The sequence below is a fragment of the Brachybacterium sp. GCM10030267 genome (assembly GCF_042666875.1).
Taxonomy (GTDB): domain Bacteria; phylum Actinomycetota; class Actinomycetes; order Actinomycetales; family Dermabacteraceae; genus Brachybacterium.
Genome location: NZ_JBHTCX010000002.1, coordinates 111,540 through 222,730 on the forward strand (window position 1 = coordinate 111,540; position 111,191 = coordinate 222,730).

Genomic DNA, 111,191 nt, shown 5'->3' on the forward strand with positions numbered 1-111,191 from the left:
CCACGGCCGTGAGGCCGACGATCGACAGCACCCACGTGATGCCGGAGTCCGGTTCCATGAACGTGGACAGCAGCGCATGGAACTGCACCATGAGCCATGCGACGGCCCACTCGATGGGAAACAGGGGGTTCATCGGCCTGGTCTTCCTGCCGCCCGGATGCGCATGACGTTCATACGAGGTGACGGCTGTGGTCGGGAGTCTTGGACAAGGGTAGGCCCTAGCGGGCCGGGTACCGCAGTCGGCGTGGATTCCTCCACATGCCCGGTGCAGGCACCGGATCGGGACCGCCGCGGGTGAGCGGGTTGCAGCGCACGATCCGCCCGATGGTCAGCAGCGTCCCCTTGAGCGCGCCGTGCACGCGCAGGGCGTCCATGCCGTACTGCGAGCACACCGGGTCGTACCGGCAGGCGGGCGGCGTGTACGGGGAGATGCCGACCTGGTAGGCACGCACCAGCAGTGCGAGAGCCCGGCGCGGGAGCCACAGCACCGCCCGCAGCGCGCCGTGCGAGGCGTTGCCCCGGTTGCGCCCTCGAGCCCGGTTGGCCCGATTGGCCCGGTTGGCCTGGTGCATCGTCATCGCGCCGCCTCCCGACGACGCTCGAGCTTGCGCGCGGCCGAGCCCAGCGCGGCGACGACGTCGGCCTCGAGCGCGGCGAAGGGCTGCTGCTCGATGCCCGGCAGCGCCCGCATCACCGCCGCCGATCCGGGAGGCATGCGGTCGAGGTGGGCGCGGGCGATCTCCCGCAGCCGGCGGGTGACCCGGTTCCGCACGACGGCGTTGCCGATCTTCTTGGACACGACGAATCCCACGCGGGGTGCGTCCCCCTCCTGCGAGAGCAGGCTGAGGTGCACGACCACGTGGGATCGGGCGCTGCGCACGCCACCCCGGGTGACGGCGCGGAATTCGTCGCCGGTGCGGAGCCGGTGACTAGACCAGTTCACAGAGCCATGGTGCTGCGGGTCCGGTCACGGCGGCCCTCCGCCTCACGCGGAGAGGTCGGCGCGGCCCTTGGCGCGGCGGGCGTTCAGGATGGCGCGGCCGGCGCGGGTGCGCATGCGGGCGCGGAAGCCGTGCTTCTTGGCACGACGGCGGATGTTCGGCTGGAACGTGCGCTTGCTCATCGGTTCTCCTCGATCGTGGGCACGAACATGCCCCTCGCGGTGGTCTGAGGTCTGCTGCGACCGGTCTGCCCGGGCGCACCCGCCGTGACGGGGCGGCTGCCGAGAGACCGAACGACACCGCCGGAACCGGAGGCCGCATGGGGGCGGCCAGGGACCGTGTCGGGGACGGCGCGCAGCGCTGACTGCACGATGTTAGGCGCGGCGGACCGGGGGGTCAACGGCTGAGACGCCGTGACCGCCGGTTGTGGCCGGATTCTCACTGCGAGCGCCGGCTCACGCCACCGCGGGCCGAGACCGACCCGGCACCCGGGAGAGAGACCTCACGGGTGAGCTGTCCACAGCCGGGATCCACAATACAGGGGCTATTGTGGAAAACTACCCGGACCGCTGATCGCCCCTATGGAGAACCTGATGCCTGACGCGAACGTCGACGCGATCTGGGAACGCACCCTGCAGACACTGCGCCGTGACGACACCGTGTCCCAGCGCGTGATCGCCCTGCTGACCCTGTCCCGTCTGATGGCCGTGGTGGCGGACACCGCCCTGCTCGCGGCGCCGTCGACCTCGGCGAAAGAGCTGTTCGAGCACCGGATCGCCGGGTCCCTCAAGGCTGCTCTCAGCGAGGCCACCGGCCGCGACATCCGCTTCGCCGTGACCGTCGACGAGTCGCTGCTGCTTGAGGAGGACACCGACGAGCCCGCGCCTTCGGCCGAGGCGACCTCGGCTTCTACCGCCTCCGGTGCACATCCTGTGGACGGAGATGTGGACACGTCCCTGCCGGATGTCCACGAGTTCCACAGCGGTGACGACACCAGCGGCCCCTTCCGGCGCGACGAGGGCTCCGTGCTGCCCTCGGGGGACCAGACCGGTCGCCCCGCGCTTCCCAGCAGCGCCTCGGCGGGCTCCGCCGGCACCGATTCCGACGCCGACCCGTTCTCCCCCCGGTTCTCCTCGACCCGCTTCACGTCGACGGGGTCCTACACCGGCAGCGCGGCCGATGATCCCAGCGCCTACGCGGGACTCTCGGCGCTGACCGGGTCCTCGGCGCCGTCCCCGGGCCCGGCCCCGCGTCGCCCGTCGGCGCCGGCCGCCGGCGAGCCCACGCTCGGCGAGGATTCGCGTCTGAACGGGAAGTACACCTTCGAGACGTTCGTCATCGGGTCCTCGAACCGCTTCGCACAGGCCGCCGCCTCGGCGGTCTCGGAGACCCCGGCCAAGGCGTACAACCCGCTGTTCATCTACGGCGGCTCCGGCCTGGGCAAGACCCACCTGCTGCACGCCGTCGGCCACTACGCCCAGAGCCTGTACCCGGACATCGTGGTGCGCTACGTGAACTCCGAGGAGTTCACCAACGACTTCATCAACTCCGTGCAGTCCGGCCAGTTCGGCAAGGCCCAGGAGTTCCAGCGCCGCTACCGCGACATCGACATCCTGCTCATCGACGACATCCAGTTTCTCCAGCGTGCCCCGGAGACGATGGAAGCCTTCTTCCATACGTTCAACACGCTGTACAACACCGACAAGCAGATCGTGATCACCTCCGATCTGCCGCCGAAGGAGCTCGGAGGCTTCGAGAACCGCATGCGGTCACGGTTCGAGATGGGGCTGATGACCGACGTGCAGCCGCCCGACCTCGAGACCCGCATCGCGATCCTGCGGAAGAAGGTCGCCCAGGAGAACACCGGCGAGGTCCCGCACGAGGTGCTCGAGTACATCGCCTCGCACATCGCCACCAACATCCGCGAGCTGGAGGGGGCTCTGATCCGCGTCCAGGCGCTGCACTCGCTCTCGCGGCAGCCGATGGACGTCACGCTCGCCGAGAGCGTGCTGAAGGATCTGCTCTCCCACGACGACGGCGCCCAGATCACGGCGTCGACGATCATCGCCCAGACCGCGACCTACTTCGGCCTCTCGGTCGACGAGATCGTCGGCACCGGCCGCTCCCGCCGGCTGGTCTCGGCCCGGCAGATCGGCATGTACCTGTGCCGCGAGCTGACGGACATGCCGCTGATCCGCATCGGGGAGGAGTTCGGCGGGCGGGACCACACCACCGTCATGCACGCGAACAAGAAGATCAGCGAGCTGATGAAGGAACGCCGGGCGATCTTCAACCAGGTCACAGAGCTGACTGCGCGTATCAAGAGCTCCAGCTCCTCGACCCGGGCGTGAGGTTCGCGGGGCTGTGGTCCCGAGAAACCGACGGCGCTGGGGACGATGCTGTGGACAGTGACCGGCCCCCGACGGGTGTCTGAAGAACATTCCTGGTCAGCGCCAGCTTCTCCCCAACTGTGGAAAACTCTGTGGACGGTGTGGAGTGATCGGCATCTGCGCAGGAGCCGATGTGAACGGCTGAATGACAAAAATGCCGTGCACGAACGGGTGCATGCACAACCGATGCACCTCGCGATGACGCCGATCCCCGGCTGGTCCACGTGACGGTCATACGGGCTCACCTGCGACGATGGTGGTTGTCCACGAAGTACACAGCCGTGAAGAAGAGGACTGTAGTTCTTTGCTCGACGGGGATGTGGATGCGCGGGTGTCGGAAGCGCCGACGACGGGGCCGATGACGCGGTGGCCCATGACAGGTGATCGACGCGCGATGACGGGACGGCTGTCAAGGATCCTGGACGGTGTGTCGGCGAGAGGTCCGCGAAACCGATACGCTGTGCTCCGTTCGATCAAGTTCTGGCATTCGACCACTGCGAAGGAGTGGCAACGGTGAAGTTCCACCTCGACCGCGGCGTCCTCGGCGACGCCGTCTCCTGGGCCACCCGAACCCTCCCCGTCCGGCCGGCGATGCCGATCCTGCAGGGCGTGCGCATCGTCGCCGATGCCAGCGGCGAACTGCAGCTGTCCACGTTCGACTACGAGGTCAGCGCCCAGATCCGACTCGATGCCGAGGTCGAGCAGCCCGGTGAGGTCCTGGTCCAGGGCCGGATGCTCTCCGACATCGTCCGAGCACTGCCGAACAAGGACGTCTCCATCGCGCTCGAGGGCACCAAGCTCCAGGTCCGCTGCGGCAGCGCCCGCTTCGCCCTGGCCACGCTCCCGGTCGAGGAGTACCCGCAGCTGCCGTCGATGCCGCCCGTGGCCGGGTCCGTCGCGGCCGACGTGTTCTCCGAGGCCATCAGCCAGGTCACCGTCGCCGCCTCGAAGGACGACACCCTCCCTTTGCTGACCGGCGTGAAGGTCGAGATCACCGGCGAGACCATGACCCTGATGGCCACCGACCGCTACCGCCTGGCGATGCGCGAGCTGACCTGGACGCCCACCACGCCCGGCGCCGAGCAGACCGCCCTGGTGCGCGGCCGCACCCTCCACGAGGTCGCCCGCTCGATGTCCACCGGCGGCAGCGTCGACATCGCTCTGGCCGAGGACGCCTCGGCGAACCTCATCGGGTTCGAGGCCGGCGGCCGCCGCACGACATCGACGCTGGTCGACGGCGAGTACCCGCCGGTGCGTCGGCTCTTCCCCGAGACCACCGCGATCACCGCGGTCGTCGCCACCGGCCCCCTGATGGAGGCCGTCAAGCGCGTCTCCCTGGTCGCCGAGCGCAACACCCCCGTGCGACTGTCCTTCACCGAGGGCCAGGTCGCCCTCGAGGCCGGCGCCGGTGACGACGCCCAGGCCAGCGAAGTCCTCGAGGCGCACCTCGAGGGCGAGGATCTCGTCGTCGGCTTCAATTCCGGGTTCCTGCTCGACGGGCTCGGCGCCCTCGGCGCGGAGTTCGCGCGGCTCGTGTTCACCGACTCCATCAAGCCCTCGGTCATGAGCGGTCAGGACTCCCTCGAAGGGACTCCCGACACCTCGTACAAGTACCTGATCATGCCGATGCGGATCTGAGGGCGGGAGTGGTCTCTCCGTGCAGCTGACCGCTCTCGACCTCACGGACTACCGCTCCTACCCGCGGCTCACTCTGCCGGTGCATCCGGGCATCACGGTGATGGTCGGCCAGAACGGCCAGGGCAAGACGAACATCGTCGAAGCCGTGTGGTACCTGGCGACCCTCTCCAGCCACCGTGTGCCGCACGACGCGGCACTGGTGCGGCGCGGGGAGTCGACCGCGATCGTCCGCGCCACCTTCCAGCGTGCCGGTCGCCCGCTGCAGGTCGACCTCGAGATCACCCCGGGCAGGGCGAACCGCGCCCGGCTGCAGGGCCAGAACGTCTCCCGCCTGCGGGACCTGCTCGGCGAGGTGCGGGCCGTGCTCTTCGCGCCCGAGGACCTGGGCCTGGTCAAGGCCGATCCCGAGGGCCGGCGGCGCTTCCTGGACGAGCTGCTGTTCGTCATCGCCCCCCGCTACGCCTCGGTCAAGGCCGACTACGACCGTGTGCTCAAGCAGCGCAGCAACCTGCTCAAGCAGATGCGTTCCCTGCGCCGCGGCAGCAGCGCCAATCCCGTCGGCGGTCTGGACCCGTCCGAGACGGCGGCCTCCACCCTCGAGGTGTGGGACCAGCAGCTCGCCCGCCTCGGCGCGGATCTGCTGCGCGCCCGGCTCCACCTGGTCAACCGCCTCCGCCCCCACCTGGGCTACTCGTACCTGCGGGTCGCCACGGACGAAGGCGCCGAAGAGGCCCTCGACCTCCCGCCCGACCAGCGTGGGGACGTCGATTCCCCGGCCGACGTCGCCTACCGCTCCACCGCACTGGACGAGCTCGGGGCCGCGCCGGGACAGTTGCCCAGCACCCGCGAGATCCACGACGTGCTGCTGGATCTGCTCGCCCGCCGCCATGACGAGGAGATCGACCGCGGCGTCACGCTCAGCGGGCCGCATCGCGACGACCTCGAGATCCGGCTGCACGACTTCCCCGCCAAGGGCTATGCCAGCCACGGCGAGTCCTGGTCCCTGGCCCTCGCCCTGCGACTGGCCTCCTACGATCTGCTGCGGCTCGAGGAGGGCGACCTCGGGGACGGTGAACCGATCCTCATCCTCGACGACGTCTTCAGCGAGCTCGACACCCGCCGCCGCGACCGCCTGGGACGGATCGTCACCCACGCGTCGCAGGTGCTGATCACCACCGCGAACGACAGTGACATCCCCGCATCGCTGGACGGCGAGATCCACGTCGTCGATGTCAGCCTGGGAGCGGCCGTGCCCCGCGAGGACGGGAGCCGGCCATGACCCCGCGTCCCGGCGGCGACCCAGGCAACGACGGTCCCTCCCGGCCGCGCCTCGCCAATCCCTACGACCTCTCCACCTGGACCGGTCGCACCGACGGCGCGCGTCCCGGCCCCTCGGCCGGACAGGCACTGCCGGCTCCACCGGAGGAATCGGGCCGCGGCTCACGGGCGACGGCCCCGAGCGGGTCGGCCCGGTCGCGCCGCGAGGGCAGCACCGGCCCGGACGCGGCCTTCGGGACGGGCGCCCCTGGTGGTCCCGGCGACGATGACGGCACGGTGGGCGCGGACGAGACCGAGGAGCTGTACGACCCGCCGGAGCTCGCCGCCGTGGCCGACCCCTTCGAACTGGCCCGCCGCACGGTCAACCGCTCGCGGGCCGCGGCGCGGGACCGGGGCCTGTTCCCCATCTCGGCGAAGACCCAGGCACGAGATGTGCGCGACCGATCCGGCAGCGCGCCCGGCTACTCCGGCTCCCGGCCGGACCCCCGGGACCCCCAGAGCATCGAGACCGTGCTGCGCAAAGTGCTGGGGAACCTGGGCTGGAACGCGGGGATGAGCGCCGGGCGCGTGCTGGAGGAATGGGACGACATCGTGGGCGAACGGATCAGCACCCACTGCCGCCCCGTCAGCTTCGAGGACGGCGTGCTCGTGGTCAGCGCCTCCTCCTCCGCCTGGGCATCCCAGCTGCGGATGCTCTCACCCCAGCTGATCACGACCATCGAGGAGCACATCGGCGCCCACGTGATCTCCGAGCTGCGGGTCACGGGCCCGGCCGCGGCCGAACGCAGCTGGAAGAAGGGCCGGCGCACCGTCACCTGGCGCGGACCCCGCGACACCTACGGGTGAGACGTCTCTCGGCGCCGCCACGGCGGGCCACCGACTGCTAGCGTGGGCTCCGACGAGCTGGAAAGCTCGCGTGCACTGGGGTCGGTGAAATTCCGAGCCGGCGGTGACAGTCCGCGACCCGATGGCCTTCGGCCCTCGGTTGACCAGGTGGAACTCCTGGACCGACGGTCAGAGTCCGGATGGGAAGCGCACGCGACGTCGTCCTCCGGACGGCCCTGGCCGCGCACTCTCCGTGCGCCGGCAGCGGCACCCCGGAGTGACGCCGCCTCCGTGACCCCTCCCTCACTCCGGACCGCGAGCGACGCGGACCGGAGGAGAGAGCATGCTCAGCACCCGTGAGCGCGACGCCCTGCGCCGCGCCCTGGAGATCGCGGCGGATCCTGCCGTCCCTCTCGGCCCCAATCCCCGCGTCGGCTGCGTCCTGCTGACCCCGGACGGCACGGTCCTCGCCGAAGGCCACCACCGCGGGGCCGGCACGGCCCACGCCGAAGCCGACGCCCTCGCCGACGCTCGCCGTGAGGGGAGCGGATCGCCGGCCGGGGCGACGGCCGTCGTCACGCTCGAGCCGTGCACCCACGTCGGCCGCACCGATCCGTGCGCGGACGCGCTGATCGCCGCCGGCATCGCCCGGGTCGTCGTCGCTCGCCGGGATCCGAACCCCGCGGCCGCCGGCGGGATCGAGACGCTGCGCGCCGCAGGGATCGAGGTCGAGGACGAGGTCCCGGAGGATCTCGCGGCGCGGGCGGCCGCCCTGAACCGCGGCTGGGAGCACGGCCTGCGGCACGGCCGCCCCCTGGTCACCGCGAAGATCGCCCTCACCCTGGACGGCAGGGCTGCCGCGGCCGACGGCAGCAGCCGCTGGATCACCGGCGAGACCGCCCGGCAGGAGGTCCACCGCCTCCGCGCCACCTGCGACACCGTGCTGATCGGTACCGGCACCGCGCGCGCGGACCATCCGACCCTCACCGCTCGCCGGGGCGACGGCACGCTCCTGCCCCGGCAGCCGCACCGGGCCGTCATGGGCATCAGCGACCACCCGCCGCTGCCGGCCCTGGACGGAGCCGGCCCCGAGATCGCGCTGCGCACTCGGGATCCCTCCAGCGCCCTCGCCGACCTGTTCGAGCGCGGGCAACGGCACGTGCTGCTCGAAGGCGGGCCCACTCTCACCGCCGCCTTCCTCGCCGCCGGCACGGTCGACGAACTCATCGTCCACCTCGCCCCGACCCTGCTCGGCGCCGGCCCCGCCGGGATCGGTGACCTCGGCATCACCACGATCGCCGACCGCCTCGACCTCGACCTCGTCACCACCGAGCCACTGACCTCACCCGACGGGCGCACCGACCTCCAGCTGACTCTGCGCCCCCGTACCACCCGACCCTGACCCGAAGGGAACCCGCCATGTTCACAGGCCTCATCGAGGAGCTGGGGACGGTCGACGCCGTCATCCCGCCCGACCAGTCCCATCCCGACCAGCCCCGGCCCGACGGGACCGGGCCCGACCACGGCACCGTCCGGCTGCGGATCCGCTCGCCCCACGTCCTCGAGGACGTCGCCCTCGGCGACTCGATCGCCGTCAGCGGCTGCTGCCTGACCGTCGCGGACATCGACGGCGAGATCTGGACCGCCGACGTCATCCCCACCACCCTCGCCGCCACCACCCTCGCGGGTCTCAGCGCCGGGGACCGCGTGAACCTCGAGCGCTCGTTGCGCGCCGACGGGCGCCTGGGCGGGCACATCGTCCAGGGCCATGTCGACGGGGTCGGGGAGGTTCTGGGCCGGGAGGAGGGCCAGGGCGGGACGCTGCTGCGCCTGAGCACCCCGGGCCTGGATCGCTACCTCGTGGAGAAGGGCTCGCTCACCGTGGACGGGGTGAGCCTCACCGTCGCCGCGCTCGAGGACGGCCTGGTCACCATCGCGCTGATCCCCGAGACCCTCGAGCGCACCACGCTCGGCCTGCGCCGCGTGGGCGACCGGGTCAACCTGGAGGTCGACGTGCTCGCGAAGTACGTCGAGAAGCTGACGGTCGGCGCACTGGCCGGAGCGGAGACCGGACGATGAGCACGCTGCGACTGGACCCGATACCCCGCGCGATCGACGACATCGCGGCCGGCCGGCCGGTGATCGTGATCGACGACGAGGACCGCGAGAACGAGGGCGACCTGATCCTCGCCGCGAGCGCCGCGACCCCGGAGCTGCTGGCCTTCGCCGTGCGGTACTCCAGCGGTCTGCTCTGCGCGCCCGTGAGCGCCGCCCGGGCCGACGCCCTCGAGCTGCCGCTGATGGTCGCCTCCAACGCCGATCCGCTGCGCACCGCGTACACGGTCAGCGTCGACGCCCACGAGGGCGTCACCACCGGCATCAGCGCCGCCGACCGGGCCCGCACCCTGCAGGTGCTGGCCTCCCCGCGGTCCGGCCCCGGCGATCTGATCCGACCGGGACACGTCTTCCCCCTGCGAGCCCGCGACGGCGGCGTGCTCGAACGGCGCGGCCACACCGAGGCCGCGGTGGACCTCACGCGCCTGGCGGGCCTGCCGGACGTCGGGATGATCGTCGAACTCGTCCACGACGACGGCAGCATGATGCGCGGGCCCGCCCTGCGCGCGTTCGCCGACGAGCACGGCCTGGCCATGATCTCGATCGAGGCCCTCGTCGAGCACCGGCGGACCCACGACGCTCCGGCGTTCGCGGAGTCTCCGGAGCTGCCGGCCGCGCCCGTCCCGCAGGTGAGGCACGAGCCGCTGGAGGTCACGGCGCCGGTCGAGCTGCCGACGAGATACGGCCGGTTCCGTGCGCTCGCCGTCCGCGAGGGCTCGGCAGAGCACCTGGTCCTCGTGCGCGGCGAGGTCACCACGCCCGGGCCGGTGCTGACGCGGGTCCACTCCGAGTGCGTCACCGGGGACATCCTGGGCAGCCGGCGCTGCGACTGCGGTCCCCAGCTCGAGGAGTCGCTCGCCCGCATCGATGCCGCCGGTCGGGGGGTGCTGATCCTGCTCCGCGGCCATGAGGGCCGCGGCATCGGGCTGCTGGAGAAGCTGCGCGCCTATGCGCTCCAGGAGCACGGCCGCGACACCGTCGACGCCAACCTCGATCTCGGCCTCCCCGTCGACTCCCGATCCTTCACGATCGTCCCGCAGATCCTCGACCACCTCGGCGTCGGCGCGATCGAGCTGCTCACCCAGAACCCGGCGAAGGCCGACGCGCTGCGCGCCGGAGGCGTCGAGGTCACGGGCACGGTGGACCTCACCACCCACGCCACCCCCGAGAACCTCGCGTACCTGACCACCAAGCGCGACCGGCTGGGCCATCACCTCGTCGGCCTGCCACCGATCACCTCCGCCGGCCTCCCCCGCGAGGCCGGCACCGCACCGAACGGAGAGAGACCATGAGCGGATCCGGAAGCCCCACCGCGGAGATCCCCCACCTGCCCGGCGCCCGCGTCGCCCTCGTCGCGGCCTCCTGGCACGACCAGGTGATGGACGGTCTGATCGCCGGCGCCCTGCGCGCCTGCGCCGAGGCTCAGCTGCCCGATCCGGCCGTGCTCCGCGTCCCCGGCAGCATGGAGCTGGCCGTGGTCGCGGACCGCCTGGCCCGCACCCACGACGTCGTCGTCGCCCTCGGCGTCGTCATCCGCGGCGGGACCCCGCACTTCGACTACGTCTGCCGGGCGGCGACCGACGGACTCTCCCGGGTCAGCCTCGACCACGGGATCCCTGTGGGCTTCGGCCTCCTGACCTGCGATGATGAGCAGCAGGCGCTGGATCGTGCGGGTCTGCCCGGATCCGGTGAGGACAAGGGATACGAGGCCGCCTCGGCGGCTCTGGTCACGGCCGGAGTGCTCGGGCGGATCCCGTCGGCCGCGGGCGGGAGGAGCTGAGCAGCCGCGGGGACCGGCCGGCGCGGACGCATCGGATCCTCAGATTCGCCTGTGCCGCGCCCGGACCCCGGGCGACGTACCGGTCCCCGTCGGCCGGTCCGTCGGCGCCTTGCAGAGCCCTTCGCGCGACGCGTGGCACCGATTCTGCGTCACGTTGTCCACACGACGGAGTGGCGTAGTAGGTCCAGACGGCGTTTTCCGGTAGAATCGAGCAGGTTCGGCCGACGTCCTCCGACGTCCTCGTGGACTCATGCCGTCGGCTCGGCCGCTGTGGCCTACGGGTCCCCGTACGCGCGTGCGCGCGCGGGAGCTCCGTGGGCCGCCTGTGTGCTGAGCCGGACCCATGGGCCGCGGCGCACTGCCGAACTCCCCTCGGCGCACTCCGGGCCGAGGGACCCAGGACTGCGAGGAGCCACACCAGGTGAGCGACAGCGACCGACCCATGCCCGACCAGGACGCGCCCCAGAGCATCCCGGACCCGTCGTCCGGAACCAGCGAGGAGACCGCCGCCGCCCCGGTGCCCGGGTCCGCCGGCGAACGGGCCGCCCACGCTCCCGAGCACTACGAGGCCTCGGACATCACCGTCCTCGAGGGCCTCGAGGCGGTCCGCAAGCGCCCGGGCATGTACATCGGCTCCACCGGTGAGCGCGGACTGCACCACATGGTCCAGGAGATCGTCGACAACTCCGTGGACGAGGCGATGGCCGGCCACGGCGACGCCATCGAGGTGACGCTGCTGGCCGACGGCGGCGTCCGCGTCGTCGACCACGCCCGCGGCATCCCCGTGGACATGCACCCCACCGAGGGAAAGCCCGCGGTGGAGCTGGTGCTGACCGTGCTGCACGCCGGCGGCAAGTTCGGCGGCGGCGGCTACGCGGTCTCCGGCGGCCTGCACGGCGTGGGCTCCTCCGTGGTCAACGCCCTGTCCTCGCGCATGGAGGTCGAGATCCGCCGCCAGGGCCACGTGTGGCGCCAGGCCTACCGGCGCGGCGTCCCCGAGGGCCCGCTGGACAAGGGCGAGGAGACCGAGGAGACCGGCACCACCATCACCTTCTGGGCCGATGACGAGATCTTCGACGAGACCGTCTACGACTTCGAGACCCTGCGCAAGCGGTTCCAGCAGATGGCGTTCCTGAACAAGGGACTGCGGATCACGCTGACCGACGAGCGCCCCTCCGAGGACGATCAGGACGGCGAGGACGACATCGTCGACGTCGAGCTCGCGGCCGAGGGCGCCGGCACGGAGACCGGGCCGCACTCGGTCACCTACCTCTACGAGCGCGGCCTGCAGGACTTCGTCGAGTTCATCAACACGGCGAAGAAGGCCGAGGTGATCCACCCCGACATCATCTCCTTCGAGTCCGAGGACACCGAGGCGCACATCTCCGTCGAGGTGGCCATGCAGTGGACGGGTGCCTACTCGGAGTCCGTGCACACCTACGCCAACACGATCAACACCCACGAGGGCGGCACCCACGAGGAGGGCTTCCGCAGCTCGCTGACCTCGATCGTGAACCGCTACGGGCGCGCACAGGGCCTGCTCAAGGAGAAGGACGCCAACCTCACCGGCGAGGACATCCGCGAGGGCCTGACCGCGGTGATCTCGGTGAAGCTGGGTGAGCCCCAGTTCGAGGGCCAGACCAAGACCAAGCTGGGCAACACCATCGCCCGCACCTTCATGGTCAAGGTGATGACCGACCAGCTCCAGGACTGGTTCGTCTCCCACCCGCAGGAGGCCAAGGCCATCGTCATGAAGGGCCAGGCGGCCGCCGCCGCCCGCGAGGCGGCCCGCAAGGCCCGTGACGCCACCCGCCGCAAGTCGCCGCTGGAGTCCGGCGGCATGCCCGGCAAGCTCAAGGACTGCGCCTCCCGCAATCCTGCGGAGTCGGAGATCTTCATCGTCGAGGGCGACTCGGCCGGCGGCTCCGCGGTCTCGGGCCGCGAGCCCTACAACCAGGCGATCCTGCCGATCCGCGGCAAGATCCTGAACGTGGAGAAGGCCCGGCTGGACCGCGCGCTCGACAACGCGGAGGTCCGCTCGCTGATCACCGCCTTCGGCACCGGCATCGGCGAGGACTTCGACGCCACCAAGCTGCGGTACCACAAGATCATCCTCATGGCCGACGCCGACGTGGACGGCCAGCACATCGTCACCCTGCTGCTGACGCTGCTGTTTAGGTACATGCGCCCGCTGATCGAGCTCGGTCACGTGTTCGTCGCCATGCCGCCGCTGTACCGCCTGAAGTGGTCCAACGCCCCGCACGAGTACGTCTTCAGCGACGACGAGCGCGACGAGCGCCTCGAGGCCGGCCGCGCCGCCGGCCGCCGGATCCCGAAGGACAACGGCATCCAACGCTACAAGGGCCTCGGCGAGATGGACTGGAAGGAGCTCCAGACCACCACCATGGACACCAACTCGCGCACCCTGAAGCAGGTCACCGTCGACGAGGCCGCCGACGTCGACACCATCTTCTCCGTCCTGATGGGCGACGACGTCGAGTCCCGGCGCCGCTTCATCCAGGAGAACGCCAAGGACGTCCGCTTCCTCGACATCTGAGGGCTCCCCGGGGCCGCGCACGGCCCGGCCCGAGCGCCCCCGGGAACGCCCACGACCCTCGGCCCCACCCGAAAGGCCTTCCACGCCATGAGCGACACTCCGCAGGACCCCAACAGCCCCGACGAGACCACGCCCCAGGACCCCGGCACCGGGCCCGCCGACGAGGCGACCCCGGATCCCGAGGCGCCCTCGCTGCCCGGCGGCATCGTCGGCCCCTCCACCCCGGAGGGCTCCCACGAGGTCTCGCAGTCCGAGGCGGCCGATCGCACGGTCACCCTCGTCGATCCGCTGGATGAGAACGAGGTCGACCGCATCACCCAGGTCGACCTGAACCAGGAGATGCAGCACTCCTACCTCGACTACGCGATGAGCGTGATCGTCTCCCGCGCGCTGCCGGACGTGCGCGACGGCCTCAAGCCCGTCCACCGCCGCATCGTCTACGCGATGTACGACGGCGGCTACCGCCCCGACCGCTCCTTCTCGAAGTGCGCGAAGGTCGTCGGCGACGTGATGGGCAACTACCACCCCCACGGCGACAGCGCGATCTACGACGCCATGGTGCGCCTGGTCCAGCCGTGGGCGATGCGGTACCCGCTGATCCTGGGACAGGGCAACTTCGGCTCCGCGGGCGATGACGGTGCGGCCGCACCCCGGTACACCGAGTGCAAGATGGCGCCCCTGGCGATGGAGCTGGTGCGGGACATCGACCAGGACACGGTCGATACCCAGGGCAACTACGACAACACCATCGACGAGCCCGTCGTGCTCCCGGCCCGCTTCCCGAACCTGCTGGTCAACGGCTCTGCCGGGATCGCGGTGGGCATGGCCACCAACATCCCCCCGCACAACCTGCGGGAGGTCGCGGGGGCCGTCCAGTGGTACCTCAGGAACTACGAGGCCACCAAGCCCGAACTGCTCGAGGCCTGCCTCGAGCACATCAAGGGGCCCGATTTCCCCAACGGCGCCACGATCGTCGGCACCAAGGGCATCGAGGACGTCTACCGCACCGGTCGCGGCTCCATCACCCAGCGCGCCGTGGTCTCCACCGAGGAGATCAACGGCCGCATGTGCCTCGTGGTGACCGAGCTGCCGTACCAGGTCAACCCCGACAATCTCGCCCGCAAGATCGCCGAGATGGTCAAGCTGGGCAAGATCCAGGGCATCGCCGACATCACCGACGAGACCTCGGGCCGCACCGGCCAGCGCCTGGTCATCACCCTCAAGCGCGACGCGGTCGCCAAGGTGGTGCTGAACAACCTCTACAAGCACACCCAGCTGCAGGAGAACTTCTCGGCGAACATGCTGGCCCTGGCCGGCAATGTGCCCCGCACCCTGTCGATCGACTCGTTCGTCCGCGAGTGGACCAAGCACCAGATCGATGTCATCGTGCGCCGCACGCAGTACCGGCTGCGCAAGGCCGAGGAGCAGATCCACATCTACCGCGGCTACCTCCGCGCCCTGGACGCGCTGGACGAGGTCATCGCGCTGATCCGCCGCTCCCCGGACGCCGACGAGGCACGCACCGGGCTGATGGAGCTGCTGGAGATCGACGAGCTCCAGGCCAACGCGATCCTGGCGATGCAGCTGCGCCGACTGGCCGCCCTGGAGCGCCAGAAGATCATCGAGGAGCACGACCGGCTGCAGGCCCTGATCGAGGAGTACAACGCGATCCTGGCCTCCCCGCAGCGCCAGCGCGACATCGTCTCCGAGGAGCTGTCCGAGATCGTCGACAAGTACGGCGACGACCGCCGCACCCAGATCCTCCCGTTCGACACCGACATGTCGATGGAGGACCTGATCCCCGAGGAGGACGTGGTCGTCACCATCACCCGCGGCGGCTACGTCAAGCGCACCCGCGCCGACCAGTACCGCGCCCAGAAGCGCGGCGGCAAGGGAGTGCGCGGGGCCTCGCTGCGCGCGGACGACGTGGTCGAGCACTTCTTCACCACCACCACCCACCGCTGGCTGCTGTTCTTCACCAACCAGGGGCGGGTCTACCGTGCCAAGGGCTACGAGCTGCCCGAGGCCCCGCGGGACGCCAAGGGCCAGCACGTGGCGAACCTGCTCGCCTTCCAGCCCGACGAGAAGATCGCCTCGGTCCTGACGATCGATACCTACGAGGATGCCCAGTACCTGGTGCTGGCCACCCGTTCGGGGCTGGTCAAGAAGACTCCGATGCCGGCGTTCGACTCCAACCGCACCGGCGGCATCATCGCCATCAACCTCCGCGACATCGACGGCCCGGACGGGCCCGAGCCGGACCGGCTGATCGCCGCCCGCGCGGTCGACAGCGAAGACCATCTGCTGCTGGTCTCCCGCAACGGGCAGTCCGTGCGGTTCCCGGCCGGTGACGACGTGCTGCGCCCGATGGGCCGCGCCACCTCCGGCGTGACCGGCATGAAGTTCCGCCATGACGACCAGCTGCTGGCCATGGACGTCGTCCGGCCCGGCCAGTACGTGGTCACCGTGACCGAGGGCGGCTACGCCAAGCGCACCAGCATCGACGAGTACCGCGTCCAGGGCCGCGGCGGTCTGGGCATCCGGGTCGCCAAGCTGCCCGACGACCGGGGCCACCTCGTCGGCGCCGCCGCCGTGGAGGAGTCCGACGAGCTGCTCGTGGTCATGGAGCGCGGCCGCGTGGTCCGCTCCCGCGTCGCCGAGGTGCCGGCCAAGGGCCGCACCACCATGGGCGTCGTCTTCGCCAAGCCCGACAAGGGCGATCAGATCCTGCTGGTCACCGCCAGCCCCGAGTCCGAGGTGGACGAGGAGCTGGCCGAGGTCGCGGAGACCCCGGACCTCGACGAGGGCGCGGCGGCAGAAGGCGGGGATGCTGTGGAGATCTCGAGCGAGGACGAGTCGCAGTCAGCTCCGGCCCCCTCCGATGATCTAGGCTCTGACGAGTCCGACCGGTCGCCCTCCGGCGGCGACGACACGATCGAGGAGTGATCCGTGAGCACGAGTGACTCGAGGACTGCCTCCACGTCCCGCACGTCCTCCCCCCAGAGCGCGTCGCCGGATGCGACCTCGAAGCTCCCGGTCGTCGAGGACGGCACGGAGACCGACGGCTCCTCCGACGAGAGGATCGGCACCGGGAAGGGCTCCGCCGCCCGGGGTGCCAGCCGCAGCCCGAAGAAGGAGACCGCGAGCTCTGCTGCGGCCTCCGCCGAGAAGCAGCGGCGCGGGCCGCGCCGCGTGCGGCTGACGCTGGCCCGGCTCGACCCGTTCTCGGTGATGAAGCTGTCCTTCCTGGTGGCCATCGCCATCGGTATCGCGACCGTGGTCGCCGTGGTCCTGATGTGGAACCTGGTCGACGCCATCGGCCTGTGGACCCAGATCGATCAGCTGGGCCGTGACCTCAACGGCGGTGATCCGCTGCCGTTCATGGAGTTCTTCGAGTTCTCCAAGATGGTCAGCTACGGCACCATCGTCGCCGTGGTCAACGTCGTGATCATCACCGCGCTGGGCACGCTGCTGGCCTTCCTCTACAACCTGGTCGCCGCGCTCCTGGGCGGGCTGAAGGTCACCTTCACCGACGACTGATCCTGCACCACGCACTGGACGGGCGGGCACCTGCGGGTGCCCGCCCGTTGCGCGTCTGCGGTCAGTTCCTCCACATCGGCTGCAGGGTGGGGCCGTTCTCGGTCAGCCGGATCGGCTCGCCGTGGGCCGAGAATCCGTGGCGGAGGTAGAGGGCGCGATTGGCGGGGGCGGAGGCCTCGAGGTACAGGGGCAGCCCGAGCTCCCGGGCACGGGCGATCCCGGCCTCGATCAGGGCGTGGCCCGCTCCTCGGCCCCGCTGCTCGGGAAGCACGGCCATCGAGACCAGGTGCAGGTGCGGCAGGCGCGGCGTGCGGGCCGCGGTGGCCCGTTCCACGGCCCGCAGCCGCCGGGTCGCGGTCTCCTGGGCCGGGGGTTCGCCGTCCTCCGGGTCCTCGTCGCTCGGGCCGGTTTCGGGGACCGGCACCCAGATGGAGACCCCGATCGGGGAGTCCGCCGCGTCCAGCGCGAGGATCACTGCATCGGCCTCGAGTGCGGCGCGCAGGGAGTCGCGGAAGCTCTCGCGCAGCCGCGCATCGCGGCGGGCGGGATCGGGGAGCGCCCAGGCGGTGACGGCCTCGTCGGCGAAGGCAGTGGCGCACAGGTCGACGACGGCGTCGTACTCGTCGGCGGTGGCGGCTCGGGCGGTGATGGCTGACGTCATCGTGGGTGCTCCTCGGTCCGGTCCTGCTGGGACTGCTGGTTCTCGCACGTTCCCCACCAGGCTCGTGGCAGTGCGTCCGGAGGGGGAGTAGTTTCGTCACAGCACCCTGTGTGACGAAAAGGGAGGCCGATGTGACGTGCTCCGAGTGCGGGAAGAGCTGGGCCGATCAGCGCGGGGCCGGGCGCCCTCGTCGGTACTGCTCCAGGTCGTGCCAGGCCCGGGCGTACCGTCGGCGTCGCGACGAGGGGCGGCTCCGCTCCGCCGCGCGACCCGCCGCAAGGCGCACCGGGCCCGACTCCGACGCAGCCGGGCAGGTCGACATCGAACGCGCGCTCGATGCCGCTGTCGCCCTGGCTGACCGGCAGGGCATCGGCGCCGTGACCTTCGCGGCCCTCGCGGGGCGGACCGGCGCGTCGATGAGCACCATCCGGCAGCTGGTGGGCACCCGGGACCGACTGGTGGCCCTGATGGTCCAGAGGATCGTCGCGCGCAGCAGCCGGGAGGGCCGCAGCGGGCAGGAGTCGCACCGGAAGGATCCACCGGTCGAGAGGCTGCGGGCCCTCGCGCAGGAGGAATGGCAGCGGTACCTGGCCCATCCGTGGCTGGTGGAGGTCCTGGCCAGCACCCGTCCTCCGCTGGTGCCGGCCGTCCTGGAGGCGTCGCGCGCCATGGTGGAGGCCTTCGTGGAGATGGGGTTCGACGCGGACTCGGCGCTGCGCCGGTACCTGGCGCTGAGCGGCTACATCCAGGGGATGGGCCTGCTGGTCGCGGCGGAGCAGCAGGAGGCCGGCAGCACCGGCATCGCCTACGGTGCCTGGTGGGCCGACGAGGTGCGGCGCCTGGACCGTACCGGCGTGCGGCGGGGCCATCCCTGGCTCGCCGAGCTCACGGAGCAGCCGCACGATGCCGGCGACTCGTTCGACGCCGATCGCGCGTTCCAGGAGGGCCTCGGCCCGATCCTCGACGGGCTGGCAGCCGGGGCGCCGACGGCCTGAAGGCGCTACTGCAGCTCGGTGACGTCAGCGACCTGTGCCTGCAGATGCGTGAGAGCGGGCTCGGCCGCAACGGTCACGGCGACGCCGTGGGCGCCCGCGCCGAGGGAGATGCGGCGCGTGGGATCCCCGGCCAGGGAGGCATCCACGATCACCGGCCAGGCGGTGGTGGCGCCGAACGGGGTGATGGTCCCGCGCTCATAGCCGGTGACATCCCTGGCGACGTCCTTGTCGGGCATGGACAGGCGGTTCACGCCGAGCACGGCGCGCAGCTTCGGCCAGGAGATCTCGCGATCGCCGGGCACCAGCACGAACAGGAAGTCCCCCTCGGCGCGGCGCACCACGAGCGTCTTGACGATCGATCCGGGCTCGACCCCGCGCGCGGCGGCCGCCTCGGCGAGGGAACCCACCCGCCCGTGCCGGGTGATCTCGTACTCCAGGCCGGAGGCCTCCAGGGCCTCGATCGCGCGGTGTTCGCTCATGTCCTCACGATAGTGACCCCGGCGCGCGATGGCGGGGTGGGGCGGGACACCGGATCCTGGGGCCGGCGGGCCCCGGTGGTTAGAGTCGAGTGATGCCACCTTCCCCCGCCGTGACCGCCCAGGCCGATCCCGTCGAGACCGAGGTCGACGCCGGCGTCGATGCCCCGGAGGACTATCCGTGGACAGGACCGGCGGTGCGCTCGGCACTGCTGCTCAGTGCCGGCATCGCGAACCTCGATCCGACGGGCGGAGTCGACGGCCCCACGGAGGATCAGGACGAGCCCCTGGTGGACGTCGCGGCGATCGAGGCGGCCCTGGCGACGGACGGCGCGGCGCCGCTGGCCGAGCGCACCCTGGTGGTGGCCGTCGGCTCCAACCAGACCCCGGAGACCATCGCCCGCAAGTACGCCCGCTCCGGGCGGGATCTGCACCCGGCGACCCCGTTCGTGCGGTGCACGGTGCGCGGTCTCGCCGTCGGCCACTGCGCCCACACCTCCCGGCGCGGGTACATCCCGGCGGCGCCCTATCGGGCCGAGGACGTGCGCACCGAGCTGGTGGCCACCTGGTTCGACGACGAGCAGCTCGCCGTGGTCGACGAGACCGAGCCGAACTACGAGCGGGTGCGCCTGGACGCGGCGCGATTCCCGCTCACGCTGGCCACGGGTCATCGGCCCGCCCACTACGACGTCTACGCCTCCAGCTGGGGAGTGGTCAGCCGCGACGTGCCCGTGCCCCTGCGCCACCGCCAGCAGGAGATGTTCGACGAGCTCGTGGCCCACACCGGCAGCGATCAGGCGCGCGGGACGGCCGCCGAGGTCTGCGCCCGCTTCGCCGCGGCGCCCGATGCTCTGAACCAGCTTCTGCACGAGCACGGACTGGTGGCCCAGGACGGCTTGCCGCGCGTCGCGAGCTGACCTCCGGTCATCCCACCCGGAAGTCGACGCGGTGCCAGCCGCTGGCCCCGTTCGGAGCCGGGTTCGCACGCTGCTCGGTCTGGACCTCGCCCTCGCCGTCCGTCGCCCGCACCTCGGCGGTGTGCTCGCCGGGGGCAGCCTCCTCCCAGCGCAGGGACCATTGCGCCCACGTGTCAGCGCTGACCTCGGAGCCGAGGGTGGCCTCCCGCCACTCACCGTCGTCGATGCGCACCTCGACCGCCGCGATCCCGCGCTGCTGCGCCCAGGCGGTGCCGCCGAGCATGACAGCTCCCTCGGCATCGGGCGCGAGGGTCGCCGAGGAGCGGGGCACGTCGATGCGGGAGGCGGTCTTGATGGGGCCGCGCTCGGACCAGCCGCGGGTGGACCAGTAGGCGGTGTCGTCGGCGAAGCGCGTCACCGTCAGCTCCGTCAGCCACTTGGTGGCTGAGACGTACCCGTACAGCCCCGGCACCACCATCCGCACGGGATAGCCGTGCTCCTGCGGCAGCGGCTGACCGTTCATGCCGACGGCGAGCAGCGAGTCGCGCCCGTCGGTCAGGGCCTTCAGCGGGGTGGAGGCGGTGAATCCGTCGACCGAGCGGGAGAGGACCATGTCCGCGCCCTCCCGCACCCCGGCGCGCTCGAGCAGGGTGGCCACGGGCACGCCGAGCCAGGTGGCATTGCCGGCCAGATCGCCGCCGACGGGGTTGGAGACACAGGCCAGGGTCACGTGCGCCTCGGTCATGGGTTCGGCGAGGAGATCCTCGAAGCTCAGGGTGAGCTCGCGCTCCACGAGTCCGTGGATGCGCAGCTGCCAGGTCGTGGGATCCACGCGCGGCACGGCGAGGGCGGTGTCGATCCGGTAGAAGTCGTCGGTGGGCGTCAGGAACGGGGGCATGCCCGCAACATCGATCTGGGCGCCCTCCGGGATCTCCTCGGCGCGGGACCGGGGCGAGGGGAGAGTGAACTCCGCCGCCCGGCGCGCGAGATCGCGGGAGGCGTTCACCCCGCGAGCCCCCGCGGCGACGACGACGGCGAGCACTCCGACCGCCCCGACGCCGACCAGGGAACGCCGGCGCGTCCAGGCCGCCTCGGCCGCGCCGTCGTCATCGGCCGGGACCGACGGGCCACGGACGAGGCGCAGCAGCATCAGCAGCGCCGGCACCGCGACCACGGTGCCGAGCACGGTCGGGATCGCGTCGACCGCGGTGTTCTGCGCCCTGGTCAGCACGATCACGGCGGCGAACAGCCCGAGCCCGGCCAGCACCACGGCGGCGATGGCGGGACGGCGCGAACCGAGCCACCCGTTCAGTCCCGTCAGCACCACGTAGACGGTGAGCATCGAGGCGAACAGCACCGTCTTGTCGTGGGTGCCGAACAGGGCGATGGCGAGGTCCTTCACCGCCGGCGGGATGATGTCGATGAAGCCGCCGCCGACGGCGACGAACGGCGCGGAGGAGGAGCTGAAGGCCAGCGACGCGAGCTCGGCGACGGCCAGCAGCACGATGCCGGCGATGACGCCCGCGAGCACCGACCACCACGAAGCGTGCTGAGGGGGACGGGCGAGGGTGCTCACGAGAGATCTCCCAGCGTCATGGGGTCGGGGGCGGGGTGGTGCTTGCAGTGTGCGCCGTCAGGGACGGATCCGCCACAGCAGGGGATCACAGGTCCCTCTCGAAACCCCCGTACTCTTCGTCCTTCCCGTGGCCTGTGACCTCCCGTACAACTGCCCTGGCCGGTTGGACGCGATAGGCGGTGGCGCGGTAGCGTAGCTCGTCGGTGGCTGAGGCCGGTACGCTTCGGAGATCAGCCCCCATGGGCCTATAGCTCAGTCGGTTAGAGCGCTGTCCTGATAAGACAGAGGTCACTGGTTCAAGTCCAGTTAGGCCCACTTCGAGGATCGGAGGACTCGTGAAGACGTTCATCAAGGTCGCCGCCGTCCTGATCGGCACGTCCGCCGCCGGTCTCCTCGCCTGGCGGAAGGTCGAGTCCGACCGGATGCGCAATGATCTGTGGAGCGAGGCCGAGCGCGTCTCCGCAGAGCAGGACGCAGCCGCAGAACAGGCCGAGTCCGCTCCCGCGGCTCAGATCTGATCCACCAGATTCATCCCGGCGCCACGGCGCTCAGGGGCCTTGGCGCAATTGGTAGCGCATCTGCTTTGCAAGCAGAGGGTTAGGGGTTCGAGTCCCCTAGGCTCCACGGACATCGAGAAGGCCGGTCCCCGTAGCGTCGGGGACCGGCCTTCTTCGTGTACCGGCAGGTCACGGGTTCTTTCAGGGAGGAAACGGCAGGCCCGCTCCCTATCGTCGGATACCCGTCCGGGGTATGGTCCCTCGATGGGGACCGCGATTCGACTCAGTCAGCGACAGGCGCGTGATCACGCCGCGTACTGGGCACGAGCACGGGCGGAGTCAGGCGAGATCACCTACCTCGCCCTCGGCGACTCCGCTGCCGTGGGGGTGGGCGTGGACGACCCGCAGCAAGGGTACGTCGGCGTCGTCGCACGACGACTGGCCGAGGCCACGGGCCGGAGCGTACGCACGGTCAACCTCGCTGTCAGCGGAGCGAGAGCACGAGACGTCCTCGACGACCAGATCCCTTGCCAGACCGCCCTTCCGCCGCCGGATCATGTGACCTGCGTGGTCGGCGGAAACGACGTTGCCTGGGCGCCGCGCTTCCGCGCTGCCGAGTTCGCGGAGACCATGGCGGCCATCGCCGGCGCTCTGCCGGCGAACTCGGTGATGGGCCTCGTGCCACGGTTCGGCCATTGGCCCTATGAAGGACGGGCCCGCCGGGCCAACAGAATCATCCGGGATCGGGCCGACCTGCAGGGTCACCCGGTGGCCGAGATCCATGCGTACACGACCAGGATTCCTCTGCTCCGCTCCGTGAGCCTCCTGGCCGGGGACTACTTCCACCCCAACGCCGCAGGGCATGAACTGTGGGCCGACGCCGTCTGGGAAGCTCTGCCTCGCTAGCAGCGGTGCACGGTGCCCCGGAGGTCCGTCAGCTCGCCGCGGACTCCATGCCCGTCGCCCGCAACAGTGCCTCGACCGCGGCCATGCTGCCGGTGACGCGCACGTCGGGCATGTCCGCGAGCGGGGCCTGGCCCAGGACGCATGCCTTCCACCCCGCGGTGGTCGCGTCCACCTCGGCGTCGATCGGACCGGCAGGCGACTCCTGCTCGACGCGGGCGCCCTCATGGCTGACATAGGCGGTGTAGGTGACCGGATCGGCGCCGGCGATCCGCGAATCGGACAGCCTCAGCACGACCCGGGCGGGTGCCGAGGAGCCGGCGTCCGCCCGGGCGTGGGCGCGCATGGCCAGGACCAAGGTGTCGGGGCTCATGTCGGCGTCCCACGGCAGATCGGGGGAGTCGACCGCCCACAGCGAGAGAGCCGCGTTGACGGCCTCCAGCTTGGATCCCCACGGGGTGAGCTCATAGACGTCCACCCGCGCCGGAGCCGGCAGTGTGCGCCGTACGGCGATGCCCCGCGCCTCGAGGTCCCGCAACCGCTGCGAGAGCACGGTGGGGCTGATGCCCAGGATGTCCCTCTGGAGATCGGCGAACCGTTTGGGGCCGAGCAGCAGCTCACGGACGACGATCAGCGTCCAGCGTTCGCCGATCAGATCGAGGGCGTGCGCGGCCGCGCAGCCGTCGTTGTAGGAACCGTAGGAACGCCGCGAACTCATCGGACCATCGTACCGCCGAAACTACTTGACCTGTAGTGGGCACTACACATACTGTAGTGCCCATCACGATGGCGACAGCGAGGGGCGGGCGGGGACATGTCACTGACCAAGGCCGAGGTGTGGACGCTGGTGCATGCCGAGCGCGACCGGTTGGGGGAGGACCTCTCCGAGCTCGAGAGGCCGCAGTGGCAGGCGCCGTCGCTCTGCCGCGGATGGAGCGTGCACGACGTCCTGGCACACCTGCTCGACACGGCGCGCACCGGGAAGCTCGGCTTCGCCGCGAGCATGGTCCGGGCCAAGGGCGACTTCGACCGCGCCAACGAGAACGGCGTGCGCCGCAGCAGGCACGACCAGCCGGAGCAGACCTTGGCGGCATTCCGCGCGGCGAGCCACCTCGAGCGGATCCCACCCGCGCACCGGGCGACGCGTCTGGTCGAAGCGATCGTCCACGGAGAGGACATCCGCCGCCCTCTGGGCATCACGGGGAACTACCCCCGCGCCGGGGTGCACGAGGCCATGGCCTACCAGCTCCGTACACCGACCTCCTTCGGAGGCGGGCGGGAGCGGGCCGACGGGGTGCGGCTGATCGACGCCGGCAGCGGCGTCTCCTAGGGCGACGGGCCCGAGGTGACCGGAGCAGCGGTGGACCTGCTGCTGGCCGTCTCGGGTCGCCGCCTCGACCCCGAACTGCTCTCCGGGCCGGGCGCATCTCGGCTGACACGAGAGGTCTGAGCCTGATGACGGACGACGACACGCCCCTGGCTACCTTCACTCTCGAGATCGTGGCGGATGCCAACAGCGGATGGCCCAGTGTGCAGGTGCCGGGTTCCGCTGCTCTGCTCGGCACCGCGAAGGCCATCCGCATCGCAGCGCGCGTGAACGGGCACCCCTACGAGGCCACCCTGCTCCCCATCGGCGGAGGCGTCCACATGCTCCCGATCCGCGCGCCTTTCCGCCGTCAGCACGGGGTGGACGTCGGCGACCGGGTCGAGCTGACTCTGCTGCGATGAGCTACCGGCCCCCTCGGCGTCACCACGGCTCGCTCATCGTGACCACGACCTTCCCCGTGCCTCGCCCCCGGCCCAGGCTCGCGAGGGCCTCGGCGCCGCGCTCGAGCGGATAGCGCGCGCTGACCGTCGGCCGCAGCCGGCCGCCCTCCACCAGGTCGAGCAGGGCTGCGAGGTCCTCCTGGGATTCGTGGGAGAAGAGCATGACCAGGCGCTGCCGGGACACCGGATTCAGCAGTCCCGCCAGCGCGGAGCGGCCCAGCCCGCCGGCGATAGCCCGTTCGGGCTCGGAGCCGACGATGACCAGCGCGCCCGTCGGCGTCAGTGCCGAGCGCAGGCGCCGCAGCGGGCGGTGGCCGCCGGTGTCGATGATGGCGTCGAAGGGGCCGCGCTCCAGCGGGTCCTCCCGGGTGTGGTCGATGACCTCCGTGATCCCCAGCTCGCGCACCAGCTCGACCTTCCCGGTGCTGCAGGCCCCGGTCACCGCCGCGCCGTCGGCCCGTGCGATCTGAGCGGCGAGATGCCCCACGCCGCCCGCGGCGCCGAGCACGAGCACCCGCTGACCGGGGCGCACCTGAGCCGCGTCGCGCACTGCATGCAGCGCCGCGCAGCCGGAGACGGGCAGGGCCGCGGCCTCCTCGGCGCCCAGCGTGTCCGGGCGCCGGTGGAGCCGGTCGGCCCGGGCCCGCGCGAACTCGGCCATTGATCCGTCACCGCTGCAGGCCAGGCCGAACACCTCATCACCGACCGCGAATCCCTCGATGCCCGGCCCGAGCGCGTGGACGCGCCCGGCGAGATCGCTGCCCAGCACCCGTCCCTCCCGCCCGGGGCGCGAGAGCCGCACCATGGCCGGCCGGCCCTCGAGGAGATGGACCACGCCGGCATCGAGCCCCGCGGCCGCCACCTCCACCACGACCTCTCCCGGCCCCGGCTGCGGCATCGGCCGCTCCCGCAGCGGCAGCGTCTCCGGCCCTCCGAAGCGCTCCTGGACGAGTGCGCGCATAACATTCCCCTTACGCCGTAAGCCTTACGCTGTAAGTCAACGTAGGCTGGCTTCGCGCGGACGTCAAGGGCGGTCTGCGGCCGAGGGAACGGACGAGGGGGCGGACGACGGATGGACTCGCGGCGGTCGACGCAGCGCGCAGCGCTCACACCGGAGCGCATCGTCGCGGCGGCGCTCGAGCTGGCCGACGCCGACGGCATCGCGGGCGTGTCCATGCGCGCAGTCGCCGGCCGCCTGGGCGTGCAGGCGATGTCGCTGTACAACCACATCCCGGGCCGCGAGGCCCTGCTCGACCACATGGTCGATGCCGTCTTCTCCGAGATCTCCCCGCCCGATCCCGCGGCCGGCTGGCGGGCCGCGATGGAGCAGCGAGCCTGCTCCGCGCGCGCCGTGCTCGCGCGCCACCACTGGGCCGTCGGCCTGCTCGACTCCCGCAGCCGGCCGGGCCCGGCCACGCTCGAATACCACGAGGCGACCCTGCGCTCCTTGCGCACCCACGGCTTCTCCGTCCCGGCCACCGCGCACGCCGTCGCCGCACTGGACGCCTATATCTACGGGTTCGTGCTGCAGGAGGTGAGCCTGCCGTTCTCCAGCCCCGATGAGCTCGAAGCCGTCGCGGAATCCCTCCTGGACGAGGAGACGGCCCGCCGCTACCCCTTCTTCACCGAGTTCGCCCGGACCCATGCGCTGCAGCAGGGCTACGACTTCGGCGCCGAGTTCGAGCACGGCCTGACGATGCTGCTGGATTCCCTCGCCCCCGACCGGCCGGACGTTCCCACCTCTTGACGTCGGTCCCCCGAGCGGGGAGATTGAGCGCACAGTCACACGACGCAGTCTCAGCCCCAGAAAGCAGGGAGCGCGATGAGCACGAGCACAGTCGAGAGATCACGAGGAAGCTACGTCGATCGTCCGTCGTCCAGTTCGCTGGCCGACGTCGTCGAGATCATCCTGGACAAGGGCCTGGTCATCGACGCCTACGTCCGCGTCTCGCTGGTCGGGATCGAGATCCTGACGGTCGACCTCCGCGTCGTCATCGCCAGCGTCGACACGTACCTCCGCTTCGCCGAGGCCACCAACCGGCTCGACCTCACCCAGCAGGGCGGGCGCGATCTGCCCGACATGATGGGCGGCATGGTCGAGGACGGCGCCCAGGGCAAGACCAAGGGCGCGGTCCAGGGCCTGAAGGACGCCGTCATGCCCGGCAAGGGCGATTCGGACGGCGATGAGCAGAACGCCGAGCAGACCAAGCAGAAGCAGGCCTCGGAGTCCGAGTGACATCGACCCCTGCCATGACCACCGAGACCTCTGACCTGTACCTGTACGGCGTCGTGCCGTCGGACTACGAGGTCCCGGGCGACCTCCAGGGAGTGCAGGGCAAGCCCGTGCGCACGGTCGGCTCCGGCCGCACCGCCGCAGTGGTGGGCGAGCTGGAGCCGACCGAGGCACTGGGCACCCCCGACGACCTGATGGCGCACACGCGCGTGCTCGATGCCATCGGCCGGACGCGTCCGGTGCTGCCGATGGCCTTCGCGACCGTGTTGGAGGGTGACGCCGACGTCGAGGCCGACGTGCTCGCACCCCGCGAGGACGTCTACGTCCAGGCGCTGGAGCACCTCGAGGGACACACCCAGTACACGCTCGCCGTGCGGTTCGACCGCGACCAGGCACTGCGCGAGATCGTCACCGGCAACGACGAGGCGGCCCGCCTGCGCGAGGCGATCGCCGGCACCAGCGAGGACGAGACCCGCCCGCAGCGGATCCGGCTGGGCGAGATCATCGTGCGCACCCTGGAGAGCTGGCAGCCGGCGGAATCCGACATGGTCCTGGCCCGGCTCCGCGAGGTCACCGCCGACGTCTCCGTGCGCAGCACGGGCGGGGCGGACGACGTGGTCGAGGCCGCGGTGCTCGTCCCCCGCGGGGAGCTCGAGCCCTTCGAGGCCGCGATCGAGGACCTCGCCCGCGAGCACCACGAACGCCTGCGCTTCCGACTGGTCGGGCCGCAGGCCCCGTACGACTTCGTGCCGGAGGTGTAGGGAGCATGGGACTGTTCTCCGCCCTCCTGGGCGCACCGCTGCTGCCGATGCGGGGCACCGTCTGGGTCGCCGAGCAGGTGCTCGAGGAAGCCGAGCGCCAGTACTACGATCCCGCCGCGATCCGCCGCGCCCTCGAGGAGGTCGCCGACGCCCGCCAGGCCGGCAGCATCGACGAGGACGAGGCCGACCGGCTCGAACGCGAACTGGTCGCCCGGCTGATGGAATCGACCCGCCGAGCCCGCGCGAAGGAGACACCATGAACGACGACGAGAACCAGCAGCAGGGCCACGGCGAGAACGACGAGCAGCAGAGCCAGCACCAGCAGAGCCAGGACCAGGGCGAGCAGCAGAGCCGCCGCGTCTCCGCCGTCGACGCCGTCAAGAAGGCCCTCGACCAGTTCAGCACTCTGACCGGCCGGGCCCCCGAGTCCGTCGTCGGCGTCCGCTGGCACGAGGACCGCTGGAAGGTGCGCCTGGAGGTGGTCGAATCCCGCCGCGTCCCGGACAGCGCCGATCTGCTGGCCGAGTACGAGGTCGATCTCGACGGCGGAGGCGACCTGCTCTCCTATGATCGGAAGGACCGATACGTCCGCGGCCGCCCCTCGGACTGAGTCCCGGGTCCCGACAGTCAGGAGTCAGTGATGAGCATGGTCAACCAGTCCGGCCGCGCGATGGAGCCCCAGCGCGACCGCGAGGGGACCCTCCTGCACGTCGTCGAGACCCTGCTGGACAAGGGGCTCGTCCTCAACGCCGACATCATGGTCTCCGTCGCCGGCGTCGAGCTGCTGGGCATCCGGATCCGCGCGGCCCTGGCCTCGTTCGAGACCGCAGCCCGCTACGGCCTGGACTTCCCCGCCGGCACGGACCGCGACACCGTCGCCTGGCGCGAGGCGATCGAGCAGAAGGACACCTGCCCGCAGTGCGGCAAGCGCGCCGAGCTCAAGCAGCTGATGAACGAGTTCTGCCCCTGGTGCGGCTGGCAGAGCGCGAAGTCGAAGAGCCTCGAGGCGGGGGAGACCCGGGAGCTGGACTCCGCGGCGCAGGCCGACGCGGGGACCCGGGACGACTGAGGCCGCCGTCGTGGCCGAGCCCTCCGAGGGATCCCAGCGCGCCCTGGAACCCACGCGCGACCCCCGCGCGACCCTGCCGGATCTCCTCGAGGTCCTGCTGAACAAGGGCGTCCACCTGGACCTGGACCTCATCATCTCGGTGGCGGAGATCCCGCTGATCGGGGTGAACCTGCGCGCGACCATCGCCGGCATCGAGACCATGCTCGAGTACGGCATGATGCGCCAGTGGGACGAGCAGACCCGCGCCTGGGTGCGCGCCTCGATGGCCCGCCACCTGCCGCTGGCCGACGGGGAGGACCTGATCGCCAAGATGGCCGGCGGCCACTACCAGGAGGGCTTCCACCGCACCTGGCGCCCCGGCAGCGCCTACCTCACCGACCGGCGCCTGATCATCCACCGCCGCGATCCCGCCGAGACCCTCTGGCAGGCGCCGCTGGCAGCGATCACCGCGATACGCCCGATACGCGAGGACTCCGTCGGCGGCGAGCAGCGCACCCGGATCCTGGTCACGCTCGAGGACGGGACGGAGTCGAAGCTCTCCGCCGTCGAGCCCGACCGCCTCATCTCACTCGTCCGTGAGCAGACCGGGCTGACCGGCGACGACGAGCCCGTCGACGTCGGCCCTCTGCGCGAGGGGCCCATGTGGTACCTCGAACCGCGGGCCGACGGGGGGATCTGGCGCACCGGCCGGGCGGTGCTCAGCGCCGACGAGGGCCTGGTGTGGAGATCGCCGCTGGACATGCGGGCACCGGTGCGGATCCAGCCGGCCGAGATCACCGCGGCGGAGCTCACGGACGTGCCCGACCCCACGGCCGACGCGACGATCCTCGAGCTCACCACCGCCGACGGCACGATCCGCCTCTCGGCCCCGGACATCGCACAATGGCAGCAGCAGCTCCAGGAGCGGAAGGAGGTCTCCCATGGCACTGGAAGTCGATGAGGCGAGCCTCAAGCACGGCGTGCTCACCCTGGTGGTCACGCTGGTCGAGGTGATCCAGGAGGCGCTGGAGACCCAGGCTGTGCGCCGGATGGAGGGCGGCGATCTCACCGAGGAGGAGCAGGACCGGCTGGGCGAGGCGCTGCTCGAGCTCGATGAGGCCATGGAGCAGATCAAGGCCGAGCACGGCATCACCGACTCCGTCACCGACCTCCACCACGGTCTCGACGACGTCGTCGACGAGGTCGTCGACAAACTGATCAATCCCGCCCGCTGGGCCGAGGAGCAGCGGAAGGACACCACCGGATGAGCGAGCTGTACGTCTATGCGGTGATCCCGGCCGGCCCGTTCCGCCCCCGCGTCCGCGGCATCGACGGCAAGGAGCTGGACGTCGTCACCTCCCGGGCCGCCGGCGTCGCCGCCGTCGTCCACGCTCATGACGCGCCGCCGTACGAGGGGCCCGACGACGAGGTCAAGCGCTGGATCCTCGAGCACAGCGACGTGGTCGAGGACGCCTGGAACGGGGCCGGTGCGGTACTGCCCGTGTCCTTCAACGTGATCGTGCGGCCGGACGACGAGACGGGCGCCTCGGCCGCCGATCAGCTGCGGGCCTGGCTGGAGTCCACCGGGGACGGCCTGGCGCGCCGGCTCGGCGAGCTCGACGGGACCGCCGAGCTGCGCATCGAGATCTCCCTGGACCGTGAGGAGCACACCCGGGCCGACCCGGAGATCGCCCGTCAGCTGGAGGAGATGGCCGATCGTCCCGCCGGGGTGCGCCGGCTGATGGAGAAGAAGCTCGAGAAGACCTCGAAGGAGCGCACGGATGCGGCGGCCGACGAGCTGTACCCCTCGTGGCGCTCTCGGATCGCCGCCCACTGCCTCGAGATCGAGGAGTACCGCGCGCCGGTCCGCGAGGCCTCTCTGGTGCCGGTGATCACCGCCGCCTGCCTGGTCCGGGCCGATGCGACCCGGGCCCTGGGCGAGGAGCTCGCCGAGATCGACGACTCCCATCCCGCCGCCCGCATCCGCTTCCTGGGGCCCTGGCCCCCGTACTCCTTCGCGGACGTCGGCGCGCCGCAGTAGCCTCAGCCGAAGATCGCCCGCAGCGTCACGACACTGATGGCGCCGATGAGTCCGGCGCACGGCAGGGTGATCACCCACGCCAGCGCGATCGGCCGCATCAGCTTCCAGTTCGCGGCCCGGTTGACGATGCCGACGCCGAGCACGGCGCCGATGAGGATATGCGTGCTGGAGACGGGCAGGCCCAGCACCGAGGCCGCCATGACGACGCCCGCGGCGGAGAGTTCGGCGGCGAAGCCCGAGGCCGGATGCATCGTGGTGAGGTTCGTGCCGACGGTGCGGATCACCCGTCGGCCGATGAACCACAGCCCCGCCATCAGCGCGACACCGCAGGTGACCATGGCCGGCAGCGGCACGGCGGCCTCCGCGTCGATGGACTGGTTGCGCAGCACGTCGATCACCGCGGCGAACGGGCCGATGGCGTTGGCGATGTCGTTGGAGCCGTGGCTGAAGGCGAACGCGGCGGCGGTGAAGACCTGCATCCAGCTGAACATGAGGAACGTCGAGCGCGAGAGCGTCTGGTCCTTCAGGGTCTTGGCGAAGATGAACACAGCCATCCACACGGCGGCCCCGATCATGCCCATGATCAGGAAGTTCCCCACCGAGCTGATCTCCAGGTGGAGATTCTTCAGCCCCTTGAACAGCAGCATCGAGGAGATGACGATGGAGCCGAACGCCGCCAGCAGCGGCACCCAGGTCTCCAGCGCCCGATGAGTGTCCACCGCGTCCCGATCGGACTCGATCTCGTGGAGGCGGCGGAAGTAGTCCGATTCGAGCTCCTCGGGATCGACATCGTGCTGGGTGACCGTCACGGCGTCGCGGGTCATCGCGTTGGTGTAGGAGATCTGCTGGAGCTCGTCGAGCCGCTCGAAGTCCCTGCGGTGCTCGCGGCGCAGCTCGGCCCGCTTCTGCTTGAACTCGCGCAGCTTGGCGTCGGCCTCCTCGTTGTAGACCAGGATGTGCTGCTTGATCCGGCCGAACAGGAACCAGGCGACGGCTCCGCCGAGGACGGGGGAGAGCACCCAGGAGAAGGCGATCTGGCCGATCTGGCCCCACTGGATCATCTCCGCGCCGCCCGCACCGGTGACGACGCCGAGGGTCAGGGCCGCCCCGACGATGCCGCCGATGATGGAGTGGGTGGTCGAGACCGGCCAGCCCATGCGGGTGGCGATCAGCAGCCAGACGGCCGCGCCCAGCAGGGCGGACATCATGATGAACACGAAGTCCATGGGGGCGAGGTCCACGGCGCCGAGGTCCACGATGCCGCTGCGGACCGTGTCGGTCACCTCGCCGCCGGCCAGCACGGCGCCGCTGACCTCGAAGATCGCCGCGACCATGAGGGCCTGCTTCATGCTCAGGGTGCCGGCGCCGACGGAGGTGCCGAAGGAGTTGGCGACGTCGTTGCCGCCGATGTTGAAGGCCATGAACAGCCCGAAGATGATCGTGGTGATCAGGATCGTGCGGTTCGCCTCGTCCCCGATGTAGTCGAAGGACCACAGGGTGAAGCCGATCAGTGCGATGGCCATCAGCAGGCCGAAGCTGACATGCCACCAGCGGTCCGGGCCGAGGAACCCGGCCTTCTCGGTGGGGATGTCTGCGCGGGGCGGGGCGGTGTCCTGAGACATGTGAGGAGCTCCCGAGGGATGAGAGGACTGTCCGCCCACAGGGTGCGCCGCGCGGGGAGAATCCAGGTGACCTCTCAGTGGACACCTGAGGACGGACCGCCGAACTCCGGGAAGCTCGAGGCGTACAGCGGTGAGCGCGACAGTTACCGAACCGTGACAGCGCGTCCCGGGCGGTGGCCGAATACTGACCGGATCCTCGCCTCGGCCCAGTCTCGGGTATATGTCCAGCACTGCGACGCACTGCCCGTACTGTGCCCTGCAGTGCGCCCAGACGCTCACCGCCACCGATGGGGAGCCGCTGGAGGTGGACGGCCGCGACTTCCCCACCAACCGCGGGGGCCTCTGCCGCAAGGGCTGGACCTCGGCGGAGGTCCTCACCGCCCCGGACCGGATCACGACGCCCCGGCTGCGTACGGCCGACGGGGGATTCCGCGATGCGAGCTGGGACGAGGCTCTCGAGGTCGTCGCCTCCGGCATCCGCGAGCAGCAGGCCCGCCGCGGTGCCGATGCCGTCGCGGTGTTCGGGGGTGGGGGCCTGACCAATGAGAAGGCCTACGCCCTGGGCAAGTTCACGCGGGTCGTGCTGGGCTCGCGCTTCATCGACTACAACGGTCGCTTCTGCATGTCCGCCGCCGCGACCGCCTCGAACCGCTCCCTGGGACTGGACCGCGGTCTCGGGTTCCCGCTCGCCGATCTCGGCGGCGCGGACGCCGTGCTGCTGCTGGGCTCGAACGTCGCCGCGACCATGCCCCCGTTCGTCCAGCATCTGGCCGGAGTGCGGGAACGGGGCGGGCTCGTCGTGCTCGACCCGCGCGCCTCGGCCACCGCGGCGCTGACGTCCGACGGGGCCGGCACCCACCTCGCCCCTGTGCCAGGCACCGACCTGGTGGTGATCCTGGCCCTGATCCACGTGGTCCTCGCCGAAGGACTGGTCGACGGGGAGTACATCGACCAGCGCACCAGCGGGCTCGAGGATCTGCGCGCCGCCGCGGGCCTGTGGTGGCCCGAGCGCGCCGAAGCCGTGTGCGGGATCGGCGCCGATCAGATCCGCGGCGTCGCGCGCTCTCTCGCCGCGGCGTCCCCGTCCCGGGGCGGTGGTGGCGCCTACATCCTCACCGGCCGCGGCGTGGAGCAGTCCACGCAGGGCACCGCGACGGTCACCGCCGCCATCGACCTGGCCCTGCTGCTGGGATTGATCGGCCGGCCCGGTTCGGGGTACGGGCCCATCACCGGCCAGGGCAACGGCCAGGGCGGTCGCGAGCACGGATTGAAGTCCGACCAGCTGCCCGGCTACCGCCAGATCGCCGACCCCGCCGCCCGCGAGCACGTGGCCGGTGTCTGGGGCGTCGACCCCGATTCCCTGCCCGGCCCCGGCGTGCCCGCCGTGGAGCTGCTCAGCATGCTCGGCACCCCGGATGGCCCCAGCGCCCTGATCGTCAGCGGGGCCAACGTCGTCGTCTCCGCCCCCAACTCGGCGGCGGTGCGGGAGCGGCTGGCCTCGCTCGATCTCCTCGTGGTGCTGGACACCGTGCCCTCGGAGACCGCCGAGTGCGCCGACGTGATCCTCCCCGTCGCCCAATGGGCCGAGGAGGAGGGCACCATGACCAACCTCGAGGGTCGCGTGATCCGTCGCCGCCGGGCCCGGCCGGCACCCGGTGAGGCCCGCAGCGAGCTGTGGATCCTCCACGAGCTCGCCGCCCGTCTCGGCCACCCCGAGGGGTTCCCGACGGACGCCTCGGCCATGTTCGACGAGCTGGCCCGCGCCTCCGCCGGCGGCCGCGCCGACTACGCCGGTCTCAGCTATGAGCGCCTCGACCGCGAGGGCAGCATCCAGTGGCCGTGCCCGGCTCCGGATCATCCCGGCACTCCGCGGGTCTTCCTCGACGGCTTCCCCACGCCCGACGGCCGTGCGCGGCTGGTCCCCGTGGAGCACCACGTCTCGCACGACGACGTGCGCACCGACGCCCCGATCCACCTGACCACCGGGCGCCTGCTCGAGCAGTACCAGTCCGGGGCGCAGACCCGCCGGGTGCCCTCGCTGCTGGCGGCCCGGCCGGAGTCGTTCGTCGAGATGCACCCCCTGCTCGCGGACCGGCTCGGCATCGAGGAGGGCGACGGCGTCCACCTGCACACGCGTCGCGGGGAGACCACCGCGCCCGCACGGATCACCGAGGCCATCCGCCCCGACACCGTGTTCATGCCCTTCCACTACTCCGGGCCGGGCAGCGCCAACCTGCTGACGAGCGACGCCACCGACCCGTTCTCCGGGATGCCCGGATTCAAGATGACCGCCGTCGAGATCACCCCCCAGGAGAGGAGTCCCGCATGAGGATCGTCGTGATCGGACACGGCATGGTCGGCTCCCGGTTCGCCGCCGACATCGTGCGCGCCGACCCGTCGGCCCAGGTCACCGTGCTGGGCCAGGAGGACCACCAGCCGTACAACCGCGTGATGCTCTCCTCCCTGGTGGCCGGGAAGACGGACGCCGGATCCCTCGCGCTGGAGACCGAGTCGAGTGACCGCCTGCGGGTGCTGCGCGGGGTGCGGGCCGTCGGCATCGACCGCGCCCGGCGCGAGGTGACCGACGCCCGTGGCGAGCTGCACACCTACGACCGGCTCGTGCTCGCCACCGGCTCCGCCCCGCGGATCCCCGACGTGGCCGGCCTGCGCGCCGCCGACGGGCTCGCCGGCGGCATCAGCGCCTTGAAGGACCTCGACGACGCCCGACGGATCCTCGAGACCGCGGGCCGCGCCGAACGGGCCCTCGTCCTGGGAGCCGGCGTGCTCGGCCTCGAGGTCGCCACCGGCCTCGCCGCCCGGGGACTGCGCGTCACGCTGGTCCACCACCGCGACCGGCTGATGGAGCGGCAGCTGGACCCGGATGCCTCCGAGATCGCCCGCACCTCCCTGGAGCGGCTCGGCATCGACGTCGTCACCGGCGTCACCGCTGCTCGCGCCACCCTCGAGAAGGGCGGGGTGGCGAGCGTGGAGCTCTCCGACGGCAGCTCGCATTCGGCGCAGCTGATGGTGCTGTGCGCCGGCACCGTCCCGCACGTGGCGCTGGCCTCCGAGGCGGGGCTCGAGTGCGATCGCGGCATCGTCGTCGGCCATGATCTCGCGACCACGCTGGATCCAGCCGTGTTCGCCATCGGGGACTGCGCCCAGCCGCCGGAAGGGGCGAGCGGCCTGGTCGCGCAGGGCTGGGAGCATGCCCGCCGGCTCGTCGAGTCCTGGACACCGCGCGGCGCGGACGCGCCGGTCGCACCGGCCGCCGCGACGGACTCGCTGCGCGGGCGCGAGCTGGTGCGCGTCAAGGCCGTCGGCTTCGCGCTGGTGGCGATGGGCCGCATAGATCGGCCCGAGCCGGAAGCACATGCGCCGCGGTCAGTACGCCTGAGCGACCCCTCCGGCGGCCGCTACACCGAGGTGGTGGTGCAGGAGGGCCGGCTGATCGCCGCCACCGTGATCGGGGATGACGAGGCGGCGGCCTCGCTCAGCGCGGCCTTCACCCGCCGCACGCCGGTCCCGCGCGACCCGGTGCATCTGCTGGCCAGGCCACTGGCGTCCCAGGCGGCGGCTCCCGTGCGCCGGCCGCAGGAGATGGACGACGCCGACGTGATCTGCCAGTGCAACGGGGTCACCAAGGGCACGATCTGCGGGGCCATCCGCTCCGGATGCGCCACCCCGGCGGCCGTCTCCAAGGCCACCCGCGCCGGCACCGGCTGCGGCACCTGCCGCTCCCAGCTCGAGGAGCTCATCGCGACGGACGACGGTCAGGTGCCGGCGATCCTCGACCCCTCGGCCGCCGCGGAGCATCAGCCGGCCTGAGCGACGGGCCGGCGAGCCTGCATGAGCCGATCGGCGCCCGCGACCCGCGCGACCAGGGCGAGCCGCGCCCGCCGCGGCAGCAGACCCGCGACCCACGCGACCGGACCCGTCGACCGGTTCGCCTCGGCGGTCGGGCCGGGGACGGGTCTCTCGACGGCGCGCAGCATGGCCGTCGCCACCTGCTCCGGGGTCTTCCGGTTCCCGCTGTACTGCTCGCCGCCGATCCGGTCGAAGAATTCGGTGGCGGTCAGGCCGGGGGCGAAGGCCACGGTGCGGATACCGCTGCCGCGCAGCTCCCACCACAGGGCCTCGGTCAGCGCGATCCCGAAGTTCTTCGTCGCGGCGTAGGTGGCCATGCCCGGGATCGGCTGGTACCCCGCTTCGCTGGTGACGTTTATCAGCATGCCGTGACCCGCCGCGCGCAGGTCGGGGAGGAAGGTGTGGCACAGGTCGACCACGGCCGCGATGTTCACGGCGACCTCGTCGGCCAATCGTTCGGGGTCCTCGTCCTCGAACGCTCCGTCGCTGCCGAAACCGGCATTGTTGACGAGGCTGGTGACGCCCACTCCGCGCCGCGCCAGCTCGTCGCGGATCGCCGGGCCGGGACGACGCACGGAGAGGTCGGCCGGGACGGTCTCGACGCGGATGTCGTGAGCGTTCCGCAGCTCATGGGCGAGGGCGTCGAGCCGGTCGATCCGGCGCGCCACCAGAACGAGGTCGGAGCCACGGGCGGCAAGCTCCCGAGCCACGGCACGGCCGATACCCGAGCTGGCGCCGGTGATGAGGGTGGTCTGTGAAGAGAAGTCGAGGTTCGTCATGACGCCACCATACGTCACGTATGGCACTGAGTGCCAGAAGTGGCGCAGAGGTCTGCTGGTCGATATCATCGCCGGATGACCGATTCCCCGGAGAGCCTTCGCGACCGCACCCGGCGGGAGGTTCGCCGGCAGATCGCCCAGGCAGCGACAGGGCTGTTCGTCCAGCAGGGTTTCGAGGCCACGACGGTCGACCAGATCGCGGCGCAGACAGGCATCTCCCGTCGGTCGTTCTTCCGGTACTTCGCCAGCAAGGAGGACGTCGTCGTCGGTGAGCTGGCCGATCGGGGAGCGATCGTGGCGGCCGCGCTCGCCGAGCGCCCGGCGGAGGAGTCGCCGTGGGATGCGATGAAGGCGGCCCTGCTCGAGCTGCAGGCGTCGATGCGAGTTAGTGACGAGATGGAACTGGAGTTCGGCCGGATCCTGTACGACACCCCGTCCCTGCGGGCACGCCACCTGGAGAAGCAGCTCAGCTGGCAGGAGCTGCTGGTCCCGATCATGGCCGAGCGCGTCCGGGCGGCGGATCCGGATTCGGCCATCGAGCCCGAGCTCGCCGCGGCCGCCATCGTGGTCGCCTCGCTCACCTGCCTCGATGTCGCGGGGGAGCACTGGATCCAGCAGAACGGCGCGGTCTCCCTCGAGCGCCTCTACGACGACGCCGTAGCCGCCGTCCGAAGCTGACCGCCGTGTCGGGGCAGCGCGCGCGCTCAACACTGATCTCGCGTAGGTCGCGCTGCTGTCGCGTCGTCCCGGGCGCTGCGCCATGAGCAGGCCGGCCGTGAGCAGGGGCGGCGGGACTCGGGCGCGGCATGATGGGCGCGATCACGCAGGGCGGCGTGCAGCCATGCCCAGGCGCCGGCCCTGGACTATCTGCTGTCCCCGCCGAGCGCGCCGATGACGGACCTGACGACCAGGTCCACCCGTGCCCCCACATCGTCCGGCGCGGTGCTGCCCGGTGCCGAGAGGGCGGGGGAGCCGGCCGGGAGCTCGTGGGCTTCGTGCAGAAGTGCCAAGCACACCCGCCGGCCCCACGCGGTGTCATCGACGGTGATGTCTCCCGCGGTGTGCAGGCGCCTGAGCAGCAGATCCAGGCTCTGCGCGATCTCGGGATCCGATGCCGGTGAACCGGGCTCTTCCGGTCCCGGAGTGATGGAGAGGACGAACGGACGGGCCAGCTTGAGCTCGAAGATCCGCTCGACCACGCGATAGAACGCGACCAGGGGCGGCACGGTGGTGACGCGGGCCTGCTCGAGAGCCTCCCGGTAGCGCCGGTTCTGGTCCCGCACCAGCGCGTCGAGCAGCACCTGGCGCGAACTGAAGTGACGGTGCACGGTGGCGCGAGCGACCCCGGCGACCTGCGCGACACGGTCCAGGGACGCGTTGGGGTCGCCGGCGTAGACCTCCTGCGCGGCATCGAGGATGCGGGCGATGCTCTCCCGCGCATCTGCACGCAACGGTCGAGTCCGATCGGCGTCGTTCATCGGCTGCGCTCCATGAGGGCATCGTACTGCGCCGAAGCCTACCGTGTTCAGCCTGCAACTGAGACAGCTATGCCTCAGCTATTGACATAACTTCGATCCCGGGGTTTCACTACTCGTACCTCATTCAGTCGGACATCGGAGACACCATGGATCTCGACCTCGCAGGCAAGCGCGTACTGGTCACCGGAGCGAGCAAGGGAATCGGTCTGGCGACCGTGCGCGCCTTCCTCGCTGAAGGGGCCTCGGTCACCGCGGTCGCTCGTCGCAGCACGCCTGAGCTGGAGGCCTCGGGGGCTGCCTTTGTCGCGGCCGACCTGGCGACCTCGGAGGGCCCCGGACGGATGGTCGACGCGGTGCTCTCGGCCGATCCGCGACTCGACGTCCTGGTCAACGCCGCCGGAGGAGGTGACGTACCGGATGGGGTGCTGGGCGATCCCTTCGGCGGGGACGACGGCATCTGGGACGCGACCTTCTCGCTCACCCTCTACTCGGCGGTGCGCACGATCCGTGCGGCGCTGCCGGCACTTGCGGCGACCCGCGGGGCGATCGTGAACATCGGCTCGGACTCGGTGCTGCTTCCGGGGAGCGTCCCCGCGCCGTACCCGGCCGCCAAAGCCGCGCTCATCACGTTCTCCCGTGGACTGGCGGAACGAGTGGCGCCGTCCGGGGTCCGGATCAATGTCGTCACTCCGTCGGCGACCCGCACGCCGCTGCTGACCGGAGCGGACAGCCTGGTGGCCAAGCTGGCGGCCGAGATGGGGGTCACGCACGAAGAGCTCCTCGAGCAGTTCCCGGCGCAGAACGGGATGGTCACGGGCAAGCTGATCGAACCCGATGAGATCGCCCGGACCATCATCCTGCTCTCGTCGCCGACCATGCCCAGCGCGGTCGGCTCGAACTGGGCCGTGCACGGCGGATCACTGAAGATGCCGGCGTGAGGGTGCCTGTTCAGGGGGCACGGTCGGGCCGATCCAGCCCGGCGAGCTGCCGCGCCAGGGTTCGCTGGAGGGCCGGCATCCGGCCCGCCAGGGACAGCGCGATGTTGCGCACCGGACGCGCCGCGCCGGGCACGGTGGCCAGCGACGTGAGCCGCCCGGCGAGACGGATGACGTGGCGGGCCTTGGGCAGCTGGACGTCGGAGTAGGTCTCGAGCACCGCGTCCGAGGCACCGTCGAGCACCTGCGCGAGGGCCCGGCCGAGATGGACGGCGTCATCGAGACCGAGGTTCATGCCCTGGCCGCCGGCGGGGGAGTGGACGTGGGCGGCATCGCCGGCGAGCAGGATCCGCCCGACCCGGAAGGAATCGGCCAGCCGCTCGTGCACGCGGAAGCGGGAGCCCCAGATGACCTCCTCGACGACCGCGGGCCGCCGCTTCGGACCGCGGGCATCGAGCAGGCGCTGGACGAAGGGGACGTCGGGATGCTCGGGCGCCTCGGCCACGGTGGCCACCACGCGGTGCAGCCCGTCGGGCAGGGGGACGAACACGAGCGTCCCGGCAGGCGAGAAGTACAGGATGACGTCCCGGCCGGACACTCCGGAGCCGAGCCGTACGTCGGCGAGGCTGAAGGACTGCGAGACCGTATCCCCGGTGAAGCTGATGCCGGACTGCTCGCGCACCGTGCTGTGCATCCCGTCGGCGCCGACGACGTACTCGGCTCGCACCTGTCGTCCGTCCTCGAACGTCGCGATGACCCCGTCGGCCTCCCGGTCGAGCCGTTCGACGGTGGCGGGCCGGACCACCTCGCCCCCGAGCTCGCGGAGCCGGGCGAGCAGGTAGGCCTCGGTGTCCGCCTGGGAGAGCATCAGCGCGTACGGGTAGTCGGTCGGGAGGTTGCTGAACGGTGCCGGCACAAGGATCGCGTCCCGGTCGCGCACGGTGAAGCGGGGGGTGTGGACACCGCGCTCGACCATCTCCTCGACCACCCCGTAGGGGCTGAGCAGCTCCAGGGTGCGCGGATGGACCACCGCAGCGCGGGAGGTGTTCGCGGCCTCGGCCTGGGAATCGACGACGGTCACCTCATGGCCGAGGTGGCGCAGCACGACGGCGGCGGCCAGTCCCACCGGTCCGGCACCGACGACGAGGACTCGGGTGGTGGCGGGCAGCATGGCGGTTCCTTCCGTAGGTCAACGCGTGTTGACCTCAGTGGATCACCGCCCGGCGGCTATGTCAACACGCGTTGACCTAGGATGGGGCCATGAGACGCTCCGCCGCCGAGACCAAGCAACTGATCCGTGCCGCCGCCCGGGAGCGCTTCGCCCGCGACGGGTACGAGGGCACCACGATCCGGGCGCTCGCGCAGGACGTCGGGATCGACCCGGCCCTGGTCATGCGTCACGTCGGATCGAAGGAAGCCCTCTTCGCGGACGCCGTGGACCTCGATCTGCGCCTGCCCGACCTCTCTCAGATCCCCGCCGACGAGATCGGCGCCGTGCTCACCGCGCACTTCCTGGACCGCTGGGAGGGGGAGGACGAGCTGCTGATGATCCTGCTGCGCTCGGCCGCCACCACGCCCGCCGCCGCCGACCGCCTCCGCGCGATCTTCGCCGAGCAGGTGGTGCGGGCCGTCCAGCAGCTCGGGATCGAGCCGGCCGACGCCCGCCACCGCGCCGGGCTGGTCGCCACCCAGATGCTGGGGCTGGGGATGTGCCGCTACATCCTCCAGCTGCCCCCGGTGGTCGAGATGGACCGAGGGCAGGTCGTCGACGCCCTGGGGTCCACGCTCCAGCGCTACCTGGTGCCATAAGCTGGCCGCATGGCTTCTTCGCACCCGACGATCAGCGACGTGGCGCGTCATGCCGGCGTGAGCGCGATGACGGTCTCCCGCGCGCTGTCGGGCACCGGGAACGTCAGCCCCGGGATGCGGGAGAAGGTCGAAGCCTCCGCCCGTGCGCTGGGCTACCGGCGCAACGAGAATGCGCGCAGCCTGCGCCCCGGCCACCGCAGCGGCCTGGTGGGCGTGGTGATCACGAACCTCACCAACCCCTATTACGCCGAGCTGCTGGACGGCATCGGGGAGATCCTCGGGGAGGACGGCCGACGGGTGCTCGTCGGCATCTCGCACGAAGACGTGGCGCAGGAGGCCACGCTGGTCGCGGACTTCGTGGGCCGGCAGGCCGAGGGACTCATCGTGGTCCCCGCGGGCGGCTCCACCGAGCACCTCCAGCCCGAGCAGCGTCACGGCGTGCCGCTGGTCCTCGCCTCGCGCCGGGAGGACGGGGTCGACGTCGACTCCGTCCTGGTCGACGACATCCGCGGGGCGGAGGAGGCCACCGCGCAGCTGCTGGCCGAGGGCCACCGGCGCATCGCCTTCATGGGCAACGCGCTCTCCGTCTTCACCGGTCAGCGGCGGTACGAGGGCTTCGAGCGGGCCCACCGCGCCGCGGGCGTCCCGGTGCTGGGGCAGCTGGTGCGGCGGGCGCAGCAGGACGTGCGCGCCGCCGAGGTCGCCGCCGGGGAGCTGCTCGCGCTCGAGGAGGCGCCGACGGCCTTCTTCAGCGCCAACAACCGCAACATGGTCGGAGTCGTCAAGGCCGTCCACGCCGCCGGCCGCGAGCGGGGCGTGGACCTGTTCGATGAGGTCCGGCTGGCAGGGTTCGACGACTTCGACCTCGAGGAGCTGGTCCCCGGGGACATCTCGATCGTCACCCACGACGCCCGCGAGCTCGGCCGGACCGCCGCGGAGCTGCTGGTCATGCGCCTGCAGGGCAAGCGGACGGACCGGCCGACGCGCACGATCGAGCTTCCCACCCGGATCCGTACGCGCCGCCGCAGCTCCGCCGCCCCGGTCTGACTCAGGTCGCCAGCGGGTAGTCCTTCGGCCTCCAGCCGAGCAGAGCGAACACCTGGATCGCCCCGGCCTGGTGCAGGGTCTGCGCGGTGGCCGACGGATCCGGCGCGCCGCCGCCTCCGGCCTGGAAGGAGAACAGGCCGCTCTCGGCGTCCCGGTTCTCGTCCCAGAGCCGCTGGGCGTAGGGCTCCATGACGCCCTCGATCTCGCTCAGGGTCTCCGGCACGACGGTGGTCGACAGCAGCAGGTTGGCGAACAGGATCGCGTTGAAGATGACCGGCTGGGCGTACAGGGTCTCCTGCGCGCCCCAGTGGTCCAGCGCCCCGCGCAGGTCCTCCCGGGCGGCCTCGAGGTAGGAGGCTTCCCCGGTGGCGCGGTGCAGCAGCACCGCCGCCCCGATCATCGCGCCGGAGTTGTAGGTCCACAGCGTCTCGTTGACGCTACCGTCGGTGTCGATGCTGTTGGCGTCGAGGCCGGGCTCGCGGCGCATGGTCTCGTGCACCCAGCTCCACGTGCGGTGGGCCCACTCGAGGTAGTGCTCGTGCCCGGTCAGCTCGTACAGGTGCGCGGCCAGCTCCGAGGTCAGGGAGGTGACGTTGGTGGCTCCGCGATGGGGGTTCCAGTCGGCGTCGACCCAGTGCATGCCGCCGGCAGGGTCCCAGGCGCGGGGGAGGAACTCGAAGATGCGCTCGGCGGCGGCGAGGGCGTCGGGATCCTGCGTGATCCGGTAGCGGCGGATCTGTTCGAGGCCGATCACCGCGTTGTCGTCGAAGTAGGAGTCACCGCCCGCACCGAGCGGCGGCACCGGATAGGAGGCGTACGACCCGCTCTCGTCGTCCCAGTAGTGCTCGAGGGCGTCGAAGCGTGCCTCGAGATCGGTGCCGTAGCGTGTGCCGGCCGGCGGGAGCCGGTCGAGGTCGACGGTGGCTGCGGCGGTCTCCCTCGCGGTCCACACGAAGGCGTACGGGTCGCCGGCCTCGCCCTTCTCCTCGAGGTGGAGTCGCTGCTCGGGCAGATACGTGTGGCGCTGCATGGCGGCGTAGGTGTCCGCGGCGCGCCGGCGCCAGCGGCCGCGGGCGGGAGCGGCCGAGGCGGGCGCCGCCGCCCACGGCAGCATCGCGGCAAGGCCCGTGGCCCCGAGTCCGAGGGTCAGGGAACGGCGGGAGGGTCGGGGCACGCGGGTCATGAACCGCTCCTTGTCAGCAGCACCGCGGTCATCTCCCACGGTGCGAGGTCCACGGCGATCCCGTTCTCGCCGACGCTGAGGTCGGCGAGCGGATCACCCAGGTAGGTGGCACGGTGCGCGGCGGAGACCGTGCCGGTCGGGCGGAGGAGCACGGTGACGGGCTCCTCGGCGTAGGACTGCAGACGCACCAGGCGGGTGCCCGTCGTCTCGCCCGGTGTCACGCCGACCAGGCGCACCCGGTCGTCGTCCAGCTCCAGCAGCGACCACTCGGCCGGGGCAGCGGCTGCGCCGGCCTGCCCGCCGGTGGCGAGCACCCCGAGCAGGGGATGGGTCAGCTGGGAGGCCGTCCGGTGCGCCAGGGCGGGCGTGGAGACGTCTTCGCCCGCGCGGCGCACGCCGATCGCGTAGCGGAACGTGGTCTCGAAGGCCTGCTCGACGGGGAAGTTGGTGTCCCACACGTTGTTGTGGATCCACGAGTACACGGTTCCCGGCTGGCGGGGCGACATGCTCTCGGGGAACGGGGCGTAGGGCAGGGCGACCACCTCGGGGTGGATCAGCGGCGCGTCGGCCGTGGACCAGGCGACCGCCAGGGAATCGTCCTCGAAGGTCGCCCCGTCACGGATCGCCTTCATGTGCTGGGGCGCGCCGGGCACCTCGGGCAGGTCCGGGCCGGTCACCCCGCCGGTGATCTCGTAGCGCGTGCGCGGCGCCTCGAGGGCGAAGGGGAAGGCGAAGAAGGCGCTCTCCTTCGTCATCGTGGTGGGTTTGGCCAGCCGGTTCTCGATCTCCACGTGCGCTGAGTCGCGGGGCAGGCGCAGGGTCACCCGCGCCCAGTCCACCCCGTCGGCCGGGAACTCGTAGGTCAGGCGCTGCTCGACGGGGGTGCTGGTGTGCTCCAGCAGCACCGCGGGCTTGGCGAGGCTGCGGCTGCCCAGCAGCTCGAGCTCCTCGGAGGAGGAGGTCTTGTTTGCCTGGTGGTTGTAGCCGGGCGCCGAGGTGTACGTGTCGTAGAGGTAGGCGTTCATGCCCACCACGGCGTCCTGGGCGACGAGCTCGCGGCCGGTGGCCTTGTCGAGGATCGAGGCGATGCAGCTGCGTGCGAGGTCGACCTCGACGCGGAGGTGCTCGTTCTCCAGGACCGTGCCGGCCTCCGACGGGGCCGGCTCCTCGGGCTGCTCGGTCGGGCCGGGTTCGACGGTGAGGCGCACGGCGCCCGTGGCCGGCACGTCCGGCACCCGCACCCGCAGGAAGTGCCCGGCGGCGCGGTTGTCGGGGTTGGTCTGCGGCACGGCCTCGTGGGGGAGCGCCTCGCCGGTGCGGGAATCGCGCACCACCAGCGGCTGACCCAGCGGGGAGCGGGCCTCGCTGATGAACAGCGAGGCGGTGCCGCTCTGCGTCAGAGAGGTGGGGTTGATGGCGGCGAACGTGGCGATCGCCTCCGGGTCCTCCCGGAGGCCGACGCCGGCGTGCGCGGCCGCCGTGTCCAGCAGCAGCTCGGCATCGTCGCGGGCCTCCAGGGCCCGGGCGAACTTCCAGTGCCACTGCTCCTCGCCGGCATTCCGCCCGGTGTCGGCGGTGGTCCAGGGATCCGAGGCGCCCCAGGTGTGCTCGTTGAACAGCGAGATCTCCTCGTGCAGCCGGCGCGCACGCTCGGGCTCGGAGGGGATCGACTCGCCGCCGAGCTCGCTGCCGACGGCGCTGACCAGCTGGGCGTCGGTCAGCAGCGCCTGGGCGCGGCGGGCCATGGCCTGCGGGCGCGCGCCGCTGCCGATGCCCTCGACCCACCAGTCGCCCCAGTCGCCGGTGAGAGCGGGAATCTGCTCTCCCACGCGCTCCTCGGCGGCGCGGAAGAAGTCGGTGTGGGTGGACATCTGCAGCCGCGGGAAGTCCCAGGTCCGGTTCCACTGCTCCACGATGCGCGACTGCAGGAGCGTGGGCGGGGCGTTGTCGCTGTGCCGGCCCAGGACCCGCATGTGCAGGATGTCGTGCGGGTACGGCTCGCGGTCCTCCACCGCCGGGCCGTGCCAGCCGAAGGCGCCCGGGGCGTAGGGGTAGCCGTTGGTCGCCAGCGAGGTGAGGTAGGCCGGGAGGTACTCCTCGACGCTGTCGTAGTCGCTGGACAGGCCCACGTTCGCGCCGTCCATGTAGGCCAGGCCGTGCGGGGAGTCGGTCATCCACACCAGCACGCTCTCGCCGGAGGGGGAGGCCCACCGGAACAGGCGCGGCAGATGCTGGCCGCCGATCAGCTGGGGCACCGAGCGGCCGGCCCAGTTGTGCGCCACCGAGAGGTAGGAGATGTCCTGCTGGGCCAGCGCCGCGGGCAGGCCGACGGGCTGGCCGGGCACGTCGGTCTGCATGGCGGAGTGGATCTCCACGCCGTGCTCGCGGCGCAGGTCGCGCTGGATGCGCAGCAGCTCGTGCAGCTCATCGGTGGAGCAGGTGTCCATGTGCAGGTTGTAGGGCAGAGCCGTCAGCTCGATCTGCCCGGCCCGGACCAGATCCATGAACGCCTCGACGTGCGCGCGGGGCCGGGACTCGATCCAGGCCACGAACGGTTCGAGCGCCTCCACGGTCCACCGGAACTGCGCCTCGGCGGGCAGGTCGCGGGAGGCGCGGGCGAACTCCACGCAGGAGTCGAAGAAGTTCAGCTGCTCGCGCATCACGATGCCCTGCGTATCGGTGTACCCGATGTCGTAGTGCGAGTGCTGGACCAGGTGGATGGACCATTCGCGCACCGGGGCCTGCTCGAGGGTCACGGCATCGTCGGCGCCCAGGTCCGGCAGGTCCAGGGTGATCTGCCGGGTCTCCTCGGTGGCCGGGACCAGCGCGCGGACGCTGCCGGCCGGCCCGGGCAGGGTCTGCACGGGGGCCGACGACCCGTCGGCCCCGCGCAGGCGGACCTGGCGGATGTGTCCGGGGTCGACCTCGCCGTCGACCAGCAGGCGGATGGACTGGTGCATGCGCCCGTCGACGCGACGCAGCAGGGGCTCGGGGAGAGCGCGGAGGCGGCGGCCGCCGAGGACGGCCTCGGCGGCCACGGCGCGGTCGACGAGCCCGGCGCGGGCTCGGTCGAGGGACCAGGGTTCGTCTTTGACCAGTGCGGTTGTCATCGAGGGGACCAATCGTCGTCAGGTGCGGTGGGTCGGGGGCCAGCGGTGCTCAGGGCGCCAGGCGCAGGGCGCCGACGAAGAACCGCTGGAAGGACAGGAACAGGATCACCGTCGGCAGCGAGGCGATGATGCCCGCCGCCAGGATGACCGGCGGGCCGAGGCCGGCGTACTGACCGTTCAGCTCCGCCAGGGCCGCCATCAACGGTCGCACGTTGGGGCTGGTCGAGAGGGTGATCCCGAACAGCAGGTCGTTCCAGGTGGCCAGGAACTGGAACAGGAACGCGGCGATCAGGGCGCCGCGGGCCAGGGGTAGGTGGATGCGCAGGAACATCACGATCCAGCTCGCCCCGTCCAGCTGGGCGGCCTCCATCATCTCCTTCGGGGCGGTGGTCATGTAGTTGCGCACCACGAAGAAGGCGAAGGGGATCGCCAGGGTCGTGTAGATCAGCAGCATCCCGTACTGGGTGTCGTACAGGGACGTGGCCGCGTACCCGTTGAACAGCGGCGAGAGGAACACCTGCAGCGGCAGCAGGGTCCCGGCGTAGATCGCCCAGAACCAGATGGCGGGGTGCCGCACGGGCATCACCACCACGGCGAACGAGGCCAGCGCGGCGATGAGCACCGAGAGGACGCCGGCCCCCGCGGAGTACAGGAAGCTGTTGACCATCGCCTGCCCGATCGCGGCGGTCTCGAAGGCCACGCGCAGGTTGGCCAGGAAGTCGAAGGACACGAACCACCAGCTCGGCCCGGAGTAGGCGTCGGCGGCGGTGAAGGCGTTGACCACGACCAGGTAGGAGGGGATCAGCCAGATCACCGCCACCAGGATCAGCAGGGCGCCATGCAGACGTCGGATCATCTCGAGGGTCCTTTCCTCAGGCGGTCGTCCGCAGCTGGCGGCGCAGGTAGATCCAGGAGGCGGCGAGCACGATGATCGTCAGGACCACGGCGACCGCGGCCCCGTAGCCGTAGCGGCTCAGCGTGAACGTCTGGCGGTACATCGTCAGCGCCAGGGTCTCCGAGGCCGTGCCGGGGCCGCCCTTGGTCAGCAGCCAGACGATGTCGAACGTCTTGAGGCTGGCCACCAGCGACATCCCGACCACCACGATGGTGATGGGATTCAGCTGGGGGAGGATGATGCTGACCAGCATGCGGGGGCCCGTGGCCCCGTCCAGCCGGCCGGCCTCGATGGTCTCCGGCGGGATGGACTGCAGACCCACCAGGAACAGGATCATCGCCGCCCCGGTCGCCTGCCAGGTGGAGGCGAGGATCATGACGATGGTGTTCATCGGCCACTGCAGCAGCCATTCCTGCTGCAGGGCGGTCAGCCCGAGCATGCCGAGCATGTCGTTGATCGCGCCGTCGGTGGCGAGCATGAAGTTCCACAGGATCGCGGTGGTCGCCCCGGAGAGGGCGTAGGGCAGCACGACGGCGAAGCGGGCGATGCGCCCCCAGCCGAGGTTGTTGGTGCCCACCGCGATCAGCAGCCCCAGCAGCACCGGCAGCAGCAGGCTGCCGACGGTCCACATGCCCGTGTTGACCAGGGAGCGGCCGAAGTTCGGATCGCCCACCAGCGTCACGTAGTTCTCCAGCCCCACCCAGCTGCGCTGCAGGCCGTTGTCGCTGAAGAAGCTGCGGTAGACGGTGACCACGAAGGGCGTGAACAGCACGACGGCCACCAGGGCGACGGCCGGGGTGAGGAACAGGGCGAGCACACCGCGGGTGGTCCGGGTGCGGGTGGGGGCGGCAGGTCGGGCGGAGGTCGACGTCGTCATCACAGGTTCCACTTCTTCCATTCGTCCTCGGCGCGCTTCTGCATCTTCACCAGCGTCGCCGTGGCGTTCTGCGAACTGGGCGAGGCCATGAAGGCGCCCAGCTCCTGCACATTGCCCTCGACCATCACCGGCGGGGACGCCTCCCAGTAGCGGGTGGCGAACTGCGGTGCGGTCTCGGCGACCGTCGCGGCCAGCTCCTGGACCGCGGGCACGGGCGGCAGCGCCTCGAGGTTCGCCGAGAGATCGTTGAGGAAGTCGACCCAGACCTGCTGGACATCGGTGCGCAGCCAGGAGCCGAGCACCGCCAGCGCCTCCTCGCGCTTGTGCGCGTTCTCGGCGACGGCCAGCGCCCCGCTCTCGGTGACGATGGTCGGCGCGGCCGACGGGTCCACGGGCGGGACCATGAACAGTCCGAAGACGTCGCCGAGGCCGGCCTGGACGTAGGTGTTGGCGTTCCAGGTGCCGTAGAGGTTCATCCCCACCGTCGCCTCCTCGAAGCGGCCGGGGACCTCGGGAACCGAGAAGTCCGGCGGGGAGAAGATGCCGCGGTCGTACAGCTCGGCCCAGGTCTCCATCGCCTCGACGGCGACGTCGTCGAGGTAGGAGGCCCGGCCCTCGGTGAGGTCCGTGTAGAAGTCCGGGTCCAGGCCGTTGACCAGCTGCTGGAACCAGATGATCGCCTCCCAGGTGCTGGTGCCGCCGCTGGCGATGGGGGTGATGCCGTCGGCCTTGAGCTCGTCGGCCACGCCGAGGAGGTCGTCCCAGGTCTGCGGGGGCTGCAGGCCGAGCTTGTCGAACGCCGGCCGCGAGTAGAACATCGCGTAGTAGGACTGGTGCAGCGGGACCGCGTAGGGCGTGCCGTCGACGCTGAAGCTCTCCCTCATCGCGGGGTCGACCCACTGCTGGGCCTCCGCCTCGTCCCAGATCTGCGTGAGGTCCGCGAAGATGCCGCTGCGGGCCACGTCGCGCAGCCGGTAGCCGTTCCACCACTTCACCAGGCCGGTGGTCGAATCGGTGCGGGCCGAGGTCCGCACGATCTGCTGGTAGCTGCTCACGTCGGGAGTGGCGCGCACGGCGATGCCGTGGCCGGTCTGCTCGCGCAGCAGGTCCCCGGCGTCGGTGAGGCCGGGCGCCCAGGTGGGATTGTCGTTGCTGAGCGTCACGTCGGGCCCGGGGGCGGCCCGGGTGAGCGTGCCGCGGGCGCATCCCGGCAGCAGGGCGACGGCACCGGCCGCTCCTGCGGCGGACAGTGCGGTGCGTCTGCTGACCGGCGTGGTGATCCGAGTCGTCGCTGACACCGGGGCTCCTATCTCTCTCAGGGCACATCGGCAGCACGGAGAGGACTACCGCGCCGGAGTGACGGCACGAAGGTAACGTTAACAGCGACGGCGCGCAAGGGGCTTGTCTGGGGTTGGCGCCGATGCCGCAGGTAGACGCCGACAAACTCGGGACGATGGCCCCTTGGTGTCGAAGGCGCCCCGTCCAGCGGGGTTGCCGCGGTGGTAGCGATACCCGCATGCGTCGGGTATCAGGCCTCCGACGTGCCCAGGACCGCGCCGATCATGCTCGCCTGCTCGGTGGGCAGCACGCCGCGCGCCACGTGCGGGACCTGCTCCTCGCCCCCCAGGGAGGCGGCGAGCCTCCGGCGCAGCGTCGGGAGCAGCAGATCCTCGGAGGCGGCCATGGAACCGCCGATGACCAGGCGCTCCGCCCCGAAACGCTGCAGCCAGGGAGCCAGGGCGCGGCCAAGGGCGTCCATCCCGGTCTCGAGGGTCGCGATGGCATCACGGTCGCCGGTGCGGGCGCACGCGGCGATCTCCGCGACGTCGGCGAGTCGGCCGGTGCGCTCGCGATAGGCCTGGCGCAGGGCGCGGCGGGAGACGAGGTCCTCCACCGGGGAACCGTCGACCTCGGCGAGGTGCAGGTTCCCGTCGGGCGGGACCTCGGGACCCGAACTGAGGCAGCGTCCGCGGTCGACGAAGGCGCTGCCGATCCCCGTCCCCAGCGTGATGGCCACACATCGGTCCACGCGCGCGCCGGCGCCGGCCGCCCATTCACCCAGACCGAAGGCCTCGGCGTCGTTGACGAAGCGCACCGATGCGGGATCGCGGTCCCAGCGCGCCGCGAGCCCGCCGCGCATGTCCACCCCGCTGAGCTGGGCGAACTTCGCGACGCCCTTGAAGTCGCCGTGGCCCCGCGCGTAGTCGAAGGGGCCCGGGATGGCGAGCGCGACCCGCTCGCTGCGGCGGCTGTGCTCGCGGGCGCAGTCGGCGATGCGGTCCAGGATGACCTCGGCCGCAGCGTCGGCGTCCAGCGGGTCGCGCCGTTCCTGACGGACCTCCTGCCCCCGCGCGACGAGGGCGGAGGAGACGTGCGTCCCGCCGATGTCCACCGCGGTGACGGTGCTCGCTGTCTGTGGGTCGAGGGGCATCGGCCCATCCTTCCGTGTTCGCGGCGCGTGTGGCATGCTGTGGTAACGATACCAAGCAGATGAGCAGGAGCACGATGCGGATCCCAGCCAGCGCCGCGGCGCGCAACTATGACAAGCAGCCCGTGATCGAGGTCCCCGGTGACCACGAGGCGTGGCGGGGATCCGCGGCCTGGACCGCACTGGCGGAGCATGCCCACGGGGGCACCATCGTCATCGACGCCTATCCCGGCAGCGACCTTCCGGCCCTGATCGCCGCGGCCGATGAGGCGATGCCGGAGGCCGTCGTGATCGACGTGGAGGAGGAGGCGGCGCTGCCGCCCGAGACCATCGCCGCCCAGATCGAGGGCGACCTCACCGACGACCGGGTCTTCGGGATCATGTCCCATCACCGGCTCGAGGAGTTCTACGACGCCGCTCGCCTGCAGGCGCTGGCCGATCGCGTCGTCGGTGATCCCCGCCAGCACGTGCTGATCGGGTGGGGCGCGGCGCTGGTCCCGCTGGAGCCGGCAACTCTGGTGCTGGCCGATCTGGCGCGCTGGGAGATCCAGCAGCGCTTCCGCCGGGGCGGGGGCAACTGGCGCGCGGGCAACGGCGAGGACGACGCACTGCGGAAGTTCAAGCGCGGCTACTTCGTCGAATGGCGCACGGCCGACCGCCACAAGCTGAGCCTGTTCGATCACCTGGATTTCCTGCTGGATGCCAATGCCTCCGTCGATGAGGTCAAGCTCACCACCGGTGATGCCCTCCGTGTGGGCCTGGAGACTGCCGCGCGGCGCCCCTTCCGGGTGGTGCCGTTCTTCGATCCCGGCGTCTGGGGCGGTCAGTGGATGAAGGAGGTCTGCGGTCTGGATCCTGAGGCCGCCAACTACGCCTGGTGCTTCGACTGCGTCCCGGAGGAGAACAGCCTGCTGCTGTCCGTCGGCTCCGAGGTGCTCGAGATCCCCGCTCTTGACGTGGTGATCAGCCACCCGCGCGAGCTGCTCGGCCCACAGACCTTCGCCCGTTTCGGCGCGGAGTTCCCGATCCGCTTCGACTTCCTGGACACCATCGGCGGCGGGAACCTGTCGCTGCAGGTCCACCCGCTGACGGAATACATCAAGCAGACCTTCGGCATGACCTACACCCAGGACGAGAGCTACTACATGCTCGACGCCGACGAGGACGCGAAGGTCTACCTCGGGCTCAAGCCCGGCATCGACCCCCGGGAGATGGAGGCCGCGCTGCGCCGCGCGGAGACAGGGGAGGCGCCCTTCGAGGCGGAGGAGTACGTCAACACCTTCCCGACGCAGGCGCACGACCACTTCGCGATCCCGGCCGGGACCGTGCACGCCTCCGGCGCCGGATCGATGGTGCTGGAGATCTCCGCGACGCCGTACATCTTCACCTTCAAGATGTGGGACTGGGGCCGGGTGGGCCTGGACGGCATCCCGCGCCCGATCCACCTCGACCACGCGATGGCCAACGTCCAATGGGACCGCGACACGGAGTGGACCCGCGAGCAGCTGGTCAACCCCGTCGAGCCCGTGGCCGAGGGGGAGGGCTGGCGCGAGGAGCGCACCGGGCTGCACGAACTCGAGTTCATCGAGGTGCGCCGGCACTGGTTCACCGCGCCCGTCGAGCACGACACCGAGGGCACCGTGAACGTGCTGAACCTCGTCCAGGGCACCGAAGCGGTCATCGAGAGTCCCGACGGGGCCTTCGACCCCTTCACCGTGCACTACGCGGAGACCTTCATCGTCCCCGCCGAGGTGGGCCGGTACCGGATCCGTCCGCTCGGCGAGGGCGAGCACGCGACGGTCAAGGCGTCCGTGCGCGGCACCGAGATGCGTCGGCGCTGATGTTCGTCGAGATCACGAACGAGCCCAGGCCCTATGCCTGGGGATCACGCACGCTCATCCCGGAGTTCCTCGGACGCGCTCCCAGCGGGTACCCGGAGGCAGAGCTGTGGCTGGGTGCGCACCCGCTGTGCCCCAGCCGCATCCTCGACCCCTCCCGTACCGGCGGTCACGAGCACCTCGATGCCTGGATCGCGGCCGAGCCGGAGCGCACGCTGGGTGCTGACCGCGACGGTGACGAGCTGCCGTTCCTCATGAAGCTGCTGGCCGCCGGCGAGCCGCTGTCCATTCAGGTTCACCCCGATGCTGAGCAGGCCCGGGAGGGGTTCGAGGCGGAGAACGCCCGGGGCGTTCCCGTCGACAGCCCGGTGCGCACCTACAAGGATCCCCGGCACAAACCCGAGATCGCGCTCGCCCTCGAGGATCCTTTCGACGCGCTGGCGGGGTTCCGGCCTCTCGAGCGCACTCGGCGGCTGCTCACCGAGCTGAGCGAGCGAGCCGCCCACCGGCCGGATGCCCAGCGCATCCTGACCCAGCTGGCCGCGCAGCTCGAAGGGCCGACGGAGCCCGCCCTGCGGCAGGTCATGGCGCAGTTCCTCGACGACACCGCCGCTGCGCCGCTGCTGGACGCTGTCACGGCCGCGGTCGCCGAGCCGGCCGTGGACGGGGAGTTCGCCGCCGAGATCACCACCCTGGCCGAGATCGCCGCCGCCCGGCCCGGTGATCCCGGGCTGCTGGTCGCCCTGCTGCTGAACCGCGTCACCCTCGAGCGGGACCAGGCCGTCTACCTGCCGCCGGGCAACGTCCACGCCTATCTGCGGGGCCTCGCCGTCGAGGTCATGGCCGCCTCCGACAACGTCGTGCGCGCGGGCCTGACGGGAAAACATCTCGACGTCGACGAGCTCCAGCGCATCACGCGCTTCGCGGAGACCCCGGGACCCGTCCACACGGCGGACCAGCCAGCCGAGGGCGTGGCGATCTACCGTCCCGACGAACGCGACTTCCAGCTCAGCGTGCTGAGCGCACCGGCCGACGGCGAGGTCTCCGCCGAGCTGAACGGCCCAGGGATCGCCCTCGTCCTGGACGGCGCCCCGCAGCTGCGCGGCCGGCACGAGAGCGCCGCCCCGACCCGCGGCCAGGCCCTGTTCATCACTCCCGATGAGTGCTCTCTGCACGTGTCCGGGACCGGCCGGATCGCGCTGGCGACCACCGGGAGGTGACCGACCAGCTGGTCGACATGGGCCCCACCCATGCCCACATATCGGCGCGTAGAGTGGCGAGGTCGGCCACGGTCGTCACCGGTCGGCGGACTGTCGGCTGACCTACTACGGGACGGGCGGTTCATGCGGGACGACGGCGCGGATGCTCCGGCGAATTCTGTCCAGGATCTGCTGCTGGACAGCGAAGACATCACCAGCTTCCTGCGGGAGTTCACGTCCATCCTGGCCGAGCGACTCTCGGACGGCGAGGGGACCGCGTGGTGCGCGGTCAGTCTCTGCGCGAGAAGAGGGCGGCCACAGCAGCCGCCTCCAGCCCCCAGGCGGAGGCGCTGGATGAGACGCAGACCAGCTTCGCCGACGGGCCCTGCCTGACGGCGATCCGCGAGCACACCATCATCCGCGTCGGCGATACGCGGGACGACAACCGGTGGCCCGAGTATCACGCCATCGCCTCGAAGGAGGGTGTCCGTTCGGTGCTGGGGATCCCGTTCGAGCTCGGCGAAGAAGGATTCGCGGGCGTGAACAGCTACTCCCCGACGCCGAACGACTTCGGTCCCGAGAAGGTCGAGCTGCTCGAGCACGAGGTCCGCCAGGCCTCGAACGCGCTGCGGCTGGCGGTGCGGATGGCGCGACTGCGGGAGACCGAGAAGGATCTTCACGCCGCCATGGAATCCCGAACCGTCATCGATCTGGCGGTGGGCATCGTCATGGCCCAGAACCGGTGCGCGCAGCAAGAGGCGGTCGCGATCCTCAAGGCGGCCTCGAGCCATCGCAACGTCAAGCTGCGCGAGCTGGCCGCGGAACTCGTGACCAAGCTCGACCCGGCGGAGCCGAACACGCACTTCGACGCCTGAGGATGGTCTGAGCCACAGCTGGGTTCGATCTGATATGGACCGCTGGTAAAGTCGGTCTCGCTGGTCAAGCATGGGGCCGCGCCGTTCGTGATGCGCAAGAAGGCCCGCCATGACCCACAGAATCTCGGTCACCGTTCGTGCTGATGTGGATGCCCGCGAGATCCGGCTCCTCGTCACCGGGTGCCTCACCGAAGACACCCAGCAGACCCTCCTCCCGCTGGCCCGACGGGCGTGCGCTCTCGGCCCCCTCCAGGTGACGATCGACCTCACCGAGGCCCGTCACATCGAGACGACGGGCGTGGCTCAACTGCGCTCCGTCCTGGAGCCCGTGCGCTTCCTGCTCCCTCCCGAGCCCTTGCCCGACTGCTCACCGAGCAGCGACGTCCCGGCGCTGAGCGTGGTCTGATGGCGGGCGTCGACTCAGCGGCCGTGGTCCCGCCCGAGGGTGTGGCACTCCCGGCTGATACGGCCGCAGCGCCGACGGCGACTGTGCAGGCCCCCGCGGCGCCACCGACCCGCGAGAAGCGCTCCTCGCGCCGCGAGAAGACCCTCGAGGGCGCGGCGGAGATGTTCGCCGAGTACGGGTACTACGGGGCCAGCCTGCGTGACATCGCGGCGCGGGTCGGCATCTCCCACCCGGGGATGCTGCACCATTTCGCGTCGAAGGAAGCGCTGCTGGACGCCGTCATCGATCTCCTCGAGGCCCACGCGCAGGAGGCCCTGGACGAGATCGACGAGCTCGGCGCCGATCCGGACACGCTGCTGCGGGGACTGGCCAGGTTCTGGCACCCCGGGTGCACGCCGATCCAGCTGCTGGCGACGCTGGACGCCAACGTGATCAGCTCCGACCATCCGGGTCGGTTCCGGGTGGCGCGCCTGCGCCGGGTGCACGAGCACGTGCTGGAGCAGTGCCTGGCGGCTCTGGACGAGCGCGGCTTCCTCCAGGAAGGGGTCGAGCCGGCCTTCGCGGCCCGGACGATGGTCGCCCTGGTGCTCAGCCATGCGATGCGCGAGCGCACCGTGCGCACCATGCAGAGCGCTCTGCGGGACGACGCCCCGATGTCCGATCTCGGCAAGCTGGTGCGGCTGATCCTGCAGGCGGGCTGAGGCCGCGTCAGGCCGGAGGGGAGTTCAGCCGGGCCGCCTGCTTGATGAGGTGGTCGCGCTCGGCGACATTGGTGGCCGCTGCCGCGGCCTCGACGTACCGCCGCGCGGCCGTGGCCACGTCCCCGCAGCGTTCGTGCAGGTGCGCGGAGACGGCGGCGTATCTGGGCAGGGCCGGGTCGAGCTCGGCGAGAGCCGCGAGCCCGGCGCGGGGCCCGTCGGCCTCCCCGAGGGCGACGGCCCGGTTCAGGCGGATGATCGGGGTGTCGGAGAACCGCAGCAGCTCGTCGTACCACTGAAGGATCTGCAGCCAATCGGTCTCCTCCGCCCTCGGAGCGTCGGCATGCAGGGCGGCGATCGCGGCCTCGGCCTGGAACGGTCCGAGCCGGTCACGGGCCAGGGCCCGTTGCAGGATCCCGACGCCCTCGGCGATCACGTCGGTGTCCCACAGGGTGCGATCCTGCGCGGCGAGGGGGACCAGCGCGCCGGTCGCGGTGAAACGGGCCGGGCGTCGTGCGTGATGGAGCAGCAGGAGCGCGAGCAGCCCGGCGACCTCCGGATGATCCACTGCGGTGTGCAGCTGCCGGGCCAGCCGGATCGCCTCGGCTGCGAGGTCCACGTCGCCCGAATAGCCCTCGGTGAAGATCAGGTACAGCACCCGCAGTACCGTGGCGACGTCACCGGGCCGATCCAGCCGCGAGCCCGCGATCGTGCGCTTGGCACGGGAGATGCGCTGCGCCATCGTCGCCTCGGGCACGAGGTACGCCGCGGCGATCTGCCTGGTGGTGAGACCTCCCACCGCGCGCAGCGTCAGCGCGATCGCCGAGGACGGGCTCAGCGAGGGGTGCGCGCACAGGAAGTACAGCTGCAGCGTCTCATCGGCCGACGCCACCGGGCCCGACGGTGCGGCCTCGGCGTCGGCCTGCTCCCGGCGCCGTCGGGACGTCTCGGAGCGGGCGGCGTCGAGGAACTTCCGCCACGCCACCGTGACCAGCCAGGCCTTCGGGTCCCGGGGCGGGCTCTGCGGCCAGGCGGTGAGCGCTTCGAGCAGGGCCTCCTGCACGGCGTCCTCCGCCGCCGGGAAATCGGCGCCGCGGCGGCGGAGGGCGATCAGGACGGCGGGCACGAGCTCTCGGAGCGCGACCTCGTCCAGCGCGGGTGGATTCACTCGGCGCCCGGTGCCTGCTCTCCGAGGAACGGGCGCAGCTCGAGCCATTCGTGGATCGGCTCGCCGCCCTTGCCGGGGGCGGCGGAGAGCTCACCGGCCAGCTCGAGCGCCCGCTCGTAGCTGTCGACGTCGATGACCATCCCCCCGGCGACGAGGTCCTTGGTCTCGGCGAAGGGCCCGTCGGTCACCGGCGGCTTCCCCTCCCCGCCATATCGGACGAAGGTTCCCTCCGGAGCCAGCGCCCCGGAGCCCACGTACTCGCCGGTCTCCCGCAGCCGGTCGGCGAAAGCGTCCATGTACTGCACGTGGGCGTCGACCTCGTCGGGGCTCCACTGGTCCATGGGCACGTCGTTCACGGCGGCCGGTGCCCCGCGGTAGTGCTTGAGCATCAGGTACTTGGCCATGGTGGATGTCCTCTCGGGTGTGCGGCCCATTGTGGCCGCGTTCACCCGGGGGACGGAACCGATGGCCGGTTCTCGACATCTACTCCAGCGGGTTCTCCTGCGGCGGCAGCGCCTCCACGAGGGGGTGGTCCTTGTGGATCACGCCCATCTTGGCCGCGCCGCCGGGGGAGCCGAGATCGTCGAAGAACTCGACGTTGGCCTTGTAGTAGTCGGCCCACTGGTCCGGCGTGTCATCCTCGTAGAAGATCGCCTCCACGGGGCAGACGGGTTCGCAGGCGCCGCAGTCGACGCACTCGTCAGGCTGGATGTAGAGCATCCGGTCGCCCTCATAGATGCAGTCCACGGGGCATTCGTCCACGCAGGCGCGGTCCTTCACGTCCACACAGGGCAGTGCAATCACATAGGTCACGCTGAGCGTCCTTCCCGATCGAAGCTTCCCGCACCGTAAGATCTCAAGTGCACTTGAGGTCAAGCGGGGGAGACGCGCGTGGACACACGGGGACACGATCCGACACACCACGAGACGACCCGGCTGACACGGAACGAGGAGGTGCCCGTGGACGCGCACGAACCCGACGAGCTGCTGACCATCGGCGAGATGAGCCGTCGCACCGGGGTCGCCGTCTCCGCCCTGCGCTACTACGAGGATCTCGGCCTCATCGCCTCGGTGCGCACAGCCGGGAACCAGCGTCGCTATGCGCGCCACATGCTGCGCCGGGTCTCGCTGATCACCGTCGCCAAACGTCTGGGGATGCCGCTGTCCGAGGTGCACGAGGCCTTCGGTGACGTCCCCATGGAGCGCACGCCCTCGCACGCCGACTGGCAGCGCGCCTCCCGCCGGTGGAAGAGCCAACTCGAGGAGCGCCGGCGCGGCCTCGAGCGCCTCGAGCACGAGCTGACCGGCTGCATCGGCTGCGGATGCCTCTCGCTGCGGGCCTGTGCGCTGCTGAATCCGGATGACGCCCTCGCCGCGACCGGCTCCGGCCCGCGACGGCTCGATGACATCCCGGAGAGCTGAGCGCCGGGCCGACGTGAGACGCCTTGACCTCAAGCCCGCTCGAGGTTCTAAGGTCGAGGCATCCCTCATCGAAAGGACTGATCATGGCGGAATACACGCTTCCGGATCTCGATTACGACTACGGGGCTCTCGCGCCGTCCATCTCGGGGCAGATCATGGAGCTGCACCACTCCAAGCACCACGCGACCTACGTCAAGGGCGCGAACACGGCGCTGGAGCGTCTGGCGGCGGCCCGGGAGTCGGGTGACTTCACCTCGGTCAACCAGTTCTCCAAGGACCTCGCGTTCAACCTCGGTGGCCACACGAACCACTCGATCTTCTGGAAGAACCTCTCCCCGGAAGGTGGCGACAAGCCCACCGGTGAGCTGGCCTCCGCGATCGATGAGTACTTCGGCTCCTTCGATGCGTTCCGCTCGCACTTCACCGCGGCGGCGCTGGGTATCCAGGGCTCGGGCTGGGCCGTGCTGGCCTACGAGCCGGCCGGTGGCAATCTGGTGATCGAGCAGTTCTACGATCAGCAGAACGGGGTGCCGGTGGCGACGATCCCGCTGTTCCAGCTGGATATGTGGGAGCACGCCTTCTACCTCGACTACCAGAACGTCAAGGCGGACTACGTCAAGGCGATCTGGGACATCGTGAACTGGGCCGATGTGGCCAAGCGGTTCGAGAACGCCCGCTCCAATGCCTCCGGTCTGGTCGTCCCCCAAGCCTGATCGCACGTGTCGATCCTGACGGATCGACACACCATCGCCGGCGGCCGGTCCCCACAACGGGGGCCGGCCGCTCTGTGTGTCCGGGTGCCTCTCGCTGCCTCGCCTCCCGCTCCTTCCGTGGTCGGGTGTCGGTGCCTGCATCCACGCCGACGCGGACCGCCTGACCGACGCCTGCCCGGACCGCGTACCGTGCCGTGGTTGAACACCCGGAGCAGGCGAGGAGAGGACGGACGTGACCACGGATCTGACGAGGAATCTCGGCGTAGCGGGCATCGTGCTGATGGTGGTCGCGGCGGCGGCCCCCGTGACGGTGGTGGTCGCGAACTTCCCGATCATCCTGCTCGAGTCCGGCTCGGTGGGGGCTCCGCTGCTGATCCTCGCGGCCACAGTCATCCTGCTGCTGTTCGCGGCGGGGTTCACGTGGATGACTCCGTACGTGCCGGACGCCGGGGCGTTCTACGCCTACGTCGACCGTGGGCTGGGTCACCGGGCCGGCCTCGGGACCGCCGCCCTCGCCCTGCTGTCCTATGCCCTCCTGACCGTCTCGATGACGTGCTACCTCGGCGTGCAGGCCGGGAATCTGGTCGAGGCCTGGAGCGGCGCCGAGCTGCCGTGGTGGCTGGTCTCGGCGGTGATGATCCTCGTCGTGGCGCTGCTGGGGTACCGGCAGATCGACCTGTCGGCCAAGGTCCTCGGCGTGGTCCTGGTGCTCGAGATCCTCACCGTGGTCGCGATCGACGTCGGTGTGCTGATCTCCGGCGGGGGAGTCAGTGCGGCACCGTTCGCGCCGGCGGAAGCGCTGAGCGGCGCACCGGGGCTGGGTCTGCTCTTCGCCTTCCTCGGGTTCTTCGGGTTCGAGGCCACTGCGGTGTTCCGGCAGGAGGCCAAGGATCCGCTGCGCACCGTGCCGCGGGCGACGTACATCGCCGTGATCCTCATCGGGGTGCTGTACACCGTGTCGGCCTGGCTGGTGATCTCCGGGCTCGGCGCCGGTCACGCGGTGGAGGCTGCCACCGCGAATCCCGACGGCGTGATCGTGGCACTGGCCGGCGACGTGGTGGCCCCGATCGTCGGCCATATCGTCCAGGCCCTGGTCGTCACCAGCATGTTCGCCTGCATGCTCGCATTCCACAACATCGTCGCCCGATACCTGTTCACGCTGGGCCGGCGCGGAGTGCTGCCCACGGCCCTCGGCCAGGCACATGCCCGCCACCGGGCACCGTCCAGGGCCTCGCTCTGGGTGAGCATCGTGACCGCAGCGATCGTGGTCGTCTCGGCGCTCGCGCAGCTCGATCCCGTCGTCGAGATCTACACGTGGTATTCGGGGGCCGGTGCGGTCGGAGTCATCCTGATGATGGCCCTGACCAGCATCGCCGTGGTCCGCTTCGCACTGGGACGCCGAGGGGAGGGGGTGCCGGCCGCGATGCTCGCGGCGACGATCCTGGGCGGGCTCGGACTGCTCGCGGTGCTGGCCATCTCCCTGGTGAACTTCCCCCTGCTGGTCGGCGGGATCAGCGCCGCGATCACCTGGGGCGCGATCCTCGCGCTCGTGTTCGTCGCCGGGTTCCTCGCGCCCACCCTCTGGCGGGGCCCGACGGACGCTGGCACACTGAAGCCATGAGCGTGCTGGTCGCCTACGCGACCCACTCCGGAGCCACCCTGACCCTGGCCGAGACCGTCGCGGCCACCCTCACCGAGCGCGAGATCCCCTCGGACCTGGTCGACGTCACGCGTGACCCGGACCCGGGAGCCTACGACGCGGTGGTGCTGGGCGCGCCCGTGCGGGCCGAGTCGATCGACAAGCCCGCGGTGAGCTGGGTCCAGAAGCATCGCGCCAGCGTGCTGGAGCGTCCGTTCGCGTTCTTCTCCTGCTCCGGCTCCGCCTCGGACCCCGCCAAGGGCGGCCGGCAGAAGGCCACCGATGCGTTCCTGGACCGGATCGACTTCTCCCCGGTCGCCGTGCGGAACTTCCCGGGCTGGGTGCTCATGGACAGGCTCCCGGTCCACGAGCGGCTGCTGCTGACGTCCATGCGCACGCCCACCGGGGATTTCCGCGACCTGCCGGCGGTCGCCGAGTGGACACGGGAGATCGCCCCGCTGCTCAGACGCGGGAGCTGACCCGGTCCAGGAACCTCCGGTGGAAGCGGGTCTCGCCCGTGGACTCCGGGTGGAAGGCCATCGCCAGCAGGTTCCCCTGCTCGGCGGCGACCACGCGGCCGTCGGGCAGGGCTGCCAGTGCCGTCGCCGATGAGCCGACCTCCTCGATGACGGGCGCGCGGATGAAGGCCGCCCGCACCGTCGGCGGCTCGAAGATCGCCACGTCGAGATCCGCCTCGAAGGACTCCACCTGGCCACCGAAGGCGTTGCGCCGCACGGTCGCGTCGATCCCGCCGAAGGTCTCCTGACCGGCTATCCCGTCGGCGAGACGATCAGCCAGCAGGATCAGACCGGCGCACGTGCCCAGCACCGGCAGCCCCGCCGCGATCGCCTCGCGCAGCGGCGCCTGCAGGCCGAAGGATCGCGAGAGCTTGTCGATCACGGTCGACTCGCCGCCGGGCAGCACCAGGCCGTCGACCGCGGCGAGCTCCGAGGCCCGGCGCACCAGGGTCACTTCGGCGCCGAGCTGCGTGAGGACCTGCGCATGCTCGCGGACGTCGCCCTGCAGGGACAGGACGCCGACGCGCGGTGCTGATCCAGCCGACCCGCTCACCAGCCGCGGTCGGCCAGACGGTGCGGGGCGGGCACATCGGCCACGTTCAGCCCCACCATTGCATCGCCCAGCCCGCGCGAGACGTCGGCGATCACGGAGGCATCGTCGTGGAAGGTGGTGGCCTTGACGATGGCGGCGGCCCGCTCGGCGGGGTTGCCGGACTTGAAGATGCCCGAGCCGACGAAGACCCCGTCGGCCCCGAGCTGCATCATCATCGCGGCGTCGGCCGGGGTGGCGACGCCGCCGGCGGTGAACATCACCACCGGCAGGGTGCCGGTCTCGGCGACCTCGGCCACCAGGTCGTAGGGGGCCTGCAGCTCCTTGGCGGCGACGTACAGCTCGTCCTTGGACTTCGAGCGCAGTGCGCTGATCTCCGCGGTGATGGTGCGGATGTGCTTGGTGGCCTCGGAGACGTCCCCGGTGCCGGCCTCGCCCTTGGAGCGGATCATCGCGGCGCCCTCGGTGATGCGGCGCAGCGCCTCGCCCAGGTTGGTCGCCCCGCACACGAACGGCACGGTGAAGGCGTGCTTGTCGATGTGGTTGACGTAGTCGGCGGGGGAGAGGACCTCGGACTCGTCCACGTAGTCCACCCCCAGCTGCTGGAGGACCTGCGCCTCGACGAAGTGGCCGATGCGGGCCTTGGCCATGACCGGGATCGAGACGGTCTCGATGATCTGGTCGATGAGGTCGGGGTCGCTCATCCGGGCCACGCCGCCCCGGGCGCGGATGTCCGCGGGGACGCGTTCGAGGGCCATCACGGCGACCGCGCCGGCATCCTCGGCGATCTTCGCCTGCTCGGCCGTGACGACGTCCATGATGACGCCGCCCTTGAGCATCTCGGCCAGCCCGCGCTTGACGCGCCCTGTGCCCGTTGTGGTCATGGTGCACTCCTTCGTTTGATCTAGGCCAAAAGCTAGCACGGCGTATGCCGAAGTGGGAGAGGGTGCGGGTCGTACACTCGGATCGTGCCCACACCTGCATCGACGTCGATCACCGGCGCCACCGCCGCCGAGATCGCCGACAGCGTGCGCGCCCTGATCGACCGCGGCGAACTCACCCCCGGCGATGCCCTGCCCCCGGTGCGCTCCCTGGCCGAGCAGCTCGGGGTCAACCGCAACACGGCCGTGGCCGCCTATCGCCGCCTCGCCCGCTCCGGGGCGGTGGTCGCGCAGGGCCGGGCCGGCACCCGCGTGGCCGGCAGCAGCGCCGTCCCGCAGGAGGGCTACGCCGACGCCGGAGCCCTGCGCGACCTCGGCACCGGCAACCCGGCCCCGGAACTCATCCCGGAGCTCGTCCCCGCCCTGCAGGCTGCCGGCGGCCGGCCGGTGCTCTACGGCGAACCGGTGATCGACCCGGAGCTCGAGTCGTGGGCGCGGCGGTGGATGGCGCCCGATGTTCCCTCCGAGGGTGGGGACTTCCGCCTCACGCTGACCAGCGGCGCGGTCGACGCCGTCGAGCGGCTGCTGGCCCAGGCCCTGATGCGCGATGACGCGGTCGCGCTGGAGGATCCATGCTTCCTGGCCAGCATCCACACCGTGCGCGTGAACGGCTACCGCGCCGTGCCGGTCCCGGTCGATGCAGAGGGCATGACGGCCGACGGTCTCCGGGCGGCCCTCGAGCAGGGGGTGCGGGCCGTGGTGTGCACCCCGCGCGCCCAGAACCCGACGGGGGCCTCGCTCAGCGAGACGCGTGCCCGCCAGCTGCGCGAGGTGCTCGCAGACCACCCGTACGTGCTGGTCATCGAGGACGACTACTACTCGATGCTCTCGCGGTCCCCGTTCCGCTCGATCATCGGGCCGGAGCACCGGCGCTGGGCACTGGTGCGCTCGGTCTCGAAGTTCGTCGGCCCGGACATGTGCCTGGCGTTGACCGCGACGGATCCGCAGACGGCTGAGCGGCTGGCGATGCGGCTCAGCCCCGGCACGACGTGGGTCTCGCACCTGCTGCAGCGCATCACCCACGCCGTGCTGCGCGATGACGGCTCCCGTGCGCTGATCGAGCGGGCCGGCCAGCACTATGCCGAGCGCAATGCCGATTTCCGGGCGCGGCTGAAGGGCCACGGCCTATCTGTCGAGCCCGGCGACGGGATCAGCCTGTGGGTCCCCGTCGGGGCGCCGGCGCGGGCCGTGGCCGAGCGGCTCATGCGACGGGGATGGCTGGTGCGCACGGGCGACGAATTCCGCCTGGGTCAGGCGGCCGCCCCCTCGCGGCATCTGCGCGTCACCGTGCACGAGCTCGAGGAGCAGGAGGCGGACTCCCTGGCCGCCGACATCGCGGCCGCGGTGCGCGAGACGGGTTAACATGCCGTGACCCCGGCCACACAACAAAGGTGCTGTCGACCATGAGGCTCGAGCCTGCCATCCGTCTCCGCTTGTCGCTGATGATGTTCCTGGAGTTCTTCGTCTGGGGGAGCTGGTTCGTCACGCTCGGCACCTACCTCGGCACCGAGCTGGGCTCCTCCGGCGGCCAGATCTCCCTGGCGACCATGACCCAGAGCCTCGGCGCGATCATCGCCCCGTTCCTGGTGGGGCTCATCGCGGACCGGTTCTTCGCCGCCCAGCGCATCCTCGGCGTGCTGCACCTGTTCAGCGCGGTCATGCTCGTCCTCGCCGGGCGGCAGGACGACTTCAACGGCTTCTTCCTCTTCGCTCTGCTGGCGATGGTGTCGTTCATGCCGACCCTCGCCCTGGTCAACTCGATCTCGTTCCGACGCATGACCAAGCCCGATCAGCAGTTCCCCGCCGTGCGCGTGTTCGGCACGATCGGCTGGATCATCGCGGGCCTGGCCATCGGCTGGATGGGCTGGGAGGGCTCGGGGAGCCTCGAGAACACCTTCTACATGGCGGCGATCGGCTCGGCCGTGCTCGGCCTCTACGCGTTCACGCTGCCGCACACCCCGCCGGAGCCGAACCAGGGCAAGGCGACCGTCCGGGACGTGCTCGGGCTGGACGCCCTGGCTCTGCTGCGGACCCGCTCCTATCTGGTCTTCTTCGTCTCCTCGGTGCTGATCTGCATCCCGCTGGGCTTCTACTACACCTTCACCAACCTCTACCTCAACGAGATCGGGGTGCCCCGGGCCGCCGCGTACCAATCCCTGGGCCAGTTCTCCGAAGCCCTGTTCCTGCTGGCCATGCCGTTCATGCTGAAGCGTCTCGGCATCAAGTGGACCCTGCTGATCGGCATGCTCGCCTGGGCGCTGCGGTACGTGCTGTTCGGCTTCGGCGACGCCGGATCGCTGCTGTGGATGGTGATCATCGGCCTCGTCCTGCACGGCATCTGCTACGACTTCTTCTTCGTCGCCGGGCAGATCTACACCGACCGCTTCGCCCCCGCTCGCGTGCGCAGCGCCGCCCAGGGGCTGATCTCGCTGGCCACCTACGGGGTGGGCCTGCTGATCGGCACGCTCATCTCCGGCGTGATCGTGGACGCCTTCCTCGCGGCCGACGGCACGCACGACTGGCGGGCGATCTGGCTGGTCCCGGCAGGCCTCGCGGTGCTGGTCGCGATCTTCTTCGCCACGTTCTTCACGGACGAGGAAACGGCCGACGAGGCCGACGACGAGGCCGAGCCCGCTGCCGCCGGCTGAGCGCCGGGCAGGGCAGAGAAGCCGGCTCAGGCCCCGCGCCGCGCCCGGATCCGGATCATGACCCAGCTGATCGGGGGCAGGAGCGCGGAGAGGTCCTCGTCCGCGGGCACGGCCCCGTCCTCGTCCCCCACCCCGCCGAAGGGCCGCGGGATCACGCGATCGGGATCATCGGCCGTGTTCACCGCGTACGGGTCCTCCTCGTGCACGATCACGGCCTCGGCCACCTCGAACGATTCCCGGAACGCATCCAGCGGCACCGTCAGCTCGAGCGACTCCTCGAGCGAGCGGTTGACCGCGAACACGACCAGTTCGCCGCTCTCCTCGTCCCACGTGCACACGGCATCGAGCACGGAGCTCGCCCCGAAGCGTCGGTTCTCGTAGGCCGGGGAGTCGAGGGCGGTGCGCAGCACCTGCCCGCGCGCGTGCCGGGAGGTCAGGGCGAAGGGATGGAAGATGCTCTGGCGCCAGGCGCGTCCGCCCGGTTCGGTGCGGATCGGCCCCAGCACGTTGACCAGCTGGGCCTGCGAGGCGGAGGCGACGCGGTCGGTGTGCCGCAGCAGGCTGATCAGCAGGTTGCCCACCACCACGGCGTCCTGCGCCGTGTACGTCGATTCCGCGAACCGCGGCGCCACGGGCCAGTCGTCGCCACTGGGTTCGGCGCCCGGGTCGCCGTGGCCGTTGCTGGTCACGTTCCACTCGTCGAAGCTGATCATGATGCGCTTGCCGTGCCGGCCCAGCGCCCGCACGTGGTCGCAGGTGGCGACGACGGCGTCGATGTAGGCGTCCATGTCCTCGGCCGCCGCCAGGTAGGAGGCCTGGTCGCCGTCCTCCTCGCGGTAGTAGACGTGCGCCGAGAGCATGTCGATCGCGTCGTAGCCCGCCTCCAGCACCGCCTGCTCCCACGCACCGAACGTCGGCATCGAGGAGTGGGAGGAGCCGCAGGCCACGAGCTCGAGGTCCGGGTCCTCGCGGCGCATCGCCCGTGCCGTCTCGGCCGCGATCCGCCCGTAGACGTCGGCCGGCTTGTGCCCGAGCTGCCACGGGCCGTCCATCTCGTTGCCCAGGCACCACATCCGGATGCCGTACGGCTCCGGGTGCCCGTGGGCCGCGCGCTGATCGGACAGGGCGCTGCCGACGGGGGCGTTGGCGTACTCGAGCACGTCGAGGGCCTCCTGCGGCCCGCGGGTGCCGAGGTTGACCGCGTACATCGGCTCGACGCCCGCCTTCGCGGCCCAGGTCATGAACTCGTCCAGGCCGAAGGTGTTGGGCTCCATCGAATGCCAGGCCCGCTCGTGGCGCCACGGTCGCTGCTCGACGGGGCCCACCCCGTCCTCCCAGCGGTAGCCGGAGACGAAGTTCCCGCCGGGGTAGCGCACCGAGCTCACGCCGAGCTCGCGGGTGAGCTCGAGGACGTCGGTGCGCAGGCCGTCGGCGTCGGCCGAGGGATGGTCGGGCTCGACGATGCCCGTGTAGACGCACCGCGCCATGTGTTCGACGAAGCTGCCGAAGGTGCGGCGGCGCACGGGGCCGACGTCGTGGGCAGGATGGAGGTGGACGGTGGCGTGCAGGGTCATCGAGGAGTCCTCCGCCCGCGGCGGTCGGGAGGGGCGCGAGCCGGTGCCCCCGAGGCTAGCCCATGGGCACTTCTCCTCAGGGATGGCGCGAGCCGACGTTCTGAAATAGGCTTTCATATATCCGTCCTCGGGCCCGCCCGCTCCGGCAGGAAAGGTTGACCATGACCTCCACGTCCCCGCCCGCCGCGCCACTGCGCGTCGGCGTCATCGGTACGGGCGGGATCTCCCGCGCCCACGCCCCCGGCTGGATCGAGGCCGGCGCCGAGCTGCACTGCTACAGCCTGCAGGGGGCCCCGGCCTTCGCCGAGGAGTTCGGCGCGAGGGTCCACGAGAGCCTGGAGTCGATCCTCGCGGCCGTCGATGCCGTGGACATCTGCACGCCCACCCCGGACCACGGCGAGATCGTCCACCGCGCGCTGGACGCCGGCAAGGACGTGGTCTGCGAGAAGCCGCTGACCCTCACCCCGGAGGACGCCCGCTCGGTCCTCGAGCACGCCGAGCGTGTCGGCCGCCTGCTGCTGCCCGCCCACGTCGTGCGGTTCTTCCCGCAGTACGCCGCCGCCAAGGCCGCGATCGACACCGGCGCCGTCGGCCGTCTCGCCGTGCTGCGCTTCGAGCGCACCGGATCCTTCCCGACCCAGCCCTGGTTCGGCGACGAGTCCCGCTCCGGGGGGATCGTCATGGACCAGATGATCCACGACATCGACCAGGCCATCTGGATGGCCGGCCCCGTGGGCACCGTCTACGCGCGGCAGTCGACGGCGACGGAGACCGACACCGTGCGCACCGCCCACGTGATTCTGACCCACACCTCCGGGGCGATCAGTCACTGCCGCGGCCTGTGGGGCCCACCGGGGACGCAGTTCCGCTACACCTTCGACCTGGCCGGGGACGTGAGCAAGCTCCAGTACGACTCCGCGGGCGATTCCCCGGTCATCTTCGACGAGGTCGCCTCTGCGCGCCAGAGGAGCGGTGACGGATACCTCCCCGATGTGGCGGCAGGGCCGAGCCCCTACGTCGAGGAGATCCTCGAGTTCGCCGCCGCGATCCGCGACGGCGGCCCCTCCCGGGTCTCCGCGGCCGACGGCGCCTACGCCGTCGAGGTCTCCTCCGCCGCCCTCGAATCCCTGCGCACCGGAGGGAGCGTCACATGCTGACCGCCACCACCCCGCTGAAGATCGCGCTGATGAGCTGCGCGCACACCCACGCCGTCTCCTACGCGAGCCGGCTCGAGGCACTGCCCGAGGTGGATCTCGTGGTCGCCGATCCGGACGACTACGGCGACGTGCCCGCCCAGCACATCGTCCACTCGTACGCCGCGGCCTGGGAGGCCTGGCCCGAGGGGCCCGACGCCATCGTCGTCACCAGCGCCAACGCGCACCACAAGGACCTGGTGCTGGAAGCCGCGCGCCGAGGCGTGCACGTGCTGTGCGAGAAGCCGCTGGCCACGAACGTCGCCGACGCCGAGGCCATGGTCGCCGCCTGCCGCGAGGCCGGCGTGGTGCTGATGACCGCCTTCCCCGTCCACTTCGCCCCCGCCGTCCAGTCGCTGCGCACCGCGATCAGCGAGGGGGCGCTCGGGGAGGTCATCGGCATCACCGGCACCAACAACGGGATGCTGCCCGATTCGCGCGCATGGTTCACCGACGTCGAGCTCGCCGGCGGCGGCGCCATGGTCGACCACACCGTGCACATCGCCGAGATCCTCGACTCCGTCTTCGGCCCGCCCGCCACCGTGCACGCCGTCGCCAACCGGATCCTGTACGCCGATCGTGCGGGGGAGGGCGCCGAGACCGGCGGACTGGTCACGCTCACCTACGCCAGCGGACTGGTCGCGACCATCGACTGCTCCTGGTCGCAGCCGCCGGACGCCCCCACCTGGGGCGGGCTGCGCGTGCAGGCCGTCGGCACCGGCGGGCAGCTCCAGGTCGACGCCTTCGCCCAGCATGTCGGCGGGCACGGCCAGTGGCTGCCCTACGGCAGCGACCCCGACGCGCTGCTGCTGACGGCATTCCTCGACGCCGTCCGCGCAGGAGAGGCCGTCGAGCCCTCGGGCGACGTGGGGCTGCGGACCGTGAAGGTCGTCGCCGCTGCCCAGGAATCGGTGCGGACGGGGCAGCCGGTGGCGCTGGAGGGCTAGACAGGACTGGACCGGGCTGGATCCGACTCAGGCGGGCCCGTCGAAGGTCTCCTGCGGGTATTTCTCCTCGTAGGCGACCACCAGGTCCAGCCAGTCGCTGCGCGCCTGATCCTCGTCGTCGTGGTGGCCCATCCGCCACAGCAGGTCGTGGACGGTCCGCTCGGCGGCCGGATCCAGCCGCAGCACGACGGAGGCGGCGGCGAGGTCCGCCCCCTCGTGCAGTGGCCTGACCAGGTGCCGGTCGCGCTCGCAGGCGCGCGTGTACGGCGCCAGCCACTGCTCGACCCGATCGCGATGCTCGCGACGGCGCCGGGCGCTCACCAGTCCCGTCAGCAGGCCGATCTCGGGCCGAGAATCCGGGTCGACCTCCGCGTTCGCCCGTGCGATCCGGCCCAGGGCGTCGCGGGCGACGCCGGGATCCAGGCCCGGCGCATGAACCCAGACCGGATGGGACGTCGCGGGCAGCAGGGACGCCCAGGACCACTCGGCCACGAGCCGTCGGATCTGCTCGTCCTCCCAGTCACCAGTGGCATCGGGGCTGTGCTCGGGCGACTGGGTCATGGCACCTTCCTGCGGCGCGGTCCGTCCGCCCTCGCGACCTGGGTATCCTATGGGAAAACGGATCGCCGTAGCGCAAGGGTGTGCTGGTCCTGCCTCCCCCTCGGCGCACGAAGGGACTGACGACATGGCCATCAGACGACAGGTGCTGCGCGACGAGGTCGAGGAGCTGATGCTGCAGCGTCTGCTCGAATCGCGCTGGGCCCCCGGTTCCCGGCTCAGCATCGACGGTCTCGCCCGTGACCTCGACGTCTCTCCGACCCCGGTGCGCGAGGCGATGGTCTCCCTCGAGCGATCGGGCCTGGTCGAGTACGTCGCGCTGCGCGGCTACGTGGTGGCACCGATGCTGGATACGGAGCAGATCACGGAGTTGCTCGAGGCCCGCAAGACCATCGAGCTGGCGGTCCTGGACCGCGCCTTCGAGGACTGGGACGCGCTGGTGGCCGATCTCGAGGCGGCGCAGGCCCGCCACGCCGAGGTGATGGCCCGCATCGATGCGGCCGACGAGGTCGACTACGAACTGGTGCGCGAGCACTTCCAGGCCGACTGGGGCTTCCACCAGACCCTCTACAAGCATGCGAACAACCGGTACCTGGCCCACATGTTCGAGAGCCTGCGCACGCACACCCACCGCATGCGTCAGACCTGGGAGGGCGGGCCCATGCAGCTCGATGCCCGGGAGGCGTACGAGGAGCACGGCGAGATCCTCGAGAAGGTCCGGCGCCATCACCACGATGCGGCGCTGAAGGCCCTGGCCGATCATCTCGACGCAGTGCTGACCCGGTCGGTCGAGATGGATACGGAAGCGGCGGCGCAGGTCAGCGGCCGGTGAGGGGGTCGGTCCGCTGATCGGGGAGGCGGTGCCGCAGAAATTCGGAGTGGACGTCGAGGTTCCGGGTGAGGCGATCGATGACGTCGCTCTCGAGGCGATCGACCTCCCGGTCGAGTGCCGCCAGCTGCTCGTCGATGCTGCGCACGTTCGCGGCCGCCTGCTGCCTGGCCTCGTCCGTGGGGCTCGCGAGGAAGCTGGCGGTGTCCTCCAGCGCCTGCACGAGGTCGGGGACGTAGCGAGAGGCCATCCCCTCCAGCATCATCACGTCCTCGTCCGAGGCGCGGCGCGACTGCAGCGAGGGTGAGCCCGCCAGGGCATCGATCCTCTGCAGGAGCGCCTCGGCGCGCTTGAGCACCGGTTTGACGAGGGGACCGGGCCGCCTCCGCCGCATCCGGGCGAGGCGGCGACGCTCCCGCTTCGTGGACCTCACCATGCGCTCGAGCACCGGGCGGGTGCCGACGGGCATCTCCGCGCGGCCGGCGCTGAGACGCACCGGTGCCGGGCCCCGGTTCCGCAGCAGGATGCCCAGACCGCCGCCGACGACGACCCCGACCCCCGCGCCCGCCAGCAGCGGGGCGAGGAGCCCGGCACCGCCGATCAGGGAGCTGACGCCGAGCACCAGGAAGCTGCCGATCCCGAAGACGCCACCGAGGACACTGGGCACCCAGACGGTCAGCCAGCGGCCGCGCCGACGCGGCACGGTGATCGATGTCGACGGCGGCGGGTGGACCTTTCCCACGAGCGGGCCCTGTGACATAGGGGGTCGGAAGGGGAGGTGGCCCCTTCTGGTCGGCTGAGCACGTGCCGATCGGCCCTGGTCGCTCATGGTCACCCGCAGAGTCTCGTGGGATGAAGCTGAGGGCCACCACGATATCGCGGGCGCCTGAGCGGAGTCAGACCGCGGCGTGCGCCTCCGCGATGCGCAGCAGCTCGAGGTAGCCCTCGAGCTCCCACGCGGTGCGGCCGACGAACAGGCCGGTGACGTGCTCGATGCCGAGCAGATCGGCGGCGTTGTCGAGGTTGACGGAGCCGCCGTAGAGCAGCCCGGTGACCTTCCCGCCGTAGGCCTCCCCGAGCGCGGCGAAGGGCTCGATGAGCTCCCGGACCGTGGCCGGGCGGCCCTTCTCGCCGATCGCCCAGATCGGCTCATAGGCGATGACCACGCGCGAGAGCTCGTCGGCATCCAGACCGTCCAGCGCCCCGGCGGCCTGCTCCAGGATGAACTCCGCGGAGCCCCCGGCATCCTTCACCTCGAGGCTCTCGCCGATGCACAACAGGGGAGTGAGGCCGTGACGGAGCGCCGCGGCGACCTTCCAGCGGGTGGTCTCGACGCTCTCGCCGAAGTGCTCACGGCGTTCGGAGTGACCGATCTCGACGAGCTGGGCCCCGGCGTCCTTCGCCTGCGGGACCGAGACCTCACCGGTCCAGGCGCCAGCATCCTCCCAGTGGGCGTTCTGCACGCCCAGCAGCACTGGGGAGTCCTCGCCGAGGATCTCGCGCACCGTGGTGGTCGCGGTGAACGAGGGGATAACGAAGGGCTGCACGCCGGCCGGGGCGCCTCCGGCCAGGTGCTCGCGCAATCCTTCGGCCCAGGCGCGGGCCTCGGCGAGGGTCTTGGTCATCTTCCAGCTGGTGCCGATCCACAGGGTCACGAAGGGTCTCCTCGGGTGTTCGATGGGTTGTTCGCGGGCCGGGCAGGCCACGTGCCACCCCCTCCGACGGGCCGTTATGAACGCGCCATTCCGGCCCGTCGGAGGGGGAGGGTGCGCGTTCGGGGCGGGGTGGCAGGGGTGGCCTCGGTGGCCGTCCGGTCAGCGGGTCTCGTCTTCGATCGAGAGCAGGTCGCTGGCCGATTCGAGGTTCATCTCCTCGGCCGGCTCCTGCTGCATGCGCCGCAGGTACGGCTGGGCGCGCTCGACCTGGTGCTCGAGGGCGTTCACGGTGGTCAGCATGGACTCGTTGGCCTTGGTGCGGAACGCATCCAGGCCGTCCATGGTGGTGAAGAGGTTGTCGAAGGCCCGCTCGAGGGTCTCGGGGGAGACGCCCGAGGTCGCCGCCTGCTCCTGGATGCGCACGGTGTTCTTCGCGAGCATCTCGGAGGTGCGGTCGATCAGGTCGTCGGTGGTGCGGTTGACCGCGTCGATCTGGTCCAGCACGATCTTCTGGTTCTCCAGCGCCTGGGCCGTGATCACGGCGGTGCGCAGCGCGGTGACGGTGGTGGTCCGGGCGCGATCGACCCCCTGGACGAGCTTGGTGTTGTTGTCCTCGATCAATCCCATCGCCATGTAGGCCTGGACGGTCACGGCGATCTGCGTGGCCATGTCCTGCCGGCGCTGGCGCACGGCGAACAGCACGTCGCGCTCCAGAGCGTCGGCCACCTCGGTCCTGCCCTCGGCGCGGGACCGCTCGGCGCGGCGCACCACCTGCTCGTCCAGGAGGCCCAGCAGGTGGGAGGCCTTCTGGAGGGCGCCGAGGTCCTCCCACAGGGACCGGCGCTCGACGGTGAGCTCCGCGTTGTCGCGCTGGAGCATCTCCTGGCCGCGACCCAGTGCCTGGAGCACCTCGTCGAGCTGCTTCTGGTTGGACTCGAAGCGCCGGAAATAGCGCTTGGCGCTTCCCATCCCCGGCAGGAAGGACAGTGCCTTCGAGGCGAAGGTGTCCTCCTGCGGGGCGAGGTCCTCCATGGTGGTGCGCAGGTCCACGAGGGACTTGGAGACGGACTGCTGGGCGTCGCCGCTGTCGCGGGCGTCGCGCAGGGACTGCTCCATGAAGCGCGAGGAGGTGGTGCTGGTGCGCTCGAAGGTGCGGCGGGCCACCGAGCCGATGGCCGCGACCTCCGCGGTGAACTCCTGGGAGTGCGGGTTGAGCGAGGTGACGGTGTCGAGCCAGGAATTCGCCTTGGCCTCCAGCTCCTGCTGCTGCTCGGCAGGGAGGTCGGGCAGGAGGGAGACGGCCTTGTCCTCGCTGACCTCCTCCACGGGCTCGGAGGGGACGATCTCCTCGGCGGGTTCCGGCGGTTCGAGCTTGTCCATGGGGTCTCCTTCGGATCAGACGTCGATGATCGGGTTCAGGTGCTGGTCGGCGAAGCGTGAGCGCAGGAACTCGGCGTGGACGTCGAGGTCGCGGGAGACCCCGGCGACGATGTCCGCCTCGATGCGTTCGAGTCCTTCGTCCAGCACGCTCAGCTGCTGGTCGATGGTGCCGAGGTTCTCCAGCGCCTCCTGGCGGGCTGCGCCGGCGAAGGAGGCGAGGAAGCCGATGGTGTCCTCGGCGGCGTCGACCAGGTCCGGCAGGTACCGGGTGGCCATGCCCTCGAGCATGGTGACGTCGCCGTCGTAGGGACGCCGCGCCTGGATCGTCTCCGAGCCCACGAGGGTCTCGATGCGCTCCAGCAGGGAGTCGATGTGGTCCAGTGCGAGCCGTGCGGCGGGGTCGGAGGCGCGCTCACGCAGTGCGGTGGTGCGCTCCCGGGTGCGGGCCGCTGCTTCCAGGATCCCTTCGAGGGTCTCGCGCGTGGTCTCGGGGACGTCGGGGCCGACGGGGCTCAGCAGCGCCGGCTTCGGCCGCAGCGCACGCGCCAGCGCACCGCTGCCGCCGGCGACGAGCGCGCCCACGCCGAGGGCGACCCCGACCGTGTCGAGGGGGCCGGCGATGACGTTGCCGAGGCCGAGCACCAGGCTGGTGAGGCCGGCGGCGCCACCGGCGAGGAGAGGCGCCCCCACCCAGAGCAGGCCGCCCCGACGCCGCGGGCGGTCCACTGCGGTCTCGGAGGGCGGGTGGACGGTGCCCTGGAGCGGGCGCCGGGCGGGTCCCCACAGGTCCCGGCGCTCGGGCGTGGCCTTCCACGGCAGGTCGCGGTCGCCGGGCGCGACGGGATCGGGGGACGTGCCGTCCCCGGTGTCCGGCCGGTGGGCCGGTCGATCGTTCCCCTCGTGCACAGGTAACCCGATCTCTCGGAAGGCGGAGCCGGCGCGGGGCCCGGGAGCCGCCCGAGCGCCCCGTCGTCGGCTTGTCGGAAGGCTATCGCGATCGGCTGGGAGGGAACATGGCTGCGCCCTTCACGCCCGGCCCTTCACGCCCGCCACGATGCCGGGGCGCTGACGCCGTCGCCCTTCACACCGCCGCGATGATCCTATAGGATCCACGTCGAGACACCGTCGACGTTGAAGGGACAGCGATGTTCACCGCGGAGAACTGGCCGATCGGGGCCAACATGCTGTCGTTCGGGAACACCACCTCGGACGGCACCCCGACCCTGGAGGCCCCGTCCTCCGTCTGGGCCTCGCAGCTGCGTCAGGTCAAGGAGCTCGGTGTCGACCAGATCGACCCCACCGATGCCTGGCTGCCGCTGGCCAAGCTCAGCGATGAGCGCCTCGAGGAGTTCCGCAGCGTGCTCGACGGGGAGGGTCTGTCGCTGTCCTCGATCTCCATGACGCGCAACTCCGTCGTCGACGCCCGCCACGGGGAGCAGAACCTCGCCGACGCGCTGCGGTTCATCGAACTCGCCCCGAGCTTCGGCGTGAGCGTCGTCAACACCGGCTTCATGCAGGCCCTCACCGAGGCCCAGAGCAAGGCCATCTGGTTCTGGCTCGAGGACGGCCACCACGACGACCCGGCCCTGCGCGACCTGGCCATCGAACGCATCCGCACCCTGGGGGACGCCGCGAAGGCACAGGGCATCCAGGTCAGCCTCGAGATGTACGAGGACACCTACGTCGGCACGGCCGATGACGCCGTCGCCTTCCTGGCCGACGTCGACCACGAGGCCGTCGGCCTGAACCCCGACGTCGGCAACCTGGTGCGCCTGCACCGCGAGGTCGAGCCCTGGCAGGACATCTTCGAGAAGGTCCTGCCCCACTCGAACTTCTGGCACATCAAGAACTACACCCGCGACTACGACACCGCCACCGGCGCCTACTCCTCGGCGCCGATGCCGCTGAAGTACGGCTACATCAACTACCGCTCCGTGATCCGCCGCGCCCTCGAGCTCGGCTATACGGGTCCGTTCTGCTGCGAGCACTACGGCTCCGACTCCCTCGGCGTCATCGCCGAGAACGTGCACTACATCAGGCAGGTGCTGAGCTCGGCTCTAGCATGAGGCCCCGGGGCGCACGCCCCTGACGTCCGAGGAACGAAGGAGTTCTGATGGATCCCGTCCTGCTCATCGCGCTGCTCGTCGGCATCGCACTCATCATCGTCATCGTCCTGCGCACCCGCCTGGACGCGTTCGCCGGCCTGCTGATCGCCTCCGTGGTGGTCGGTCTCATCGCGGGCCAGTCGCTGCCGGCCATCGTCGAATCCATCAAGACCGGGTTCGGGAACACGCTGGCCTCCATCGGCATCGTGATCGGCCTCGGCGTGGCCATCGGCAAGATCCTCGAGGTCTCCGGTGCCGCGCAGGCCATCGCGATGGCGTTCCTGCGCCTGTTCGGCAAGGGCCGTGAGCCCTGGGCCATGACCAGCATCGGTGCGCTGATCTCGGTGCCGGTGTTCTGCGACTCCGGCTACGTGATCATGAACCCGCTGGCCCGCGCCATCGCCAGGGTCAAGCAGTACGGCTACGCCACCGTGGGCATCGCGCTCGCCGGCGGCATGGTCATCACCCACCACTTCGTCCCGCCCACCCCGGGCCCGCTCGGCGTGGCCGGGCTGCTCGGCGTCAACGTCGGCTCCGTCATCCTCACCGGCCTCGTCTTCACCGTGCTGATGATCCCGGTGGTCACCCTCTACGCGAAGTGGATCGGTCCGCGGGTCGAGCCGGTGATCAATGCCGAGGTCCAGGAAGCCGTGTACGGCAACGTGCGCGAGGATCGCTCCGCCGTGGCCGTCGCGACCGGCGGCCCTGCGGGCGGCGGGCCGGGACCCCGAACCCCGACGGCGGACGGGCCGGCGCCGGACGGGCCCGACGGGTCCGACGGCGCGGCAGGCCTGGACGGTCTCGGGGCCGGCGCCGAGCTCGGCGAGCCGCCTGCGGGGGAGCCGCCCCACCGCGTCGGCCCCGTGGTCGGGCTGCTGCCCCTGGTGGTGCCGATCGTACTGATCGTGATGAACACGGTCGTCTCCGCCCTCGACATGGAAGCCCAGGGCGTGGCCCTGCCTGAGGACTACGAGCCCTCCGGATGGGCCGGGCCCTTCATCTTCCTCGGCGACCCGGTGATCGCGCTGCTGATCGGTCTGGTGATGGCCGTCTACCTGCTGCTGCCGCGCTGGACGCCGCGCAAGAAGAGCCACAAGTGGCTCGGCGACGCCGCGGCCGACGCAGGCCTGATCCTGCTGATCACCGGCGCCGGCGGCGGCCTGGGCCAGGTGCTGCGCGACACCGGCATCGGCGATGCGCTGGCCGAGGCGATCGGCGGGCTCCCGCTGCCCTCGTTCCTGCTGCCCTTCCTGATCGCCTCGATCGTGCGCATCGCGCAGGGCTCCGGCACGGTCTCCATGATCACCGCCGCCTCCGTCACCGCACCGGTGATGGGCACGATCGGCCTGGACCCTCTGGTCGCGGTGATGGCCTGCGTCGCCGGCGCCATGGTGTGCAGCTACTTCAACGACTCCTACTTCTGGGTCGTCACCCGCTTCCTCGGCCTCGAGGGCACCGCGGCCCTGAAGGCCCACTCCGGGATGACGACCGTGATGTGGGCGGCCTCGATCCCGATGCTGTTCGTCCTCAGCCTCGTCCTGGGAGCGGGCGGCTGACGCTGTCCACCCGGCCGGTGGGGCCCGCTCTCCTCTGCCCCACCGGCCCTCTGCCCCTGCCGATCCCCCGACCTCTGCCAGCCCCTCTGACCCGCACGACCGACCCATCGCAACCCACCAGATCCCGACCGGACGGAGAACCGACCCCATGACCCTCGAGAACACCAGGATCCAGCCCTTCCCCGACGAGCGCACCGCGATCGTCACCGGTGCCGGCGCCGAGCGCGGCATCGGCCGCCGCGTCGTCCGCAAGCTCGTCAGCGAAGGCTGGAGCGTGGTCGCCGCCGACCTCGACGGTGCTGCCGTGGAGCAGTTCGCCACCGAGCTGAGCGGCGAGCTCCCCGACGGGGCCGCTCAGAAGGTGATCGGCGTGGCCGTCGACGTCAGCGATCAGGCCGCCGTGGACGCCGCCTTCGAACGCATCGACGCCGAGATGCCGCCCATCGCCGCCCTGGTGAACCTCGCCGGGATCCCCAGCCCACACACGATCTTCGAGCTGACCGGCGAGATCTGGGACAAGGTCATGGACGTCAACGGCAAGGGCACCCTGCTGATGACCCAGGCCGCGGCGAAGCGCATGATCGACGGCGGCTTCGGCGGGCGCGTCGTGAACACCTCCTCCATCACCGCGCTCGACGGCGGGGGCACCTTCTCCAAGACCGGCTACGCCGCAGCGAAGGCCGCCGTGCAGGGCCTCACCCGCGGCACCGCCCGCGAGCTCGGCCAGTACGGCATCACCGCCAACGTGATCCTGCCCGGGCCCATCGACACCGACATCATGGGCGGCACCCTCACCGATGAGCGCAAGGAAGGCATGTCCTCCAACATCCCGCTGCACCGCGTGGGCCAGCCCGAGGAGGTCGCCGGACTGATCAACTTCCTGGTCAGCGAGGACTCGAGCTACGTCAACGGCACCTCCATCAGCGTCGACGGCGGCAAGCACATGCACTGACGGTCCGGGCCCCGGAGGTCCTCTCCGGGGCCGGCCCTGCCTGCCCTGCCCCGCGCCGCCGCGCTCTCGGCGCCCCCACGTCACCGCCCCCACAGGAGAGCCCACCCATGGCCGATTCGACACTGTCCGGCGCCCTGGAATTCGCGAGGATGCTCGCCGCCGGCGGCTTCCGCCTGGACCCGCTGGAATCCGCTCCCTCCATCGAGGACATCCGCCTGCTCGCCAGGCGACGCCTGCCCACGATGGCCTTCGACATCATCGACGGAGCCTCCAACCACGAGCTGACCCGCGAGGCGAACGTGGAGGACCTGCGCGAGGTGCTCTTCCGACCGCGCTGGCTGACCGACATCTCCCACGTCGACGCCTCCACCACCGTCGACGGCATGACCCTGGATCGTCCCTACGTGCTCGGCCCGCTGGGCCTGCAGCGCATGATCGGCGGCGAGGGCGAGCTCGGGGCGGTCCGCGCCGCCGGCAGGGCGAACATCCCCTTCACCATCTCCACGGCCTCGAACTGGGCGATGGAGGAGCTCGCCGACCAGGCGACGGGGCCGCTGTGGTACCAGCTGTACATGTACAAGTCCGAGGCCATCGTCTCCAGCCTCATCACCCGGGCCAAGGCCATCGGCGCCGAGGCGCTCGTGGTCACCGTCGACGTGCCCCTGAACGGGAAGCGGTACCGCGACCACCGCAACGGCATGTCGATCCCGCCGAAGATCACCCCCCGCAACGCCGTCCAGGCGATCCGTCACCTCGACTGGACCCGAGCGGTGATGCGGCCCCCGGCGATCGGGTTCCGCAACCTCAAGGACGAGATCCAGGGCGACAACGCCGTCTCGCACCAGGAGTTCGTCAACAAGCACCTCACCAACCTCACCCTGACCTGGGACAACATCGAACAGGTGCGGCGGCAGTGGGGCGGCCCCCTCTACATCAAGGGCATCCTCACCCCGGAGGACGCGCTGCGCGCGCTGAAGGTCGGGGCCGACGGGGTCTACGTCTCCAACCACGGGGGTCGCCAGCTCGACTCCTCGCCCAGCTCCATCCGCGCCCTGCCCTCGATCGTCGACGCCGTCGACGGCCGCATGACCGTCGTGTTCGATTCCGGCGTGCGCACCGGCGACGACATCGCCAAGGCCCTCGCCGTCGGCGCGGACCTCGTCTCCATCGGCCGGGCCTGGGGCTACGGCAACGCCGCCGCCGGGGAGAAGGGCGTGCTGCGCGTGCTGGACATCCTCGACGGCGAGCTGGCGCTGGCCATGGGCCAGCTCGGCGCGACCAGCATCGACGCGCTGGACCGCAGCTTCGTCGACTACCCCGAGGCCTGGCACGGCCACGGCCGGCACCGCGAACCCGAGCCCGCCGACGTCACCGAGGAGTTCACCCCATGACCAGCACCTGGAAACTCGCCGTCACCGCCGATTACGCCGAGGCCGACGGCACCACCGTCTACGGCGACATCGGCCTGGGCGCGCTCGCCGAGCACGGCATCCAGTGGTCCCTGGTCGGCGAGGGCGGCGGCCCGCTGCGTGCCGGGGAGCTCGAGGGCTACGACGCGGTGCTGCTGCTCAGCGGCACACCGCTCGGCCGGGACCAGCTCGAGGGCGTGACCACGCTGAAGCATGTGGCCCGCTTCGGCGCCGGCTACGACTCCGTGGATCTCGCCGCGTGCGACGAGCGCGGGATCACCGTCACCAACGCCCCCACCGGACTGCGCGTGCCGATGGCGCACACCGCGCTGACCTTCGTGTTCGCCCTCGCCCACAACCTGCTGCCCAAGGATCGCCTGGTGCGCGAGGCCGACTGGGACCGCAAGGCCGACTACCGTGGCCCCGGCCTGGCCGCGGCCACGATCGGCGTGATCGGGCTCGGCGGCATCGGGCAGGAGACCGTGCGCCAGCTGCGGGCGCTGGACCTCGAGGTGGTGGCCTGGAACCGCTCACCGCGTCCCGAGTTCTGCGCCGAGACGGGCATCAGCCAGCTCGAGCTGGACGAGGTCATCGCCCGCAGCGACTACCTCATCCTCACCGTCGCCGCGACGGGGGAGACGCGTCACCTCATCGGTGCGCGCGAGCTGGCGGCGATGAAGCAGACCGCGTTCCTGGTCAACATCGCCCGCGGCGCCGTCGTCGATGAGCCCGCCCTGATCACCGCGCTGCAGGAGGGACGCATCGCCGGCGCCGGCCTCGACGTGTTCGAGGTCGAGCCGCTCCCGGCCGACAGCCCGCTGATCGGCATGGACAACGTGGTGCTCTCCCCGCACTCGCTGTGCTGGACCCAGGACTTCACCGATGCCGTCGGCGCCGAGGCACTCGGCGAGGTCATCGCGATGGCTGCCGGCCGCACCCCGCACCACGTCGTCAATGCCCCGCGCGGTGGGGCTGCGGGAGAGCCGACCCTGGCGGGAGAGGCCTGATGGGCGAGCGCTCCGCGGCCGATGAGGCCCGCATCTGCGAACTCACCGCGCTCGTGACCGGCGCCGCCTCCGAGCGCGGCATCGGCCGCGGTGTGGCGCTGCGGCTGGCGCGCGAGGGCCGCCCGCTGGCACTGCTGGATCTGGGCGCCGACGGGCTCGCCGAGGCCGCCGAGCAGGCCCGCGCCGCCGGATCACCGAGCGTGGCCACGGCGCAGGCGGACATCTCCGACGAGGCCAGTGTCGGCGCGGCCGTCGCCGCGGTCGATGACGCTGCGGTCGCCCCGATCGGTACGCTCGTCAGCTGCGCCGGGATCGCGAACCCGACCCCCTTCCTCGAGCTGACCAGCGCAGACTTTCTGCGCACCCTGTCGATCAACACCCTGGGTACGTTCCACCTCGCCCAGCGCGTGCTCCCGAGGATGCTCCAGCAGGGCCTGGGGCGGATCGTCGCGATGAGCTCGACCGCCGCGCAGGACGGCGGCGGGAACTTCTCGACCTCGGCCTATGCGGCCTCCAAGGCCGGCGTCGAGGGTCTGATCCGCGGGCTCGCGAAAGAGGTCGCCGGCACCGGCGTCACCACCGCCGCGATCGCCCCGGCCAACATCGACACCGACATCATGGGCGGCCGCCTCGAGGGGGAGCGTCGCGAGCAGTTCGTCGCCCGTACTCCCGTCGGGCGGCTCGGCACCGTCGAGGAGCTGGCCGAGCTGGTCGCCTTCCTCGTCGGCCCCCACGGCGGGTTCACCACCGGGGCGACCTACAACCTCAACGGCGGGCTGCGGGTGGGCTGAGGAGAGCGTGCCTCAGCGCAGGCGGGCGCGAGCGTCGCGAGGGCGTCGCGCGGCTCTGGGCTCGGTCGAGAACACGGCCGAGAGGCGTGAGAACGAGCCCATCAGGTGCGCGCGCATCGCCTGCTCGGCCGCGTCGGGGTCGCAGTCCTCGATCGCGCGTGCGATCGCCTGATGCTCGCGGTGGGTCGTGCCGCCTTCGGAGTCGGTCTGGTACAGGCGGAAGATGTGCACGTGGGCGTGCAGCCGTTCGAACGTGCTCGGCAGCAGCTCATTGCCCGAGGCCTGCAGGATCCGCAGATGGAACTGACGGTCGCGCAGCGCGCGCCGCGCCTGTGTGCTGCGGTCGTCGCCGTGCAGCGCGGCCAGGGCCTCGAGCTCGGTGCGCAGCTGCGGGCCGGGATTCGTCAGCCGCTCCGTGGCCGCCTCCCGCGCGGCCCATGGTTCCAGCAGCAGCCGGACCTCGAACAGCGCGACGAGGCCGTCCAGATCGATCGGAGCGGTCACGTCGTACCCGCGGGATGCGGAGCGGACCACGAGGCTGTCGCCCTCGAGCCGGTGCAGCGCCTCGCGCACGGGGGTCTGGGAGACGCCGAGCCGGCGGGCCTCATCCCCGATGGAGATGCGCTCTCCCGGCTCCAGATCATGCTGGATGATGCGCATCCGCAACGCCTCGTACACGCTCTCCGGGCCGGTGTCCGTGGAACCCGGTTCCGTGGTGGGGCTGTCGCGCATGGCCTCCTCCTTCGATGTGGTGCCGGGCGTGCCTGGCCAGGTGGTGCCCGGCCGGCTGCGACGCGCAGAGGGACCGCGCGCGCACCGGCAGGGAGATCGTCTCAGCCGCCGACGAGCCCGGGCAGCCAGGTCGTCAGGAACGGGACGAAGGTGATCAGCGCCAGCACGAGGAGCATCGGCACGAAGAAGGGCAGCACGCCCTTGATCACCGTGGTCACCGGGACCTTCGTCACCGAGGACAGCACGAACAGCACAAGCCCGACCGGTGGGGTGAGCAGACCGATCATGAGGTTGAAGATCATCATGACCGCGAAGTGCGTGGCATCGATGCCGTACACGCTGGCGATCGGGGCCAGCACGGGGACCAGGATGAGGATCGCGGCGGTCGGCTCCAGGACCGCGCCGACGACCAGCAGCAGGACGTTGATCAGCAGCAGGAAGATCAGCGGCCGGTCGGTGACCTGCAGGATCAGTTCCGTCACCACCTGCGGGGCCTGCTCGCGGGCCAGCACCCAGCCGAACAGGGAGGCGCTGGTGACGATGATCAGCACGCTGCCGGTGGTCTCGACCGTGGAGGCGGCGATGCGTCCGAGCGACCTCCCGTTCAGCGTCCGGTAGCACAGTGCGAGGATCGCGACGTAGGCGACGCCCAGCGCGGAGGCCTCCGTGGGGGTGACGATGCCCGAGAGGATCCCGCCGAGGATGATGACGGCGGCGCCGGCCACCGGCAGCGCCTTGGCGACGTCCTTGAGGCGTCGGGCCATCGGCGGCTTCTCCAGGCGGAGGTCATCGCGCCGGCGGGTCTGGATCCACACCAGCAGGCACAGAGCCGCCACCAGCACCACGGCGGGCACGATCCCGGCCAGGAACAGGGTGCTCACCGAGAGACCGGCGGTGACCGCGTAGATGATCGCGGGGATGCTGGGCGGGATCATCGGGGCGATCAGGGAGGAAGCGCCGGTGACACCCAGGGCGAACCCCTCGGGGTAACCGCGCTGCTTCATCGCCGGCACCTGGATGCGGCCCATCGCGGCGGCGTCGGAGATGGCGGCCCCGCTCATCCAGGAGAAGCCGAAGCTGGTGGCGATGTTGACATAGCCCAGCGAGCCGCGGACGTGCCCGATGGTGCTGGAGGCGGCATCGAACAGCCGGTCCGTGGCCCCGGAGACGTTGGCGAGATTGCCGAGCAGGATGAACATCGGCACCGCGAGGATCGCGAAGTCGAAGACGCCGGAGGCGGTCTGCTGGGCGGCGAGGGCGGCCGTGGCCGTCTCGTCCAGGACGATGTAGGCGATCGAGGGGATCAGCAGGGCGATCCACACCGGGACGCGCAGGGCGAGCAGCACCAGCAGCGCGGCGAACATGATCAGCAGGACCACGGGATCACAGCCCTTCCATCGCGGCGGCCTTCTCGGCCACGTCGGGCACTTCGGAGGGGTGGCGCAGGTACCGCACGATGTTCAGGACCGTGTGGCCCAGGATCATCAAGTACCCCACGAGCACGGCTCCGTACAGCAGCGGCATGGGCAGGGAGGTCGCCGTCATCGTGAGCGACCCGGTCAGCATCATCAGCGAGATCGCCGCGATGACCATGTACGCCGCGGCGGCCGCGACCACCAGCATCGCGAAGATCTGGGAGGCGGTTGCCAGACGCCTGGGCAGGTAGACCGCCAGGATGTCGACCCCGATGTGCGCATTGCGGGAGGAGACGAACCCGGCCCCGACGAAGGTCAGCCACACCACCAGCAGACGAGCCACCTCCTCGCTCCAGGGCAGGGGCATGCTGAGCACGTAGCGGGTGAAGATCTGGAAGATGATCACCGCGAACACGACCAGCAGCAGGCCGCCGGCGACGAATCGTTCGGCGTCGACGAGCCAGCCGTAGGCGCGAAACTTCCGCTCGTAGTGGTCCCGTTCGATGTATGAATCGAGGTCCGGGACCTGACCGTCGCGGGTCCCCTCGACGGGCTTGGGCGATTGCATGCTCATCGGACCGACTCCTGGAGCTCGAGGTAGAGGTCGCCCCACGGGACGGTGTCGGGGAACTCCTCGGCGATGAGCTCCTGGAACGCGGCGACGTCGACGTCGTCGTTGACGGTGATCGCGTCCTCCTCCTGCCAAGACTGCAGCGTCTCCTCCTCGGCCTCGACGATGCAGTCCCGGGTGGCGATCCGGGCCTCCTCCATGGCGTCCTCAAAGCCGGCTCTCTCGTCGGCGCTGAGGGAGTCCACGAAGCGCTGGGAGGAGACGATGTTGACGGCCTGGACCATGTGCCCGGTGAGGTTGAGGTAGTCCTGGACCTCGTAGAACTTCTGGACGTCGATGGTCGGGATGGGGTTCTCCTGGGCGTCGATCGCGCCCTGCTGCAGCCCGAGGTAGGCCTCCGACAGCGCCATGGGGGTGGCGCTGCCGTTCATGATCGAGAAGCTCGTGATGTACAGCGGGGCGTCCGGGGTGCGGATCTTGAGCCCGGAGAGGTCCTCCGGCTCGGTGATCGGCGTGTTCGAGGTGATGTGGCGGGTGCCGTAGTACCAGGTGCTGTTGACCCGCAGGCCGGTCTCGGCGGCCATCTCGTCGTAGACCTCCTCCATGATCGGACCGTTGGTCGCCTCGTCGAACTGCTCGACGTCGGTGAACAGGTAGGGCGCATCCAGCACGGCCGCCTCCGGGTACCACTTGCCCAGGAACGACGGCCCGACGACGCCGAGCTCGAGGCCACCGGTGGCGATCTGTTCGGCGGTCTCGCCCTCCCCGCCGATCTGACCGGAGGGGTAGGTCTCGACCGCGAAGCCGTCGTCAGCCAGCTCGGTGCGCAGCGTCTCGGCCCCGCACGACTCCACCGGATGAGCCGGGTCGTACTGGTGGGCGAAGCGGATCACGCGGGCGTCCGGATCGGCGGTGGCCTCGTCGAGCTGGCTGGTGTCGACGGGCTCCCACAGTCCGCAGCCCGCCAAGGACAGCACGGACAGGGCCGCAGCCAGGACGGTGGCGGGGTGACGGCGGCTCATCGTGCGCCCTCCAGGGGCTCCGGGAACGAGAGGCCGTGCCGGGTGGCGACGATGCGCAGCTCCTGGAGCGTGGACTCCGCCAGCTCGACGTCATCGGCAGCGGCTGCCAGCCGGGAGGCCTCGAGGTCGCCGGGAGACAGAACGGTCCCCTCCGGGCTCGAGGCCCGTACCTCCTCCTGGAGCTCGGCGACCTTGGCCCGGATATCGGCCGGGTCGCCGAAGGCCGCGAGGTCGAGGGCGATCAGGAGGTGTCCGGTGTTCATGCGGGAGGAGTGGTCCTGCCAGATGTCCACCGTCCGGAACGCGAAGGAGGCGCTGGTCAGCGCTGCTGACAAGCCTTCCAGCAGCACGGCGATGCCGGACCCCTTGTGGCCGCCGAAGGGCAGCAGGGCACCGCCGTCGAGCACGGCGGCGGGATCGGTGGTGGGGGCTGCGGTGGCGTCCACGCCCCAGCCCTCGGGAATAGTGGTGCCCTCGTTGCGGGCGGCGACGACCTTGCCGTACGCCCCGGCCGTGGTCGCGAGATCGGCCCCCAGCGGATGGGACCCGGCCGAAGGCAGGCTGATGGTCAGCGGGTTGGTCCCGAGGATCGGGGTGGAGCCGCCGAAGGGGGTCGCCACGGGCCCCGTTGTCGAGGAGAGGATCCCGGCCAGCTCGCGCTCGGCCAGCTGATCGCCCCAGAAGCGGCCGGCCCCGAAGTGGCTGGAGCCCTGGACGGCCACCGTGGCGATGCCGTGGGTGGCGGCGGCTTCGGCGGCGATCTCGACGGCGCGCTGCATGGTGACCTGGCCGAAGGCGCCGCGGCCGTCCAGCACGGTCACGGCGCCGTGCCGGCGGACGACGGTGGGGACGGAGCCGGGGTCGATACCGCCGGCGGCGACCGCCTCGAGATAGAGCGGCAGTCGCAGGAGCCCGTGGGAGTAGATACCGGCCTGGTCGGCCGCGAGCAGGGAGCGGGCGACCAGCCGGGCCGCGGAGGACTCCACACCGGCATCCTCGAGAGCGTGGGTGGCCAGCGCGCGCAGAGCGTCCACGCCGAAGCGGAGTGACGTCATCGTCACGGTCCTTTCTATACGAAGTCCGCACAAGCTATACAACTGTGGCGGGCGACACAAGGGGGTGTGCCTGGGTGTCGACGAACGGGGCACTCAGACGGCGCGGACTCCGGAGCCGGCCCGTGCGGGCCGCGTGCGGGTGGTCCAGAGCAGCCCGATCGCCGCACCGAGCATGAGCACGCCGACGGCGGCGAAGGCGGCACGGTAGTCCGCGAGCCCGGCGGAACGGTCGGGGCCAGCACGTCCAGCACCACCCCGATCAGGAGGACGGCGAGCAACGACGTGGAGTACCCGCCGATGTTCACCATCCCCGTGGCGGTCCCGATCGCCCGTGAGGAGACTCCCGTGCGCGCGAGGTCGAAGCCGACCGGACAGGTCGCCGCACCGATCGCCAAGGCGACCATCAGCGGCAGAAGCTGCCCGGCGGAGAGAGGCCCGGGCGCGAGCAGAGTCAGGGTCCAGACCAGGGTGAGGATTCCGCCGGCGATCCAGCCGAGCCGAGCACGATGCCGGGGGAAGCGGCCGGTGAGCACGCCGATCATCGGGCCCACCGCCACCATGACGACGACATTGAGGGTCAGCAGCGTCCCCACCTCGGCAGGCGCGAGCCCATGGCCCTCGGTCATGAAGGGCACGCCCCACAGGAACAGGAACGAGTTCACACTCAGCAGCGTCAGCGAGTGCAGGAAGAACCCCGACCAGGCGGCGCGGGAGGTGAACACCTCCCGCAGAACCTGACCCGGGCGAGACGGCACGGGAACGGTGTGGCCGTCGTCCTCGGGCGGCTCGTCCTGGACGACGGCGATCACCAGCAGCACGCTGACCAGCAGGAGTGCGGCCAGAGAGGCCCACGCGGTGGTCCATCCGGCCGCCACCAGCAAGGCGAGGAACGGTACCGCCGCCACGGCCTGGCCGAACTGGCCGATCATCGCCGCCAGCTGCGTGAACACAGGGACCTGACCCGAGCGGAACCAGGTCGCGGTCAGCCGCACCACGCTGATCAGCGTGGCGGCGTCGCCGACGCCGGTGAGCATGCGTGCGATCAGGGCAGTGGGCACGTCCGTGGCGACGGCGAGCAGTCCCTGCCCGACGGCCATGGTCACCGCCCCGAGGATCAGCATGCGGCGCGGGCCGATGCGGTCCAGCAGGAGCCCGGCGGGGATCTGGGCCGCCGCGTACGTTCCGAGCTGGACGACCCCGAACAGGCTAAGCACGGCGCCGCTGACATCGAAGCGCTCCGACGCCTCCACGCTGGCCACCCCGAACGAGGCGCGGCCGGAGACGGCGCACAGGTAGGCGAGGACACCGACGGCCCAGACGAGGTGGGCGCGGCCGAGGCGCGGTGCCGCGGTCACCGTGCTCCCGGCAGCACGCCGTCGGGTGGCGGCGTCTCGAGGATCGCCCGGTAGACGACGTCGACGCTGGGGGAGGAGGCCGTCCGCCGGTCACGGGTGGCGGCGACCTTCCGTCCCTCGCCGATCCTGCCCACCGGGATGACATCGAGCTCGCTGGTATCGGAGATGGTCGCCGCCAGTGCGTTCAGCACACCCACCCCGAGGCCGGCCTTGGCGAGATTCGCGACGGTCTGCGGCTGCTCGGTCTGCCAGGCCACGGGGATCTCCAGGCCCCAGGCGTGCAGTGCGCTGCCGGTGTCCGGATCGATCTCCGCCCCCGGTTGCGCCACTGCGATGAGGGGATGCTCGGTGATCAGGCACGGGTCCAGCCCTCCATCGGTCCTCGGGCCGAGCTGCGCCAGCGGATGCTGAGGAGGCACGATCGCGACGTAGCGCTCGGTCCACAGATGCACGCTCTCGAAGTCCTCGGGCGGCGGATCACCGGCCAGCGAGTGGATGGCGATGTGGAACCGGCCGGCGACGATGCCGGAGATGAGGTCCTGCGTGGTCAGCTCGGTCAGCTCGATCCGGATGTGCGGATGCTCGGCGTGGACCGCGGCGAGGACGGCGGGCAGGAACCCCGCGCTGACACTGGGATGGCAGCCGATCACGACCCGCCCGCGCGGGGTGCCGGTGTGCTGATCGACCACCTCCGCTCCGCGCTCGAGCGCCTCCAGAACCTTGCGGGCGTGGGGGAGGAAGGCCGTGCCGAGCTCCGTCGGCCCGATCGGGCGGTGGCTGCGGTCCACCAGCGTGCCGCCCAGGGCACGCTCGAGCGCTGCGACATGCGTGCTCACGCGGGACTGCGCGCGGTGCAGGGCGCGTGCGGCACCCGAGAAGCTTCCGTGATCGATGACCGCGACGAAGGTCTCCAGCCAGTCCGTCTGGTCGACGCGGGGCATCGCTTCCTCCTGGGGAGTGGTCGTCCTTGATCGCAGCGGGTCACGCTCGAGTGCACCCTGAGCTCGGGGCCGCAGCATGGTTCCTGGTCAGAGGCCCGATGTGACCCACATATCAATATTGTATATAGGATTTCCGGATCTCGGATCGCTCGGGGGACGACCCCGGGTACGGGCGTTGGTAGCGTCGAAGCACCTCGATGACGAGTGGCTCTCTCGACCCAGCACACAGCCGTGCGGGCGGTCGCTCCGCATCGATGGGCCTCACCCCCGACCCGCACGATGAAGTGGAGTCAGCCATGACGCGCACCGACCTTTCCTCACGTTCCGATCGTCCCGGCGTCGATCCCGCCGGCGCACCCCGCGTCCCGCGGCGCCTCGTCTCCGGGATCGCCGGCGCCGCCGCTATCGCCCTGGTCGCCGTCGGCTGCTCGGGCGGCTCGGGCGGAGGCTCCGTGGACGGCGATGCTCTCCAGGCCTGCAACGACGTCAACGCCGAGTACCCGGGCGGCCCCGTCGAACTGATCGTCCCCTGGGCCGCCGGCGGCGGGACCGACGGCGTGGCCCGCCTCATCGGCGAGCAGCTGTCCGGCCAGATGGAGACGAGCGTCAACGTCGTCAACCGCACCGGCGGCTCCGGCGTCGTCGGCCACCAGGCGATGGTCGACGCAGAGCCCGACGGGCAGACCCTCGGCCTGGTCACCGTGGAGATCGGCATGATGCACCACCAGGGTCTGACCGAGATCAGCGGCGAGGACCTCACCGCCATCTCCCAGATGAACGAGGACGGCGCGGGGATCACCGTCGCCGCCGACGCCGAGTGGGAGAACGCGGAAGAGCTGCTGACCTACATCGAGGAGAACCCGGGGGAGGTGACCGCCTCGGGCACCGGGCAGGGAGGCATCTGGCACCTGGCCCTGCTGGGCATGCTCATCGACAACGACATCCCCGTCGACGCCGTGAACTTCGTGCCTTCCGAGGGTGCGGCCCCCGCGCTCCAGGAGCTCGTGGCCGGCGGGATCGACATGACCACCAACGCCCTCGGCGAATCCAAGACCATGCTCGACTCGGACCGCGCCAAGGCCCTGGGCGTGATGGGCACGGAGCGCGACCCCGCTTTCCCGGACGTCGAGACCCTCCAGGAGCAGCTCGGCTCCGACTATTCCATGACCGTGTGGCGCGGCATCGCCGGACCCAAGGAGCTCGACCCCACGATCGTCGAGGAGCTCGAATGCCACCTCGGTCTGATCGCCGAGTCCGATGAGTTCAACGAGTTCATGACCGACACCGGCCTGGGCGTGAAGTACGCGGGCGCCGAGGAGTTCCAGACCCTCATGCGCGAGGACGATGACGCCAAGGGCGAGGTCATGGAGGAAGCGGGACTCGCCAAGTGAGCACCGCCCGACCCAGCGACACGGCGGGGGCGATGCGTGGGAACGTCATCATCGGCGCCGCCTCCGTCCTGGTCGGCGCCGCGGTGATTCCCTACGGCGCCGCGATGCCCTACGTCCGCGAGGGGATCCCCGGGCCCGGTCTGTTTCCGATGATGATCGGCGGCCTGCTGGTCCTCTTCGGCGCCCTGCTGATCCTGACCAGCGTGCTCACCGCACGCCGCGAGCGTCGTCATCGCGACGAGCTCGCCGAGATACGCTCCGCCGCGGCCGGTGGCCCATCGACCGCGACGACTGCGGTGACCGGCGGAACAGCACCCACCGGGGCCGGTGGGCCGGGTGCGGACAGTGCGGCCGACGCGCTCGAAGACGCCGCGCCGGAGACCGGGCCGCAGCCCTCACCGGACACCGAGCCGGAGGCCGAGCCCCCGGAGACCGTGGCCGTGATGGATACCGACATCGGCTCCGACGGGGCGCGGCGCTGGATCAACGGCGCGATCCTCATGGGCGGCATCGTCGGGTACGTGCTGCTCGTCGAGACGCTCGGCTTCCCGCTGACCATGGCGCTGCTGGTGACCGCGATCGTGTGGTCGCTGCGGGCGAAGTGGTGGGTGGCCGTGGCGACCGGCGTGGTCACCGCGCTCGCCTTGTGGGCCATGTTCGAGCAGGGCCTGATGGTCCAGCTCCCCGACGGCATCATCCGGGGGTTCTGAGATGGGATACGACCTCCAGAGCGCCTTCCAGCTGGTCGCCGACCCCACCACGGTCCTCGTGGTCGTCCTGGCCGGGCTCTTCGGCCTGGTCATCGGCTCCCTGCCCGGCATGACCGCCACCCTGGCAGCAGCGCTGCTGGTGCCCTTCACCTTCTTCCTGGACCCGGTGCCGGCCATCGCCGCCATCATCACCATGTCGGCGATGACGATCTTCGCCGGAGACGTCCCCAGTGCCCTGCTGAGAATCCCGGGCACGCCCTCCAGCGCCGCCTACACCGAGGACGCCTTCGCCCTGACCCGGCACGGGAAGGGCGCCCTCGGGCTCGGGGTCTCCCTGATCGGCTCGGTGATCGGCGGTCTGTTCGGGTCCCTGGTGCTGATCTTCGTCTCCCCGGTGCTCGGGGAGTTCGCCCTGCGCTTCACCAGCTACGAGTACTTCTGGGTGGCCGTGCTGGGCCTGACTGCGGCCGTGATCGTCTCCCGGGGCTCCCAGCTCAAGGGTGCGATCGCCCTGATGGCAGGGCTGCTGGTCTCCACCGTCGGGCTCGACGTGACCCTGGGCTACCCGAGGTTCACCTTCGGGGAGGAGCAGCTCTACCGCGGCGTCGACTTCATCGCCGCCATGATCGGCCTGTTCGGCCTCTCCGAGGTGCTGCGTGCCGTGACCGCCCGCCGGGGTGAGTCGATGCCCATCCCGAAGATCGCCGGTCAGGGCACGGTGCGTCCGGCCTTCAGTGCCCTGTGGCGGTACAAGGGGCGCGTCGCGGCGGGCTCGGGCATCGGCGGAGTCGTCGGGGCGCTGCCCGGGGCGGGGGCCGACATCGCGGCCTGGATCGCCTACGCCTTCACTCGTGCCACCAGCCGTCGCGGATCCGCGAAGAACGCGGCCGAGGTATCGGACGAACGGCGGGTGGAGTCCATCGCCGGTGCCTCCAGCGCGAACAACGCCGGCGTGGCCTCCGCCTACGTCCCCACGCTCGCGTTCGGCATCCCCGGCGACACCATCACCGCGATCCTGATCGGCGTGCTGCTGGTCAAGGGCATCACTCCGGGGCCGGACCTGTTCCTGTACCAGACGGACATGCTCTACGCGCTGTACATGATCTTCATCCTCGCCAACCTGCTGCTGCTGCCGCTCGGCTTCCTGCTGATCCGGGCCTCCGGCCTGGTGCTGCGGATCCCGCGCTCGGTGCTGATGGGGCTGATCGTGGCTATCTCGATCTGCGGCGCGTTCGCCATCAACAACGGCTACCTCGAGGTGGGGTTGATGGTGATCTTCGGAGTGCTCGGGTACCTCTTCGAGAAGGGCAGCATCCCGCTGGCCCCAGTGGTGCTGGGCATCGTGCTGGGCCCCATCGTCGAGCAGAACTTCATGCAGTCGGTGATCAAGACCAACTGGGATCTCACCCAGTTCTTCACCCGCCCCATCAGCGCGGTCCTCATCCTGCTCGTGGTCGCGGCGATCGCCTCGGTGCCGCTGATGGGTTGGCTGGGCCGACGCTCCGAGCGGGCCGCCGCGCTGCAGGCCGCCGAGGCCGAGCGGTGAGCGCGACGTCAGGTGCGCGGACGCAGCGTCGTCATCCCCCCGTCGATCGGCAGCAGCACCCCGGTGGTCGAGCGGTTGCGCGGAGAGGCGAGGTAGCAGTGCGCCTCGGCCACCTCCTCCGGCTCGACCATGCGGCCGTGGGGCTGGCGCGCATCCAGCGCCTGCCGCTCCGCGACCGGGTCCTCGGCCTTGGCCAGCAGCCGGCCGATCCACGGGGTGTTCGCCGTGCCGGGGACGACGGCATTGACCCGGATGCCCTCACGCACCCAGTCCGCCGCCATGGCCAGGGTCATCGCCTGCACCGCGCCCTTGGAGGCGGAGTACAGCACGCGCTCGGGCAGTCCCAGCATGGAGGCGATCGAGGCGGTGTTGACCACCACGGCGTGCTCGGAGCGCCGCAGATGGGGGAGCGCGGCCGTGGTCACGCGGGCCACCGAGGTGACGTTCACATCCAGCACCCGCGCCCATTCCTCGTCGTCGTGGGCGTCGACCTGGCCCTGCGCCCCGATCCCGGCATTGTTGATCACGATGTCCAGGCCGCCGAGATGATGGGCCGCCTGGTCGACGGCGGCCTGCACCGCCTCGGTGTCGGTGACGTCGACCTGGATGCGCAGCGCCCCCTCGGGAGCGCCGGAGGGATCGAGATCGAGCGCCGCCACCGAGGCTCCGCGCGCGCTCAGGGCTCGGATCGTCGCCGCGCCGATGCCCGCCCCGCCGCCGGTCACCAGCGCCTTCAAGCCCTGGAACTCCGCGTCCTGGTTCGCCGTCATGGGCTCTCCTCCTCATCGAGTGATCGTCGCTGCAGGATAGGCGACCTCCCACCCCTGGACCACCACGCTTCCATCACCCGACCCCTCGAAGGAGCATCGTGCGAGCACTCGTCCTGACCGACTACCACCACCTGGAGGTCCTCGAGAGGGATCGTCCCGACCCCGGCCCCGGGGAGGTGCTGCTGCGGATCGCGGCCACCGGCATCTGCGGCTCCGACTTCCACGGGTTCACCGGCGAGAACGGCCGCCGCGTCCCCGGCCAGGTCATGGGCCACGAATCCGCCGCCACCGTCGCAGCCCTCGGGGACGGGGTCGATCCCGCCGAGCTGCCCGTCGGCGCCCCCGCGACCTTCAACCCGCTGGTGGTGCCGCCTGAGCAGGCCGAGCAGTACCGCGGCCGCGAGCAGCACGCTCCCGGCAAGCAGGTCATCGGGGTCGCCCAGGAGATCCAGGCGTCCTTCGCGGACTACCTCGTCGTGCCCGCACGCAACGTGCACCTGCTGGATCCGGAGCTTCCCCTGCACCTCGGTGCGCTCGTCGAGCCCCTGGCCGTCGCCGTCCACGCGGTGCGCCTGGGCCAGCCCGATGCGGGAGAGAAAGTGCTGGTCATCGGCGGCGGACCGATCGGGCAGAGCGTCGTGATCGCCCTGCGGATGGCAGGGGTCGACCGCATCGTGCTCTCCGAGATGGACCCCGCCCGCCGGGAGCTGGTCGCGGCGCTCGGCGCAGAGCCCGTCGACCCCTCTGCGGGCAGCACCGCCGACCTCGTGGCCGACGCGCTCGGCGGCCCGGCCGACCTCGCCGTGGACGCCGTCGGCATCAGCGCCACCATGGCCGACGCCCTCTCTGCGACGTCGCTGGGCGGACGCGTCGTCCTGGTGGGCATGGGATCGCCCAGACTGGAGCTGCCGGCCTTCGCCATCAGCACCGAGGAGCGCACCATCCACGGGTCCTTCACCTACACCGCGCAGGATTTCGCCGACGCCACTGCTTGGATCGGTGCGCACGCCGACGATGTGGCCCCGCTGGTCAGCGACGTGGTGCCGCCGGAGCAGGCCCAGGAGGCCTTCGCGAGGCTGGCCGCCGGAAAGGGCCCGGCCGGCAAGATCCTGGTGAGCTTCGAGCAGGAGGGCCCGTCCCAGCAGGAGGAGCACGAGGGGAACGCTGCATGAGCACCCATCAGCGCACCATCCGCCACGTCCGCGCGTACACCGTCACCGGCGGCGGCGCCGATTACCACGACCAGGGCGCCGACCACTGGATCGACGACCACATCGCGACCCCGATGTCCGTCTACCCCGGTTACGCCGACTCCCGACAGTCTTTCGGACTGAACGTGCTGGGCACGCTGATGGTCGAGATCGAGGCCGACGACGGCACCGTGGGCTTCGCCGTCTCCACCGGTGGCGACCTCGGCGCCTGGATCGTCGAGAAGCACCTGGTCCGATTCCTCGAGGGCGCCGCGGTCACCGACATCGAGCGGATCTGGGACCAGATGTACCGCTCCACCCTGTTCTACGGGCGCCGCGGCATCGTGCTGAACACCATCAGCGCCATCGACCTCGCCCTGTACGACCTGCTGGGACGCCTCCGCCAGGAACCCGTGTACGCCCTGCTCGGCGGGCCCGTGCGCGAGGAGCTGACGATGTATGCGACCGGGGCCCGTCCCGATATCGCGAAGCAGCTCGGCTTCCTCGGCGGCAAGATGCCGCTGCATCACGGCCCGGCCGACGGGGCCGACGGGATGGAGAAGAACATCGCCCTGCTCGCCGAGATGCGCGAGAAGGTCGGGGACGACTTCTGGCTCATGTACGACTGCTGGATGTCGCTCGACGTCGACTACGCCACCCGCCTCGCCCACCGCGCCCACGAGCACGGCCTGCGCTGGCTCGAGGAGGCACTGATCCCCGACGACTACTGGGGCTACCAGCAACTGCGCCGGAACGTGCCACCCGGCATGCTCATCACCACGGGCGAGCACGAAGCCACCCGCTGGGGCTTCCGCCAGCTGCTCGAGATGGGCGCGGCCGACATCATCCAGCCCGACGTCGGCTGGTGCGGCGGCATCACCGAACTGCTGAAGATCTCCGCGCTCGCCGATGCGCACGGGGCGATGGTGGTCCCGCACGGCTCCTCCGTGTACTCGTACCACTTCGTCATCACCCGCACGAACAGCCCGTTCAGCGAATTCCTCATGATGCACCCCACCGCCGAGGAGATCGTGCCGATGTTCTCGCCCATGCTCACCGGCGAGCCGGTACCGGTCGACGGGAAGATCCGCGTGCCGGACACCCCCGGATTCGGGGTCGAGTTCAACTCCGAGATCCCCACCACCAGGCCGTTCACCCACTGAAGGAGACCCCATGCAACTGCGACGACTCGGCCCCCTCGGCCAGGAGAAGCCCGCCCTGGTCCAGGACGGCACCACCTACCGCCTCGACGACCTGACCGGCGACATCACCGGCGCGTTCCTCGCCGGCGGCGGCATCGAGCAGGTGGCCGCCGCGGCCAGGGCCGGTGAGCTGCCGGTGTGGGAAGGGGCGGAGCGCGAACGCATCGGTGCTCCGATCGCCCGTCCGGAGGCGGTGATCTGCATCGGACAGAACTATGCCGCCCACGCCGCGGAGTCCGGCGCGGAGCCCCCGAAGACGCCGATCGTCTTCTTCAAGCACCCCAACACCGTCGTCGGTCCCCACGACGACGTGCCCATCCCGCCGCGTGCGACCAAGGTCGACTGGGAGGTCGAGCTGGGCGTCGTCATCGGCGCCCGCGCCTCGTACCTGCCGCACGAGCAGGCCGCATCGGATGTCATCGCCGGCTACGTGACCAGTCATGACGTCTCCGAGCGCGACTTCCAGATCGCCGAATCCGGCGGGCAGTGGTCCAAGGGCAAGTGCGCCGAGAACTTCAATCCCGTCGGCCCCGCGCTGGTGCCGGCCGGCGAGGTCGAGCCACAGAACCTGCGACTGTTCTCGCGTGTCAACGGCGAGCCGCGCCAGGACTCCACCACGGCCGACATGATCTTCACCGTCGCGCAGCTGGTCCACCACCTGTCCCAGTACATGGTGCTCTCGCCCGGAGACCTCATCAACACCGGCACCCCGCAGGGAGTGGCGATGTCGGGACGGTTCCCGTATCTCGCTGACGGCGACGTGGTCGAGCTGGGCATCGAGGGCCTGGGGGAGCAGCGTCAGAGGTTCGTCGCGCGGCGCTGAGCCGGATTCGACGGGCGGCGCCGCCTGTGAGGCCTGGCCGGTCTGCATCGCCCGGTCAGGCTGGGCCGGCCAGCACCGGTGCCGCCGCCCGTGTCCACGAAGGGGACGCCAGTCGAGTCTGCCCTGCCATATGCGGGGCAGACTCGACGGGCGTCCCTTTCGTGGTCAATAGAGCCCGTACGTGGGGTGGCTTCGGTGGGTGTGCGCTTCGTGGCCATGTGCAGTGCAGACTCGGCGGACGTCGCCCCTCGTGCGGGACGTCCGGGAGCCGGGCGCGAGCACGGGACGAGCGACCGAGTGACACTGGTACTGTGTGCCCGGCCACCATGGTGGCCAATATCCAATAGGATCGCTATTCTCAAGGCAACACCACGTACTCGGGCTCGGCGGGACCAGGGCCCTGGGGCGTGGCGGCATCGGCGCCCTCCTCCGTGACGGGCGCACAGCTCGGACGAAGGAGTTCCCTCATGACCATCTCCACCGTGACCATCGTCGGCGCGGGCTACATGGGCGGCGGTATCGCCCAGGTCCTCGCCATCGCCGGCTTCGACGTGACCATCGCCGACGTCAGCATCGACAACGCGAACGCCTCCCTCGAGCGCCTGCAGAAGGAAGCGCGCGACTTCGAGGACCAGGGCCTGTACTCAGCGGGAAGCGCCGACCTCGTCGCCCGGAACATCACCGCCGGCAAGACCATCGAGGAAGCCGTCGCCGACGTCGACTTCATCGAGGAGGCCGTCTTCGAGCGCATCGACGTCAAGCGCGACGTGCTCGCGAAGATCTCCGAGCACGCCCGCCCCGACGCGATCATCGGCACCAACACCTCGACCATCCCGGTCAAGGAGCTCGAGAGCGCCGTGACGAACCCCGAGCGGTTCCTCACCGTCCACTTCTCCAACCCCGCGCCGTTCATTCCCGGCGTGGAGCTGGTGGCCGGCAAGGCGACCACCCCCGAGACGGTCGCCGCGGTCAAGGAGCTGCTGGCGAAGTCCGGCAACGAGGGCGCCCAGGTCGCCGACACCCCCGGCATGGTGCTCAACCGCCTCCAGTACGCCCTGCTGAAGGAGGCCACGTCCGTCGTCGAGGAGGGCGTGGCCACCGCCGAGGACGTCGACACGATCGTGCGCACCACCTTCGGGTTCCGGCTCGGCTTCTTCGGGCCCTTCGCGATCGCCGACCAGGCCGGCCTGGACGTGTACGCCAACTGCTTCGTGACCTTCGAGGACGCCTTCGGTGAGCGCCTGTCCACGCCGCAGATCCTCACCGACTCCGTCGCCGAGGACCGCAAGGGCGTCAAGAACGGCAAGGGCCTGCTCGGCGACTACGACGAGAAGACCCGCGAGGAGCTCATCGCGTACCGCAACAAGGCCTACGCGAAGATGTCGCAGCTGCTGACCGAGCTGGGCCCGGCCCCGCAGCCGACGCCGAAGGCCGACTGACGCCCGCTCGACCGCTTCATCCCACTTACCTGAATCTGGCGGACTCCTCCCGTCGGCCGGGCATCGCCGCCCGGGCCTGAGCACCGCGCTCGGGGCCCGAGCTCGCGCCCGGGTCCCGAGCGCTTCTGCGTGAGGGGGCCGATGGGGTGACCGCCCCGTTCTCTGGAGAATCCCGTGGAAGATCTCGTCCTCGCGGAGCGGCCTGTGTGGCTGCTCCTGGCGATCGCCGTCGTGGCCATCGCCGTCCTGCTCGTCCTCATCATCAAGGTGAGGCTGCATGCCTTCTTCTCGCTGCTGATCATCGCCGTGGCCACCGGCCTCGCCGCCGGCATCAGTGTCGGCGACGTCATAGAGGTGGTGATCGAAGGGTTCAGCTCCACGGTCGGCACAGTGGCCCTGTTGGTCGGTTTCGGTGCCGTGCTGGGCAGACTGATCGAGATCACGGGCGGCGCCCAGGTGCTGGCCGACAAGATGCTCGACACCTTCGGGGAGAAGCGGGCTCCGCTCGCGCTCGCCGTGGCCTCGCTGTTCTACGCGTTCCCGATCTTCCTCGACGCCGGCTTCATCGTGATGCTGCCGGTGATCTACACGGTGGCGCGTCGCCTGGGCGGCTCGTTCATGCTCTACGTGCTGCCCTCGATCGCGTCGTTCATGATGATGCACGCCCTGCTGCCTCCGCACCCGGGGCCGACGGCCGCGGCCACCGTAATGGGCGCCGACATCGGCCTGGTCGTCCTAGTGGGCCTGCTGATCGGTCTGCCCACCTGGTACTTCGGCGGTTACCTCGTGGCCCGCGCCATCGCCAAGCGGTTCCCGAACACCCCGGTCCCCGCTCTGCTCGGTGACCCCCGTGACGTGCCGAAGGAGGAGCGCCCGGCGTTCGGCTCGATCCTGCTGGTGCTCCTGCTGCCGCTGGTGCTGATCTTCTTCAACACCGCCTTCTCGACGCTGAACGAGCAGGGCACCGTCGGCGAGGAGAACTTCGGCTTCCAGCTCTCCCGCCTGATCGGGGCGACCCCGGTGGCGCTGGCGCTGTCCGCGCTGCTGGCGATGCTGCTGCTGTACGTGATCCCGCGGCGCCGCCGTGGCGAGCAGATCGGCGGCCTGCTGGAGGATCTGGTGGACGATGCTCTGGCGCCGGTCTGCTCGATCATCCTGATCACCGGCGCCGGCGGTGCGTTCGGCGAGATCCTCACCCAGACCGGGATCGGCGGGGAGGTCGCCGAAGGGCTCGACACGCTGGGCCTGCCGCTGATCGTCGCCGCGTACATGGTCACCATGGCGATGCGCGTGGCGCAGGGCTCGGCGACCGTCGCCGCCACCACCGGTGCCTCGATCATGGCCCCGGCGATCACGGCCGGTGACTTCGGCTCCGTCGGCGTGGCCGCCGTGATCATCGCGATCGGCGCCGCCTCGATCGGCTGGTCGCACGTGAACGACTCCGGCTTCTGGCTCATCGGCCGATTCTGCGGCTTCGATACGGTGACCACGTTCAAGACCTGGTCCGTGGTCGGCACGACCATCTCCCTGGTGGCCTTCGCGCTCTCCAGCGTGGTGTTCGTGATCGCCGCCTGACGGGCACTGCCTGAGGAGGTCCTCGTGTCCGAGAGCACCGATCGTCGACTGCTGGTCCTCGACGACGACCCCACCGGGTCGCAGTGCGTCGCCGGCGTGGACGTCGCCTTCGATCTCGACCCCGAGATCCCCGTCGGCGTCCTTGCAGAGCCCGGCTCGGCCTGTTTCGTGCTGACCAACACCCGGGCGCTCGACGAGGCGGAGGCGGTCGCGCTGAACCGGCGAGTTCTGGCCGGAGTGCTGGAGTCGCCGGTCGCGCGCCAGGGTCTGCATGTAGTCTCCCGCTCGGACTCGACGCTGCGCGGGCACGTGATCGCCGAGCCGGCCGCGATCGCCGATGAGCTCGCTGCCCACGGCGTGGATGTCGACGCGATCCTGTTCGTGCCGGCGATGCTCGAAGCCGGTCGGTACACCGAGGACGACGTGCACTACGCGGTCGTCGGCGGCGAGGCGAAGCGAGTGGAGGACACCGACTTCGCCCGCGACGCCACCTTCGGGTACACCCACTCCGACCTGCGGGACTTCCTCGAGGAGCGCTCCGGGGGAGCGGTGCGGGCGGCCGACGTGCTCTCGATCGGGCTCGAGGACATCCGCTCCGGTGGCGCGGACCGTGTGCACGAGATCCTCGCCGCTGCCCGTGCCCGCCGCTGGGTCGTCGTCAACGCCACCGAGTACTCCGACATGGAGGTCGTGGCTGAGGCCGTGCGCCGGATGGAGGCAGAGGGCAGGACCGTGATCACGCGGTGCGGGCCCTCCTTCGTCCGACCGCTGGCCGGCCAATCCGGTGCGAGAGTGGTCGAGCCGAGCTCCATCACGATCCCCGAGGGGCGCCTCGACCATGGTCTGGTCGTCGTCGGCTCCCATGTGGGCCTGACGACGACCCAGCTGCGCGCTGCTCAGCAGCGCGGCACCCTCGTCGAGGTCGAGCTGGACGTGCCCTCCCTGCTGGACGAGCGCCGCGACCAGCACCTCGCCGACGTCACCGCCCGGGTGCGAGAGACCCTGCGGGCACAGGATTGCGTGCTCTACACCAGCCGCGACCTGGTGCGCACCGATGATCCCGCCGAGTCCCTCGCCATCGCCCGCAGCGTCTCCGAGGCTGTGGTCGAGGTGGTCCGCCGCGTGCGCGAGGCTCGACCCGCCTGGGTGGTCGCGAAGGGCGGCATCACCTCCCACGAGGTCGCCGCCTCCGGACTGGGCATCCGCCGCGCCGAGGTGGTGGGCCAGTTCTGGCCCGGCCAGGTCTCCCTGCTGGCCGCACAGGAAGCGCCCGATGAGGTCATGGGCATGCCCTACGTCGTCTTCCCCGGCAACGTGGGCGGCGAGCAGGGACTCGCCGAGGTGGTCGAGCGGCTGAGCGCGGCGGTTCGCCGGTGAGCCGCTGCCGCGCTTGCCAAACGGTTGGCCAATTGGCGAGCACTTTGCCGTGGCAGGCGCCGTCGGCCCCGCCGCCTGCTCAGCGACCGATGGCACGGCGAGTGAGTTCGAGGTGGAGCGGCTGCCGACTCGTCATCGCGACGTACAACACATCCCCCGTCAGTTCGTCGGAGCCGCCGAGGAACGTGTAGGTCTCGCCCGGGTGGTAAAACGCGGCGCCCTGCAGGTCGCCACGGGCCGTTAGTTCGAACGACTCGTGCTCGCCGGTGTAGGTGACTGTGGCGACGTGATCGCCGGCGGAGTCGTCTATCGCGTTCAGAGTCTCGGGGACCCGGCGGCCTCGCTCGTCCTGACGGGTACCGGCGAAGGTACCACCGGTAAAGCGCAGCGCCAGACAGTGCGCCGCCAAGGGGCCGTCGATGGTCAGCTTCAGCGACAGTTGATCAGCACCCACCCGGACGGAGGCCTCTGTGGTCAGGGTGACCAGCTCCCGTAGTCGCTGGGAGAAGCTCATCGCCGCCGAGAACCGCCCGTTGAACTCCATGGCGTAGTCACCCTGCGACTGCTGTGCGGAGACCGGGAGGGGGTGGAAGTACTCGCCGTGGACGGTCTCCTGCATTTCCAAGGTGAGGATGCCGCCTTGCTCGCGGGCCGGGGAGATCTCGGTGAAGCGCGCCGGACCGAGGTTGAAGAAGTCGCGGCTGAGACGCATGTCGGTCAGGCCCACGCGGCGGCCGGAAAAGCGGCCGAAGGTGGGATTCGAGGAGATGCCTGAGCTGATCCGGTCCTCTCGGGCGGTGTCGGTGCCGGCGAATAGCACCGTCCGGCTGGTGCCGTGGTCGATCTGCAGCAGCCGGGACGTCTCCAGATGCGTTAGCTCCGGGGCGGACGGCCGGGGATCGGGCAGCGGCTCGGGCCGCTCGCCCAGGGCCCCAGGTTCCTCGACCCCGATCGCCAGGAGTTCGAGCACGGTCCGACCATCGGCTCGATCGGCGGTGCGGGCTGCGGCCCGGGCGCACAGCCTGTCGTCGAACAGCGCGGCCGCGCTGTGGAACCATGGGAACAACGCGCCCCCGTCGAACGGGGCGAATTGGTCCTGGCGCCGGGAGGCGAGCGACTCGACCAGCCCGTCGGCGTCGGTCAGCCGGGCCTGGGTGCGCAGGCCATCGAGGGCCTCCTGCCGCGGCCGCGGATCATCGAGGTGGCGGCCGATGGCCATCAGGCTCGGCACGGACACGTGCGCGGCGTAGTTCGGGCTGCGCTCGGAGAACAACCCGTCCGGCTGGAGATCGACGCCCTCGGCGAGCCACTGGCGGGCCCTGGCCGTGCAGGCGGCGTCCCCGAGCAGGCGGCCCAGCCGGACCAGCGCGGCGCTGATCTCCCAGCGGTGATTGGGCGTGTGCACGCCGCCGGTCGCCAAGGCCGGGGCGGCGCCTCGCAGTAGGGCGGTGAGCGGTTCGATCAGGGGCGCCAGCGCCGGAGTCGCGTCGTCGCCGCGGATCATCGCCAGGGACGCGGCGAGGTCGTTGACGGTGAACGCAGTATCGGGCGGAGAGGCGACATTGTCTCCGCTGCGGAACGTCCCGTCCGGAGACTGCAGCGCGTGCAGGTGCGCGAGCGCGACCAGACAGTGCGAGACCGACCGATCCTCGGCACCTGCCTCCCGCCCATCCCGCCACGCGGCCAGAGGCGGGGCGTGTTCCGCGACCACACTGTCCCGGACGAAGCGGCCCAGTGCCCGATGCGTCGCCTCGCCGCCGGTGAGCTCCTCGGCCCGGCGGGGAGCGTCCTCGAGCACCGTGATAGCCCGCGGCAGCAGCGCGGTGAGGCTCATCGGTCAGTCCTTCAGACCGGCGTTCATGTCCGACCCCATGATCTGACGACGGAACACCAGGAACAGCAAGAACATCGGGATAAGGGAAATGACCGATGCGCCCAGCAGCACAGCCCAGTCGATGTTCTCCGCGCCGACGATCGAGCGCAGCGCCAGCTGCAGCGTGTACTTCTTCTGGTCGTTCAACACGAGAAGCGGCCAGATGTAGTCGTTCCAGCGCCACTGGAACGAGAAGATTGCCAGCACGGCGATGATCGGTCGAGCGATCGGCAGCATGAGCCGAAAGAAGATTCGGTACTCGGAGGCGCCGTCGATGCGCGCCGCCTCAAGTAACTCGTCCGGCACCGTGCGGAAGAACTGGCGGAACATGAATATGCCCGTTGCGGTGACAATCGAGGGAATGATGATGCCCGCCAGGGAGTCGTACATACCCAGTCCGAGGATCACGGCAAACGTCGAGGGCATGATCACCTCGGTAGGCAACATGGTGGTGGCGATGATGCAGAAAAAGAACACCTGGATCCACCAGGTGCGGTACTTCGCAAGCGCGAACCCCGTGCACGCACTGACGAAGACAGTCAGGACCGTCGTGCTAGCCGCGACCACGAAGGTGTTCAGGAAGTACCGACTGAAGTCGAATCGCTCCCAGGCGGCCTTGTATCCGGCGAGGGTCCACTGCTCGGGGAACAGCTGCAGGGGCCAGGTGAACAGTTCGCTGCCGGGCTTGAAGGAGCTCAGCAGGAACCACAGCACGGGGAACAAGAACAACAGTGCCAGCGCCCACAGCAACGCCGTGGCGGGGAGCGAGCGGAGTGTGGCTCTCAATTCAGATCGCTCCTGTCGAAACGGGTCTGGATGAAGGCGATCACCATGAGGATGAGCATGAGGATCATTGAGGCGGCGCTGGCGTAGCCGATCTTCGAACTCTCGAAGCCAGTTTCATAGATGTACTGGACCATGAGGACGTTGGAGTTTCCCGGGCCACCCCCGTTGAGCGCCTGGATCATCGCGAACTCCTTCATGGAGTTGATTGTGCCCAGCAACACGATCATGAACGACGTCGGCGCCAGTAGTGGCCAGATGATGCGCACGAAACGCTTGACCGGGCTCGCGCCGTCGAGCTCCGCCGCCTCCAGGTACGACTGTGGGATGTTCCTCATCGCCGCGATGAACAGCAGCATGTTGAAGGCGGTTCCCGCCCATGATCCGGCGATGATGACTACAACCAAGGCGAGTTGCGGATTCTGAGCCCACTGCAGCGGCGTCAGCCCGACGCTGGAGATCAGGTAGTTGACCAATCCGAAGCTTTCCCCGAACAGCCACCTCCAGATCACGCCGACGACGATCGGTGAGATGAGCCAGGGGAAAAAGAAGATCACCTGTGCAATCGTGGCCCCTTTCGCGCTTTTCGCTACCAAGAGCGCGCTGACTATGAGGGCCAGAAAATAACCGACCGGTACGGTGAGGCCGGTGTACAGGAACGTCCGCCCGAGGGCTCGATAGAATGCAGGGTCGGCGAACAGGTTGCGGTAATTCTCGAGCCCGAGGAACTCGAAGTCGCCGTACCCTCGATAGTCTGTAAACGAGTACGCCAAGCCCAGTACGCCTGGGCCCACGAAGAACAGGCAGAACAGCACGAAGGCTGGCACGATGAACGTCGCGGCGATGAAATTGCGACGTCGGCGCTCCTTCGCGATGGCCGACTTCCGGGAGTGTACGGCGCCTGGTGGAGCCGCGGTCGAGGTGGTGGTGGCCATCATCAGTCGAGAGTCCCGTTTAGGGTCTCGATCATTGCCGCCACGGCCTCTTCTGCGGTCTGGTCGCCGGCGATGAGTTTGACGGTCTCCTCCTGGACCGGATCTGTGCCCAGGCTCGCGGCGGTGCCAGCGGCCTGGAGCGCAAGCTCGCGGGCCTTGATCTCGCCGACGAAGTCCGGAGTCGCGGCGATCTCGGCGTTGTACAGGTCGAACGAGTCCTGATGGGAATCGTAAGCGACTTCGATGTCCTCGATGGACGGCAGGAACCCAGAGATCGTCGACAGCTCCGCGTAGTTCTCGGGCTGGTATAGCCATTCGACGAATGCATACGCCTCGTCCTCCTGGCCTGTGCCATCGAAGACGACGATATGCGCAGAGGTGCCGTAGTTGGTCGCCTGTACGGGCTGCTTCGGCATGGGCACGCACACCCACTCGAAGTCCGCGATGTTCTCGGAGAAGTCGGCGATCTGCCAGGATCCCGAGAAATATGAGGCGACCTGCCCGGTCTTGAACATGGCGTTGGGATCGTCCTGTGAGAGCCACACGGAGCGCGGGATGAACTCGTCGTCGTTGAGGTCAGCGAATCGCTGCAGTGCCGGTGCTGTTTCTGCGTTCGCCACGTACTCGCTGAGATCCTCTGTCAGGGACACGCCCTCGGAGCCGTGCTGGAACAGGAAGGCCGACAGCCGGTGCGACGTAGCATCGACGGCCATCGCGTACCGAATCCCAGCGCTGTCACGGACCGTTCGTGCGGCCTCCTCGAACTCATCCCATGTCCACACATTCTCGTCGACGGTGGTGGGGTACTCAAGCCCCGCCTCGTCCCACACCGACTTGTTCAGAAACAGGCCCACGGCCGTGAGGTCGCTAGGCAGTGCGGGTACCTTGCCTTCGGCGTCGGTGGCGTACATGCCTCTGATGGGCTTGACCTGTTCAGCCAGGGTCGAAAGGTCGCGGGTGCGGTCCAACCACACCGGATCGAGGGCAGGCATTCGGGCGATGGCGGGTAGGTCGTTGGCCTTGGCGGCATTGTTGACCTTGGTCTGCAGGTCGTCGTAGGGAAGGTCGACGACCTCGATCACCGTGCCGGTCTCTTCCTGGTACTTCTGCGCCATGGCGGTGAAGCCACCACCCTGATTAGCGTCCCCGGAGAGGATGAACTGCAGGCTGCCCGAGGATTCCCCGGAACTGGAGCCGCCGCAGGCGCTGAGGGCTGGCAGGGTTGCGGCGGCCGCGCCGGCGGCGATGAAGGAACGACGGTCGAGGGTGCTCATGATCCACACTTCCTGGTTGGGCGGAACGAGTGGCGACGAGCAACGTGCCCGGATGTACGACGTTGGATGTTCGGGCACCGCTGGCGGCGTCGCCAAGCTGATAGCTACCAACCTCCTGCGTTTGGCGCGACATGTCAAGACAAAACGGAAAGCCGTTTCCGGGATGTGACATGATCTCGATGCCGGGGCCTGCTAACTGTCGGCGGTCGCAGCGGCTGCGCGCCGGAGGTGCGGATCACACGCCCGGCACGCCCACCCACGCCCGCTCGGCCGCCGAGCGCACGATCGCCTCGCACACTTCGGCGGCATGCACGCCGTCGGCCGCCGACGGGGCCAGAGCCGTGCCGTGGACGATGTCGGAGAGAAAGCGCGCCGACTCGATCGCCTTGAGGTCGTCGAAGCTCAGCGGGATCCCCGGGCCGGGCTGAAAACGGGCGTACTCGCCGTGGCCGGCGCCGGTGAGCACCGTGGTGTAGCCGTGCTCGAGGCCGCCGTCGCCGATCATCACCTCGAACTCGTTCATCCGGGTGAACGACCAGCGTGCGGAGCCCTCGGTGCCGTACAGCTCCAGGGCGTAGTCGCTGCGATGGCCGCGGGCCACGCGCGAGGACTCGAGCGTGGCGTGGGCATCGCCGGACAGCCTCGCCAGTGCGGCCACCCAGTCCTCGTTGCCCACCGGACCGCGCTCCTCGCCGATCTCCATGCCGCCGTGGCCCAGGCCTGCGGAGGTCGGGATCGGCCGTTCGGGGATGAACACGTCGGTCATGGCGCTGACCTCGGTGATCTGCTGGCCGGTGACGTAGCGGACCAGGTCGGCCCCGTGGGAGAGCAGGTCCCCGATCACGCCCGCCCCGGCCTTGGCCCGGTCGTAGCGCCAGGTCAGCGGCCCGTCGGGGGAGGAGGCGTAGTCGGCGTACAGCCAGCAGCGCACGTTCGTCACTCGCCCCAGCCGGCCGGAGCCGACCAGCTCGCGCAGGTGCGCGATCGCGGGCGCGTGGCGGTAGTTGAAGCCGACGGCGGTGGCGACCCCGGCTTCGTCGGCCGCCTCGCGGATGTCGCGGGACTGCGCCGCAGAGACGCCCATCGGCTTCTCGATCCAGAACGGCTTCCCCGCCCGGGCGGCGGCGAGGGCGAGGTCGCGGTGGAGGAAGTTCGGCGAGCAGATCGAGACCGCCTCGACATCGGGGTCGGCGAGGACCTCGTCGATGCTCTCGACCGCCCGCTCGAACCCGAGCTGCTCCGTGGCCGCCTGCTGGTTGGCCGGAAGCGGGTCGGCCGCCGCGACCAGGCGGGGCCGCAGGCCGAGCTCGGGGAAGCGGGCGGCGATGCGCTGGTAGGACGTGGCGTGCAGGCGACCCATCCAGCCCAGGCCCACGACGCCGACGCCGATCTCGCGCGGGGTTCTCATGCGTCGATCATTCCCCACCGATCACTCCCCGCCGAGCTCCGCGAGGATCCGCTCGCGCATGCGCACGTTGATCTCGTCGGCGTGCTCCTCCCAGCCGAAGACGCACACCGTCACCGGTCCGTCGTACTCGCGCTCGCGGAGGTACGCGAAGGCGGCGTCCCAGTCGATCTCGCCGTGGCCGATCTCGTTGTGCTGGTGGATGCGGGCGTCGACCCCGGGCGGGTTCATGATGTAGCGGTTGCCCACGTTCGCCGTGTGGTCGAAGACGTCGGCGACGTGAAGGTGTGCCAGGCGCTGACCGGCGTAGTCCATCATCTCGCGCGGGTCCCGGGCGCCGCGGCCCAGGTGGAAGGCGTGGGGGAAGCAGAACTCGTAGTTCAGCCAGTCGCGGTCCACGCCGCGGATGATCTGCACGGCCCGGTCGTTGTCCTCGACGAAGTCGTAGGGGTGCGCCTCGATCGTGCACTCGATCCCGTACTGCTCGAACACCGGGACCAGCTCCTCCATGGACCGGTAGAACTGGTGCTCGCTGCGTCGCGGCTCGTTCGGGTCCCCCGAGAACTCGGTCGCGATCAGCGGCACCTCGAGGGCGTCGGCGATCTCCAGCAGCCGCCGCCAGTTGCGCACCTGCGCCTGTCGCTCCTGCTCATCGGTCGCCGCCCAGTCGAAGACGGGGTTCAGCGCGTGGATCCGCACCCCGGTCTCCGCCATCGCCTGCCTGACCTCGGCGATCTGGTGACGATCGACCTTGGGGTAGTGGTGCCACTCGTGGAAGTCGGCTCGCGGGGACAGCTCGAGGTAGCGGTAGCCGAGCTCGGCCGCCTTGTGCAGCTCCTCGGCGACCGACAGCTGCGGGTGGTACATGCTCGGATCCAGCAGCACCTTCACCATGGCTCAGCGCACCCCCAGGCCGCAGTCGGCGAGGAACTCGCGGGTGGCGATCGCGTTGGGCAGCGGCAGGGACGGATCGCAGGGGTAGAGGTCCTGCTCGCAGATCACGTACAGCTCCCGGTCGAAGCTCGCCAGCTTGGCGACCAGGTCCTTCATATCCGGCAGACCGGCCGGCGGACGCACCGAGGCACCCTTGGCCACGGCCTCCCCGAACGGCCAGTCCTTCTCATGCGCCTCACGCGTGAGGTCGGGGTCGAAGGCCTTGATGTGCACGTAGCCGATGCGCTCGGGGTACTCGTCGATCATCGCCAGCGGGTCCCCGCCGCCATAGACGATGTGGCCCGTATCCAGGCAGAACGAGACCAGCTCCGGGTCGGTCGCCTCGAAGATCCGGGCGATCTCCTCGGGGGTCTCGATGTGGCTGTCCCCGTGGGGGTGCAGCACCATCGTCAGCCCGTAGTCCTCCTTCAGGAGCCTGCCGAGCCGGTTCGCGTTCTCGACGTACAGGCGCCAGGCCTCCCCGGTCAGCTCCCGCTGATCGGTGAACTCCCAGGTCTTGTCGTCGCGGTACAGCGGCGGCAGGTGCACCATGTACTCGGCGCCGACGGCCGCATGGGTCTCGGCGATCGCCCGGAAGGTGCGCTCGGTCTCGGGCCAGGCGTCCTCCTGGTGCAGAACGCCCCAGCCGGTGCCGGCCACGACCCGGAACCCGTGCTCGTCCATGACGGACTGCAGCTGCTTCGCATCCTGCGGGAAGTACCCCCAGGGCCCCGTCTCCATCACGGAGAACCCGGCCTCCGCCATCTCTCCCAGCGCGGTGCGCCACGGGATCTGCTTCTCGTCCTCGGGGAACCACACGCCCCACTGGTCGGGGCACACCCCGATGGTGAGGTTGTCGTACGGCGGCTCGGGGTTGCGCGAGCGGTCGGTGGGGCCTGCGGGATCAGCGGTCACGACGATGATCTCCTTCGATCGGGAAGCGGGGCGGCGGTGGGGGAGGCGCCGGTCAGTCGTGGGTCGGGAAGCTCATCGAGCTCTCCAGGTGCTCGTCCTGGTGGGGCCAGCGGGTGGTGATCGCCTTCTGCTTGGTGTAGAAGCCGACGGCCTCGGGGCCGTGGGCGTGGTGCTCGCCGAACAGCGAGTCCTTCCAGCCGCCGAAGGAGTAGTAGCCCACGGGCGTCGGGATCGGCACGTTCACGCCGATCATGCCCACCTGCACCTCCTCCTGGTAGCGCCGCGCGTAGTGGCCGGACCCGGTGAAGATCGCGGTGCCGTTGCCGAACGGCGAGGAGTTCACCAGCTCGAGGGCCTCGTCGAAGTTGGGCACGTGCATGACCACCAGCAGCGGGCCGAACACCTCGTCGGTGTAGGTGGGATGGGTGCGGTCCAGATCGGTGATGACCGTCGGGCCCACGAAGTTCCCGTTCTCGTACCCCTCGACCACCAGGGAGCGGCCGTCCACCAGCACGGTGGCACCGGCCTGCTCGGCCTCGTCGGTCATCCGGATCACCCGGTCGCGGGCCTCGGCCGTGATCACCGGCGGCATATCGGTCTCCGGGGAGTCGCCGGGACCGACGACGAGCTTCTCCGCCTCGGCCCGGATGGCCTCGAGGAAGGGCTCGTGCGCATCGCCCACGGTGACCGCGACCGGGACGGCCATGCAGCGCTCGCCGGCGGAGCCGAAGGCCCCCGAGGCGATCTGGCCGGCGGCGAAGGCGATGTTCGCATCCGGCATCACCACGGCGTGGTTGTTGGCGCCGCCGAGTGCCTGGACGCGCTTGCCGGCCGCCGTGGCGGTGGCGTGGACGTGCTTCGCGATCGGGGTGGAGCCGACGAAGGAGACCGCGGCGATGCCGTCGTGGGTGCACAGCGCATCGACCGTCTCCTTCCCGCCGTGGACGACCTGGAAGACGCCGTCGGGCAGCCCGGCCTCCTGGTAGAGCCGGGCGACGATGTTGGAGGCCGACGGGTCGCGTTCGGAGGGCTTGAGGAGGAAGGCGTTGCCGGTCGCGATGGCGATCGGGTGCATCCAGAACGGCACCATGGCCGGGAAGTTGAAGGGGGTGATGCCGGCGACGACGCCGAGCGGCTGACGCATGGTGTGGGCGTCCACGCCGCTGGAGACGTTCTCGGAGAAGCCGCCCTTGAGGTCCTGGGTGATGGAGGTGGCGAACTCGAGGGTCTCCAGACCGCGGGCGATCTCGCCCTTGGCGTCACCGAGGGTCTTGCCGTGCTCGCGGGTGATCGCGGCGGCGATCTCGTCGGTGTGCTCGAGCATCAGTTGGCGCATCCGGTACAGGATCTGCGTGCGCTTGGCCAGGGAGACCCGGGCCCAGTCCCGCTGCGCGGCCGCGCCCGCCCGCACCGCCTCGTCGACCGTGGCGGCATCGCCGAGGTGCAGGGTGCCCACCTCCTCGCCGGTGGCGGGGTTCAGGATCGGCTGGGTCGAGCCGGTTCCGGCGCTCTCGCGCCCACCGATCCAATGGGTGATCTCGTAGCTCATGCGAATCTCCTGGTGCAGTAAGGGTGGCCGACGGGGCGGTGTCGCCGGTCAGAGGTAGTGGCGCTGCGGGGCGAGGTCCGCCTCGTACTCGGCGCGGGCGGCGCGGGTGGAGTCCAGGCGCGCGGTGGCCGAGACCGGCACGTCCCACCAGCCGCTGCCGGGAGGGTGCGGGCCGTACAGGTCGGTGTTGACCACGATCGCGGTGGCCCGCGTGCGCGCCGTCGCCCGGCGATAGGCCTCCCGGAAGGCGTCGGTGCTGGAGACCTCGTCGACCTCCAGCCCGTACGAGCGGATGTTCGCCGGAATGTCGAAGGGCAGCTTCTCCCCGTCGAGCAGACCGGTCTCCTTGTCGCGCAGGCGGTACTTCGTGCCGAAGCGCTGGGAGCCGTGGGACTCCGACAGCGAACCGATGGAGGACCAGCCGTGGTTCTGGAGGATCACGAGGATGACCTTGACGTCCTCGGCGACGAGAGTGGCGATCTCCTGCGGTGCCATCTGGAAGGTGCCGTCGCCGATGATCGCGACCACCTCGCTGTCCGGGGCGGCCATCTTCGCGCCGAGCGAGGCGGGCAGCTCGTAGCCCATGCACGAGTAGCCGTACTCCAGGTGGTACTGCAGCGGGGACCGCGCGGTCCACAGCGCCTGCAGGTCACCGGGCATGGAACCGGCGGCATTGAGGAGGATGTCCTCATCGCCCATCAGCTGGTTCAGAGCACCGAAGATCTCCGTCTGCGCGGGCAGCTCCTGATCGTGCGGCGCGAAGCAGGGCGCGATCCGCTCCTCCCACTCGCGGCGCAGACGCGCGGCGTTCTCGGCGTGCTCGGAGGGCGCCTGCCAGCCCTGCACGGCCTCGGTGAGCGCCTCGAGGCC

The 111,191-nt window shown here is 70.6% G+C and carries 108 protein-coding genes, 2 tRNA genes and 1 riboswitch (2 of these 111 cut by a window edge); of the genes, 63 read left to right on the top strand and 47 right to left on the bottom strand.

The annotated features are described in order from the left end of the window. The 4 genes from yidC to rpmH form a co-directional block, all read right to left on the bottom strand. A protein-coding gene (gene yidC / locus ACFQS2_RS00875) for a membrane protein insertase YidC (protein WP_377792389.1) crosses the window boundary here: on the bottom strand, positions 1-133 show its beginning. It extends 974 nt beyond the left edge of the window; only the first 133 of its 1,107 coding nucleotides appear in the window; it begins with the start codon at positions 131-133; its stop codon lies beyond the left edge, outside the window. 85 nt (positions 134-218) lie between these two features. Beyond that, positions 219-578 carry a membrane protein insertion efficiency factor YidD gene (yidD, locus tag ACFQS2_RS00880; RefSeq protein WP_377792390.1) on the bottom strand — a complete coding sequence of 120 codons (360 nt, stop codon included), beginning with the start codon at positions 576-578 and terminating at the stop codon, positions 219-221. Then, the gene (gene rnpA / locus ACFQS2_RS00885; RefSeq protein ID WP_377792391.1) at positions 575-943 is read right to left on the bottom strand and encodes a ribonuclease P protein component; all 369 of its coding nucleotides are present in this window, start codon (positions 941-943) and stop codon (positions 575-577) included. Before rnpA ends, yidD begins: the two co-directional genes overlap by 4 nt. A 42-nt stretch (positions 944-985) precedes the next feature. Next, positions 986-1,123, bottom strand: a complete 138-nt coding sequence (gene rpmH / locus ACFQS2_RS00890) for a 50S ribosomal protein L34 (protein ID WP_377017935.1) — start codon at positions 1,121-1,123, stop codon at positions 986-988. Positions 1,124-1,534: 411 nt separating this feature from the next. On the opposite strand from rpmH, the gene dnaA reads away from it, so the two are divergent. The 11 genes from dnaA (at position 1,535) to ACFQS2_RS00945 (ending at position 17,064) form a co-directional block, all read left to right on the top strand. Continuing rightward, complete coding sequence (dnaA, locus tag ACFQS2_RS00895) at positions 1,535-3,292, top strand: chromosomal replication initiator protein DnaA (RefSeq protein ID WP_377792392.1); 1,758 nt, start codon at positions 1,535-1,537, stop codon at positions 3,290-3,292. Between the two features lie 552 nt (positions 3,293-3,844). Further along, a complete protein-coding gene (dnaN, locus tag ACFQS2_RS00900) occupies positions 3,845-4,969 on the top strand; it encodes a DNA polymerase III subunit beta (protein WP_377017939.1) in 1,125 nt (374 codons plus the stop codon). Between the two features lie 19 nt (positions 4,970-4,988). Further along, entirely contained in the window at positions 4,989-6,248 is a 1,260-nt protein-coding gene (gene recF / locus ACFQS2_RS00905; RefSeq protein WP_377792393.1) for a DNA replication/repair protein RecF, read from the top strand. Then, complete coding sequence (locus ACFQS2_RS00910) at positions 6,245-7,093, top strand: DciA family protein (RefSeq protein ID WP_377792394.1); 849 nt, start codon at positions 6,245-6,247, stop codon at positions 7,091-7,093. Before recF ends, ACFQS2_RS00910 begins: the two co-directional genes overlap by 4 nt. 66 nt (positions 7,094-7,159) lie before the next feature. Continuing rightward, positions 7,160-7,289, top strand: a riboswitch (FMN riboswitch). Between the two features lie 126 nt (positions 7,290-7,415). Next, positions 7,416-8,474 (top strand): bifunctional diaminohydroxyphosphoribosylaminopyrimidine deaminase/5-amino-6-(5-phosphoribosylamino)uracil reductase RibD, encoded by a 1,059-nt coding sequence (gene ribD / locus ACFQS2_RS00915; protein ID WP_377792395.1) that lies wholly within the window; start codon positions 7,416-7,418, stop codon positions 8,472-8,474. Between the two features lie 17 nt (positions 8,475-8,491). Beyond that, positions 8,492-9,151 (top strand): riboflavin synthase, encoded by a 660-nt coding sequence (locus ACFQS2_RS00920; RefSeq protein ID WP_377792396.1) that lies wholly within the window; start codon positions 8,492-8,494, stop codon positions 9,149-9,151. Next, positions 9,148-10,479 (top strand): 3,4-dihydroxy-2-butanone-4-phosphate synthase, encoded by a 1,332-nt coding sequence (ribB, locus tag ACFQS2_RS00925; RefSeq protein WP_377792397.1) that lies wholly within the window; start codon positions 9,148-9,150, stop codon positions 10,477-10,479. The genes ACFQS2_RS00920 and ribB overlap by 4 nt, the downstream gene beginning before the upstream one ends. Beyond that, on the top strand, positions 10,476-10,967 hold the full coding sequence (ribH, locus tag ACFQS2_RS00930) for a 6,7-dimethyl-8-ribityllumazine synthase (RefSeq protein ID WP_377017951.1): 492 nt from the start codon (positions 10,476-10,478) through the stop codon (positions 10,965-10,967). Before ribB ends, ribH begins: the two co-directional genes overlap by 4 nt. A gap of 442 nt (positions 10,968-11,409) precedes the next feature. Further along, positions 11,410-13,524, top strand: coding sequence for a DNA topoisomerase (ATP-hydrolyzing) subunit B (gyrB, locus tag ACFQS2_RS00935; RefSeq protein ID WP_377792621.1), 2,115 nt, complete (start codon positions 11,410-11,412; stop codon positions 13,522-13,524). Between the two features lie 339 nt (positions 13,525-13,863). After that, positions 13,864-16,470: a DNA gyrase subunit A gene (gyrA, locus tag ACFQS2_RS00940; RefSeq protein WP_377018133.1), complete on the top strand. Its 2,607-nt coding sequence runs from the start codon at positions 13,864-13,866 to the stop codon at positions 16,468-16,470. A gap of 3 nt (positions 16,471-16,473) precedes the next feature. Next, the gene (locus ACFQS2_RS00945) at positions 16,474-17,064 is read left to right on the top strand and encodes a DUF3566 domain-containing protein (protein WP_377792398.1); all 591 of its coding nucleotides are present in this window, start codon (positions 16,474-16,476) and stop codon (positions 17,062-17,064) included. Between the two features lie 61 nt (positions 17,065-17,125). Here the strand turns inward: ACFQS2_RS00945 and ACFQS2_RS00950 are convergent, their stop codons facing one another. Further along, entirely contained in the window at positions 17,126-17,725 is a 600-nt protein-coding gene (locus tag ACFQS2_RS00950) for a GNAT family N-acetyltransferase (RefSeq protein WP_377792399.1), read from the bottom strand. A 416-nt stretch (positions 17,726-18,141) separates the two neighbouring features. On the opposite strand from ACFQS2_RS00950, the gene ACFQS2_RS00955 reads away from it, so the two are divergent. Further along, on the top strand, positions 18,142-18,720 hold the full coding sequence (locus tag ACFQS2_RS00955; RefSeq protein WP_377792400.1) for a TetR/AcrR family transcriptional regulator C-terminal domain-containing protein: 579 nt from the start codon (positions 18,142-18,144) through the stop codon (positions 18,718-18,720). A 5-nt stretch (positions 18,721-18,725) separates the two neighbouring features. Here ACFQS2_RS00955 and ACFQS2_RS00960 read toward each other — a convergent pair whose 3' ends face one another. Further along, positions 18,726-19,199, bottom strand: coding sequence for an aminoacyl-tRNA deacylase (locus tag ACFQS2_RS00960; RefSeq protein WP_377792401.1), 474 nt, complete (start codon positions 19,197-19,199; stop codon positions 18,726-18,728). 92 nt (positions 19,200-19,291) lie between these two features. On the opposite strand from ACFQS2_RS00960, the gene ACFQS2_RS00965 reads away from it, so the two are divergent. Next, the gene (locus tag ACFQS2_RS00965) at positions 19,292-20,113 is read left to right on the top strand and encodes a hypothetical protein (protein ID WP_377792402.1); all 822 of its coding nucleotides are present in this window, start codon (positions 19,292-19,294) and stop codon (positions 20,111-20,113) included. A gap of 7 nt (positions 20,114-20,120) precedes the next feature. Here the strand turns inward: ACFQS2_RS00965 and ACFQS2_RS00970 are convergent, their stop codons facing one another. Then, positions 20,121-21,689, bottom strand: coding sequence for a molybdopterin-dependent oxidoreductase (locus tag ACFQS2_RS00970; protein ID WP_377792403.1), 1,569 nt, complete (start codon positions 21,687-21,689; stop codon positions 20,121-20,123). Positions 21,690-21,930: 241 nt separating this feature from the next. On the opposite strand from ACFQS2_RS00970, the gene ACFQS2_RS00975 reads away from it, so the two are divergent. The 4 genes from ACFQS2_RS00975 to ACFQS2_RS00990 all read left to right on the top strand — a co-directional run bounded on the left by ACFQS2_RS00975 (position 21,931) and on the right by ACFQS2_RS00990 (position 23,092). Further along, positions 21,931-22,004, top strand: a tRNA-Ile gene (locus ACFQS2_RS00975). A gap of 20 nt (positions 22,005-22,024) precedes the next feature. Continuing rightward, positions 22,025-22,207 carry a DLW-39 family protein gene (locus ACFQS2_RS00980; RefSeq protein WP_377792404.1) on the top strand — a complete coding sequence of 61 codons (183 nt, stop codon included), beginning with the start codon at positions 22,025-22,027 and terminating at the stop codon, positions 22,205-22,207. Positions 22,208-22,240: 33 nt separating this feature from the next. Then, positions 22,241-22,313, top strand: a tRNA-Ala gene (locus ACFQS2_RS00985). A gap of 137 nt (positions 22,314-22,450) precedes the next feature. Beyond that, positions 22,451-23,092: an SGNH/GDSL hydrolase family protein gene (locus tag ACFQS2_RS00990; protein WP_377792405.1), complete on the top strand. Its 642-nt coding sequence runs from the start codon at positions 22,451-22,453 to the stop codon at positions 23,090-23,092. Positions 23,093-23,120: 28 nt separating this feature from the next. Here the strand turns inward: ACFQS2_RS00990 and ACFQS2_RS00995 are convergent, their stop codons facing one another. Further along, positions 23,121-23,807 carry a winged helix-turn-helix transcriptional regulator gene (locus ACFQS2_RS00995; protein ID WP_377792406.1) on the bottom strand — a complete coding sequence of 229 codons (687 nt, stop codon included), beginning with the start codon at positions 23,805-23,807 and terminating at the stop codon, positions 23,121-23,123. Between the two features lie 96 nt (positions 23,808-23,903). Between ACFQS2_RS00995 and ACFQS2_RS01000 the strand changes: the two genes are divergently transcribed. After that, a complete protein-coding gene (locus tag ACFQS2_RS01000) occupies positions 23,904-24,419 on the top strand; it encodes a maleylpyruvate isomerase family mycothiol-dependent enzyme (protein WP_377792407.1) in 516 nt (171 codons plus the stop codon). Positions 24,420-24,544: 125 nt separating this feature from the next. After that, positions 24,545-24,817 (top strand): DUF1905 domain-containing protein, encoded by a 273-nt coding sequence (locus ACFQS2_RS01005; protein ID WP_377792408.1) that lies wholly within the window; start codon positions 24,545-24,547, stop codon positions 24,815-24,817. Positions 24,818-24,836: 19 nt separating this feature from the next. Here ACFQS2_RS01005 and ACFQS2_RS01010 read toward each other — a convergent pair whose 3' ends face one another. Beyond that, a complete protein-coding gene (locus ACFQS2_RS01010) occupies positions 24,837-25,817 on the bottom strand; it encodes an NAD(P)-dependent alcohol dehydrogenase (protein ID WP_377792409.1) in 981 nt (326 codons plus the stop codon). A gap of 111 nt (positions 25,818-25,928) precedes the next feature. On the opposite strand from ACFQS2_RS01010, the gene ACFQS2_RS01015 reads away from it, so the two are divergent. The 9 genes from ACFQS2_RS01015 (at position 25,929) to ACFQS2_RS01055 (ending at position 30,939) form a co-directional block, all read left to right on the top strand. Beyond that, on the top strand, positions 25,929-26,603 hold the full coding sequence (locus ACFQS2_RS01015) for a TetR/AcrR family transcriptional regulator C-terminal domain-containing protein (RefSeq protein WP_377792410.1): 675 nt from the start codon (positions 25,929-25,931) through the stop codon (positions 26,601-26,603). Between the two features lie 75 nt (positions 26,604-26,678). After that, the gene (gene gvpJ / locus ACFQS2_RS01020; protein WP_377792411.1) at positions 26,679-27,092 is read left to right on the top strand and encodes a gas vesicle protein GvpJ; all 414 of its coding nucleotides are present in this window, start codon (positions 26,679-26,681) and stop codon (positions 27,090-27,092) included. A gap of 14 nt (positions 27,093-27,106) precedes the next feature. Next, complete coding sequence (locus ACFQS2_RS01025) at positions 27,107-27,850, top strand: GvpL/GvpF family gas vesicle protein (protein WP_377792412.1); 744 nt, start codon at positions 27,107-27,109, stop codon at positions 27,848-27,850. A gap of 5 nt (positions 27,851-27,855) precedes the next feature. Continuing rightward, positions 27,856-28,110, top strand: a complete 255-nt coding sequence (locus tag ACFQS2_RS01030) for a gas vesicle protein GvpG (protein ID WP_377018027.1) — start codon at positions 27,856-27,858, stop codon at positions 28,108-28,110. Beyond that, entirely contained in the window at positions 28,107-28,460 is a 354-nt protein-coding gene (locus ACFQS2_RS01035) for a gas vesicle protein (protein ID WP_377792413.1), read from the top strand. Before ACFQS2_RS01030 ends, ACFQS2_RS01035 begins: the two co-directional genes overlap by 4 nt. A gap of 30 nt (positions 28,461-28,490) precedes the next feature. Then, positions 28,491-28,919, top strand: a complete 429-nt coding sequence (locus ACFQS2_RS01040; RefSeq protein WP_377018031.1) for a gas vesicle protein — start codon at positions 28,491-28,493, stop codon at positions 28,917-28,919. 10 nt (positions 28,920-28,929) lie between these two features. Continuing rightward, complete coding sequence (locus ACFQS2_RS01045) at positions 28,930-29,859, top strand: gas vesicle protein (RefSeq protein ID WP_377792414.1); 930 nt, start codon at positions 28,930-28,932, stop codon at positions 29,857-29,859. Next, positions 29,840-30,166 carry a gas vesicle protein K gene (locus ACFQS2_RS01050; protein ID WP_377018033.1) on the top strand — a complete coding sequence of 109 codons (327 nt, stop codon included), beginning with the start codon at positions 29,840-29,842 and terminating at the stop codon, positions 30,164-30,166. The genes ACFQS2_RS01045 and ACFQS2_RS01050 overlap by 20 nt, the downstream gene beginning before the upstream one ends. Beyond that, the gene (locus ACFQS2_RS01055; RefSeq protein ID WP_377792415.1) at positions 30,163-30,939 is read left to right on the top strand and encodes a GvpL/GvpF family gas vesicle protein; all 777 of its coding nucleotides are present in this window, start codon (positions 30,163-30,165) and stop codon (positions 30,937-30,939) included. The genes ACFQS2_RS01050 and ACFQS2_RS01055 overlap by 4 nt, the downstream gene beginning before the upstream one ends. A 2-nt stretch (positions 30,940-30,941) precedes the next feature. Here the strand turns inward: ACFQS2_RS01055 and ACFQS2_RS01060 are convergent, their stop codons facing one another. Beyond that, positions 30,942-32,561: an inorganic phosphate transporter gene (locus tag ACFQS2_RS01060; protein ID WP_377018035.1), complete on the bottom strand. Its 1,620-nt coding sequence runs from the start codon at positions 32,559-32,561 to the stop codon at positions 30,942-30,944. Positions 32,562-32,781: 220 nt separating this feature from the next. Here ACFQS2_RS01060 and ACFQS2_RS01065 point away from each other — a divergent pair, with 220 nt between their 5' ends. Beyond that, the gene (locus ACFQS2_RS01065) at positions 32,782-34,890 is read left to right on the top strand and encodes a molybdopterin oxidoreductase family protein (protein WP_377792416.1); all 2,109 of its coding nucleotides are present in this window, start codon (positions 32,782-32,784) and stop codon (positions 34,888-34,890) included. Beyond that, a complete protein-coding gene (locus tag ACFQS2_RS01070; RefSeq protein WP_377792417.1) occupies positions 34,887-36,389 on the top strand; it encodes an FAD-dependent oxidoreductase in 1,503 nt (500 codons plus the stop codon). The genes ACFQS2_RS01065 and ACFQS2_RS01070 overlap by 4 nt, the downstream gene beginning before the upstream one ends. Here ACFQS2_RS01070 and ACFQS2_RS01075 read toward each other — a convergent pair. Then, positions 36,377-37,207: an SDR family NAD(P)-dependent oxidoreductase gene (locus ACFQS2_RS01075; RefSeq protein WP_377792418.1), complete on the bottom strand. Its 831-nt coding sequence runs from the start codon at positions 37,205-37,207 to the stop codon at positions 36,377-36,379. The two genes, ACFQS2_RS01070 and ACFQS2_RS01075, sit on opposite strands and share 13 nt — an antisense overlap. 75 nt (positions 37,208-37,282) lie before the next feature. On the opposite strand from ACFQS2_RS01075, the gene ACFQS2_RS01080 reads away from it, so the two are divergent. Continuing rightward, complete coding sequence (locus tag ACFQS2_RS01080) at positions 37,283-37,885, top strand: TetR/AcrR family transcriptional regulator (protein WP_377792419.1); 603 nt, start codon at positions 37,283-37,285, stop codon at positions 37,883-37,885. 185 nt (positions 37,886-38,070) lie between these two features. Here the strand turns inward: ACFQS2_RS01080 and ACFQS2_RS01085 are convergent, their stop codons facing one another. After that, positions 38,071-38,685 (bottom strand): TetR/AcrR family transcriptional regulator, encoded by a 615-nt coding sequence (locus ACFQS2_RS01085; protein WP_377018042.1) that lies wholly within the window; start codon positions 38,683-38,685, stop codon positions 38,071-38,073. Positions 38,686-38,831: 146 nt separating this feature from the next. Here ACFQS2_RS01085 and ACFQS2_RS01090 point away from each other — a divergent pair, with 146 nt between their 5' ends. Continuing rightward, a complete protein-coding gene (locus ACFQS2_RS01090; protein ID WP_377018043.1) occupies positions 38,832-39,623 on the top strand; it encodes an SDR family NAD(P)-dependent oxidoreductase in 792 nt (263 codons plus the stop codon). Positions 39,624-39,633: 10 nt separating this feature from the next. Here the strand turns inward: ACFQS2_RS01090 and ACFQS2_RS01095 are convergent, their stop codons facing one another. Beyond that, complete coding sequence (locus tag ACFQS2_RS01095) at positions 39,634-40,791, bottom strand: FAD-dependent oxidoreductase (protein ID WP_377018044.1); 1,158 nt, start codon at positions 40,789-40,791, stop codon at positions 39,634-39,636. A gap of 89 nt (positions 40,792-40,880) precedes the next feature. Here ACFQS2_RS01095 and ACFQS2_RS01100 point away from each other — a divergent pair, with 89 nt between their 5' ends. Together ACFQS2_RS01100 and ACFQS2_RS01105 are read left to right on the top strand one after the other, a co-directional pair. Then, the gene (locus ACFQS2_RS01100; protein ID WP_377018045.1) at positions 40,881-41,429 is read left to right on the top strand and encodes a TetR family transcriptional regulator; all 549 of its coding nucleotides are present in this window, start codon (positions 40,881-40,883) and stop codon (positions 41,427-41,429) included. Positions 41,430-41,438: 9 nt separating this feature from the next. Further along, a complete protein-coding gene (locus tag ACFQS2_RS01105; RefSeq protein WP_377018046.1) occupies positions 41,439-42,476 on the top strand; it encodes a LacI family DNA-binding transcriptional regulator in 1,038 nt (345 codons plus the stop codon). Between the two features lies 1 nt (position 42,477). On the opposite strand, the gene ACFQS2_RS01110 is transcribed toward ACFQS2_RS01105, so the two are convergent. From ACFQS2_RS01110 to ACFQS2_RS01135, 6 genes are all read right to left on the bottom strand, one after another. Further along, positions 42,478-43,659 (bottom strand): glycoside hydrolase family 76 protein, encoded by a 1,182-nt coding sequence (locus ACFQS2_RS01110; RefSeq protein ID WP_377018047.1) that lies wholly within the window; start codon positions 43,657-43,659, stop codon positions 42,478-42,480. Next, positions 43,656-46,769 carry a glycoside hydrolase family 38 C-terminal domain-containing protein gene (locus tag ACFQS2_RS01115; protein ID WP_377018048.1) on the bottom strand — a complete coding sequence of 1,038 codons (3,114 nt, stop codon included), beginning with the start codon at positions 46,767-46,769 and terminating at the stop codon, positions 43,656-43,658. The genes ACFQS2_RS01110 and ACFQS2_RS01115 overlap by 4 nt, the downstream gene beginning before the upstream one ends. 49 nt (positions 46,770-46,818) lie before the next feature. Beyond that, entirely contained in the window at positions 46,819-47,625 is an 807-nt protein-coding gene (locus ACFQS2_RS01120; RefSeq protein WP_377018049.1) for a carbohydrate ABC transporter permease, read from the bottom strand. Between the two features lie 16 nt (positions 47,626-47,641). Beyond that, positions 47,642-48,541, bottom strand: a complete 900-nt coding sequence (locus ACFQS2_RS01125; protein ID WP_377018050.1) for a carbohydrate ABC transporter permease — start codon at positions 48,539-48,541, stop codon at positions 47,642-47,644. After that, complete coding sequence (locus ACFQS2_RS01130) at positions 48,541-49,839, bottom strand: ABC transporter substrate-binding protein (protein WP_377018051.1); 1,299 nt, start codon at positions 49,837-49,839, stop codon at positions 48,541-48,543. Before ACFQS2_RS01130 ends, ACFQS2_RS01125 begins: the two co-directional genes overlap by 1 nt. A 230-nt stretch (positions 49,840-50,069) precedes the next feature. Beyond that, entirely contained in the window at positions 50,070-50,972 is a 903-nt protein-coding gene (locus ACFQS2_RS01135; RefSeq protein WP_377018052.1) for an ROK family protein, read from the bottom strand. Positions 50,973-51,046: 74 nt separating this feature from the next. On the opposite strand from ACFQS2_RS01135, the gene ACFQS2_RS01140 reads away from it, so the two are divergent. From ACFQS2_RS01140 to ACFQS2_RS01160, 5 genes are all read left to right on the top strand, one after another. Then, positions 51,047-52,810, top strand: a complete 1,764-nt coding sequence (locus ACFQS2_RS01140) for a class I mannose-6-phosphate isomerase (protein WP_377018053.1) — start codon at positions 51,047-51,049, stop codon at positions 52,808-52,810. Beyond that, positions 52,810-54,027 (top strand): mannose-6-phosphate isomerase, class I, encoded by a 1,218-nt coding sequence (manA, locus tag ACFQS2_RS01145; protein WP_377018054.1) that lies wholly within the window; start codon positions 52,810-52,812, stop codon positions 54,025-54,027. The genes ACFQS2_RS01140 and manA overlap by 1 nt, the downstream gene beginning before the upstream one ends. A 260-nt stretch (positions 54,028-54,287) precedes the next feature. Further along, positions 54,288-54,881 carry a GAF and ANTAR domain-containing protein gene (locus tag ACFQS2_RS01150; RefSeq protein WP_377792420.1) on the top strand — a complete coding sequence of 198 codons (594 nt, stop codon included), beginning with the start codon at positions 54,288-54,290 and terminating at the stop codon, positions 54,879-54,881. Between the two features lie 109 nt (positions 54,882-54,990). Further along, complete coding sequence (locus ACFQS2_RS01155; RefSeq protein ID WP_377018057.1) at positions 54,991-55,287, top strand: hypothetical protein; 297 nt, start codon at positions 54,991-54,993, stop codon at positions 55,285-55,287. Continuing rightward, complete coding sequence (locus ACFQS2_RS01160) at positions 55,287-55,988, top strand: TetR/AcrR family transcriptional regulator (RefSeq protein WP_377018058.1); 702 nt, start codon at positions 55,287-55,289, stop codon at positions 55,986-55,988. Before ACFQS2_RS01155 ends, ACFQS2_RS01160 begins: the two co-directional genes overlap by 1 nt. A gap of 7 nt (positions 55,989-55,995) precedes the next feature. Here ACFQS2_RS01160 and ACFQS2_RS01165 read toward each other — a convergent pair whose 3' ends face one another. The 3 genes from ACFQS2_RS01165 to fdxA all read right to left on the bottom strand — a co-directional run bounded on the left by ACFQS2_RS01165 (position 55,996) and on the right by fdxA (position 57,966). Then, positions 55,996-57,138, bottom strand: a complete 1,143-nt coding sequence (locus ACFQS2_RS01165) for an RNA polymerase sigma factor (protein WP_377018134.1) — start codon at positions 57,136-57,138, stop codon at positions 55,996-55,998. 11 nt (positions 57,139-57,149) lie between these two features. Continuing rightward, a complete protein-coding gene (locus ACFQS2_RS01170; protein ID WP_377018059.1) occupies positions 57,150-57,557 on the bottom strand; it encodes a YciI family protein in 408 nt (135 codons plus the stop codon). A 79-nt stretch (positions 57,558-57,636) separates the two neighbouring features. Next, positions 57,637-57,966 carry a ferredoxin gene (gene fdxA, locus ACFQS2_RS01175; RefSeq protein WP_377018060.1) on the bottom strand — a complete coding sequence of 110 codons (330 nt, stop codon included), beginning with the start codon at positions 57,964-57,966 and terminating at the stop codon, positions 57,637-57,639. Positions 57,967-58,113: 147 nt separating this feature from the next. Here fdxA and soxR point away from each other — a divergent pair, with 147 nt between their 5' ends. The 4 genes from soxR (at position 58,114) to ACFQS2_RS01195 (ending at position 61,406) form a co-directional block, all read left to right on the top strand. Further along, a complete protein-coding gene (gene soxR, locus ACFQS2_RS01180; RefSeq protein ID WP_377018061.1) occupies positions 58,114-58,575 on the top strand; it encodes a redox-sensitive transcriptional activator SoxR in 462 nt (153 codons plus the stop codon). Between the two features lie 83 nt (positions 58,576-58,658). Beyond that, the gene (locus ACFQS2_RS01185) at positions 58,659-59,288 is read left to right on the top strand and encodes a superoxide dismutase (protein WP_377792421.1); all 630 of its coding nucleotides are present in this window, start codon (positions 58,659-58,661) and stop codon (positions 59,286-59,288) included. A gap of 232 nt (positions 59,289-59,520) precedes the next feature. Then, positions 59,521-60,909 (top strand): APC family permease, encoded by a 1,389-nt coding sequence (locus ACFQS2_RS01190; protein ID WP_377018062.1) that lies wholly within the window; start codon positions 59,521-59,523, stop codon positions 60,907-60,909. Further along, the gene (locus ACFQS2_RS01195; protein WP_377018063.1) at positions 60,906-61,406 is read left to right on the top strand and encodes a flavodoxin domain-containing protein; all 501 of its coding nucleotides are present in this window, start codon (positions 60,906-60,908) and stop codon (positions 61,404-61,406) included. Before ACFQS2_RS01190 ends, ACFQS2_RS01195 begins: the two co-directional genes overlap by 4 nt. Here the strand turns inward: ACFQS2_RS01195 and pdxT are convergent. Together pdxT and pdxS are read right to left on the bottom strand one after the other, a co-directional pair. After that, positions 61,390-61,998: a pyridoxal 5'-phosphate synthase glutaminase subunit PdxT gene (gene pdxT / locus ACFQS2_RS01200; protein WP_377792422.1), complete on the bottom strand. Its 609-nt coding sequence runs from the start codon at positions 61,996-61,998 to the stop codon at positions 61,390-61,392. The genes ACFQS2_RS01195 and pdxT overlap by 17 nt on opposite strands. Then, on the bottom strand, positions 61,995-62,879 hold the full coding sequence (pdxS, locus tag ACFQS2_RS01205; protein WP_377792423.1) for a pyridoxal 5'-phosphate synthase lyase subunit PdxS: 885 nt from the start codon (positions 62,877-62,879) through the stop codon (positions 61,995-61,997). The genes pdxT and pdxS overlap by 4 nt, the downstream gene beginning before the upstream one ends. An 84-nt stretch (positions 62,880-62,963) precedes the next feature. Between pdxS and ACFQS2_RS01210 the strand changes: the two genes are divergently transcribed. Next, positions 62,964-64,298, top strand: coding sequence for an aminotransferase class I/II-fold pyridoxal phosphate-dependent enzyme (locus tag ACFQS2_RS01210; RefSeq protein WP_377018066.1), 1,335 nt, complete (start codon positions 62,964-62,966; stop codon positions 64,296-64,298). 41 nt (positions 64,299-64,339) lie between these two features. After that, positions 64,340-65,584, top strand: a complete 1,245-nt coding sequence (locus ACFQS2_RS01215; RefSeq protein WP_377018067.1) for a nucleoside permease — start codon at positions 64,340-64,342, stop codon at positions 65,582-65,584. A gap of 26 nt (positions 65,585-65,610) precedes the next feature. Here the strand turns inward: ACFQS2_RS01215 and ACFQS2_RS01220 are convergent, their stop codons facing one another. Next, positions 65,611-67,158, bottom strand: coding sequence for an alpha-N-arabinofuranosidase (locus ACFQS2_RS01220; protein WP_377018068.1), 1,548 nt, complete (start codon positions 67,156-67,158; stop codon positions 65,611-65,613). 161 nt (positions 67,159-67,319) lie between these two features. Here ACFQS2_RS01220 and ACFQS2_RS01225 point away from each other — a divergent pair, with 161 nt between their 5' ends. Beyond that, positions 67,320-68,315: a Gfo/Idh/MocA family protein gene (locus ACFQS2_RS01225; RefSeq protein ID WP_377018069.1), complete on the top strand. Its 996-nt coding sequence runs from the start codon at positions 67,320-67,322 to the stop codon at positions 68,313-68,315. After that, positions 68,309-69,298 carry a Gfo/Idh/MocA family protein gene (locus ACFQS2_RS01230; RefSeq protein WP_377018070.1) on the top strand — a complete coding sequence of 330 codons (990 nt, stop codon included), beginning with the start codon at positions 68,309-68,311 and terminating at the stop codon, positions 69,296-69,298. The genes ACFQS2_RS01225 and ACFQS2_RS01230 overlap by 7 nt, the downstream gene beginning before the upstream one ends. A 27-nt stretch (positions 69,299-69,325) precedes the next feature. On the opposite strand, the gene ACFQS2_RS01235 is transcribed toward ACFQS2_RS01230, so the two are convergent. Further along, entirely contained in the window at positions 69,326-69,859 is a 534-nt protein-coding gene (locus tag ACFQS2_RS01235) for a hypothetical protein (RefSeq protein WP_377792424.1), read from the bottom strand. Between the two features lie 124 nt (positions 69,860-69,983). Between ACFQS2_RS01235 and ACFQS2_RS01240 the strand changes: the two genes are divergently transcribed. Continuing rightward, positions 69,984-70,688: a GntR family transcriptional regulator gene (locus ACFQS2_RS01240; protein ID WP_377018072.1), complete on the top strand. Its 705-nt coding sequence runs from the start codon at positions 69,984-69,986 to the stop codon at positions 70,686-70,688. On the opposite strand, the gene ACFQS2_RS01245 is transcribed toward ACFQS2_RS01240, so the two are convergent. From ACFQS2_RS01245 to ACFQS2_RS01260, 4 genes are all read right to left on the bottom strand, one after another. Continuing rightward, positions 70,675-71,445 carry a hypothetical protein gene (locus ACFQS2_RS01245; protein ID WP_377792425.1) on the bottom strand — a complete coding sequence of 257 codons (771 nt, stop codon included), beginning with the start codon at positions 71,443-71,445 and terminating at the stop codon, positions 70,675-70,677. The genes ACFQS2_RS01240 and ACFQS2_RS01245 overlap by 14 nt on opposite strands. Before the next feature lie 136 nt (positions 71,446-71,581). Further along, a complete protein-coding gene (locus tag ACFQS2_RS01250; RefSeq protein WP_377792426.1) occupies positions 71,582-72,340 on the bottom strand; it encodes a triose-phosphate isomerase in 759 nt (252 codons plus the stop codon). A gap of 159 nt (positions 72,341-72,499) precedes the next feature. Continuing rightward, complete coding sequence (locus ACFQS2_RS01255) at positions 72,500-73,720, bottom strand: toxic anion resistance protein (RefSeq protein ID WP_377018081.1); 1,221 nt, start codon at positions 73,718-73,720, stop codon at positions 72,500-72,502. A 15-nt stretch (positions 73,721-73,735) separates the two neighbouring features. Beyond that, positions 73,736-74,626, bottom strand: coding sequence for a hypothetical protein (locus ACFQS2_RS01260; RefSeq protein ID WP_377792427.1), 891 nt, complete (start codon positions 74,624-74,626; stop codon positions 73,736-73,738). A gap of 239 nt (positions 74,627-74,865) precedes the next feature. On the opposite strand from ACFQS2_RS01260, the gene ACFQS2_RS01265 reads away from it, so the two are divergent. From ACFQS2_RS01265 to ACFQS2_RS01290, 6 genes are all read left to right on the top strand, one after another. Next, positions 74,866-75,786 carry a sugar phosphate isomerase/epimerase family protein gene (locus tag ACFQS2_RS01265; RefSeq protein WP_377792428.1) on the top strand — a complete coding sequence of 307 codons (921 nt, stop codon included), beginning with the start codon at positions 74,866-74,868 and terminating at the stop codon, positions 75,784-75,786. Positions 75,787-75,833: 47 nt separating this feature from the next. Then, complete coding sequence (locus ACFQS2_RS01270; protein ID WP_377792429.1) at positions 75,834-77,381, top strand: GntP family permease; 1,548 nt, start codon at positions 75,834-75,836, stop codon at positions 77,379-77,381. 148 nt (positions 77,382-77,529) lie between these two features. Further along, positions 77,530-78,333, top strand: coding sequence for an SDR family NAD(P)-dependent oxidoreductase (locus tag ACFQS2_RS01275; RefSeq protein WP_377792430.1), 804 nt, complete (start codon positions 77,530-77,532; stop codon positions 78,331-78,333). 107 nt (positions 78,334-78,440) lie between these two features. Further along, positions 78,441-79,724: an alpha-hydroxy acid oxidase gene (locus ACFQS2_RS01280; RefSeq protein WP_377792431.1), complete on the top strand. Its 1,284-nt coding sequence runs from the start codon at positions 78,441-78,443 to the stop codon at positions 79,722-79,724. Then, a complete protein-coding gene (locus ACFQS2_RS01285) occupies positions 79,721-80,749 on the top strand; it encodes an NAD(P)-dependent oxidoreductase (RefSeq protein WP_377792432.1) in 1,029 nt (342 codons plus the stop codon). Before ACFQS2_RS01280 ends, ACFQS2_RS01285 begins: the two co-directional genes overlap by 4 nt. Then, complete coding sequence (locus ACFQS2_RS01290; protein WP_377792433.1) at positions 80,749-81,540, top strand: SDR family NAD(P)-dependent oxidoreductase; 792 nt, start codon at positions 80,749-80,751, stop codon at positions 81,538-81,540. Before ACFQS2_RS01285 ends, ACFQS2_RS01290 begins: the two co-directional genes overlap by 1 nt. A gap of 12 nt (positions 81,541-81,552) precedes the next feature. Here ACFQS2_RS01290 and ACFQS2_RS01295 read toward each other — a convergent pair whose 3' ends face one another. The 7 genes from ACFQS2_RS01295 to ACFQS2_RS01325 all read right to left on the bottom strand — a co-directional run bounded on the left by ACFQS2_RS01295 (position 81,553) and on the right by ACFQS2_RS01325 (position 88,631). Further along, positions 81,553-82,272, bottom strand: a complete 720-nt coding sequence (locus ACFQS2_RS01295; protein WP_377792434.1) for a GntR family transcriptional regulator — start codon at positions 82,270-82,272, stop codon at positions 81,553-81,555. Positions 82,273-82,373: 101 nt separating this feature from the next. Next, the gene (locus tag ACFQS2_RS01300) at positions 82,374-83,651 is read right to left on the bottom strand and encodes a TRAP transporter large permease (RefSeq protein ID WP_377792435.1); all 1,278 of its coding nucleotides are present in this window, start codon (positions 83,649-83,651) and stop codon (positions 82,374-82,376) included. Positions 83,652-83,655: 4 nt separating this feature from the next. Further along, entirely contained in the window at positions 83,656-84,261 is a 606-nt protein-coding gene (locus ACFQS2_RS01305) for a TRAP transporter small permease (RefSeq protein WP_377792436.1), read from the bottom strand. Next, positions 84,258-85,280, bottom strand: a complete 1,023-nt coding sequence (locus tag ACFQS2_RS01310; RefSeq protein WP_377792437.1) for a DctP family TRAP transporter solute-binding subunit — start codon at positions 85,278-85,280, stop codon at positions 84,258-84,260. Before ACFQS2_RS01310 ends, ACFQS2_RS01305 begins: the two co-directional genes overlap by 4 nt. Beyond that, a complete protein-coding gene (locus tag ACFQS2_RS01315; RefSeq protein ID WP_377792438.1) occupies positions 85,277-86,335 on the bottom strand; it encodes an Ldh family oxidoreductase in 1,059 nt (352 codons plus the stop codon). The genes ACFQS2_RS01310 and ACFQS2_RS01315 overlap by 4 nt, the downstream gene beginning before the upstream one ends. Positions 86,336-86,349: 14 nt before the next feature. Continuing rightward, complete coding sequence (locus ACFQS2_RS01320; protein WP_377792439.1) at positions 86,350-87,690, bottom strand: MFS transporter; 1,341 nt, start codon at positions 87,688-87,690, stop codon at positions 86,350-86,352. Continuing rightward, on the bottom strand, positions 87,687-88,631 hold the full coding sequence (locus ACFQS2_RS01325; protein WP_377792440.1) for a LysR family transcriptional regulator: 945 nt from the start codon (positions 88,629-88,631) through the stop codon (positions 87,687-87,689). The genes ACFQS2_RS01320 and ACFQS2_RS01325 overlap by 4 nt, the downstream gene beginning before the upstream one ends. A 296-nt stretch (positions 88,632-88,927) precedes the next feature. Here ACFQS2_RS01325 and ACFQS2_RS01330 point away from each other — a divergent pair, with 296 nt between their 5' ends. From ACFQS2_RS01330 to ACFQS2_RS01340, 3 genes are read left to right on the top strand one after another with little or no spacing between them, the layout of a single operon-like run. Further along, the gene (locus ACFQS2_RS01330) at positions 88,928-90,022 is read left to right on the top strand and encodes a tripartite tricarboxylate transporter substrate binding protein (RefSeq protein ID WP_377018100.1); all 1,095 of its coding nucleotides are present in this window, start codon (positions 88,928-88,930) and stop codon (positions 90,020-90,022) included. Next, positions 90,019-90,732, top strand: a complete 714-nt coding sequence (locus tag ACFQS2_RS01335) for a tripartite tricarboxylate transporter TctB family protein (protein ID WP_377018101.1) — start codon at positions 90,019-90,021, stop codon at positions 90,730-90,732. Before ACFQS2_RS01330 ends, ACFQS2_RS01335 begins: the two co-directional genes overlap by 4 nt. A 1-nt stretch (position 90,733) precedes the next feature. Continuing rightward, the gene (locus ACFQS2_RS01340; protein ID WP_377018102.1) at positions 90,734-92,278 is read left to right on the top strand and encodes a tripartite tricarboxylate transporter permease; all 1,545 of its coding nucleotides are present in this window, start codon (positions 90,734-90,736) and stop codon (positions 92,276-92,278) included. Between the two features lie 8 nt (positions 92,279-92,286). On the opposite strand, the gene ACFQS2_RS01345 is transcribed toward ACFQS2_RS01340, so the two are convergent. Continuing rightward, positions 92,287-93,048 (bottom strand): SDR family NAD(P)-dependent oxidoreductase, encoded by a 762-nt coding sequence (locus ACFQS2_RS01345; protein ID WP_377018103.1) that lies wholly within the window; start codon positions 93,046-93,048, stop codon positions 92,287-92,289. A 98-nt stretch (positions 93,049-93,146) separates the two neighbouring features. On the opposite strand from ACFQS2_RS01345, the gene ACFQS2_RS01350 reads away from it, so the two are divergent. The 6 genes from ACFQS2_RS01350 (at position 93,147) to ACFQS2_RS01375 (ending at position 100,654) form a co-directional block, all read left to right on the top strand. Beyond that, the gene (locus ACFQS2_RS01350; protein WP_377018105.1) at positions 93,147-94,220 is read left to right on the top strand and encodes a zinc-binding dehydrogenase; all 1,074 of its coding nucleotides are present in this window, start codon (positions 93,147-93,149) and stop codon (positions 94,218-94,220) included. After that, positions 94,217-95,401, top strand: coding sequence for an L-rhamnonate dehydratase (gene rhmD / locus ACFQS2_RS01355; RefSeq protein WP_377792441.1), 1,185 nt, complete (start codon positions 94,217-94,219; stop codon positions 95,399-95,401). The genes ACFQS2_RS01350 and rhmD overlap by 4 nt, the downstream gene beginning before the upstream one ends. A 10-nt stretch (positions 95,402-95,411) precedes the next feature. Further along, positions 95,412-96,263 (top strand): fumarylacetoacetate hydrolase family protein, encoded by an 852-nt coding sequence (locus ACFQS2_RS01360; RefSeq protein WP_377018107.1) that lies wholly within the window; start codon positions 95,412-95,414, stop codon positions 96,261-96,263. A gap of 467 nt (positions 96,264-96,730) precedes the next feature. Beyond that, positions 96,731-97,702 (top strand): 3-hydroxyacyl-CoA dehydrogenase family protein, encoded by a 972-nt coding sequence (locus tag ACFQS2_RS01365; RefSeq protein ID WP_377018108.1) that lies wholly within the window; start codon positions 96,731-96,733, stop codon positions 97,700-97,702. Positions 97,703-97,876: 174 nt separating this feature from the next. Next, the gene (locus ACFQS2_RS01370) at positions 97,877-99,277 is read left to right on the top strand and encodes a GntP family permease (RefSeq protein ID WP_377792442.1); all 1,401 of its coding nucleotides are present in this window, start codon (positions 97,877-97,879) and stop codon (positions 99,275-99,277) included. A gap of 24 nt (positions 99,278-99,301) precedes the next feature. Further along, on the top strand, positions 99,302-100,654 hold the full coding sequence (locus tag ACFQS2_RS01375) for a four-carbon acid sugar kinase family protein (protein ID WP_377792443.1): 1,353 nt from the start codon (positions 99,302-99,304) through the stop codon (positions 100,652-100,654). Between the two features lie 79 nt (positions 100,655-100,733). Here the strand turns inward: ACFQS2_RS01375 and ACFQS2_RS01380 are convergent, their stop codons facing one another. The 9 genes from ACFQS2_RS01380 to iolD form a co-directional block, all read right to left on the bottom strand. Continuing rightward, positions 100,734-102,488 (bottom strand): hypothetical protein, encoded by a 1,755-nt coding sequence (locus tag ACFQS2_RS01380; protein ID WP_377792444.1) that lies wholly within the window; start codon positions 102,486-102,488, stop codon positions 100,734-100,736. Positions 102,489-102,491: 3 nt separating this feature from the next. After that, the gene (locus tag ACFQS2_RS01385; protein WP_377792445.1) at positions 102,492-103,313 is read right to left on the bottom strand and encodes a carbohydrate ABC transporter permease; all 822 of its coding nucleotides are present in this window, start codon (positions 103,311-103,313) and stop codon (positions 102,492-102,494) included. Beyond that, complete coding sequence (locus ACFQS2_RS01390; RefSeq protein WP_377792446.1) at positions 103,310-104,248, bottom strand: carbohydrate ABC transporter permease; 939 nt, start codon at positions 104,246-104,248, stop codon at positions 103,310-103,312. Before ACFQS2_RS01390 ends, ACFQS2_RS01385 begins: the two co-directional genes overlap by 4 nt. Beyond that, positions 104,248-105,519: an extracellular solute-binding protein gene (locus ACFQS2_RS01395; RefSeq protein WP_377792447.1), complete on the bottom strand. Its 1,272-nt coding sequence runs from the start codon at positions 105,517-105,519 to the stop codon at positions 104,248-104,250. Before ACFQS2_RS01395 ends, ACFQS2_RS01390 begins: the two co-directional genes overlap by 1 nt. 235 nt (positions 105,520-105,754) lie before the next feature. Further along, complete coding sequence (locus ACFQS2_RS01400; protein WP_377792448.1) at positions 105,755-106,927, bottom strand: Gfo/Idh/MocA family protein; 1,173 nt, start codon at positions 106,925-106,927, stop codon at positions 105,755-105,757. Positions 106,928-106,948: 21 nt separating this feature from the next. Further along, a complete protein-coding gene (locus ACFQS2_RS01405; protein WP_377792449.1) occupies positions 106,949-107,818 on the bottom strand; it encodes a sugar phosphate isomerase/epimerase family protein in 870 nt (289 codons plus the stop codon). A 3-nt stretch (positions 107,819-107,821) separates the two neighbouring features. Beyond that, the gene (locus ACFQS2_RS01410; RefSeq protein ID WP_377792450.1) at positions 107,822-108,772 is read right to left on the bottom strand and encodes a TIM barrel protein; all 951 of its coding nucleotides are present in this window, start codon (positions 108,770-108,772) and stop codon (positions 107,822-107,824) included. 52 nt (positions 108,773-108,824) lie between these two features. Continuing rightward, complete coding sequence (locus ACFQS2_RS01415; RefSeq protein ID WP_377792451.1) at positions 108,825-110,321, bottom strand: CoA-acylating methylmalonate-semialdehyde dehydrogenase; 1,497 nt, start codon at positions 110,319-110,321, stop codon at positions 108,825-108,827. Positions 110,322-110,369: 48 nt separating this feature from the next. Continuing rightward, a protein-coding gene (gene iolD / locus ACFQS2_RS01420; protein ID WP_377792452.1) for a 3D-(3,5/4)-trihydroxycyclohexane-1,2-dione acylhydrolase (decyclizing) crosses the window boundary here: on the bottom strand, positions 110,370-111,191 show its final stretch. It continues 1,104 nt past the right edge of the window; 822 of the gene's 1,926 nt are visible here — the last part of the coding sequence; the start codon falls outside the window, past its right edge; its stop codon occupies positions 110,370-110,372.

What these genes read in the sequence shown, in the direction of transcription:
- yidD (WP_377792390.1), bottom strand. Translation starts at nt 578, where the DNA reads ATGACGATGCACCAGGCCAACCGGGCCAATCGGGCCAACCGGGCTCGA.
- rpmH (WP_377017935.1), bottom strand. Translation starts at nt 1,123, where the DNA reads ATGAGCAAGCGCACGTTCCAGCCGAACATCCGCCGTCGTGCCAAGAAG.
- dnaA (WP_377792392.1), top strand. Translation starts at nt 1,535, where the DNA reads ATGCCTGACGCGAACGTCGACGCGATCTGGGAACGCACCCTGCAGACA.
- ACFQS2_RS00910 (WP_377792394.1), top strand. Translation starts at nt 6,245, where the DNA reads ATGACCCCGCGTCCCGGCGGCGACCCAGGCAACGACGGTCCCTCCCGG.
- ribD (WP_377792395.1), top strand. Translation starts at nt 7,416, where the DNA reads ATGCTCAGCACCCGTGAGCGCGACGCCCTGCGCCGCGCCCTGGAGATC.
- ACFQS2_RS00920 (WP_377792396.1), top strand. Translation starts at nt 8,492, where the DNA reads ATGTTCACAGGCCTCATCGAGGAGCTGGGGACGGTCGACGCCGTCATC.
- ribB (WP_377792397.1), top strand. Translation starts at nt 9,148, where the DNA reads ATGAGCACGCTGCGACTGGACCCGATACCCCGCGCGATCGACGACATC.
- ribH (WP_377017951.1), top strand. Translation starts at nt 10,476, where the DNA reads ATGAGCGGATCCGGAAGCCCCACCGCGGAGATCCCCCACCTGCCCGGC.
- gyrB (WP_377792621.1), top strand. Translation starts at nt 11,410, where the DNA reads ATGCCCGACCAGGACGCGCCCCAGAGCATCCCGGACCCGTCGTCCGGA.
- gyrA (WP_377018133.1), top strand. Translation starts at nt 13,864, where the DNA reads ATGCAGCACTCCTACCTCGACTACGCGATGAGCGTGATCGTCTCCCGC.
- ACFQS2_RS00950 (WP_377792399.1), bottom strand. Translation starts at nt 17,725, where the DNA reads ATGACGTCAGCCATCACCGCCCGAGCCGCCACCGCCGACGAGTACGAC.
- ACFQS2_RS00955 (WP_377792400.1), top strand. Translation starts at nt 18,142, where the DNA reads ATGAGCACCATCCGGCAGCTGGTGGGCACCCGGGACCGACTGGTGGCC.
- ACFQS2_RS00960 (WP_377792401.1), bottom strand. Translation starts at nt 19,199, where the DNA reads ATGAGCGAACACCGCGCGATCGAGGCCCTGGAGGCCTCCGGCCTGGAG.
- ACFQS2_RS00965 (WP_377792402.1), top strand. Translation starts at nt 19,292, where the DNA reads ATGCCACCTTCCCCCGCCGTGACCGCCCAGGCCGATCCCGTCGAGACC.
- ACFQS2_RS00990 (WP_377792405.1), top strand. Translation starts at nt 22,451, where the DNA reads ATGGGGACCGCGATTCGACTCAGTCAGCGACAGGCGCGTGATCACGCC.
- ACFQS2_RS00995 (WP_377792406.1), bottom strand. Translation starts at nt 23,807, where the DNA reads ATGAGTTCGCGGCGTTCCTACGGTTCCTACAACGACGGCTGCGCGGCC.
- ACFQS2_RS01000 (WP_377792407.1), top strand. Translation starts at nt 23,904, where the DNA reads ATGTCACTGACCAAGGCCGAGGTGTGGACGCTGGTGCATGCCGAGCGC.
- ACFQS2_RS01005 (WP_377792408.1), top strand. Translation starts at nt 24,545, where the DNA reads ATGACGGACGACGACACGCCCCTGGCTACCTTCACTCTCGAGATCGTG.
- ACFQS2_RS01010 (WP_377792409.1), bottom strand. Translation starts at nt 25,817, where the DNA reads ATGCGCGCACTCGTCCAGGAGCGCTTCGGAGGGCCGGAGACGCTGCCG.
- ACFQS2_RS01015 (WP_377792410.1), top strand. Translation starts at nt 25,929, where the DNA reads ATGGACTCGCGGCGGTCGACGCAGCGCGCAGCGCTCACACCGGAGCGC.
- gvpJ (WP_377792411.1), top strand. Translation starts at nt 26,679, where the DNA reads ATGAGCACGAGCACAGTCGAGAGATCACGAGGAAGCTACGTCGATCGT.
- ACFQS2_RS01025 (WP_377792412.1), top strand. Translation starts at nt 27,107, where the DNA reads ATGACCACCGAGACCTCTGACCTGTACCTGTACGGCGTCGTGCCGTCG.
- ACFQS2_RS01030 (WP_377018027.1), top strand. Translation starts at nt 27,856, where the DNA reads ATGGGACTGTTCTCCGCCCTCCTGGGCGCACCGCTGCTGCCGATGCGG.
- ACFQS2_RS01035 (WP_377792413.1), top strand. Translation starts at nt 28,107, where the DNA reads ATGAACGACGACGAGAACCAGCAGCAGGGCCACGGCGAGAACGACGAG.
- ACFQS2_RS01040 (WP_377018031.1), top strand. Translation starts at nt 28,491, where the DNA reads ATGAGCATGGTCAACCAGTCCGGCCGCGCGATGGAGCCCCAGCGCGAC.
- ACFQS2_RS01050 (WP_377018033.1), top strand. Translation starts at nt 29,840, where the DNA reads ATGGCACTGGAAGTCGATGAGGCGAGCCTCAAGCACGGCGTGCTCACC.
- ACFQS2_RS01055 (WP_377792415.1), top strand. Translation starts at nt 30,163, where the DNA reads ATGAGCGAGCTGTACGTCTATGCGGTGATCCCGGCCGGCCCGTTCCGC.
- ACFQS2_RS01060 (WP_377018035.1), bottom strand. Translation starts at nt 32,561, where the DNA reads ATGTCTCAGGACACCGCCCCGCCCCGCGCAGACATCCCCACCGAGAAG.
- ACFQS2_RS01065 (WP_377792416.1), top strand. Translation starts at nt 32,782, where the DNA reads ATGTCCAGCACTGCGACGCACTGCCCGTACTGTGCCCTGCAGTGCGCC.
- ACFQS2_RS01070 (WP_377792417.1), top strand. Translation starts at nt 34,887, where the DNA reads ATGAGGATCGTCGTGATCGGACACGGCATGGTCGGCTCCCGGTTCGCC.
- ACFQS2_RS01075 (WP_377792418.1), bottom strand. Translation starts at nt 37,207, where the DNA reads ATGACGAACCTCGACTTCTCTTCACAGACCACCCTCATCACCGGCGCC.
- ACFQS2_RS01080 (WP_377792419.1), top strand. Translation starts at nt 37,283, where the DNA reads ATGACCGATTCCCCGGAGAGCCTTCGCGACCGCACCCGGCGGGAGGTT.
- ACFQS2_RS01085 (WP_377018042.1), bottom strand. Translation starts at nt 38,685, where the DNA reads ATGAACGACGCCGATCGGACTCGACCGTTGCGTGCAGATGCGCGGGAG.
- ACFQS2_RS01090 (WP_377018043.1), top strand. Translation starts at nt 38,832, where the DNA reads ATGGATCTCGACCTCGCAGGCAAGCGCGTACTGGTCACCGGAGCGAGC.
- ACFQS2_RS01095 (WP_377018044.1), bottom strand. Translation starts at nt 40,791, where the DNA reads ATGCTGCCCGCCACCACCCGAGTCCTCGTCGTCGGTGCCGGACCGGTG.
- ACFQS2_RS01100 (WP_377018045.1), top strand. Translation starts at nt 40,881, where the DNA reads ATGAGACGCTCCGCCGCCGAGACCAAGCAACTGATCCGTGCCGCCGCC.
- ACFQS2_RS01105 (WP_377018046.1), top strand. Translation starts at nt 41,439, where the DNA reads ATGGCTTCTTCGCACCCGACGATCAGCGACGTGGCGCGTCATGCCGGC.
- ACFQS2_RS01110 (WP_377018047.1), bottom strand. Translation starts at nt 43,659, where the DNA reads ATGACCCGCGTGCCCCGACCCTCCCGCCGTTCCCTGACCCTCGGACTC.
- ACFQS2_RS01115 (WP_377018048.1), bottom strand. Translation starts at nt 46,769, where the DNA reads ATGACAACCGCACTGGTCAAAGACGAACCCTGGTCCCTCGACCGAGCC.
- ACFQS2_RS01120 (WP_377018049.1), bottom strand. Translation starts at nt 47,625, where the DNA reads ATGATCCGACGTCTGCATGGCGCCCTGCTGATCCTGGTGGCGGTGATC.
- ACFQS2_RS01125 (WP_377018050.1), bottom strand. Translation starts at nt 48,541, where the DNA reads ATGACGACGTCGACCTCCGCCCGACCTGCCGCCCCCACCCGCACCCGG.
- ACFQS2_RS01135 (WP_377018052.1), bottom strand. Translation starts at nt 50,972, where the DNA reads ATGCCCCTCGACCCACAGACAGCGAGCACCGTCACCGCGGTGGACATC.
- ACFQS2_RS01140 (WP_377018053.1), top strand. Translation starts at nt 51,047, where the DNA reads ATGCGGATCCCAGCCAGCGCCGCGGCGCGCAACTATGACAAGCAGCCC.
- manA (WP_377018054.1), top strand. Translation starts at nt 52,810, where the DNA reads ATGTTCGTCGAGATCACGAACGAGCCCAGGCCCTATGCCTGGGGATCA.
- ACFQS2_RS01155 (WP_377018057.1), top strand. Translation starts at nt 54,991, where the DNA reads ATGACCCACAGAATCTCGGTCACCGTTCGTGCTGATGTGGATGCCCGC.
- ACFQS2_RS01160 (WP_377018058.1), top strand. Translation starts at nt 55,287, where the DNA reads ATGGCGGGCGTCGACTCAGCGGCCGTGGTCCCGCCCGAGGGTGTGGCA.
- ACFQS2_RS01170 (WP_377018059.1), bottom strand. Translation starts at nt 57,557, where the DNA reads ATGGCCAAGTACCTGATGCTCAAGCACTACCGCGGGGCACCGGCCGCC.
- ACFQS2_RS01185 (WP_377792421.1), top strand. Translation starts at nt 58,659, where the DNA reads ATGGCGGAATACACGCTTCCGGATCTCGATTACGACTACGGGGCTCTC.
- ACFQS2_RS01195 (WP_377018063.1), top strand. Translation starts at nt 60,906, where the DNA reads ATGAGCGTGCTGGTCGCCTACGCGACCCACTCCGGAGCCACCCTGACC.
- pdxS (WP_377792423.1), bottom strand. Translation starts at nt 62,879, where the DNA reads ATGACCACAACGGGCACAGGGCGCGTCAAGCGCGGGCTGGCCGAGATG.
- ACFQS2_RS01215 (WP_377018067.1), top strand. Translation starts at nt 64,340, where the DNA reads ATGAGGCTCGAGCCTGCCATCCGTCTCCGCTTGTCGCTGATGATGTTC.
- ACFQS2_RS01220 (WP_377018068.1), bottom strand. Translation starts at nt 67,158, where the DNA reads ATGACCCTGCACGCCACCGTCCACCTCCATCCTGCCCACGACGTCGGC.
- ACFQS2_RS01225 (WP_377018069.1), top strand. Translation starts at nt 67,320, where the DNA reads ATGACCTCCACGTCCCCGCCCGCCGCGCCACTGCGCGTCGGCGTCATC.
- ACFQS2_RS01230 (WP_377018070.1), top strand. Translation starts at nt 68,309, where the DNA reads ATGCTGACCGCCACCACCCCGCTGAAGATCGCGCTGATGAGCTGCGCG.
- ACFQS2_RS01235 (WP_377792424.1), bottom strand. Translation starts at nt 69,859, where the DNA reads ATGACCCAGTCGCCCGAGCACAGCCCCGATGCCACTGGTGACTGGGAG.
- ACFQS2_RS01240 (WP_377018072.1), top strand. Translation starts at nt 69,984, where the DNA reads ATGGCCATCAGACGACAGGTGCTGCGCGACGAGGTCGAGGAGCTGATG.
- ACFQS2_RS01245 (WP_377792425.1), bottom strand. Translation starts at nt 71,445, where the DNA reads ATGTCACAGGGCCCGCTCGTGGGAAAGGTCCACCCGCCGCCGTCGACA.
- ACFQS2_RS01255 (WP_377018081.1), bottom strand. Translation starts at nt 73,720, where the DNA reads ATGGACAAGCTCGAACCGCCGGAACCCGCCGAGGAGATCGTCCCCTCC.
- ACFQS2_RS01265 (WP_377792428.1), top strand. Translation starts at nt 74,866, where the DNA reads ATGTTCACCGCGGAGAACTGGCCGATCGGGGCCAACATGCTGTCGTTC.
- ACFQS2_RS01270 (WP_377792429.1), top strand. Translation starts at nt 75,834, where the DNA reads ATGGATCCCGTCCTGCTCATCGCGCTGCTCGTCGGCATCGCACTCATC.
- ACFQS2_RS01275 (WP_377792430.1), top strand. Translation starts at nt 77,530, where the DNA reads ATGACCCTCGAGAACACCAGGATCCAGCCCTTCCCCGACGAGCGCACC.
- ACFQS2_RS01280 (WP_377792431.1), top strand. Translation starts at nt 78,441, where the DNA reads ATGGCCGATTCGACACTGTCCGGCGCCCTGGAATTCGCGAGGATGCTC.
- ACFQS2_RS01285 (WP_377792432.1), top strand. Translation starts at nt 79,721, where the DNA reads ATGACCAGCACCTGGAAACTCGCCGTCACCGCCGATTACGCCGAGGCC.
- ACFQS2_RS01290 (WP_377792433.1), top strand. Translation starts at nt 80,749, where the DNA reads ATGGGCGAGCGCTCCGCGGCCGATGAGGCCCGCATCTGCGAACTCACC.
- ACFQS2_RS01295 (WP_377792434.1), bottom strand. Translation starts at nt 82,272, where the DNA reads ATGCGCGACAGCCCCACCACGGAACCGGGTTCCACGGACACCGGCCCG.
- ACFQS2_RS01305 (WP_377792436.1), bottom strand. Translation starts at nt 84,261, where the DNA reads ATGAGCATGCAATCGCCCAAGCCCGTCGAGGGGACCCGCGACGGTCAG.
- ACFQS2_RS01310 (WP_377792437.1), bottom strand. Translation starts at nt 85,280, where the DNA reads ATGAGCCGCCGTCACCCCGCCACCGTCCTGGCTGCGGCCCTGTCCGTG.
- ACFQS2_RS01315 (WP_377792438.1), bottom strand. Translation starts at nt 86,335, where the DNA reads ATGACGTCACTCCGCTTCGGCGTGGACGCTCTGCGCGCGCTGGCCACC.
- ACFQS2_RS01325 (WP_377792440.1), bottom strand. Translation starts at nt 88,631, where the DNA reads ATGCCCCGCGTCGACCAGACGGACTGGCTGGAGACCTTCGTCGCGGTC.
- ACFQS2_RS01330 (WP_377018100.1), top strand. Translation starts at nt 88,928, where the DNA reads ATGACGCGCACCGACCTTTCCTCACGTTCCGATCGTCCCGGCGTCGAT.
- ACFQS2_RS01340 (WP_377018102.1), top strand. Translation starts at nt 90,734, where the DNA reads ATGGGATACGACCTCCAGAGCGCCTTCCAGCTGGTCGCCGACCCCACC.
- ACFQS2_RS01345 (WP_377018103.1), bottom strand. Translation starts at nt 93,048, where the DNA reads ATGACGGCGAACCAGGACGCGGAGTTCCAGGGCTTGAAGGCGCTGGTG.
- rhmD (WP_377792441.1), top strand. Translation starts at nt 94,217, where the DNA reads ATGAGCACCCATCAGCGCACCATCCGCCACGTCCGCGCGTACACCGTC.
- ACFQS2_RS01360 (WP_377018107.1), top strand. Translation starts at nt 95,412, where the DNA reads ATGCAACTGCGACGACTCGGCCCCCTCGGCCAGGAGAAGCCCGCCCTG.
- ACFQS2_RS01365 (WP_377018108.1), top strand. Translation starts at nt 96,731, where the DNA reads ATGACCATCTCCACCGTGACCATCGTCGGCGCGGGCTACATGGGCGGC.
- ACFQS2_RS01380 (WP_377792444.1), bottom strand. Translation starts at nt 102,488, where the DNA reads ATGAGCCTCACCGCGCTGCTGCCGCGGGCTATCACGGTGCTCGAGGAC.
- ACFQS2_RS01390 (WP_377792446.1), bottom strand. Translation starts at nt 104,248, where the DNA reads ATGATGGCCACCACCACCTCGACCGCGGCTCCACCAGGCGCCGTACAC.
- ACFQS2_RS01395 (WP_377792447.1), bottom strand. Translation starts at nt 105,519, where the DNA reads ATGAGCACCCTCGACCGTCGTTCCTTCATCGCCGCCGGCGCGGCCGCC.
- ACFQS2_RS01400 (WP_377792448.1), bottom strand. Translation starts at nt 106,927, where the DNA reads ATGAGAACCCCGCGCGAGATCGGCGTCGGCGTCGTGGGCCTGGGCTGG.
- ACFQS2_RS01405 (WP_377792449.1), bottom strand. Translation starts at nt 107,818, where the DNA reads ATGGTGAAGGTGCTGCTGGATCCGAGCATGTACCACCCGCAGCTGTCG.
- ACFQS2_RS01415 (WP_377792451.1), bottom strand. Translation starts at nt 110,321, where the DNA reads ATGAGCTACGAGATCACCCATTGGATCGGTGGGCGCGAGAGCGCCGGA.